Annotated in this window: 106 protein-coding genes, 1 other RNA gene and 3 other annotated features (2 of these 110 cut by a window edge); of the genes, 94 read left to right on the forward strand and 13 right to left on the reverse strand. The window is 41.2% G+C overall.

All coding sequences use genetic code 11. The features are described 5' to 3' along the window. The 3 genes from lonB to yihA all read left to right on the forward strand — a co-directional run. Positions 1-1,205 carry the 3' portion of an ATP-dependent protease LonB gene (gene lonB / locus ACIQXQ_RS13745; protein WP_402874629.1) on the forward strand. 466 nt of this gene lie to the left of the window's left edge, so 1,205 of the gene's 1,671 nt are visible here — the last part of the coding sequence; its start codon lies off the left edge, out of view; its stop codon occupies positions 1,203-1,205. 224 nt (positions 1,206-1,429) lie between these two features. Further along, positions 1,430-3,751 (forward strand): endopeptidase La, encoded by a 2,322-nt coding sequence (gene lon, locus ACIQXQ_RS13750; protein ID WP_402958130.1) that lies wholly within the window; start codon positions 1,430-1,432, stop codon positions 3,749-3,751. Further along, on the forward strand, positions 3,748-4,329 hold the full coding sequence (gene yihA, locus ACIQXQ_RS13755) for a ribosome biogenesis GTP-binding protein YihA/YsxC (RefSeq protein WP_402874633.1): 582 nt from the start codon (positions 3,748-3,750) through the stop codon (positions 4,327-4,329). Before lon ends, yihA begins: the two co-directional genes overlap by 4 nt. 76 nt (positions 4,330-4,405) lie before the next feature. Here yihA and ACIQXQ_RS13760 read toward each other — a convergent pair whose 3' ends face one another. Continuing rightward, positions 4,406-4,888, reverse strand: a complete 483-nt coding sequence (locus tag ACIQXQ_RS13760) for a LiaI-LiaF-like domain-containing protein (RefSeq protein WP_402875857.1) — start codon at positions 4,886-4,888, stop codon at positions 4,406-4,408. A 246-nt stretch (positions 4,889-5,134) separates the two neighbouring features. Here ACIQXQ_RS13760 and hemA point away from each other — a divergent pair, with 246 nt between their 5' ends. From hemA to ysxE, 8 genes are all read left to right on the forward strand, one after another. Further along, positions 5,135-6,484, forward strand: coding sequence for a glutamyl-tRNA reductase (gene hemA, locus ACIQXQ_RS13765; RefSeq protein ID WP_402875855.1), 1,350 nt, complete (start codon positions 5,135-5,137; stop codon positions 6,482-6,484). A gap of 10 nt (positions 6,485-6,494) precedes the next feature. Continuing rightward, positions 6,495-7,325 (forward strand): cytochrome C assembly family protein, encoded by an 831-nt coding sequence (locus ACIQXQ_RS13770; protein WP_402958132.1) that lies wholly within the window; start codon positions 6,495-6,497, stop codon positions 7,323-7,325. 9 nt (positions 7,326-7,334) lie between these two features. Further along, on the forward strand, positions 7,335-8,267 hold the full coding sequence (gene hemC, locus ACIQXQ_RS13775) for a hydroxymethylbilane synthase (RefSeq protein WP_402875850.1): 933 nt from the start codon (positions 7,335-7,337) through the stop codon (positions 8,265-8,267). Beyond that, the gene (locus tag ACIQXQ_RS13780) at positions 8,267-9,067 is read left to right on the forward strand and encodes a uroporphyrinogen-III synthase (RefSeq protein ID WP_402958134.1); all 801 of its coding nucleotides are present in this window, start codon (positions 8,267-8,269) and stop codon (positions 9,065-9,067) included. The genes hemC and ACIQXQ_RS13780 overlap by 1 nt, the downstream gene beginning before the upstream one ends. Beyond that, positions 9,064-10,056 carry a porphobilinogen synthase gene (gene hemB / locus ACIQXQ_RS13785; protein ID WP_402875846.1) on the forward strand — a complete coding sequence of 331 codons (993 nt, stop codon included), beginning with the start codon at positions 9,064-9,066 and terminating at the stop codon, positions 10,054-10,056. Before ACIQXQ_RS13780 ends, hemB begins: the two co-directional genes overlap by 4 nt. 42 nt (positions 10,057-10,098) lie before the next feature. Then, positions 10,099-11,388 (forward strand): glutamate-1-semialdehyde 2,1-aminomutase, encoded by a 1,290-nt coding sequence (hemL, locus tag ACIQXQ_RS13790; protein WP_402958136.1) that lies wholly within the window; start codon positions 10,099-10,101, stop codon positions 11,386-11,388. A gap of 186 nt (positions 11,389-11,574) precedes the next feature. Then, positions 11,575-13,188, forward strand: coding sequence for a LysM peptidoglycan-binding domain-containing protein (locus tag ACIQXQ_RS13795; protein ID WP_402958138.1), 1,614 nt, complete (start codon positions 11,575-11,577; stop codon positions 13,186-13,188). 95 nt (positions 13,189-13,283) lie between these two features. Then, positions 13,284-14,354: a spore coat protein YsxE gene (gene ysxE, locus ACIQXQ_RS13800; protein WP_402958140.1), complete on the forward strand. Its 1,071-nt coding sequence runs from the start codon at positions 13,284-13,286 to the stop codon at positions 14,352-14,354. A 57-nt stretch (positions 14,355-14,411) separates the two neighbouring features. Here ysxE and ACIQXQ_RS13805 read toward each other — a convergent pair whose 3' ends face one another. Continuing rightward, positions 14,412-14,564 (reverse strand): hypothetical protein, encoded by a 153-nt coding sequence (locus ACIQXQ_RS13805; protein ID WP_402875862.1) that lies wholly within the window; start codon positions 14,562-14,564, stop codon positions 14,412-14,414. 276 nt (positions 14,565-14,840) lie between these two features. Then, positions 14,841-15,068: a binding site (T-box leader), on the forward strand. A gap of 43 nt (positions 15,069-15,111) precedes the next feature. Here ACIQXQ_RS13805 and ACIQXQ_RS13810 point away from each other — a divergent pair. Beyond that, positions 15,112-17,763, forward strand: coding sequence for a valine--tRNA ligase (locus ACIQXQ_RS13810; protein ID WP_402958145.1), 2,652 nt, complete (start codon positions 15,112-15,114; stop codon positions 17,761-17,763). Between the two features lie 54 nt (positions 17,764-17,817). On the opposite strand, the gene ACIQXQ_RS13815 is transcribed toward ACIQXQ_RS13810, so the two are convergent. Continuing rightward, the gene (locus ACIQXQ_RS13815) at positions 17,818-18,663 is read right to left on the reverse strand and encodes an ATP-grasp domain-containing protein (RefSeq protein WP_402958147.1); all 846 of its coding nucleotides are present in this window, start codon (positions 18,661-18,663) and stop codon (positions 17,818-17,820) included. After that, positions 18,660-19,571: an ATP-grasp domain-containing protein gene (locus ACIQXQ_RS13820; RefSeq protein ID WP_402958150.1), complete on the reverse strand. Its 912-nt coding sequence runs from the start codon at positions 19,569-19,571 to the stop codon at positions 18,660-18,662. The genes ACIQXQ_RS13815 and ACIQXQ_RS13820 overlap by 4 nt, the downstream gene beginning before the upstream one ends. Before the next feature lie 99 nt (positions 19,572-19,670). On the opposite strand from ACIQXQ_RS13820, the gene ACIQXQ_RS13825 reads away from it, so the two are divergent. The 4 genes from ACIQXQ_RS13825 (at position 19,671) to ACIQXQ_RS13840 (ending at position 27,607) form a co-directional block, all read left to right on the forward strand. After that, the gene (locus ACIQXQ_RS13825; protein WP_402958151.1) at positions 19,671-20,957 is read left to right on the forward strand and encodes a bifunctional folylpolyglutamate synthase/dihydrofolate synthase; all 1,287 of its coding nucleotides are present in this window, start codon (positions 19,671-19,673) and stop codon (positions 20,955-20,957) included. A 220-nt stretch (positions 20,958-21,177) separates the two neighbouring features. Further along, positions 21,178-22,896, forward strand: a complete 1,719-nt coding sequence (locus tag ACIQXQ_RS13830; RefSeq protein ID WP_402958152.1) for a sensor domain-containing diguanylate cyclase — start codon at positions 21,178-21,180, stop codon at positions 22,894-22,896. A gap of 281 nt (positions 22,897-23,177) precedes the next feature. Then, complete coding sequence (locus ACIQXQ_RS13835; protein WP_402958440.1) at positions 23,178-26,633, forward strand: DUF5057 domain-containing protein; 3,456 nt, start codon at positions 23,178-23,180, stop codon at positions 26,631-26,633. Positions 26,634-26,692: 59 nt separating this feature from the next. After that, positions 26,693-27,607, forward strand: coding sequence for an ankyrin repeat domain-containing protein (locus tag ACIQXQ_RS13840; protein ID WP_402958154.1), 915 nt, complete (start codon positions 26,693-26,695; stop codon positions 27,605-27,607). A 29-nt stretch (positions 27,608-27,636) separates the two neighbouring features. On the opposite strand, the gene ACIQXQ_RS13845 is transcribed toward ACIQXQ_RS13840, so the two are convergent. The 3 genes from ACIQXQ_RS13845 to ACIQXQ_RS13855 are packed head-to-tail and all read right to left on the reverse strand — an operon-like array spanning position 27,637 to position 30,392. Next, positions 27,637-29,280 (reverse strand): hypothetical protein, encoded by a 1,644-nt coding sequence (locus ACIQXQ_RS13845; protein WP_402958156.1) that lies wholly within the window; start codon positions 29,278-29,280, stop codon positions 27,637-27,639. A 12-nt stretch (positions 29,281-29,292) separates the two neighbouring features. Further along, positions 29,293-29,946, reverse strand: coding sequence for a PilW family protein (locus tag ACIQXQ_RS13850; RefSeq protein ID WP_402958158.1), 654 nt, complete (start codon positions 29,944-29,946; stop codon positions 29,293-29,295). After that, complete coding sequence (locus ACIQXQ_RS13855) at positions 29,901-30,392, reverse strand: type II secretion system protein (protein WP_402958160.1); 492 nt, start codon at positions 30,390-30,392, stop codon at positions 29,901-29,903. The genes ACIQXQ_RS13850 and ACIQXQ_RS13855 overlap by 46 nt, the downstream gene beginning before the upstream one ends. A gap of 123 nt (positions 30,393-30,515) precedes the next feature. Between ACIQXQ_RS13855 and ACIQXQ_RS13860 the strand changes: the two genes are divergently transcribed. The 20 genes from ACIQXQ_RS13860 (at position 30,516) to minD (ending at position 49,586) form a co-directional block, all read left to right on the forward strand. Next, positions 30,516-32,216, forward strand: a complete 1,701-nt coding sequence (locus ACIQXQ_RS13860) for a hypothetical protein (protein ID WP_402958162.1) — start codon at positions 30,516-30,518, stop codon at positions 32,214-32,216. Positions 32,217-32,249: 33 nt separating this feature from the next. Beyond that, positions 32,250-32,987 carry a PRC-barrel domain-containing protein gene (locus ACIQXQ_RS13865; protein ID WP_402958164.1) on the forward strand — a complete coding sequence of 246 codons (738 nt, stop codon included), beginning with the start codon at positions 32,250-32,252 and terminating at the stop codon, positions 32,985-32,987. 17 nt (positions 32,988-33,004) lie between these two features. Next, positions 33,005-34,441: a VanW family protein gene (locus ACIQXQ_RS13870; protein WP_402958166.1), complete on the forward strand. Its 1,437-nt coding sequence runs from the start codon at positions 33,005-33,007 to the stop codon at positions 34,439-34,441. 18 nt (positions 34,442-34,459) lie between these two features. Further along, positions 34,460-36,118 carry a GspE/PulE family protein gene (locus ACIQXQ_RS13875; protein ID WP_402958169.1) on the forward strand — a complete coding sequence of 553 codons (1,659 nt, stop codon included), beginning with the start codon at positions 34,460-34,462 and terminating at the stop codon, positions 36,116-36,118. Positions 36,119-36,128: 10 nt separating this feature from the next. Continuing rightward, on the forward strand, positions 36,129-37,169 hold the full coding sequence (locus ACIQXQ_RS13880; RefSeq protein ID WP_402958171.1) for a type IV pilus twitching motility protein PilT: 1,041 nt from the start codon (positions 36,129-36,131) through the stop codon (positions 37,167-37,169). Further along, positions 37,170-38,381 carry a type II secretion system F family protein gene (locus ACIQXQ_RS13885; protein WP_402958173.1) on the forward strand — a complete coding sequence of 404 codons (1,212 nt, stop codon included), beginning with the start codon at positions 37,170-37,172 and terminating at the stop codon, positions 38,379-38,381. 112 nt (positions 38,382-38,493) lie between these two features. Further along, positions 38,494-38,961: a prepilin-type N-terminal cleavage/methylation domain-containing protein gene (locus ACIQXQ_RS13890; RefSeq protein ID WP_402958175.1), complete on the forward strand. Its 468-nt coding sequence runs from the start codon at positions 38,494-38,496 to the stop codon at positions 38,959-38,961. A gap of 3 nt (positions 38,962-38,964) precedes the next feature. Continuing rightward, the gene (locus ACIQXQ_RS13895) at positions 38,965-39,711 is read left to right on the forward strand and encodes a prepilin peptidase (RefSeq protein ID WP_402958178.1); all 747 of its coding nucleotides are present in this window, start codon (positions 38,965-38,967) and stop codon (positions 39,709-39,711) included. Between the two features lie 24 nt (positions 39,712-39,735). After that, positions 39,736-40,734 carry a type IV pilus biogenesis protein PilM gene (gene pilM, locus ACIQXQ_RS13900; RefSeq protein ID WP_402958180.1) on the forward strand — a complete coding sequence of 333 codons (999 nt, stop codon included), beginning with the start codon at positions 39,736-39,738 and terminating at the stop codon, positions 40,732-40,734. Between the two features lie 2 nt (positions 40,735-40,736). After that, positions 40,737-41,372: a PilN domain-containing protein gene (locus tag ACIQXQ_RS13905; RefSeq protein WP_402958184.1), complete on the forward strand. Its 636-nt coding sequence runs from the start codon at positions 40,737-40,739 to the stop codon at positions 41,370-41,372. Beyond that, positions 41,369-42,211 (forward strand): hypothetical protein, encoded by an 843-nt coding sequence (locus tag ACIQXQ_RS13910; protein WP_402958187.1) that lies wholly within the window; start codon positions 41,369-41,371, stop codon positions 42,209-42,211. Before ACIQXQ_RS13905 ends, ACIQXQ_RS13910 begins: the two co-directional genes overlap by 4 nt. 25 nt (positions 42,212-42,236) lie before the next feature. After that, positions 42,237-42,671, forward strand: a complete 435-nt coding sequence (locus tag ACIQXQ_RS13915; RefSeq protein WP_402875802.1) for a type II secretion system protein — start codon at positions 42,237-42,239, stop codon at positions 42,669-42,671. A gap of 108 nt (positions 42,672-42,779) precedes the next feature. After that, the gene (locus ACIQXQ_RS13920) at positions 42,780-43,763 is read left to right on the forward strand and encodes a hypothetical protein (protein ID WP_402958189.1); all 984 of its coding nucleotides are present in this window, start codon (positions 42,780-42,782) and stop codon (positions 43,761-43,763) included. Positions 43,764-43,967: 204 nt separating this feature from the next. Then, positions 43,968-44,537, forward strand: coding sequence for a Maf family protein (locus ACIQXQ_RS13925; protein WP_402958191.1), 570 nt, complete (start codon positions 43,968-43,970; stop codon positions 44,535-44,537). A gap of 58 nt (positions 44,538-44,595) precedes the next feature. Continuing rightward, positions 44,596-45,270 (forward strand): RadC family protein, encoded by a 675-nt coding sequence (gene radC / locus ACIQXQ_RS13930; protein WP_402875860.1) that lies wholly within the window; start codon positions 44,596-44,598, stop codon positions 45,268-45,270. A 148-nt stretch (positions 45,271-45,418) separates the two neighbouring features. Further along, positions 45,419-46,438 carry a rod shape-determining protein gene (locus ACIQXQ_RS13935; protein WP_402875797.1) on the forward strand — a complete coding sequence of 340 codons (1,020 nt, stop codon included), beginning with the start codon at positions 45,419-45,421 and terminating at the stop codon, positions 46,436-46,438. Positions 46,439-46,592: 154 nt separating this feature from the next. Next, on the forward strand, positions 46,593-47,465 hold the full coding sequence (gene mreC / locus ACIQXQ_RS13940; RefSeq protein ID WP_402958193.1) for a rod shape-determining protein MreC: 873 nt from the start codon (positions 46,593-46,595) through the stop codon (positions 47,463-47,465). Beyond that, positions 47,462-47,980: a rod shape-determining protein MreD gene (mreD, locus tag ACIQXQ_RS13945; RefSeq protein ID WP_402958195.1), complete on the forward strand. Its 519-nt coding sequence runs from the start codon at positions 47,462-47,464 to the stop codon at positions 47,978-47,980. The genes mreC and mreD overlap by 4 nt, the downstream gene beginning before the upstream one ends. A gap of 116 nt (positions 47,981-48,096) precedes the next feature. Continuing rightward, the gene (gene minC, locus ACIQXQ_RS13950) at positions 48,097-48,780 is read left to right on the forward strand and encodes a septum site-determining protein MinC (protein ID WP_402958197.1); all 684 of its coding nucleotides are present in this window, start codon (positions 48,097-48,099) and stop codon (positions 48,778-48,780) included. 2 nt (positions 48,781-48,782) lie between these two features. Next, entirely contained in the window at positions 48,783-49,586 is an 804-nt protein-coding gene (gene minD / locus ACIQXQ_RS13955; RefSeq protein WP_402875789.1) for a septum site-determining protein MinD, read from the forward strand. 126 nt (positions 49,587-49,712) lie between these two features. Here minD and ACIQXQ_RS13960 read toward each other — a convergent pair whose 3' ends face one another. Continuing rightward, positions 49,713-50,156, reverse strand: coding sequence for a S1 domain-containing RNA-binding protein (locus ACIQXQ_RS13960; protein WP_402875787.1), 444 nt, complete (start codon positions 50,154-50,156; stop codon positions 49,713-49,715). A 272-nt stretch (positions 50,157-50,428) separates the two neighbouring features. On the opposite strand from ACIQXQ_RS13960, the gene ACIQXQ_RS13965 reads away from it, so the two are divergent. The 11 genes from ACIQXQ_RS13965 (at position 50,429) to ACIQXQ_RS14015 (ending at position 59,662) form a co-directional block, all read left to right on the forward strand. Then, a complete protein-coding gene (locus tag ACIQXQ_RS13965; protein WP_402875785.1) occupies positions 50,429-51,178 on the forward strand; it encodes a peptidoglycan DD-metalloendopeptidase family protein in 750 nt (249 codons plus the stop codon). After that, on the forward strand, positions 51,171-52,037 hold the full coding sequence (locus tag ACIQXQ_RS13970) for a M50 family metallopeptidase (protein WP_402875783.1): 867 nt from the start codon (positions 51,171-51,173) through the stop codon (positions 52,035-52,037). The genes ACIQXQ_RS13965 and ACIQXQ_RS13970 overlap by 8 nt, the downstream gene beginning before the upstream one ends. Before the next feature lie 41 nt (positions 52,038-52,078). Then, complete coding sequence (locus tag ACIQXQ_RS13975) at positions 52,079-53,548, forward strand: Rne/Rng family ribonuclease (protein WP_402958199.1); 1,470 nt, start codon at positions 52,079-52,081, stop codon at positions 53,546-53,548. 75 nt (positions 53,549-53,623) lie between these two features. Beyond that, positions 53,624-53,708: a sequence feature (ribosomal protein L21 leader region), on the forward strand. A 13-nt stretch (positions 53,709-53,721) separates the two neighbouring features. Beyond that, on the forward strand, positions 53,722-54,030 hold the full coding sequence (gene rplU / locus ACIQXQ_RS13980; RefSeq protein WP_402875780.1) for a 50S ribosomal protein L21: 309 nt from the start codon (positions 53,722-53,724) through the stop codon (positions 54,028-54,030). Positions 54,031-54,044: 14 nt separating this feature from the next. Then, a complete protein-coding gene (locus ACIQXQ_RS13985) occupies positions 54,045-54,377 on the forward strand; it encodes a ribosomal-processing cysteine protease Prp (RefSeq protein WP_402958202.1) in 333 nt (110 codons plus the stop codon). A 12-nt stretch (positions 54,378-54,389) separates the two neighbouring features. Then, positions 54,390-54,680, forward strand: a complete 291-nt coding sequence (gene rpmA, locus ACIQXQ_RS13990; protein ID WP_402875777.1) for a 50S ribosomal protein L27 — start codon at positions 54,390-54,392, stop codon at positions 54,678-54,680. A gap of 549 nt (positions 54,681-55,229) precedes the next feature. Further along, positions 55,230-55,769, forward strand: coding sequence for a Spo0B C-terminal domain-containing protein (locus tag ACIQXQ_RS13995; RefSeq protein WP_402875775.1), 540 nt, complete (start codon positions 55,230-55,232; stop codon positions 55,767-55,769). Positions 55,770-55,817: 48 nt separating this feature from the next. Then, the gene (gene obgE / locus ACIQXQ_RS14000) at positions 55,818-57,107 is read left to right on the forward strand and encodes a GTPase ObgE (protein WP_402875773.1); all 1,290 of its coding nucleotides are present in this window, start codon (positions 55,818-55,820) and stop codon (positions 57,105-57,107) included. Between the two features lie 15 nt (positions 57,108-57,122). After that, the gene (locus ACIQXQ_RS14005; RefSeq protein ID WP_402958204.1) at positions 57,123-57,602 is read left to right on the forward strand and encodes an ACT domain-containing protein; all 480 of its coding nucleotides are present in this window, start codon (positions 57,123-57,125) and stop codon (positions 57,600-57,602) included. Positions 57,603-57,729: 127 nt separating this feature from the next. Next, positions 57,730-58,605 (forward strand): prephenate dehydratase, encoded by an 876-nt coding sequence (gene pheA, locus ACIQXQ_RS14010; protein WP_402958206.1) that lies wholly within the window; start codon positions 57,730-57,732, stop codon positions 58,603-58,605. Between the two features lie 328 nt (positions 58,606-58,933). Then, the gene (locus ACIQXQ_RS14015; protein WP_402875768.1) at positions 58,934-59,662 is read left to right on the forward strand and encodes a DUF6944 family repetitive protein; all 729 of its coding nucleotides are present in this window, start codon (positions 58,934-58,936) and stop codon (positions 59,660-59,662) included. A 44-nt stretch (positions 59,663-59,706) separates the two neighbouring features. Here ACIQXQ_RS14015 and ACIQXQ_RS14020 read toward each other — a convergent pair whose 3' ends face one another. Continuing rightward, positions 59,707-60,240, reverse strand: coding sequence for a transcription repressor NadR (locus ACIQXQ_RS14020; protein WP_402958442.1), 534 nt, complete (start codon positions 60,238-60,240; stop codon positions 59,707-59,709). A gap of 149 nt (positions 60,241-60,389) precedes the next feature. After that, a complete protein-coding gene (ypfJ, locus tag ACIQXQ_RS14025) occupies positions 60,390-61,235 on the reverse strand; it encodes a KPN_02809 family neutral zinc metallopeptidase (protein WP_402958208.1) in 846 nt (281 codons plus the stop codon). Positions 61,236-61,518: 283 nt separating this feature from the next. Here ypfJ and safA point away from each other — a divergent pair, with 283 nt between their 5' ends. From safA to yajC, 10 genes are all read left to right on the forward strand, one after another. Next, positions 61,519-63,576: a SafA/ExsA family spore coat assembly protein gene (safA, locus tag ACIQXQ_RS14030; protein WP_402958210.1), complete on the forward strand. Its 2,058-nt coding sequence runs from the start codon at positions 61,519-61,521 to the stop codon at positions 63,574-63,576. Then, a complete protein-coding gene (locus tag ACIQXQ_RS14035) occupies positions 63,566-64,504 on the forward strand; it encodes a phosphotransferase (RefSeq protein WP_402869849.1) in 939 nt (312 codons plus the stop codon). The genes safA and ACIQXQ_RS14035 overlap by 11 nt, the downstream gene beginning before the upstream one ends. Positions 64,505-64,612: 108 nt before the next feature. Next, positions 64,613-65,215 (forward strand): YhcN/YlaJ family sporulation lipoprotein, encoded by a 603-nt coding sequence (locus tag ACIQXQ_RS14040; protein WP_402958212.1) that lies wholly within the window; start codon positions 64,613-64,615, stop codon positions 65,213-65,215. A 128-nt stretch (positions 65,216-65,343) separates the two neighbouring features. Beyond that, positions 65,344-65,844, forward strand: a complete 501-nt coding sequence (locus ACIQXQ_RS14045) for a BofC C-terminal domain-containing protein (RefSeq protein ID WP_402869845.1) — start codon at positions 65,344-65,346, stop codon at positions 65,842-65,844. A gap of 239 nt (positions 65,845-66,083) precedes the next feature. Then, positions 66,084-66,698, forward strand: coding sequence for a Holliday junction branch migration protein RuvA (gene ruvA / locus ACIQXQ_RS14050; RefSeq protein WP_402958215.1), 615 nt, complete (start codon positions 66,084-66,086; stop codon positions 66,696-66,698). Between the two features lie 11 nt (positions 66,699-66,709). Next, positions 66,710-67,711, forward strand: a complete 1,002-nt coding sequence (gene ruvB, locus ACIQXQ_RS14055; protein WP_402869841.1) for a Holliday junction branch migration DNA helicase RuvB — start codon at positions 66,710-66,712, stop codon at positions 67,709-67,711. Next, complete coding sequence (locus ACIQXQ_RS14060; protein ID WP_402958217.1) at positions 67,708-67,911, forward strand: DUF2905 domain-containing protein; 204 nt, start codon at positions 67,708-67,710, stop codon at positions 67,909-67,911. Before ruvB ends, ACIQXQ_RS14060 begins: the two co-directional genes overlap by 4 nt. Before the next feature lie 39 nt (positions 67,912-67,950). Next, positions 67,951-68,979, forward strand: a complete 1,029-nt coding sequence (queA, locus tag ACIQXQ_RS14065; RefSeq protein ID WP_402958220.1) for a tRNA preQ1(34) S-adenosylmethionine ribosyltransferase-isomerase QueA — start codon at positions 67,951-67,953, stop codon at positions 68,977-68,979. A 37-nt stretch (positions 68,980-69,016) separates the two neighbouring features. Then, entirely contained in the window at positions 69,017-70,156 is a 1,140-nt protein-coding gene (tgt, locus tag ACIQXQ_RS14070) for a tRNA guanosine(34) transglycosylase Tgt (protein WP_402869835.1), read from the forward strand. Between the two features lie 39 nt (positions 70,157-70,195). Next, positions 70,196-70,480, forward strand: coding sequence for a preprotein translocase subunit YajC (gene yajC, locus ACIQXQ_RS14075; protein ID WP_402869833.1), 285 nt, complete (start codon positions 70,196-70,198; stop codon positions 70,478-70,480). A gap of 44 nt (positions 70,481-70,524) precedes the next feature. Here the strand turns inward: yajC and ACIQXQ_RS14080 are convergent, their stop codons facing one another. Next, a complete protein-coding gene (locus tag ACIQXQ_RS14080; protein ID WP_402869831.1) occupies positions 70,525-70,896 on the reverse strand; it encodes a TIGR04086 family membrane protein in 372 nt (123 codons plus the stop codon). 189 nt (positions 70,897-71,085) lie between these two features. Between ACIQXQ_RS14080 and ACIQXQ_RS14085 the strand changes: the two genes are divergently transcribed. Continuing rightward, positions 71,086-71,745 (forward strand): DUF421 domain-containing protein, encoded by a 660-nt coding sequence (locus ACIQXQ_RS14085; RefSeq protein ID WP_402958222.1) that lies wholly within the window; start codon positions 71,086-71,088, stop codon positions 71,743-71,745. A gap of 20 nt (positions 71,746-71,765) precedes the next feature. Here the strand turns inward: ACIQXQ_RS14085 and spoVB are convergent, their stop codons facing one another. Next, the gene (gene spoVB, locus ACIQXQ_RS14090) at positions 71,766-73,328 is read right to left on the reverse strand and encodes a stage V sporulation protein B (protein WP_402958224.1); all 1,563 of its coding nucleotides are present in this window, start codon (positions 73,326-73,328) and stop codon (positions 71,766-71,768) included. A gap of 166 nt (positions 73,329-73,494) precedes the next feature. Between spoVB and ACIQXQ_RS14095 the strand changes: the two genes are divergently transcribed. The 6 genes from ACIQXQ_RS14095 to dtd all read left to right on the forward strand — a co-directional run bounded on the left by ACIQXQ_RS14095 (position 73,495) and on the right by dtd (position 82,222). Further along, positions 73,495-73,800, forward strand: coding sequence for a post-transcriptional regulator (locus tag ACIQXQ_RS14095; RefSeq protein WP_402869825.1), 306 nt, complete (start codon positions 73,495-73,497; stop codon positions 73,798-73,800). Positions 73,801-73,995: 195 nt separating this feature from the next. Beyond that, positions 73,996-76,248 carry a protein translocase subunit SecDF gene (gene secDF, locus ACIQXQ_RS14100; RefSeq protein ID WP_402958227.1) on the forward strand — a complete coding sequence of 751 codons (2,253 nt, stop codon included), beginning with the start codon at positions 73,996-73,998 and terminating at the stop codon, positions 76,246-76,248. Between the two features lie 121 nt (positions 76,249-76,369). Continuing rightward, positions 76,370-78,745, forward strand: a complete 2,376-nt coding sequence (recJ, locus tag ACIQXQ_RS14105; RefSeq protein ID WP_402958231.1) for a single-stranded-DNA-specific exonuclease RecJ — start codon at positions 76,370-76,372, stop codon at positions 78,743-78,745. Beyond that, positions 78,736-79,248 carry an adenine phosphoribosyltransferase gene (locus ACIQXQ_RS14110; protein WP_402869819.1) on the forward strand — a complete coding sequence of 171 codons (513 nt, stop codon included), beginning with the start codon at positions 78,736-78,738 and terminating at the stop codon, positions 79,246-79,248. Before recJ ends, ACIQXQ_RS14110 begins: the two co-directional genes overlap by 10 nt. Positions 79,249-79,565: 317 nt before the next feature. After that, a complete protein-coding gene (locus ACIQXQ_RS14115) occupies positions 79,566-81,764 on the forward strand; it encodes a RelA/SpoT family protein (RefSeq protein ID WP_402869817.1) in 2,199 nt (732 codons plus the stop codon). Positions 81,765-81,778: 14 nt separating this feature from the next. After that, entirely contained in the window at positions 81,779-82,222 is a 444-nt protein-coding gene (gene dtd, locus ACIQXQ_RS14120; RefSeq protein ID WP_402869815.1) for a D-aminoacyl-tRNA deacylase, read from the forward strand. Between the two features lie 86 nt (positions 82,223-82,308). Here dtd and ACIQXQ_RS14125 read toward each other — a convergent pair whose 3' ends face one another. Then, positions 82,309-84,072 (reverse strand): N-acetylmuramoyl-L-alanine amidase family protein, encoded by a 1,764-nt coding sequence (locus ACIQXQ_RS14125; protein WP_402958234.1) that lies wholly within the window; start codon positions 84,070-84,072, stop codon positions 82,309-82,311. 128 nt (positions 84,073-84,200) lie between these two features. Here ACIQXQ_RS14125 and ACIQXQ_RS14130 point away from each other — a divergent pair, with 128 nt between their 5' ends. The 30 genes from ACIQXQ_RS14130 to ACIQXQ_RS14275 form a co-directional block, all read left to right on the forward strand. Next, on the forward strand, positions 84,201-84,374 hold the full coding sequence (locus ACIQXQ_RS14130; RefSeq protein ID WP_402869812.1) for a hypothetical protein: 174 nt from the start codon (positions 84,201-84,203) through the stop codon (positions 84,372-84,374). An 80-nt stretch (positions 84,375-84,454) separates the two neighbouring features. Then, positions 84,455-84,691: a binding site (T-box leader), on the forward strand. 74 nt (positions 84,692-84,765) lie between these two features. Then, the gene (hisS, locus tag ACIQXQ_RS14135; RefSeq protein ID WP_402869810.1) at positions 84,766-86,037 is read left to right on the forward strand and encodes a histidine--tRNA ligase; all 1,272 of its coding nucleotides are present in this window, start codon (positions 84,766-84,768) and stop codon (positions 86,035-86,037) included. 12 nt (positions 86,038-86,049) lie between these two features. Further along, positions 86,050-87,822 (forward strand): aspartate--tRNA ligase, encoded by a 1,773-nt coding sequence (gene aspS, locus ACIQXQ_RS14140; protein ID WP_402958237.1) that lies wholly within the window; start codon positions 86,050-86,052, stop codon positions 87,820-87,822. Between the two features lie 83 nt (positions 87,823-87,905). Next, a non-coding RNA gene (ssrS, locus tag ACIQXQ_RS14145) (6S RNA) lies at positions 87,906-88,091 on the forward strand. A 79-nt stretch (positions 88,092-88,170) separates the two neighbouring features. Further along, positions 88,171-88,302, forward strand: coding sequence for a hypothetical protein (locus tag ACIQXQ_RS14150; protein ID WP_402958239.1), 132 nt, complete (start codon positions 88,171-88,173; stop codon positions 88,300-88,302). Positions 88,303-88,317: 15 nt separating this feature from the next. Then, a complete protein-coding gene (locus tag ACIQXQ_RS14155; RefSeq protein ID WP_402958241.1) occupies positions 88,318-89,289 on the forward strand; it encodes an NERD domain-containing protein in 972 nt (323 codons plus the stop codon). Between the two features lie 168 nt (positions 89,290-89,457). After that, entirely contained in the window at positions 89,458-90,606 is a 1,149-nt protein-coding gene (locus ACIQXQ_RS14160; protein WP_402958243.1) for a M20 family metallopeptidase, read from the forward strand. A gap of 110 nt (positions 90,607-90,716) precedes the next feature. Further along, positions 90,717-91,478 (forward strand): tRNA threonylcarbamoyladenosine dehydratase, encoded by a 762-nt coding sequence (locus tag ACIQXQ_RS14165; RefSeq protein ID WP_402958245.1) that lies wholly within the window; start codon positions 90,717-90,719, stop codon positions 91,476-91,478. 155 nt (positions 91,479-91,633) lie between these two features. Beyond that, positions 91,634-92,821, forward strand: coding sequence for an ABC transporter substrate-binding protein (locus ACIQXQ_RS14170; protein WP_402958247.1), 1,188 nt, complete (start codon positions 91,634-91,636; stop codon positions 92,819-92,821). Between the two features lie 512 nt (positions 92,822-93,333). Continuing rightward, entirely contained in the window at positions 93,334-94,521 is a 1,188-nt protein-coding gene (locus tag ACIQXQ_RS14175) for an ABC transporter substrate-binding protein (RefSeq protein WP_402958249.1), read from the forward strand. A 127-nt stretch (positions 94,522-94,648) separates the two neighbouring features. Next, complete coding sequence (locus ACIQXQ_RS14180; RefSeq protein WP_402869797.1) at positions 94,649-95,527, forward strand: branched-chain amino acid ABC transporter permease; 879 nt, start codon at positions 94,649-94,651, stop codon at positions 95,525-95,527. A 13-nt stretch (positions 95,528-95,540) separates the two neighbouring features. Then, the gene (locus ACIQXQ_RS14185; protein ID WP_402958251.1) at positions 95,541-96,506 is read left to right on the forward strand and encodes a branched-chain amino acid ABC transporter permease; all 966 of its coding nucleotides are present in this window, start codon (positions 95,541-95,543) and stop codon (positions 96,504-96,506) included. Further along, positions 96,478-97,260, forward strand: coding sequence for an ABC transporter ATP-binding protein (locus ACIQXQ_RS14190; RefSeq protein WP_402958253.1), 783 nt, complete (start codon positions 96,478-96,480; stop codon positions 97,258-97,260). The genes ACIQXQ_RS14185 and ACIQXQ_RS14190 overlap by 29 nt, the downstream gene beginning before the upstream one ends. Further along, positions 97,260-97,967, forward strand: coding sequence for an ABC transporter ATP-binding protein (locus ACIQXQ_RS14195; RefSeq protein WP_402869791.1), 708 nt, complete (start codon positions 97,260-97,262; stop codon positions 97,965-97,967). Before ACIQXQ_RS14190 ends, ACIQXQ_RS14195 begins: the two co-directional genes overlap by 1 nt. A gap of 150 nt (positions 97,968-98,117) precedes the next feature. Then, a complete protein-coding gene (locus tag ACIQXQ_RS14200) occupies positions 98,118-100,001 on the forward strand; it encodes a S8 family serine peptidase (protein WP_402958255.1) in 1,884 nt (627 codons plus the stop codon). Between the two features lie 135 nt (positions 100,002-100,136). Further along, positions 100,137-101,558, forward strand: a complete 1,422-nt coding sequence (locus tag ACIQXQ_RS14205) for a S8 family peptidase (RefSeq protein WP_402958257.1) — start codon at positions 100,137-100,139, stop codon at positions 101,556-101,558. A gap of 320 nt (positions 101,559-101,878) precedes the next feature. Continuing rightward, a complete protein-coding gene (locus tag ACIQXQ_RS14210) occupies positions 101,879-102,646 on the forward strand; it encodes a tyrosine-protein phosphatase (RefSeq protein ID WP_402958259.1) in 768 nt (255 codons plus the stop codon). Between the two features lie 541 nt (positions 102,647-103,187). Further along, positions 103,188-103,928, forward strand: a complete 741-nt coding sequence (locus tag ACIQXQ_RS14215; RefSeq protein WP_402958261.1) for a YveK family protein — start codon at positions 103,188-103,190, stop codon at positions 103,926-103,928. After that, entirely contained in the window at positions 103,918-104,619 is a 702-nt protein-coding gene (locus tag ACIQXQ_RS14220) for a CpsD/CapB family tyrosine-protein kinase (protein WP_402958263.1), read from the forward strand. The genes ACIQXQ_RS14215 and ACIQXQ_RS14220 overlap by 11 nt, the downstream gene beginning before the upstream one ends. A 103-nt stretch (positions 104,620-104,722) precedes the next feature. After that, positions 104,723-105,490 (forward strand): tyrosine-protein phosphatase, encoded by a 768-nt coding sequence (locus ACIQXQ_RS14225; protein ID WP_402958265.1) that lies wholly within the window; start codon positions 104,723-104,725, stop codon positions 105,488-105,490. A gap of 363 nt (positions 105,491-105,853) precedes the next feature. Beyond that, a complete protein-coding gene (galU, locus tag ACIQXQ_RS14230; protein ID WP_402958267.1) occupies positions 105,854-106,729 on the forward strand; it encodes a UTP--glucose-1-phosphate uridylyltransferase GalU in 876 nt (291 codons plus the stop codon). A gap of 55 nt (positions 106,730-106,784) precedes the next feature. Further along, complete coding sequence (locus ACIQXQ_RS14235; RefSeq protein ID WP_402958444.1) at positions 106,785-107,438, forward strand: sugar transferase; 654 nt, start codon at positions 106,785-106,787, stop codon at positions 107,436-107,438. Between the two features lie 17 nt (positions 107,439-107,455). Next, a complete protein-coding gene (gene fcl / locus ACIQXQ_RS14240) occupies positions 107,456-108,397 on the forward strand; it encodes a GDP-L-fucose synthase (RefSeq protein ID WP_402958269.1) in 942 nt (313 codons plus the stop codon). 18 nt (positions 108,398-108,415) lie between these two features. After that, positions 108,416-109,495, forward strand: coding sequence for a GDP-mannose 4,6-dehydratase (gene gmd, locus ACIQXQ_RS14245; protein ID WP_402958271.1), 1,080 nt, complete (start codon positions 108,416-108,418; stop codon positions 109,493-109,495). A gap of 379 nt (positions 109,496-109,874) precedes the next feature. Continuing rightward, positions 109,875-110,684, forward strand: coding sequence for a WecB/TagA/CpsF family glycosyltransferase (locus tag ACIQXQ_RS14250; protein WP_402958273.1), 810 nt, complete (start codon positions 109,875-109,877; stop codon positions 110,682-110,684). 388 nt (positions 110,685-111,072) lie between these two features. Continuing rightward, positions 111,073-111,207: an LbetaH domain-containing protein gene (locus ACIQXQ_RS14255; protein ID WP_402958275.1), complete on the forward strand. Its 135-nt coding sequence runs from the start codon at positions 111,073-111,075 to the stop codon at positions 111,205-111,207. Between the two features lie 42 nt (positions 111,208-111,249). Then, positions 111,250-112,317, forward strand: a complete 1,068-nt coding sequence (locus ACIQXQ_RS14260; RefSeq protein ID WP_402958278.1) for a glycosyltransferase family 4 protein — start codon at positions 111,250-111,252, stop codon at positions 112,315-112,317. 12 nt (positions 112,318-112,329) lie between these two features. Next, a complete protein-coding gene (locus tag ACIQXQ_RS14265) occupies positions 112,330-113,085 on the forward strand; it encodes a glycosyltransferase family 32 protein (RefSeq protein ID WP_402958280.1) in 756 nt (251 codons plus the stop codon). Between the two features lie 150 nt (positions 113,086-113,235). Further along, entirely contained in the window at positions 113,236-114,285 is a 1,050-nt protein-coding gene (locus tag ACIQXQ_RS14270) for an alpha-1,2-fucosyltransferase (RefSeq protein WP_402958282.1), read from the forward strand. 12 nt (positions 114,286-114,297) lie between these two features. After that, positions 114,298-115,343, forward strand: partial view of a hypothetical protein gene (locus tag ACIQXQ_RS14275; RefSeq protein WP_402958284.1) — the 5' portion only. It continues 163 nt past the right edge of the window; 1,046 of the gene's 1,209 nt are visible here — the first part of the coding sequence; the start codon lies at positions 114,298-114,300; its stop codon lies beyond the right edge, outside the window.

The raw sequence follows: 115,343 nt of genomic DNA on the forward strand, positions 1-115,343 counted from the left end.
ATCAAGGCGCCGGGGCCATGGGCCAGGCGGGTATCCCGCAACCCAAACAAGGGGCTGTCAGTAATGCTCATGGCGGCGTACTGTTTATAGATGAAATTGGGGAACTTCATCCCATTCAAATGAACAAGTTGTTAAAGGTGCTGGAAGACCGGAAAGTGTTTCTCGAAAGTGCTTATTATCAAGAGGAAAATCAAAATATTCCGACCCATATCCATGATATATTTAAAAATGGACTTCCTGCCGACTTTCGCTTGATTGGGGCTACAACAAGAACGCCTAATGAAATTGCCCCAGCCATTCGTTCAAGGTGCATTGAAGTGTTTTTCCGTGAACTGGACCGTGAGGAAATCGTATCCGTTGCCAAAAATGCTTCCGATAAGGTAGGTATCACTATTAGTGAAAAGGGACTTCAGTCGATTTCGGATTACGCCCGAAATGGAAGGGAAGCTGTCAATATGATTCAAACATTGGCCGGTATCTCCATTAATGAAAATCGAAGCTACATCAGGGAAGAAGATATTGATTGGATGGCTCATAGCAGCCAACTTACACAGAGGATGGACCGGAAAATAGAGTCAAGTCCAAAAATAGGACTGGTTAATGGTCTTGCCGTTTATGGTCCTAACAGTGGGGCTTTGTTGGAAATCGAAGTGACTGTGATGGCTGCTAACGATGATAAAGGTTCAATCAATATTACAGGGATAGTCGAAGAAGAAAGCATTGGTGGTGGAAATGGGAAATCCATTCGTCGCAAGAGCATGGCCAAGGGGTCGATTGAAAATGTCATCACGGTCCTGCGTTCAATGGGCGTTCCAGCCGACCAATTCGATATCCATGTTAACTTCCCAGGCGGCAGCCCTGTGGACGGTCCATCAGCGGGTATAGCGATGGCAACGGGCATATACTCGGCCATCTATAAAATGCCTGTGGATCATACGGTAGCGATGACGGGAGAAATTAGTATTCATGGTGGCGTTAAACCAATCGGAGGCGTCATTCCGAAGATAAAGGCCGCAAAACTGGCTGGGGCAAAGACTGTCATTATTCCAGCTGAAAACATGCAACCGCTGCTGCTGGAAATAAAAGATATCGAGATCATTCCTGTTACGAATGTAAAAGAAGTATTGGATAGGGCGCTGAAGAAAGAGATAATATCCGATCAGATATTAGCCTCCTTGGACCCTTCGAAAAAAGAAAGCGTATAACAGGAGAACCCCGGTTTGAAAAAGACCGGGGCGTTTTCTGGCCGAAAAAAATAATCATGAATTCAGGCGTGCTTTTTCCTCGGAAATTGGAGATAATAAAAGCAATTATACCTGTTAAGGTAAACAAATAGACACTTCTATATAAATAGGATAGAATTGTTAAAAGGTTGATAACTTGGGTAATTAGTTTACAACGACGATACTAAATTTGGAGGTGTCAGGAAATGACTGATCAAGAAATCATCGTTCCCCTCCTGCCGCTAAGAGGACTGCTTGTATATCCAACAATGGTACTTCATTTAGATGTGGGCCGAGATAAATCGGTACAAGCCCTTGAGAAAGCAATGGTGGAAGACCATCTTATATTTTTGACGACACAGAAAGATGTGACGTTGGATGAACCTGGTGAAGAAGATTTATTTACCATGGGTACATTAACAAAAGTAAAACAGATGCTGAAACTTCCAAATGGTACCATCCGTGTTTTAGTGGAAGGTTTAAACCGGGCAGAGGTTAGTGAATTTTATGATTATGAGACACACTATGGTGCGAAGGTTAAAATATATGAAGACAGCGATGAAAAAGATGCGGAACATCAAGCGTTAATGCGCACCTTGCTGGATTATTTTGAACAATACATAAAGATGTCCAAAAAAATAACCGGTGAAACGTTCTCTTCCACTTCAGATATTGAAGAACCGGGTAGATTGGCTGATATCATCGCCTCCCATTTGCCTCTTAAGTTGAAAGAGAAGCAAGAAGTGCTTGAGACCATTGATATGAAAGAGCGCTTAAGCCGGGTGATTGAAATCATCAATAACGAAAAGGAAGTCCTTTTCCTGGAGAAAAAGATCGGTCAGCGTGTCAAGCGATCCATGGAACGGACCCAAAAAGAATATTATCTACGTGAACAAATGAAGGCCATCCAGAAGGAACTAGGGGATAAAGAAGGTAAGACAGGAGAAATCGCCGTTCTTACTGAAAAAATAGAAGAAGCCGATATGCCAACGCATATTAAAGAAACGGCTTTAAAAGAACTCGACCGGTATGAAAAAGTACCATCCAGTTCAGCTGAAAGCTCCGTTATCCGCAATTACATCGAATGGTTAATATCGCTTCCATGGTCGAATGCCACGAAAGATGATCTTAATATTCATAAAGCGGAAAAAATCCTAAACCGTGACCATTATGGATTGGAAAAGGTCAAAGAACGGGTGCTTGAATACTTGGCTGTCCAGCAGCTGACGAATTCGTTAAAGGGACCGATTCTTTGTTTGGTAGGTCCTCCAGGCGTCGGAAAAACAAGCTTGGCCAAGTCGATTGCCTCATCATTGAACCGGAAGTTTGTTCGAATTTCCCTAGGTGGCGTGCGTGATGAATCGGAAATCCGGGGACACCGCCGCACATATGTAGGGGCCATGCCAGGTAGAATCATCCAAGGGATGAAAAAGGCCGGCACGATTAATCCGGTATTTTTACTGGATGAAGTGGATAAGATGTCCAATGACTTTAGGGGAGACCCATCGGCCGCGATGTTAGAAGTGCTTGACCCGGAACAAAACCATAACTTCAGTGACCATTATATTGAAGAGACGTATAATCTTTCTAAAGTTATGTTCGTTGCGACAGCCAATAATCTTTCAACAATTCCAGGACCGCTTCGTGATCGTATGGAAATCATTTCGATTGCAGGTTATACTGAAATAGAGAAGCTTCATATCGCCAAGGATCACCTACTGCCTAGACAGTTGGAGAATCATGGTCTATTGAAGACACAACTGCAAATCCGTGAAGAAGCCCTTACTAAGATCATTCGTTATTATACTCGGGAAGCCGGTGTCCGTAGTCTAGAACGGCAGCTTGCCAGTATTTGCAGGAAAACGGCGAAGATCATCGTTTCCGGTGATAAAAAACGAGTCGTGATTTCTGATAAGAATGTCGAGGAGTTTTTAGGGAAAACGATGTTCCATTATGGACAAGCGGAGATAGAAAACCAAATAGGTGTCGCTAATGGATTGGCATACACTTCCGTTGGTGGGGATACGTTACAGATCGAGGTATCTTTATCACCAGGAAAAGGAAAGCTCATTTTGACTGGGAAACTTGGCGACGTCATGAAAGAATCAGCTCAGGCTGCTTTCAGTTATGTACGTTCGAAGACCGAGAAACTCCACATCGATACGAACTTCCATGAAAAGTATGATATCCATATCCATGTTCCAGAAGGAGCCGTTCCTAAGGATGGTCCATCTGCAGGCATCACGATTGCAACAGCGTTAATATCGGCTCTAACTAATAGGCCGATCAGAAAAGAGGTAGGCATGACAGGCGAAATTACATTACGCGGACGGGTTCTCCCAATTGGGGGCCTTAAGGAAAAATCCTTAGCGGCTCATCGGGCAGGACTTACGAAAATCATCATCCCGCAAGATAACGAAAAGGATATTGATGATATCCCGGAAAGTGTCCGTAAAGAATTAATATTTGTTCCAGTTTCACATGTGGATGAAGTCCTAGAACATGCATTGGTAGGTGTGGACGAATGAAAGTAACAAGTTCAGATATTGTCATCAGTGCCGTTAAGCCTGAACAATATCCTAACACCCCCATTCCCGAATTTGCCTTAGCTGGTCGTTCCAATGTCGGGAAATCAAGTTTCATCAATAAATTGATCAATCGAAAAAATTTAGCGCGGACTTCTTCCAAGCCAGGAAAGACGCAAACGCTGAATTTCTATATCATAAATGAAGCCATGCATTTTGTGGATGTACCTGGTTACGGGTATGCAAAGGTTTCTAAAAGCGAACGTGATGCGTGGGGGAGAATGATTGAAACATATTTCACCTCCCGTGAACAGCTTCGTGCAGCGATATTGGTCGTTGATTTACGCCATCCGCCGACTAAAGATGATATAGCCATGTATGAGTTCCTGAAGCATTACGATTTGCCAAGAATCGTGATAGCGACGAAAGCGGACAAAATCCCAAAAGGGAAATGGCAAAAACATCTTAAAATCACACGCCAAACGCTTAATCTGGAAAAAGAAGATGAATTGCTTCTTTTCTCAGGTGAAACCGGAGAAGGTAAAGAACAAGTCTGGGGCGTTTTGAAGAAATACATGTAAGAGCTAGAGGACATTCCCTAAGTGGAATGCCCTTCTCTTCTTAATGAAAAAAGGTCTCCCATCGGGGAGGCCTTTTTCATTTTCTTCGAAGTAAGATATACACACCAATTGCGATTAAAACAAATGGCCAAAATTTTTCTATATTATAGGTTCCTGTTTCCAGTATTCCGAAAGATGAGGTGATTTTGTCATAAAACAAAGTGAGGATCGCTATGAAGAATAAAATCATCCCGTGCATCATGCCTGTATTCGTTTTACGTGTCCTAAGAATAAAACCTAGAGAAATGATTAAAATAAAGATACCAAGGCTATCCGGCCAAATCTCGAGGTTATTGGCGATATGGAAATGGGCGCCGAATCCGAGCAGGATGACACCGGGGAGTATGGATTCATACTCACTCCCACTGTAGGCCTGGATTAAAAAGGCAATACCGACAATACATAATAGTGTAGGCCAGCTAAAGAAACCTGGGAAAATTTCAATTCGTGAATGTTCAAGAAAAAAATAAAGTCCGAAACCGATTAAAATGATTCCGGGAAAAATTCGTTGCTTTTTCATTTTATCCTCCTATCAATTCGATTACTTGAAGTTTATTGGTATTTTTGATATGGTTCTTTTGTACACAATGTCGAAATATGTATTTAATATAAAAATACGGCTTATATATTCACTATATTAGTGGGTGAACAAGCTTTCTTATTATGGTAGCATACGTTCATAAACTGTTCATATATTTTTTTGTTTCAGTTTTTGTACATGGTATAATGAAGGTACATGAAAAATTTTGGGGGTGCAAAAGAAAAGATGCATATTCTAGCGGTTGGTATCAATTACAAAACTGCCCCTGTAGAAATTCGGGAAAAATTGTCGTTTAATGAAGCCGAACTTGCCGAGGCAATGAAAGCTCTTAAAAATAAAAAAAGTATTTTGGAGAATGTCATTATTTCCACATGCAATAGAACGGAAATATATGCGGTAGGTGATCAACTTCATACTAGCCGATACTATATTAAGGAATTCCTTTCTGAGTGGTTTCACATCGATAAAGAGGAGTTTTCTAAATATCTGTTTTTCTATGAAGGGGACGCTGCTGTTGAGCATTTATTTTCAGTTACATGTGGCCTGAACTCCATGATTCTTGGGGAAACGCAGATTTTGGGACAAGTTCGCTCGAGTTATATGTTGGGACAGAAGGAAGATACAATAGGAACGGTTTCTAATCATCTTTTCAAGCAAGCCCTTACACTGGCCAAAAAAGCCCATTCGGAAACGGAAATCAATACGAATGCAGTTTCCGTGAGCTATGCGGCCGTTGAATTGGCGAAGAAAATCTTTGGAAGCTTAAGTGGCAAGAATGTGCTGATTCTCGGAGCAGGTAAAATGGGTGAATTGGCGATTCAAAATCTTCACAGTAATGGTGCGGATAGCATTACTGTCATCAATCGTACTTATCAGAAGGCGGTTGATTTAGCTGAGAGATTTAATGGAGATGCAAAACAGCTTCAGGAACTGCAATGTGCATTGGTGGAAGCGGATATCTTAATCACGTCCACTGGATCGAAAGACCTTCTCGTCACAAAAGAAATGATGACATTTGTGAACAAGCTTCGCAAAGGCCGTCCTATCTTCATGGTGGATATCGCTGTTCCACGTGACTTGGATCCAACGTTGGCTGAACTGGAAAACGTATTCCTATACGACATCGATGACCTTGAAGGAATCGTACAAGCGAATATCGAAGAACGTAAGAAAGCTGCTGAAAAGATTGGCTTAATGATTGAATTCGAGATTGTTGAATTTAATCAGTGGATGAATTTGCTTGGTGTGGTTCCAGTCATTTCGTCCCTACGGGAAAAATCGTTATCGATTCAAAAGGAAACGATGGAGAGCATTGAAAGAAAGCTCCCACACTTGAGTGAACGTGATATAAAAGTATTGAACAAACATACGAAGAGCATCATTAATCAAATGCTGAGGGATCCGATTTTATATGCCAAAGAACTGGCAGAGGAACCAAATGCAAAAGAACAATTGAATAATTTTGTGAAAATCTTTCATTTAGAGGAATTGGTTGAAGAAAAGATGGTAGAGGACAATGAAACTGAAAAGGCACATGCGAAGTCTTCTCTACTAAATCCAGTTCCTGTCCATTAATGAGGTAGATATGGAATTACTAATGACAAGGTTACATGAAGGTACTGTATTGTTATATGCCCTCAGTATGCTTTTATATTTCTTCGATTTTCTAAATAATAACCAGAAGGCTAATAAAATCGCCTTCTGGTTGCTTTCTATTGTTTGGGTACTGCAAACAATTTTTTTATTTCTTTATGTAATGAAAACGGGAAGATTTCCGATCTTGACGATTTTCGAAGGGCTATATTTTTATGCTTGGCTCCTCGTTTCATTATCATTGATCATTAACCGGTTGTTACGGGTCGATTTTATCGTATTCTTTACTAATCTACTTGGGTTTATGGTGATGGCCATCCATACGTTTGCCCCTGTCCAGATAGAATCGGAAGTCCTTGCACAACAGCTGGTTTCTGAGCTTTTATTTATTCATATCACGTTTGCCTTACTATCTTATAGTGCTTTTACTCTTTCATTCGTGTTTTCCTTACTCTACTTGATTCAATATGACTTATTGAAGCGGAAGAAATGGGGTAAGCGGTTGCTTCGACTGGGTGATTTGACGAAGCTTGAAAATCTGTCGTATCTTCTCGCTGTAATCGGCGTTCCGTTATTGGGGGTATCTTTGATACTGGGCATTCAGTGGGCCAATCTTAAATTACCAGGTGTTTCTTGGTTGGATATGAAAATTATCGGTTCGTTTGTTATATTGATAGGATACAGTGTTTATTTATACTTGAAAATCCGAAAACAGGTTTATGGCAGGGCTTTGGCCTTTTTGAATATTGGATTCTTCATGATTGTATTAATTAACTTTTTCCTTTTTGGAAGTCTTTCATCATTCCATGTTTGGAATACATAGGAGGAAACTATGAGAAAAATTATTGTCGGTTCTAGACGTAGTAAACTAGCGATTACCCAAACGAATTGGGTGATTAATCAACTTAAGGAACTTGGCCTTCCCTACGAGTTCGAAGTGAAGGAAATAGTCACGAAAGGTGACCAGATCCTGGATGTGACGCTTTCGAAAGTAGGCGGTAAGGGACTATTTGTTAAAGAAATCGAACAGGCCATGCTGAATAAGGAAATTGATATGGCTGTACATAGCATGAAGGATATGCCAGCGGTGCTTCCAGAAGGATTGACGATTGGCTGCATTCCACCAAGAGAAGATCACCGTGATGCATTGATTTCAAAGAATCATGAAAAGCTTTCTGAATTGAAACCGGGCTCTATTGTCGGAACAAGCAGTTTGCGTCGCAGTGCCCAAATCTTGTCAAGAAGACCGGATCTTGAAATTAAATGGATTCGCGGGAATATTGATACCCGTTTGGATAAACTAAAAAATGAAGAGTATGACGCCATCATTCTAGCTGCTGCAGGTCTTGCTAGAATGGGTTGGAAGAAAGACGTCGTAACGGAATTTTTAGATGAAGACATTTGTTTACCGGCTGTTGGCCAAGGAGCTCTTTCCATTGAGTGCCGTGCAGATGATCATGATTTATTGTCAGAACTCGCTAAATTCACGTGTGAAAATACGAAAAAGACCGTAGAAGCTGAACGTGCCTTTTTAGATAAAATGGAAGGTGGCTGCCAGGTGCCGATTGCAGGATTGGCAGTTGCAAAAGACAATGGAGATGTTTCCTTAACAGCTTTAGTCGCTTCCCCGGATGGTAAAGTGATTTATAAAGAAATGGCTGAGGGCCCAAATCCTGAAGCTGTTGGCCTTGAAGCTGCTAGATTGATTAGTGAATTCGGTGGCAAAGAGTTGATTGATCGTGTAAAAGAGGAGCTTGATCAGTAATGAAGCCGTTTTTGCCTCTTAAAGATTATCAGGTTTTAATCACCAGAGGGAAAGGGCAAGCAGAGGGTTTGCAAACCTTAGTGAAAAAAAATGGGGGAACTCCTCTGATGGTGCCGTTGCTTGAGTTTACCCTTCCAGAACATCTGGAAGAGGTACAAGAACGGTTGAATCGATTGAACAGCTATGACTGGGTCATATTAACGAGCAAGAATGGTGTGGATTTTTTGTTCAGGTTGCTCGGCAAGCAACAACATGTGGTGCTTCCGAAAATAGCCGTCATTGGATCCAAAACGGAAGAGGCTTTGAACGCATATGGATATGAAGCGGATTTTGTTCCATCCGAATATGTTGCAGAGCGTTTTGTTTCGGAGTTTATTACTCACCTCGAACCCGGTGAACGTGTCCTCCTTGCGAAAGGGAACCTCGCAAGGACGGTCATAGCGGAGGCCATTAATGAAACGAGTGCATCGTGTGATGAAATGATTATCTATCACACCATACTTCCACAAGAGAGCGAAAGACAACTGGTCCAATTAATCTTGAACGGAAAAGTGGATATCATCACCTTTACAAGCTCTTCCACGGTGAATCACTTTATACAGATCATTGAACAATATGAATTGAATACATACATAAAAGATCTTGTCATTGCTTGTATCGGACCGATTTGTGCCAGGACGGCATCGAAAAGTGGTTTACACGTTTCTGTATGTCCTGATGTCTATACAACAGAAGCGATGGTTGAGGAAGTAGTACGATATATTGTTAAAAAGAATCCTAAAGGAGGAACCATAAAATGAAAGATATTTTATTCAATCGTCACCGCCGCCTGCGTGCAAGTGCCGGCATGAGGGCTTTGGTCCGTGAAACATACGTACATAAAGAGGATTTAATCTACCCGATTTTCATCATCGACGGTGAGAACATAAAAACGGAAATCGCCTCCATGCCAGGAATTTACCAGCTTTCGATGGATAATCTAGCGGCAGAGATGGATGAGGTCGTGGGTCTTGGCATTAAATCAGTCATTTTATTCGGTGTTCCATTTGAACATGATAAGGATGAACAAGGCACTGGAGCCTTTCATCATAATGGACTTGTCCAACAAGCGACCCGACTCATCAAAAAACAATACCCTGAAGTCATGGTCATTGCCGACACATGCTTATGTGAATACACAAGCCATGGTCACTGTGGAGTAGTTGAGGGAGACAAAATCTTAAATGATGCGTCACTTGACCTTCTTGCCAAAACGGCCATCAGCCAAGCAGAAGCAGGTGCCGATATCATTGCCCCTTCTAATATGATGGATGGATTTGTTGCGGCCATCCGTGCAGGACTAGATGAAGCGGGTTACGAAGATATCCCGATCATGTCTTATGCTGTGAAATATTCGTCCGCTTTTTATGGTCCTTTCCGTGATGCGGCCAATGGGGCTCCTCAGTTCGGCGACCGGAAAACGTACCAAATGGACCCGGCTAACCGTCTAGAAGCTTTCCGTGAAGCAGAATCCGATGTAGAAGAAGGAGCCGACTTCTTAATCGTGAAACCAGCTCTTTCCTACATGGATGTCATCAGGGACATGAAAAATACCTTTACACTTCCGATTGTGGCTTATAACGTAAGTGGGGAGTATTCAATGGTGAAGGCTGCCGCCCAAAACGGCTGGATCGATGAAAAATCAATCGTAATGGAAATGATGACAGGCTTCAAACGAGCAGGCTCTGACTTGATTATTACTTATTTTTCAAAAGATGTAGCCCGTTGGATCGATGAAGATAATAAGTGAGGAAAAAATAATATAGTTTATTAGAGAAAAGGGGACGGATACATGCGTTCATACGAAAACTCAAAAAAGGCGTTTACCGAAGCTAAAGACCTGATGCCAGGGGGCGTAAATAGTCCTGTCCGTGCCTTCAAGTCAGTGGATATGGATCCTATTTTCATGGAACGGGGTAAAGGATCCAAACTCTATGATATTGATGGCAACGAATATATTGACTACGTTCTTTCATGGGGTCCACTTATTCTTGGTCACACGAATGACCGTGTAGTTGAGGCATTGAAAAAGGTAGCAGAATCAGGTACAAGCTTCGGTACTTCTACGCTGATTGAAAATGAACTGGCTAAGCTAGTCATCGAGAGGGTCCCTTCAATCGAAATGATCCGAATGGTTTCTTCAGGAACAGAAGCTACGATGAGTGCATTGAGATTGGCGCGTGGCTATACAGGCCGCGATAAAATCCTGAAATTTGAAGGGTCTTATCATGGACATGGTGATTCCTTGCTGATTAAGGCCGGCTCTGGTGTGGCTACGCTTGGCTTACCTGATAGTCCAGGAGTGCCTGAAGGAATTGCAAAGAATACCATCACGGTACCATATAATGATCTTGCAGCCACTAAATACGCGTTCGAACAGTTTGGTGAAGATATCGCCTGTATAATCGTCGAGCCGGTTGCAGGGAATATGGGAGTCGTACCGCCACAACCTGGTTTCCTTGAAGGACTACGTGACTTGACGACCCAATACGGATCCTTATTGATCTTTGATGAAGTCATGACAGGCTTCCGAGTAGGTTATAACTGTGCTCAAGGTTATTTCGGCGTTGATCCGGACTTGACTTGCCTAGGTAAAGTGATCGGCGGCGGTTTACCTGTCGGGGCTTTCGGCGGCAAACGTAAAATCATGGAGCAAGTAGCCCCAAGCGGTAATATTTATCAAGCAGGTACATTATCTGGTAACCCTCTTGCGATGACAGCAGGACTTGAAACCCTGAGTCAATTGACACCTGAATCGTATGATGAGTTTACCCGTAAAGGCGATATGCTTGAAAAAGGAATCGGGGAAGCGGCGAAACAATATGGCATTCCCTATACATTCAACCGTGCCGGTTCCATGATCGGACTTTTCTTTACAAATGAAGATGTAGTGAACTATGATACAGCCAAAACATCTGATTTAGAGTTTTTTGCATCGTACTACCGGGAAATGGCGAACCAAGGGATTTATCTTCCGCCTTCTCAATACGAAGGCTTATTCCTATCAACGGCTCATAGCGATGAAGACATTGAAAAAACAATCGCAGCAGCTGAAAAAGCTTTCGCTACATTGAAAAAATAATCGTAAGGGTTTCCCCATTCTGGGGAAGCCCTTTTTTATTTGTGATGATTTCCCCCCTCCATTCAACCGTTTGTTCGATTCATTCATCCATTTTTCCCATTGATTAAAGGAATAATCATTTCCCTTTCCTCATAGATTGTTATTGGTATAGGTACTGTTTTTCTGAAGCTGAAAGGAGGAGTTGTCTTGTCGCAAGAAAATGAATCGTATTTGCGATTTTCTTTGGAAGAGTCCGTTTGGTTTCATAAGGGACAGGAAGTGGCTGAGCTCTATTCCATATCCCTCGATCCAAATGTGACGATCCAGGAAAGCGATCAATATGTGTTTATCCGGGGTTCATTAGATTTAAGTGGTGAATACAAAGACTCGCAAAACGGTGATTATGAGGAATTTCCTCAAAGCTTTTTGCCGAAAGCCGTTCAAAAGGTTGAGAGGCATCCAGATGGTCTCAATGAATTCACACACCGATTTCCGGTTGATATAACGATACCGAATAACCGAATCTCCTCATTGGAGGAAATCGATATCACGATTCAGAGTTTTGACTATGCCCTGCCTGAACATAACTGCCTAAAATTACAGGCGGATTTGTTGATAACCGGTATTTACAATGATTCCTATGTGGAAGAGCGCATGGAAGTAGATCAAGAGACCGAGGAGACTGAGTTTCTTGAGGAATCAGATGACGAAAATGAATCATACGTTCCATATGCGGCTGCAGAACCACCCGTCCCTGATTTCCATCATGTCTTCCGCAATGACGAGCAAAGTGATCTATATACGCCATTTTCCGCAGAAGCAAAACGAGTCGCGGAAGCAAAAGAGGATGAAGAAGAGGAACCGGTATACCTAAGCAACCATCAACATAACGCCCCTGTTTTTGAAATTCCTGTATCCCCATTTCCTGAGGAGATGCAGTGGGAAGCCGAGGTCAACAGACAGGATAACGACATAGAGACGCAAGTGAAAAGAAGAGTAATTGAAATTGAGGAAGAGAAAAATGAGACTCCTGTTTCCAAGGAAAAGTGGCCAGCATCGTTTGAGACAGAAAAAGGAGGAAGAATTGAAGAGCAGGTTAAAAGAAGGGTGGATGAGATAGAGGGAGGAAAAGGAGAAAGTATCGAGGAACAGGTCAAAAGGCGAGTGGATGAAATCGAGGCAAAAAAAGATGCAGAGAACAAAGGGAACATCGAGGAACAGGTCAAAAGAAGAGTGGCTGAGATAGAAGATAAAAAAGGAAAACGTATTGAAACCGAAGTGAAAAGAAAAGTCGCTGAAATAGAAGAAGAAAAGGAAGGCTCCGTTTATTTGACCGATGTGGAAAATGTGCCAGTGGTTAAAATTCCGGGTTCGCCTCATCAAGAACAAGATGTCATCGTCAATAGGCAAGATGACAATCTTAGTGATGAGAATGAATCCTCAAGCCTCGAAAAGGATCCGGAATCCCTTTCATCTTTGACCGATCTATTCAAAAGAAGAGAAAAACCAGAAAAACAGGCAAAAGAAATGAAAAATTATAAAGGCAGAAAAAAGCAAAATGCCGAACAAGGTGAAAAAGAAAACCAGGATAATACGGATAAGCAACACACCATCATGGATCTTTTCGGAAGAAAGCAGGAAGAAGAATTGGTCAGGATGAAGGTCTGTATTGTACAGCAGGGGGAAACGATAGATGATCTGGCCCAGCGTTATGGCGTCACGGTACAATCCTTGCTTCTTAGTAATGAACTAGAAGGCAATCAGAGCGTTACCGAAGGGCAAGTCATTTACATTCCAAAGTCCATTGCTTACAAAAACTAATCACAAGCAGAAAGCAGGGCCTTGGCTCTGCTCCTGCTTTATCTTGCATTTCAAATGATTGGCGAGCTTTTTTAAAAAGAAAGTGAGTGAGTCTCGTGAGGGAAAACGAGAATCAACAAAAGAATATTCAGGATAGTGATTCAGCCTATGTCTTAAAAGAATACGCGCTTTATGTACAATATATCGAGGACTTTGGACGAGTGAAAAAAGTGTATAGCGACCGTGGTACCTTTGCCTTGAAATCGATTACGCCCCACAATGGAATGGACTTTATCCGAAATATCCAAACATTGTATCACCGGGGATATAACCGAATTGTGCCTATTTACCAAACGATGGACCAGCGCTATGCTGTGCTTCATAATGGCCGATTATATTACCTGATGCCTTGGTTGAATAATGAAGAAAATGGCGAACGTGATGAGAAACATAAGCAAATGTTCAGAGAACTTGCACGGATGCATACACTGTCTGTGAAAGAAACAGAGGTGGATACAGAGGAGCGGGAAGCTCATTATGAAAGAACGCTGAGTGAGTGGAATACGCAGAAGGACTTTATGGAGGAGTACATTGTCACCTGTGAAAGAAAGTGGTATATGTCTCCATTTGAGATGTCGGTCTGCACCTTTTTTACGGATATCACCCAGGCATTGAACTACTCTATCAAAAAGTTTGAAACATGGTTCGAAAAGACAAAGGAAAGTGAAAAAGTAAGGACCGTCCTCACCCACGGAAAGGTTTCATTGAAGCACTTTGTATATGATGAACGAGGATATGGTTACTTTATCAATTTCGAGAATTCGAATACGGCCCCTCCCCATTTTGACTTACTACCTTTTCTCGTCAAAACGGCGAGGACCTATCCAGTCCAATGTGATGATTGCGTCGATTGGCTTTATAATTATCTTCGTTTCTTTCCTTTGAAAGAAGAGGAAATGCTGCTGATGCAAAGTTATTTGGCTTTCCCGGGATCAGCACTGGATGTGGTGAAGAACTATTCCGAGGGTAAAGGTCTAAGGACGGAACTGGATAATGTCACGAAGTTGCAACGACAATTCTGGCTTTTGAAGAATGTGGAATATATGGTGATGAAGGTCGAGGAAGTCGAAAAACAGAAAAAAGCGGCTGCCGAGGCGGCCAAAGAGGAACAATCGCCCCCAAGCTAAATATACATGAATGGATGAATATCCAATCATGTATATTTTTTTGTTGTAGGGGAATAATTATATCCATTCTAAATATAAAGACATGGCTAAGAAAATAAAGGCGACCAACAGGAGCATATCGAAGAAAGTTGGAAATATTAATGTACGTATTCCTTGAAAAACAATAAAGGGGACAATGAATTGCTGACAAACACCGCGGAACTTTTTCATCCAAGGTGGCAACGTATAAGGTGAGTATTTTCGTCTCAAGATTGCACCTTCCTTTGTAGGACTTCTTTTATTGTATGGGAGGGCTGCGAAACATGTGAGAAATGCGGAACATCATGAAACGTTGATGGTATAATAGGAAGATCGTTCTGTTCTTGTGAGCCTCCCTTAGTGAATAGGGCTATACTTACGAAAGTAAACGAAAAGATGATTGACTCGACCCCCCTTTTTTTTGTACTATATACTATATGCAATTAATGATTTTACATATGAATATAAATGAATGTAAAGACCGGAAATAGTAAGATGAAATGCCCTTTTCAGAGAGGAAACCATTGGTGCGAGGTTTCTAAGCAGGCAGCATCAGAAGTCGTCCGCGAGCAGTCTTCGTGAATAGTTAGTAGCGAAGGCCGGTGAAGAGCCGTTATCCGATTTGAGAGCCGAGAAAAGATTTCTTTCTTTTTCGGAAAAAAGGTGGCACCGCGAACAACTTCCTTCGTCCTTTTATGATGATGGAAGTTTTTTTTATGCCCAAAAGGAGGAAAACAACATGGAAGAAAACCAAATTTCGATGCCAACAAAATATGATCCGCAAACGATAGAGAAAGGCCGTTATAAATGGTGGCTTGATGGGAAGTACTTTGAAACAACAGGTGATGATAAAAAAGAACCGTATACAATCGTCATCCCTCCACCAAACGTAACAGGTAAGCTACATCTTGGTCATGCTTGGGATACAACACTACAAGATATCTTGACACGTATGAAGCGTATGCAAGGATATGACGTGCTATGGCTTCCTGGTATGGACCATGCCGGTATCGCAACACAGGCGAAAGTGGAACAAAAGCTTCGTGCTGAAGGCGTTAGCCGCTATGACCTAGGTCGTGAGAAATTCGTGGAAGAAACATGGAAATGGAAAGAGGAATATGCAAGCCATATCCGTGAACAATGGGCAAAACTTGGTCTTGGCCTTGACTATACCCGCGAACGCTTCACGCTAGATGAAGGTCTTTCTAAAGCGGTCAATGAAGTATTCGTTACCCTTTATAAAAAAGGATTGATTTATCGTGGCGAATATATCATTAACTGGGACCCATCGACGAAAACGGCCATTTCTGATATCGAAGTAATCTACAAAGATATTCAAGGTGCATTCTATCATATGAAATACCCGCTAGTTGACGGATCGGGAGAAATTGAAATTGCGACAACCCGTCCAGAAACGATGCTTGGTGATACGGCAGTTGCGGTACATCCTAAAGATGACCGTTACAAGCATTTAATCGGGAAAATGGTTCGTCTGCCAATCACAGGTCGTGAAATTCCGATCGTAGGCGATGATTATGTGGATATGGATTTCGGTTCGGGTGCCGTTAAAATTACACCGGCTCATGACCCTAATGACTTTGAAATCGGAAACCGTCATAATCTAGAACGCATCCTTGTCATGCATGAAGATGGTTCGATGAATGAGAAGGCCGGTAAATATGAAGGAATGGACCGTTTCGAATGCCGTAAGCAAATCGTCAAAGACTTGCAAGAAGCTGGAGTACTCTTCAAAATTGAAGACCACCTTCACTCTGTCGGCCATTCAGAGCGTAGCGGAGCAGTTGTAGAACCATATCTTTCTACTCAATGGTTCGTTAAAATGCAGCCTCTTGCTGATGCATCGGTTGACCTTCAAAAGAAATCCGAGGATGAAAAGGTCAACTTCGTTCCTGATCGTTTCGAGAAAACATATCTGCACTGGATGGAAAATATCCGCGATTGGTGTATTTCCCGTCAACTTTGGTGGGGTCACCGCATCCCGGCCTGGTACCATAAAGAAACAGGCGAGGTATACGTGGGACAGGAAGCACCTGCTGATGCACAGAACTGGGAACAGGATACAGACGTCCTGGACACTTGGTTCAGCTCCGCACTATGGCCGTTCTCGACTATGGGCTGGCCGGACAAGGAAAGCATCGATTTCAAACGTTACTATCCGACCGGAGCACTTGTAACAGGATATGATATCATTTTCTTCTGGGTATCACGGATGATTTTCCAAGCGCTTGAATTTACGGGAGAGCGCCCATTCGAAGACGTTCTGATCCATGGTCTTGTTCGTGATGAACAGGGACGCAAGATGAGTAAATCGCTTGGCAATGGTGTCGATCCAATGGATGTCATCGACCAATATGGTGCAGATTCGCTACGTTACTTCCTTTCAACAGGAAGCTCACCAGGGCAAGATCTTCGTTACAGCACGGAAAAAGTGGAAGCGGTATGGAATTTCTCCAATAAGATCTGGAATGCCTCCCGTTTTGCCTTAATGAACATGAATGGCATGACCTATGATGAAATCGATTTAAGCGGTGAAAAGTCCGTTGCTGATAAATGGATCCTTACTCGATTGAATGAAACGATTTCAAACGTGACAAGACTTGCGGACCGTTATGAATTCGGTGAAGTGGGTCGCGTGCTTTATAATTTCATTTGGGATGATTTCTGTGACTGGTATATTGAAATGGCTAAACTTCCGCTATATGGCGAAGACGAAGCGGCGAAGAAAACGACTCGTTCGATTCTTGCATACGTGCTAGATAACACGATGAGATTGCTTCACCCATTCATGCCGTTCATAACGGAAGAAATTTGGCAAAATCTTCCGCACCAAGGCGAATCAATCACGGTTGCTGCATGGCCTGAAGTGAAGGAAGAGTTAACGGATACAGCTGCAGCGGAGGAAATGAAACTGCTTGTTGAAATCATCCGTTCAGTTCGGAATATCCGTTCTGAAGTCAACACGCCTTTAAGCAAAAAAATCAACTTGATTCTAAAAGCAAAAGATGAGTCCATTTTAGAAACATTAGAAAAAAACAGCAGCTATATCGAGCGCTTCTGTAATCCTGAACAATTGACAATCGGCATCGATGTCGAAGAACCAGCACAAGCCATGACAGCTGTGGTTACGGGTGTTGAACTGATCCTTCCACTAACAGGACTGATTAATATCGACGAAGAAGTGAAACGTCTTGAAAAGGAACTCGACAAACTTAATAAAGAAGTAGAACGCGTACAGAAAAAACTAGGCAACGAAGGCTTCGTCAAAAAAGCACCAGCAAGCGTCATTGAAGAAGAACGTGCCAAAGAAAAAGACTATAGTGAGAAACGTGATTCTGTCATTCATAGAATCAATGAATTGAAACAGCTTTAAAAAAACAAAAAAGGATGAACCGGCTATGTAAGAAGCTGGTTCATCCTTTTTTGTTTACTTAACCGATAGTTTCTCTTTTATAAACAATAAATACTCTTTTACAATATTAAGATTGCTGAGCGCACTTAACGTTCTGCTTCCCACTACATCTTCAATTTCATTGAGCATGAGGCTGCCATCTTCGGCGAAAATGAAATCGATCCCGACCATGCCAAAGTCAAAGGCAGCGATTACCCGTTCTACAAGTGTCCGTTCGGCAGCTGACAGCTCATATAACGAAGCAGATCCGCCTAACGTGTAATTGGCCTTGAAGTTAGAAGAGGACTCTCTAAGGACAGCTGCAATGATTCTGTTCCCAATGACAAAGACACGGATATCCTTTCCGAATACACCCGGTTTTTGAACGATCCATTTTGCGTTAGGCAGTTCTCTCAAGTCTTTTTCATGTTCAATCAAGTAAACCTGTTTTCCACCACGTCCATGAACGTCTTTCGCAATGAATGGTAATTCCATATCGCTTGTTGAGGGATTACCATAGCAATAAACTGTATCTGACATTGGAATGCCGATAGAAGTCACATATTGATGCGTCTTTGCTTTGTCATTCACGATTTCCGAGATGAAAGAAGAGTTGAAGCATGTGATATGTAGCCTTTCCAATTGTTTGGTGAAGAAAGGATCGATGGTCCGGACTATCGCAAAATCAGGCAAATCTATCGGTTCGTGCTTATGTACGACATACAATTGATTCGAACGGTGGCCGATTTGTAGGTGGTCGCGATAATATAAACGCAAATCTAGGTCGAGACTTTTGGCCTCTTCCAGCATCCAATCTATGTATCCCCTGTTTTTTGCGGCATCTTCTTGGTTATAAATCAGCCAGCCTGTATGCTTTTTCATTGGAATCCCTTTCTTTCGAATGCATCCATCACATAATCAAACATGCTGTCAGCAATATTAATGCCCGTACATTCGCAAATATTAAGCAAGTGCGAGTTCGAGTTCACTTCACATAATAGCGGGCCATCTTCTCCGAACAGCAAATCTACCCCGGCAAAATCCGCACCCAATAGAGTAGCGCAACGGATGGCAAGATCACTTTCTGCCTTGGTGGGTGTGTAGGGGAAGGCTGTTCCACCAGCTGTCATGTTTGCTCGGAAATCATGCTCGGACTTCCGTTGCATGGAAGCGATGACTTGATTGCCGACGACATTGACACGGATATCCCGGCCTTTACTATGCTCAATGAATTCCTGCATAATAAAAGGCCGGTGCCCAAGCTTTTTCACCGTTTCCATAAATTCATCCTCCGTAGGAATTAAATACACCTGTTCCCCGAATGAACCGTATGCTTCTTTTACAACGAGGGGGTAGCCAAGCTCATTGCCGATTTTTTTGAATGCATCTAGGTTCTTTCTTTCTATTCCTTCATAAGTAAACGGGGGAAACAGGGTTTTTGGCATCGGGATGCCGTGACCCGCTAAAGCTTGATGCGTTTTGGCCTTGCTATCGCATATATCGATGGCCGAGCTGCTGTTATATACGGGTAGGCCGAGCAGTTCCAGATGGCGTGCCAAATGAATATCCTTATCCATAAACAGGACGAAATCTGGTAATTTTCCATCAGTTCCTTTTAGATACGGGATTCCCTTTTCAATAACGGGAACCAGGTCGGAATTTCGGACAAGTGTTGCCGATATCCCTTTTCTTTCAGCGGACTCTTGTATGAATAAAGCCAAGCTAGAAAACTTTTCATGTTGCAAATAGCCGTTGACGACAATCCAACAATGGAGTGAAGAAGATTTCATGGTCAATCACTACCTTTCATCTAGGTAAATCGTTAATATATTGATAAAATAATTCTAACGCATAAGAGCGGTATAAAGAAAGAGGAGGCTTATCGATAAATGGTAACGGACATGAATGAAATCAACCGATTTTTTGAAGAAAGACAGGTCCAATTAGGTATGAACTTTGGCTTGTCACGAATGGAAACATTATTAGCTAAATTAGGAAACCCCCATGTAGGGCTTAAATATATACATATTGCAGGGTCCAATGGCAAAGGTTCTACGCTCCAATTCATAAAGGAAATCCTTTTGGCTGAAGGGCTACGGGTGGCTTCTTTCACATCCCCATACTTAATTCGACTGAATGAGCAGGTAAAGATAAACCGGGAGGAAATCAGCGATGAGGACTTTGTCTCTGGATTTCAAGAACTGTGGCCAATCGTACAAGAGATGGATGGTGAAGGAAATGGACCCACTCAATTTGAAATCCTGACAGCGATGGCTTTTTCTTATTTTAGCAAAAAAGGCACGGATTTGGTTTTACTGGAAACGGGACTTGGGGGAAGGCTCGATACCACCAATGTCGTCCAGCCACTTCTTTCCATCATCACCTCCATTTCTTTGGAGCATACGAATATCCTCGGTAATACGCTTGGAGAAATTGCTTTTGAGAAGGCAGGGATCATTAAAAGAGGGGCACCCATCATCAGTGGAGTGACGACAGAGGAACCAGCAAAGGTGATAGAAGATAAAGTACGTTCCATGGACGTTCCCTATTATCAAATCGATAAAGACGTTCATGTACATGCCATTAAGCAGGATGAACTCGGCCAAAGCTTCTCTTTTTCATTCAAGGATACCACCATCGAAAATATAGCGGTAAAGATGCTAGGGCGCCATCAAATCAATAATGCGGCACTGGCCATCGCAGCTGCTACAATTGTAAGAGAGGACATCCCTGAACAAAGCATTCGGAAGGGGATAGGGGAAGCACAGTGGAATGGCCGTTTTGAGATAATTTCAAATGAACCGTTGATCATCATTGATGGGGCGCATAATCCAGCCGGTATTGAGGTGCTGCTTAACACGTTAAAGACACGCTATCCGGATTATCGTTACCGGTTTATATTCAGTTCGTTTCGTGATAAGGATTATGCTACGATGCTTCAGCTACTCGACACGGAAGCAAGTCAAATAACGGTTACGGAATTCAAGCATGAACGGGCAGCGAACGCGGAAGTGCTTTATGAACAATGTTCTAAGGAGAAACGGGAATTGGAGAAGGATTGGCAGAAAGCGATCATAACCGGCAAACAAAGAACAAACGCACGAGAAGTACTGGTCATCACGGGTTCCCTCTATTTCCTTTCTCTTGTCCGGAAATTTGTATACAGTGTTGAGTGATCATCAGCATGTGCCACTTATTGCAGCCATTTTTTCTATCATATTTAGCTTTATACCCATTTGTCTTTTAAGACAGAAGGGTTTTTTTAGGTTCCAAAACCAAATAAACAAGACTTTTAACCTACTAGTTTTAAAGTTTTTTAATTTGGGTATAGTGCTAAAGTAACTGATTACTGGTATGATTGATGTGTCAAGATACTCATGGGGATGGGGAGAATAAATGATTATTTCTAGTACAAAAAGAATGGCTGTCTATGCGTTGTGGTTTCTTATTATACCCGCTGGTTTAGTCGGGACTTTTCATGTATTTCCGCCAATCACGAGTGGGAATACGGGAGACATTGTTGCTTTTCTCGTACTCATCAGTGTGTTGGCCTCGATGCCAATTATGATTAATAATATCACAATTATACAAGGTGTTTCGCTCGCGGTCTTTCTTGTGTTCGGACTAGCTATTGAAATCCTGGTCACACAGGTTGCCTTCATGTTCATTATAGTCAGGCTTCGATTAGCCAAAAAGGATTGGTATCGTTTTCCGCTTAATTCCATCACGTCATTTATCTTTTGCCTATTAAGTGGGCTGGTCTATTATGGTTTAGGTGGAGATCATGATTTCACTTCCGGTATTGATGCTTTTGACATTCTGTTGATTCTCGTTTATCAATGTTCCTATTTTTTATTCAATCAGTTAGCGGTCATCGTCGCACATTCATTGCTGTATGGAAAAAAGCTGGAGATGAAAACAAAGGATACTTTCTGGGACGGTTTCTCAAGCCTCATGACCATGCCAATCGGGATTATTTTATTTATTTTATATATCGAAATGGGGACCCTGGCCATTTTGCTCGTAGGGGCGGCTTTGATTAGTTTGGCTTTTATCATGAAACAATACTATTTTACTAAGGAAATAAACAGGCATTTAAAAAAGGTGAGTGAATTTGGTCATCAGTTGACTCGAAGGCTACAGGCGAACGAGGTACTGGATCTATTTATTGATGGTAGTTCAGCAATCATCCCTTCCAAGTACACGCTGGTCTTCGAGATATTCGATGAAAAAGAAAACGCCCAGATATTACGATATGCAGAAAATGGCGTACAAATAGAAAAAAGGATTCAACCTGTTTCCATAAAAGAAGGAATTTATGCAACCCTTTTTCAATTAAAAAAAGCAAAGGTCTTTCATTCTAAAAAGGAATGGAAGCATCTGTCCAATTATGGGAATTTTCCAGAAGACGTGGAAAGCATCATGGCCATTCCTATTCTTCGAAACTCCGTTGTGGCTGGAGTAATCATTGTTACCTCTTCCAAGAAGAGGGCGTATGGAACGCATCAAACGAAGATTATGGACATTCTCTCCTCCTACCTATGGGTGGCTCTTGAAAATGCTCGCCATTATCAAAAAACGAAATATAGCAGTGAACGATGCGCATTAACTCATTTATATAACTTTCGGTATTTTGAATGTGTGTTACATAAGGAATTCGAACGTTTACAAAACCATTCAATCAATCAGTTGTCGCTGATCCTTCTTGATATTGACCATTTTAAATCGGTTAACGATACATATGGGCATCAAAGCGGTAATGAAATCCTTTGTGAATTGGCGGAGCGTCTAGAGGGCATTGTTGGTCATTTAGGGGTAACAGCAAGGTACGGTGGAGAGGAATTCGTTATCCTCTTACCCAATGTTGGAAAAGAAGAAGTCTATCAATTCGCAGAATTCATCAGACTCTCGATTGCCAACAAACCCTTCACCGTCCATTCGGATTTAAATGAAAATAGACGGGAAGAGTCCATTTCCATTACAGCAAGCATCGGGGTCGCAACAGCACCGGTCGATGCCGAAGATGCCCAATCGATAATCAGGCACGCTGACCGTGCCATGTATACAGGCGCAAAACAAGCTGGGAGAAATAAAGTGGCAGTATATGGAGGGTAAAAAGGCAGGATTCCTTGGAGTCTTGTCTTTTTTTATAAGGGTTATTTTACCAATATTAAAAATTAATGGATTTATTGCCCATTCTTGTGCATTTTTTGATAAAATATGCTTAAGTAATAAGACTATATAACTAATAATGGTATAAGCAATCGATAGAGAGAAACATATAGACTTACATTACCAGGAACTGAACTGCTTCGTATAAGGCAGAGGAGAGATAAATTATAAATGAGAGTGATGTGTAAATTATGAAAAAATCAGTGGGGTTTTTCTTGTCATTGGTGTTACTATTTTCGTTTCTATTTCTACCTAAACCTTTAGAAGCAGCTGTTCAAACGTCTGGTCCTAAACTGAGAATCCTGGAAATTGTAGCATCAGGGAATTCACAGTTGAGGGGGATCCTAGGTGAGAATTCACATGAGTATACATTGATGACGATGAAGAAGTTTGTCGCACAGCGGGAAGAGCTGGATGGCAAATATGATGCAATAGCGATTATGGAGGGGAATTATACTTCTGATCCGGTTAAAAATAAAGAACATAATACATCAGCGGTCATGAATGATATTACGAATCTAAAGGCGAATGAGATCATTAATGACTTCATTAATAAAGGGCAACCGGTTATCCTGAATACCAAAAGTCTAGCGACCGGTTCAAAATTAAAAGCGAAGTTTAACGATCAAAATCTATTAAGTAAAAGAAATGTCATCAACTATGATAGTACTAGTACTAATTCAAGCGGAAGCTTTTGGGATCGCTGGAACGAATTCTGGTATGGAAGTGGGAAAAATAATAATGAAAGTACACAAACAGATAAAGATAATATGAAAAAGGCTTTTAATGATTTTCTTAAAGGAGATAAGTACAAGCAATCCCCACGCTTTACATTAACTAAAGCCCCTGATAAGGAGAAGACATATCAGCCAAAAGAGGACATGGAATTCACGATGAATGTAGTCGTTCCTTCGGATATTAACTCGAGGAGCCTAAAAGCCAAGCTTTATATCGATTCCAATTTTGACGACAAATATACGACAGATGAAATTGTATTGGAGGAGAATGTTACTTCTAAAGCAACGAATCTTTCTTTCAAACTACCAAAAGGTTATTCAGGGGTACGTTATTGGAAAATGGAGCTTGTAGATTCCGGTAATAACTTAAAGAGTTATGAAAAAGGGATGATTAAGTTCGTTGATAAAAAAGTGGAAGTAAAAGTGCTCCAAGTCTATACAAATGAAAAAAGCTCGTTAAAAAGGGATAGCAACCCGAATAATATGAATCAATCCTATTTAAATAGTAACGAATATAGTATCTCGATTGACGCAACGAACATGGACACTTTTAATAAGTCAAAAAAAGAAGCCCCGAATTATTCGCATGAGGTCATTAACGGAAAATATGACATGGTCATCTTTGGATTTGCCGATTCTTATAATAGATCGGCGAATATAAATACAAATGCAGTGGCTTCATTGAAAAGGTTTATTGCTTCTAAACAAAGCATCATGTTTACCCACGATACCATTTTTGAAAATAATAATAATTGGGTAAATAATTTCATGAATGATACAGGACAAATCAGTCCTCAGACGAATCTTGGATATGGTGCACCCAATACTTCGAGAACGACGAAAAAAATCAATGATGGTTTAATGACAACCTATCCATATGCATTGAAAAATGAATTATCAGTGGCATTAACCCATAATCAGTATTACACGCTTGACTTGGAGGATCCAGAAATAATTCCTTGGTATAATATTACTGGAAACAGTCGGGATGAAAATGATAGCTGGAATCATTATTATACCTACTCGAAAGGGAACATTACGTACTCTGGAACAGGTCATAAGGGGGGAAGTGATAGCTTCCCTGATGATGAGCAAAAGTTATTCGTTAACACGATGTACAGAGCGTTCCTAGGGTCGAATCATGCACCTGAAGTTACCATTCATACTCCAACGGAAAATCAGGTCATCCCTTTAAACCAGAACATCGAATTATCTTACACACTACAAGATTATGATTTAAAAGATAAAAATCTATCCACTAAAGTGTTTATGGACGAGAAAGAAGTATCGGAAGAAAAAGATGTGATAAATGGATCGACAATCAACATGTCTCTACCTCATAATTTACAGGATAGTAAAGTTGTGACGATCAAGGTCCAAGCAACAGACCAATCTGGCGCAGTCAGTGAAAAAGAAGTGAAAGTAAACGTACAAAAAATAAATGCCAATCTTGAAGTAAGCAGGATTTTGAAATCAAATAACTTAGTGGAAGTCGGACAACCTGTAGAAATCGAATATACGGTAACACCGAAAAAAATCACTGGAATAGAAGCTCAAGCCATTTCTGGGAATTCCGTCACTCTAGAAGCCATGGCATTGAGAGAAAGTTTTCCGGCAGATTTGGAGGTCACTAGTGACGGTACGAAAAGTGGGACAGCATCAACTGGTATATCCCTAGAAAAGACAGTGAGTATTGTCTACAAAAAAGTGGGCAATGACTTCGTTGCTAGTCCTTTGACGTTCAGTGTCCATGTCACGCCAACTGCAAAAAAACAGTATATATTGGCTAATTCTATATTGAGATATAAGGATTTAACTAATATCCAAAAGGACTTAACGTTTAATACATTAACGTTCAATGCGGATTTCGCCTTAACTGGGATTGATTTTCCTGATTCTTACGTACTCAGTAAGGGTACAGAAAAAAACTTTTCGATTGACTTGAAAAAGTTGCCCGTAGATGCAGGAGTCAAGAGTATTTCATGGAGTGAAGAAAGCAGAGGAAATATTTTGGATTTAAATCCTGCTTCAGGAACGGCTAAAGTAATAAAAGAAGGAAATACATTCTTAAAAGTGAAAGTTACGGACAATTTCGGGAATGTTTTTGAAAAGAGAGTTCCTGTGACAGTAAGAATTCCGGTCAATTCGTTTACTTTAACGGACCTAACATTACATGTTGGCGAGACACTACCATTACCCGTTAGTAATATATCACCAAAGGATGGCAAGTCTAGCTTAGAGATTGTATTGGGTAACAATGACATAGCTCGTGTTAATAAAGAAGACTTCACCATAACAGGGTTAACGACTGGTAAAACCCTTATGACTGTTACGGGAATTGATTCTAATGGTGAGACAGTCAAACACACTTCCATGATTACGGTGACAGAGGTACCCGTAACAGGTATAGAAGTGTACCCAAACGTGATTACCATGAATAAGTTCGATGAATTTAAAGATTTCACTGTTGAAATTATCCCAAGTAACGCAACGGATAAAACAGTAGAGTGGAAATCACTTGATGAGAGTATTGTTGAAGTGGTGGAAAATGGGAAAATAAAAGGGGTCAGTACCGGGACTGCAAACATAGAAATTACTTCAAAATCAAATCCTGAGGTAAAGGCAACAATTAAGGTTCAAGTAGGCCAACCTCTTGAGGGAATTAGGGTGCCAGAGATAACGCTACAAAAAGGTACTTCACAACCCATTATCGTTCACCATAGTCCAGCAGATGCGACAAACGTGGATAGAACGGATTTCTCTCCTTTAAAGAATGATTATATAACCATATCTAATGGAGTCGTTCATGGAGTGAGGGTAGGGAAAACTGAAATTACTGTTACGGTGGCTGATGATACTGGGAAAAAGTATAACGCTATCGTTAAGGTTACCGTTACACACAAAAAAGAAGAAGGTTCAAATGACAATCAAGATAAATACTGATCGTTTATCAAGCCGGGGCAACCCGGTTTTCGTTTATATTAAACGGGAAAGGACATCTTATGAAAAAAAGAATCATACTCATCAGTTCAATGGTTTTAACTATATTAATTGTGGCTGGTGGAGTGTATCAATACAAGACTGCTAAAGCGGAGAAGAAAGAACAGTACGAATCGTTGCTTTTCTATATAAAATCAGGCGAAGAAGAAAAAGCGGAAAAGCTGTTAAAGAAGAATAAGACGAAGGCATTCATCAATAAAGAATCGGAAGAAGGGGAGACCCCATTGGAATACGCCTTACACATGCAACTTTATTCTTTGGCTAGGACACTTTTAGAACAAGGGGCAGATGTGAGTCCAAAAGCGGATAACCCTCTATTCATTCAGCTTGCTTATTCTTTAGATCATTACCAGCAGATGCAAGTCGAAGAAAAGCAGAAAGTTAAAAATGAGATGTTTAAAATGGCGCTGAAAAAAGCTGAAGCAAAGCTAAAAGAAAAGGATGAACAAGGAAACACGGCCCTCCATATCGTTTCCCTAAAAGGGGATGATGTACTAGCACGACTTTTTATCAAGTATGGGGCTAACCCTGGAATCAAAAATAAAGCAGGAGAAACGCCGCTCATGCTTGCCGTTCAGGAAGGGAATGTCGAAGCTAGTCAAGCGTTGATAGAAAGCGATAAAGAACTAACAAAGATACAGGATCATGAAAAGAATACTTTACTAACTATAGCGGTGATTGGTGGTAGAACGGATATAGTGAAGTTGCTTACTCGTACGGGATTGATTCCGGTTGATAGCAAAAATAATCTGGGTAAGACAGCCCTTATGTATGCCAGCGAGTTCGGAGAGATAGAACAAGTCCAGTTATTACTCGACGCCAAAGCTAATAAAGCATTAAAAAGCAATGATGGAAAGACCGCAAATGATTACGCTAAAGAATGGAACCATAAAGGGGTTATGAAACTATTGAAATAACAAAACAGGGAGCCCAAGAGCTCCCTGTATTATTTATCTTTATTCAACTTATCGGGTATGACATCCAATCCTTCCACCTTTGGAAGGGCATGCGTCTTATTTAGAAAAAGCCTTTTGTTGTTTTTTATGGTCAACCTTGACTCGGCGTCTTCTTTTACTGCAGGAAAGCTTAAATCGCCATCACCCTTATCATCTTCTACGTCTCCACGATAACTATTGACAGTTAAATAACTCTTAGAAAAGACCCCACCATTAATATTCAGAATGGATCCCACTGCAAAAATCTCAGAAGACGTCGGGTCTTCTATATTCGAAACCTCTTTGGAACCACATTCAGAAACAAAGCGATAGTCACAGGAGGATTTACTTTCTGTATAAAAATAACCATTGATTGTATTGGTTTCATTTTGAAATTTATTTATCCGTGCAATGCTAAGCTTACCTTGTGTCATTATGATTAAAGACGAATCATCTGGTTGATTTCCACATTTGTTTTTGTAACAAGGAATATCTGCATTATTTAGGGTAGTAGAACCAAGTACATAGATGACGGAATCAAAACTTACTTTCCCTTTAATCGCCAAGTCACCCGTAATTAAGATATTGCCTTTAACATCCATAGATTCCAATAAAAAGTTTTCAATCGTTGCATTACCGGAAATGACTAGCCATTGCTTGTCCCCAAGCTCGATATCGAAGCTATCTATATAGGCGTCACCTGGATGAATAATCGGCGATATTGTACCATACTGCGATAAATCATCGAATCTGACTTCTGTATTTGTAGGGGAATCTTTTTGATTAATGGATTGATTCAAGGCTTCAATCGACATATCCTTATTTAGACCGGGAATCCCAATACTACTAGATGATAGTTTATCAATAAACGTTTCTTTTATATCAATATCATTGAATGTATCGTCGACATCATTGAAAAGGATATTTCCAGAAAAAAAAGCGTCTTTCAGGGTAGGAACAGTCAATCGCTGCCATCTCAGCTCTTCCTTGTCATGTCCTGCACCACCGTAGCACGAGGGGGCGGATATACACATGTTCATCCCTTGTCGATTCGCATGCAACTCACTATAATCTTGGACCGCTGGCAATTCTGTCTTCCTTGAAAGAAGCGAAGATTTATACATATACAAAGCTTGGTTACTGATATTAAATTGCTCTTTCGCGTAGATATTTCCATCAATAAAGGGAGAACCATTAATGGTCAAATCTTTCCCGGCACCAAGAGCATACTTTAGAAAGCTTGGCATCGCCGTAATGTAGACCTTTTGATGATATTTGCCGCTGCTTACCTCAAAGACTCTTGTGTTATCATGTTGGTCATCAATCGTTGGATAATTTTTCGTTAAATCTTCTATTGTGAAAATACCTTTCAAGTTTTCCTCGTTTATGAATGTTGCTAAATCGTTATTGTATTCTGACTTACTACCAGAAAGGAGAGGTGTTTCCATTGTATCCACATGATCCTCAATAATCGAAACCCCCTCTTTTACGGCACTAATATCATCGATATCGTCCACAATCTCTGTCTCCCTTATTTCCGTTCTCTTTGCTCCATTAATGCTCGCAGCAAGAAGTACCATGCCAAGCGTGGTCAGAATCAAAAAAGAAAGCAACACGGATAAAAGGGTATATCCTTCTTCGTTATTCCATTTCATGAATTTCACTCCTTAAAATCCAAACGAGCTTTCTAATACAAGTGGTTCAGTCGTAACAAAGAACCCTTTGGCATGAATATTATTTTCAATGACCATCGTGACATGAATCGTACTATGCGTACATAAGGTCCCTGAGGGGTCCCTCGTGCAGTCAGAACTATCCGTATCGAGTCTAATGCCCGTTTTCTTTTCCGTTTGTGTACCTTCGTTTATATCAATAAAAGAAGAAGTGGAAAGATTAAGAGTGTTCAATACGCCCATATTATCAATGATGAACTGGCTATCTTTAAAATAAATATCCACAGGTTCCGTTCCCTTGCTATCTTCTATGATGAACCCATCTACCGTTTTCTCTTCTTGTACGTTCAACGTAACGCCGTTTTTTCCATCTTCTTTAAGGGGCGTAACATATTTAGGCTGGTTCGTTGTCAATTCATTCATAATCATGGTGGCGATATAATCTGCATCTTCTCTAAGCTGGCCTTCAATTTGGATTTTTTGATAGAGGCTAAGGCCGGTGATGAACAGTGAATAGATGACGCCTGTGATGAAAGTTGTAATGGTTACGGCAAGTAATATCTCAATCAGGCTCAGGCCATTCTCGTTCGAGAGAGATTTTTTTACTTTTTCAAAAGGCCGGTGACAGCTGTTTCTTTGTTTTCCCAAATCACTTTCACCTCGATTCTAATCAAATTCTTATTAAGATCATAGCCTGTATCCTTCACTGCTACATTTTCATATTTTTTAAGGGTAATTTCTGTATCATATTTGTAATTATTTATGGTAGGTTGCAAGATTTCGGAACAGCTTGTTGTATAGAGGGAAGGGTGAGTGTTGCAGTCTGGTAGAGATATTTTGATGCCTTCTGAGTCTAGTGAGGCGATTCCATATTGTTTATAAAGTTCATTAAACTCAAGTTGGTCAAAGTAATTGATCACATTTCTCGCAACATTTATTCCGACTGTCTTACTCTGGTTCCTTTTTGTATAATCATAGGATTGTGTAAAGAAGGTCATTACCGTTATGGTAATAATTCCTAATATAGCGATAGAAGCAAGTACTTCAACGAGGGTGAATCCCTTTTGATTTTTCGAAAAAATATTTTCTTCCATACTTTTCCCTTCTTTCAAAATATCTATAAGTATTATACAATATTTTTAGGATTTATTACCCAAATTAAGGAGCTATTTTCGAAAAACGGAAAATATATAATAAAATAGTATAGGAGTGATTTATTGGAGACAATCGTATTTGCTGGAATATCCCTCGTTTTATTGATTCCGATTGTTTATGTTTTACCATTGTCCCTTACTTTCAAGGGAAAGCTGGTCATAATCGGGGGTGCTGTTGCCGTTTCACTGGCGGGTCTAGTTGTGGCAAATAACTATCCTCTTTGGCAGGCTTTATTACTTTTGACTTTGCTGTTATTTTTCGCTTTATTCCTTATCGGTAAAAAAATCGAGCCATTAATGCTCTCAAATCAAGAAGAAGCGTCGGACTTCTATGAACGGTATAACGATTCTGCCGTTTTGATTGAAACGTCGAGAGATCGTGCTTCGTTATCCAAAATAGAAGAGTCAGAGGCGGAACAGAAAGAAAAAATGGGATATGAGAGCAGCGAGCATCATGTTGCGGTATCTAAGGAACGCGTTCAAGAAACGGAGGAAGAGCAAGAATTCGCTGATGATGAGATCGTTGTTTTTGAGGCAGAGTTTTTGGATACGAGAACGAATGACTTAGAAGAAGTTGAAAGTATTTCAGAAATAGAAGTCCCGGTAAAAAGTGAAATAAGTGATATTGAAAAATTACTAGAAGAAGACTTCATGGAGCCGGTGACTGAAGAAACAGAAAGTATCCCAGAAATAGAAGTCCCGGTAAAAAGTGAAATAAATGATATTGAAGGATTACTAGAAGAAGACTTCATGGAGCCGGTGACCGAAGAAACAGAAAGTATTCCAGAAATAGAAGTACCGGCAAAAAGGGAAATAAGTGATATTGAAAAATTATTAGAAGAAGACTTTATGGAGCCGGTGACTGAAGAAACAGAGAGTATCCCAGAAATAGAAATGCCGGTAAAAGGTGAAATAAGTGATATTGAAAGATTACTAGAAGAAGACTTCATGGAGCCGGTAACTGAAGAAACAGAAAGTATCCCAGAAATAGAAATGCCGATGAAAAACGATTTAAGCGAGATTGAAAAGCTACTTGATGATGAGCATTTGGAGCTGGAGATTGACGAAGAGAGTGACCCTATTCATCTAGAAGAGATGGAAGAACTGGCTGTATTACCTGAAGAATGCGAGTGGGTAACGGAAGTAATAGAGCCGGAAAATGACACAGAAACTATCGAAGTGAATACTGCGGAAGAGAAACTGGATTTCCATGGTTACTTAGAATCAAATGGTTTAGGGGAAAATCCCGAAGAGCCTGGAACTCTTGAAAATACGTCCGATGAAACAGGTAGTGAAGATAGTCAGGAAATGAATGTGGAAGAACCAGATATTCAGTTAGAAGATTCTTTAGAACCGGAAAGTCTTCTAGAGATTCCTGAAGCGCTTGTCCTAGAAATAGATAAAGCAAAAGAAGAGCAAGAGTCGTCGTCAGTCATTGCTAAGCCTGAAGAAACAACTCTTGAGAGTCCAACAGAACATGTCAGTGAATTGCAACAACAGATGTTTCAAACGATGGTTTCCCATATTCAAATCGCACAGCATCAGTTGAATGATAGCGAGTTCGAGCAACTGGTTATGAGCCATTTGCATCCGGAAATACCGGATCAACAGTATTACATATTTGCATCATTTTTAATTCAAACGTATATCACAGCGAAAAAGACGGAAAAGCTTCGTGAATTGATCGTGCAGTTAAAGGAAAAGTTCAGCGCGCACCCAATTCTTCTAGAAGAGTTAGCATTCATGGAAAACCGTTTTTGTTAAGATGAAAAATCAGAAGATAGGTATGGTGAAAATATGAAAAAAAGTACAGAAATTTTAGGCTTGCCCATTATCAGCATTTCAGAAGGTATGGAAATTGGAAAGGTGAAATCATTAGTGATAAATCCTGAAAAAGGTTCACTAGATTTTATCACAATCGAACATGAAGATTGGCAGGTTAGTGTAAGGGCCATTCCCTTCAAAAAGGTAATAGGGATTGGGGAATACGCTTTAACGATCGAAACCGAAAACTCTGTCATCGATTTAAATGAAATCCCGATTGCAAATCAGCTCGTGAATAAAAAGATCAAGATTACTGATGCCAAAGTGATGACCCGAAAAGGTGAATTATTAGGAAGCGTCCGCGAGTATTTTACGGATGAAGATAACGGTCAAGTCATCGGGATGCAGGTGAAAGTCGGGGATCATGAAGTGATTCTCCCATCTGAAACTGTTTTGACTTTTGGCAAGGACATTTTGATCGTGACGGAGGATGCTTCATCCCGCTTCCTCGAGCAGGCGGAACAGTTGATGGGTGAACAAGTCCCTGAGGTAGAAGTGGCTGCCGGCGAAGAAAACCCCAATGGGGAAGCTGATTTAAGGAATAAGCAAATTGAATTGCTTCAAGGAAAGCGATTGGTGAATAATGTAACGGGCCTAGACGGAAAAGTCCTTTTCTCGGAAGGTCGCGTTCTTTCGAAAGAGGATATTATTAACGCACAATCGGCGGGTCCGAGTGTATTGGTCGGGCTTTCCATGAATGTTGAAGCATAAAAAGGAGTTGCCTTTATGTGAAGAATCCACAAATGCTCAAAATTTTTCTGGTCTTTATTTTATCAACCGCATATATTTTTAGTTTTTCGCATTTTGGAGCGTCGGCTTATAATCAGATTTTCAAAGATTCAGCACAATTTGGTGAAAACACGACGATTGGGAGCCTGGATATAGAGGGTCAAAGTAAGCGGGAAGTAAGTACGCTACTGAGCGAGGCAACTGAAAAGTGGACGCAGAATATGGTCTTGGGCATTACTTATAAGGAAGGTCAAATGACCGTAGATAATAGGATTTTCAATTTTCAAAGGGAAAAGACGGTTGTTTCTTTGCTTTCAGGCAAGAAAAATAAAGCAGTCGTCTCGGTCGACAAAGATTCTTTGCTAGAAGATTTATATGACATGTCCTTATCACTTGCATCTACTACGTTGGACATAGATAGACTTGCCAATGACCTGGCGGTAAGTGCGGAGTTCTTAACGGAAGGGACCAAAACCCTTGAGCTGGAAAACTACATCGATGGAGATGTGGGCGAGGACGAGGTAATTGCTGAGGCTACGGTGAATGTAGGAGACGCTGCAACTGCCATTAAGGAATTGATTCCCTTGATACAGCCGTTGGAAGTGAAAGGGGAAACTCAATTTTCTCTTTTGCAGAAAATGTCGGAGCTTGAAGGAAAGAAATATAACTCAGACACATTGAGCCGGTTGGCGACAGCGATTTATAGTGTGATCCTGCCGACTAACTTTACGATTCTTGAGCGGAATATCAGTGATCAACTTCCTGGTTATGCCAAATTGGGATTTGAGGCACACATCGATTCTGAAATGGGCCATGATCTGGTTTTTGCCAATACGAATGATCATGCTTACCGGGTTGAACTTCAGGTAGAAGGTGAGAAATTAAAGGCCACATTAAAGGGGCAATCCTTCCTGAATTCCTATGAGGTAAAGACGACCGATGAAAAAAGATACACGCCGAAAACGATTAAACAATATAGTGATGAGTTGGCCCCTGCTGCCATGCAGGTGAAAAAGGATGGCAAAGACGGTATAACAGTCAAGGTTCTTTGTCGCATCGAGTCCTCCGCGGGAGATCTTCTGGAGACGGAAACCGTATCTGAAGATTTCTATGCACCGATTCATCGAATTGAAGTATATGGATTGGAACTCAAAGTCATTCCACCTCCTTCTGATTCTAATAATGAAGATACCTCTGATGCGGAGGATGAGAGCACGGAAAAAGACGATCAAGGGATTGACGAAGACACTGAGCAGGATCAGGGGGAAACAGAGAATGAATCGCCCGAAGATGCCAGTGGGAATAGCGATAGGAAAGAAAACAATAAGGACATCGAAAAAGGTAAACAAGATGGTGATCAAGTTAAGGGTGATAGTATCCAGGAAGCGGGTGGATACCCCAAATATGTGGAAGATCCCAACGTTCCCCAAAAATAAGGTAAAGCAGGGATAAATATGGCTCAAACCCGAAAAAGGCTTGGAGACTTATTGGTGGAAGCTGGTTTGATCACGGAAGACCAGCTGCAAATTGCCTTGGAAGAAAAAAGTAAGTCACAAAAGCTTGGTGATGTATTGCTGCAAAAAGGGTATATCACGGAGCAACAGTTGATTGAAGTATTGGAATTTCAATTAGGTATCCCCCATGTGAGCTTATATCGGTACCCGTTCGATTCGAATATCTTCAGTTTGATTTCGGAGGATATGGCTAAGCGGAACTTAATGATTCCTTTGAAAAAAGAAGGCGAAAAACTATATGTCGCCATGGCTGACCCGATGGACTTTTATGCCATCGATGATCTACGGCTCTCAACTGGTTTTCAAATCGAATCAGCCATAGCGACAAAAGATGATATTTTGCGTGCGATTGCTAAACATTACACGGATGAAGACGGACTAGAAGAATTGATGGTTACCCTTAATCGCGATGTAAATAATCAAGAGGAAACAGTCAATCAGGATTCACCGGTCGTACGACTTGTCAATCAGTTGCTTTCGAATGCCGTGACGCATAAGGCAAGTGATATTCATATTGATCCCCAGGAAAAGAAATTGGTCGTCAGGTATCGCGTGGATGGTGTATTACGTTTGGAAAAGGTGTTACCCAAGAATATGCAAAATGTTCTAATCGCCAGAATCAAAATCATGGCGAAATTGGACATTACCGAACATAGAGTACCACAAGATGGCCGGATTAAAGTGAACCTTGGCCATCATCCTGTCGATCTTCGGGTATCGACTCTTCCCACAATCTTTGGGGAAAAAATCGTCTTGCGGATTCTTGATTTAGGCAATAAGTTGAATGATTTGAAACAACTTGGATTCAATAAATTGAACCTACAGCGATTTGAATCCATGATTGCCCAGCCAAATGGAATTGTCCTGATTACAGGTCCGACTGGATCAGGGAAATCTTCCACCTTATATGCGGCCTTAAATCAGCTGAATACCGAGGAAGTCAATATCATTACGATTGAAGATCCGGTTGAGTTTCAGCTTGAAGGTGTGAACCAGATTCAAGTCAATACGAATGTCGGCATGACGTTTGCAACCGGTCTACGTTCCATCCTACGACAAGATCCAAACATCATCATGGTGGGGGAAATCAGGGATAAGGACACGGTAGAGGTGGCCATCCGTGCATCCTTGACAGGACATCTAGTATTAAGCACGATCCATACGAATGATTCACTAGGAACGATCACTAGATTGATAGATATGGGCGTCGAACCTTTTTTGGTCGCTTCTTCCTTGAGCGGAATCATGGCACAGCGATTAGTAAGAAAAGTGTGCCGGGATTGTGTCGAAAAACAGGAGCCGAGTAAGCGGGAAATCGATATTTTTGCAAAACGAGGCATGAAAATCGAAAGCATTAACCGGGGGCGCGGGTGTACGTCTTGTAATATGACTGGGTATAAAGGAAGGATTGCACTTCAAGAAATATTGGTCATCAATGATGAGATGAGAAAACTGATCATGAATGGCGAGCCGCTTAACAAGCTCCGTGAAGTGGCCATGAAATATAAAACGATTTTCTTAATGGATGACGGCTTATTGAAAGTCAAACAAGGACTGACCACTACCGAGGAAATTCTTCGAGTAGCAGTTCTGGAATAGGGGTGTCAGTTTGAGAGCTAAAATTGATAGTTTACTAATGGCTGGCTTTGAACTAAAGGCATCTGACATTCATATAACGGTGGGTGTGCCACCAGTTATGCGTTTGAATGGTGAGTTGAAGAAATACGGAAAAGAACTGTTGCTTCCATCCGATACGGAAGGGATGGCTAAAGCGATTATCCCCGAAGAGATGTGGGAGCAATTTAAAGAACATGGTGAACTGGATTTTTCTTACGGCATTCCTGGGATTTCCAGATTTCGAATCAACACGTATATGCAAAGGTCCTGCGTGGCGTTGGCCGTCCGAATCGTGCCGACAAGAATTCCTACTTTAGATGAACTGCAGTTACCGTCCATTTTAAAGAAAATCGTCGAAAAACCCCAAGGCCTTGTCCTTTTGACGGGACCAACGGGAAGCGGAAAGTCAACAACACTCGCTTCCATGATTCAATATATGAATCAGACGATGCGTAAGCATATCATAACCTTGGAAGATCCCATCGAATATTTGCATAAGCATCAAAATTGCATCATTGACCAACGTGAAGTGGGTTTCGACACGAATAATTTCGCAAATGGGCTGAGAGCCGCTCTAAGGCAGGATCCCGATACGATTCTAGTAGGGGAAATGCGAGATTTAGAGACCATCCAGACGGCGATTACAGCAGCCGAAACGGGTCATTTGGTGTTTGGGACATTACATACATCGAGTGCCCCGACGACAATCGACCGGATCATAGATGTCTTTGAACCGGCACAGCAACCTCAGGTTCGAATCCAGCTTGCTAACGTCCTTGTTTCCATCATCTCGCAACGCTTGATTCCGACCGTCGATAAAAAAGGCAGGAAAGCAGCAACCGAGATTCTAGTCAATAATGCAGCTGTGGCCAATTTGATCAGAAATGAAAAAATCCATCAAATTGTCAATGTTATGCAGACTTCCAAGGCACAAGGCATGCATACCCTTGAAAGTAGCATCAAGGAACTATTGGCTGAAGGGGTCATATCCAAAGAAAGCGCCCATGCATTTTTACAGGACAAGGTGGAGTAAATGGCTAGGTTTAAATATTCAGGTCGGAATAAATCAGGAAAAAAAGCGGGAGTCGTCACAGCCGATACAAAGCGTGAGGCCATGGAAAAGTTAAAGTTGGAAGGCATTCGGGTCATCGAAATGACGATGGTACCCGAAACGTTTTTAACAAGGGATCTTTCCATCGGAAATCCAGTGAAACTGCAGCATTTTGTAATTTTTATACGTCAATTCTCCACACTGCTGCAATCAGGGGTCACGGTCGTCGATGCAACGAGCATATTAGCCCAACAGACGGAGAGCAAGCCATTAAGCAAAGCGCTAGAAAGCATCGAACAGGATTTACAGGAAGGGAAGGCACTTTCCCAAGCATGTGCCAAGCATAAAAAAATCTTTTCGACAATGTATATCAATATGGTCAAGGCCGGGGAAGCTGGCGGTAATCTGGATAGTACCTTGGACCGGCTAGCCGATCACTTTGAAAAGCAGCAGGCAACGAGGCAGAAAATCACATCAGCGATGGCCTATCCAGTTGTTGTCGCCTTTGTAGCATTTTTCGTGGTCATCTTTTTATTAACGTCCGTTGTGCCAACGTTTGCTGATATGTTCAGCGATTTTGGTGGCGAATTACCGGCTATAACCCGCTTTGTTTTAGGGGCGAGTGGGTTCATGCAAAAAGCCTGGTACCTTGTCATCTTGGGTGTACTCTTGATTTTCTTTGCGATTATGTCTGTGAAGAAAAATCCGAAGACGAAATACTATTATGATTTTGCAATGCTGAGAATGCCCCTATTCGGAAAGATGATGCAAAAAGCAGTATTGGCAAGAATGACGCGGACCCTCAGTTCCTTGTTCAGTAGCTCGGTACCGATTTTACAGGCGATGAAAATCGTCGAACAGGTAGTTGAAAATGAAGTGGTCGGCCGAGTCATCCGGGAATCACATGATTCCTTGGAGCGGGGCCAGTCCATCACGGACCCGATGAAAAAACATTGGGCATTCCCACCATTAATCACCCAGATGATATCAATTGGCGAAAAAACAGGGGCCCTGGATGCGATGCTTGGGAAAGTGGCGGACTTCTACGAGAAGGAAGTAGAAGCAAGCACGGACCGCTTAAAATCACTAATCGAACCGCTCATGATCGTACTGTTGGCCGGAATTGTCGGCACGATTGTCATCTCGATCATGGTCCCGATGTTTGAAATCTTTAACCAAGTGGACAAAATGTAAAATATGTAAGAATATTTACCCCTAAAAGCTGTATTTTATTAGAAATATATAGTAATCTAATAGAAAAGTAACAGTAAAGTAACGAAATGGTAATAAGAAGAGGAGGATTTATATGAATTTTATTAAAAAACACCTTAAAAACGAACGTGGTCTTACCCTGATCGAGCTATTGGCGGTTGTTGTCATTCTTGGGATCATCGCAGCTATTGCCATCCCAAGTATCGGTGGACTAATTAATAACTCGAAGAAAGACGCACATATTGCTAATGCGCAACAGATGGTAAGTGCGGCGAGGACGGCAGTTGCGGCGGATGATGCTACAGTTAAATTTAAAGCTGATAATACAGCAGATGTTACATTGGAAGATTTAATAGATGAAGATTATATAGAAGAAATTGAAAATCCTAGTGGCGGGGATTATACAGCATCTACTACGAAAGTAACGATTACAAAAGATACTGATACTGGAAAACTTACTTATGTTGTTACGCTGTTAAAAGACACTCATAATTACGTTAAAACAACTGCAAACACCAAAACACCAAGCGAATTAACAAGAGATGACATCGCTTTAGATTAAATGATGATCTATCTCTTACTCTTCACCCTAGGTCTAACCCTAGGTTCATTCTATAACGTCGTCGGTTTAAGTGTACCGGCAAACAATTCATTTACGAATCGGCGTTCGGCTTGTCCCTCTTGTGGCCGGACCTTGTCTCCGTTCGAGTTAATACCGGTTGTGTCTTATGTAATTCAAGGCGGGAAATGCCGTGGCTGTGAAGCCCAGATTTCCCCGCTTTATCCGGTTGTTGAATTACTGACAGGCATTTTGTTCGCTGTTGCTCCTTTGTTCTTAGGATGGACAAGTGAATTATGGATGGCCTGGGCATTGATCTCTTTATTGATGATCATCTTCGTTTCCGATATGGCTTATATGCTTATACCTGATAAGATCCTGCTTTTTTTTGCAGTGGTTTTTTTATTTTTGCGAGTATTTTATCCACTATCTCCATGGTGGGATTCCATTCTAGGCGCGGCCGTCGGTTTTGGTCTGCTGCTTTTGATTGCCGTGGTAAGTAAGGGCGGAATGGGTGGCGGCGATATTAAATTGTTTGGCGTACTGGGGCTTGCATTGGGATTGAAGCTCGTACTATTATCATTTCTATTTGCGACCTTCTATGGGGCTTTCCTTGGTATCATCGGAATTCTGACAGGTATGATTAAAAGGAAAACGGCCATCCCGTTTGGACCGTATATTGTTTTCGGCACATTAACTGCCTATTTTTGGGGCGATTCTATTTTACAGTGGTATTTGCACTTTTTAAGATGACTTTAAAGTAAGGGGTATCTATCTATGGCTTTCTCTTTTTTTAGCGGAAAAAACCGAATAGTGAATTTGATCTTCAAAGATTATGTAATCCGGTATGTAGAGCTAAAGCAAGTGGATCCACCTATCGTGCATGCTTATGGTGAACGTTATCTGCCTCTTGGCATCATTAAAGAAGGGAGAATCCTCGATTATGAAACGTTGCAGATGATTGTAGAGCAATGTGTTGAAGAGTGGGGTCTTTTGAAAAGACAAGTGCGCTTTTTAGTGCCGGACCCGTTTGTCGTGATTCGAAAAATGATGATTCCAGAAGAAATAAAAGAAGATGAAATCGAAGGATTTTTATATTTGGAGCTGGGCACAAGCATTCATTTACCATTTGAGGATCCGATTTTCGATACGGTATCCCTGGAGGATAATTCGGAAGGTAAGGAAATTCTCTTGTTTGCAGCTTCGGAAGAGCTGGTCTCGCAATATAGTGATTTGCTGGAAAGCACGAAACTGGAGCCTTTGGCTGCTGATATCGCTTCACTGGCAATCTATCGATTATGGGATGTATCTAGAGACTTGGATTCAAGCGAACAGCTCATGTTGTTAGAATTAGATGTGGTTTCAGTGACAGCCACCATTTTTGTGGAAGATAAACCGGTATTTATGCGTCATATTTTGCTTCCGGATGAGGTTTCCGAATGGGAAGTCAATCACTCATCAAGCAGCGGAGTGGAAACACTCGTTTATCAAGGTAACAGAGATAGCTATTTTCAAACGCTTGAGGATACGTATGTAGAGATTGATCGATTGCTGACCTTTTATAAATATAATTTAAATAGTGGTCGGGACTCTGTTTCTACCATCTTAGTCACCGGAGATCATCCGTATCTTGAGGAGATCTGCGAAAAACTCTCAGAGCATATGGATCTTCCTATCACAATCATAAATGAAAACATGGAAATGGTAATGGATGATGGTCCTTTATTGCAGCGATATCACTCTGCCGTTGGATTGGCCATCAAAGGGGTGAAATAATCATGCTAGTTGACATTAATTTACTCCCCAAGAAAGAAAAAAGAAATCCACGTTTCTTCATTTATTTCATTTTCTTACTCATACTGGCTTTAGCGGCGGGTACGTTGTTTTATTGGCAATATTCTTTGCAATCAGACCGGATTAGAAGCATGGATAAGCAGATATTACAAGTGAGGGAAGCGACAGCAACCGTCGAACAAAACATGATTAATACACAGAAATCTGGAAATTCCGTTACCGAATTACATAGTGTCATTGACTGGGCCGATACTTTTCCAATCGATACGGTGTTTGTGTTAAACCAGTTAACATTCCTGCTTCCAGAACGAGGTTTCTTCGATGCTTTTTCCTATAATGAAGATGGTTCCATTCAATTAACCGTCCAGTTTGATACCTCAAGGCAAGCTGCTTATTATTTGAGCGAATTGACTAAGTCTAAACTAATAGGGACCGCTGAATTGGTATCAGTGACCACTGAGGAAATGGAAAGGGAGATAGAAAACGTTGAGGAAGAAACAGAGGCCTTTCTACCGCGTTATCTGGCTGTGTATACTATTATTCTCGACAAATCTGCCGTAAAAGAAGCTATAAAAGACGATGAGGAACAAGCCGGGGAAAAGGGTGGTGCTTCTGAATGATGAGGTTTTTCAATAAAAAGGAACTATTCTTATTAGCTGGCACCCTTTTTGTCTTTGCCTTGGTCTTTATTCTACTATACTTTTATCTATTAAATCCGGTAAAAAAAGAACTGGCCTCTAAGACATCCGAATTAAAAAATGAAGAACAGATTTTAGAGATGGTCCAAATGAAAGTTGGTACAGGGACGGGTGTTGATTTTGAATCGACGACAGAATTGCAAAAAAGACTGCCTGTGCAACCCTTAACTGATCAGTTTGTATTGAACCTGGAAAAAGCAGAAGTCGTGTCCAATAGCTTTATTGTCGATATGGCATTTGCCGATGGAGAAACTCCGGTTGAGCCTGAACCAACTGAGGCACCAGGAGCGAAAGAACCTGCAGCGACAGATGAGGCATCCGAAAGTACAGATACTAATGACCAAGATCCTGAAGTTGAAGGGGAAGCAACGGAATCAAAAGAAACAACGACCGAAGCTCAGGATCAAATTGTAACTGAGGCACCAGGAACACTGCCGAATAGTTTGAAAAAGCTATCAGCGACGATGAATGTAAAATCGTCTTCTTATGATGAAATGTTGGAATTTATTCATTCCATTCAAGCAACAAATCGAATTTTTACGATAGACAGCTTAACCTTCGAGGGAGCTAAGGAAGTCAGGTCCCGTGACCAAATTCAAGAACCTTTAGAGTATGGACTGACTGTGTCTGCCTATTACTATCCTTCATTAACGGATTTGCAAGACCAGACCCCGATTGTCGCAACACCAAAACCTAGTGAAAAGAAAAATCCATTCAGCACAAATGAAAGAGATGATGCTGATATGGATACGGGCAATTAGGATGAGGGAGCGAAAATGTAGGAATGTGGATAATGAAAAGGGCATGACATTGATGGAAGTCTTGGCGGTGATTGTCATCTTAGGGATACTGGCTGCAGTGGCCGTCCCGATTTTTTTCAATGTGATACAGAATTCGCGGACGAATGCATTCGTTTCAAATGGTTATGCTTTTAGGGATGCTTCGAATTTTTATTTAAAGGATAAGGTCATGCGTGGAGATCGTGTGACAGAAATCAGCTATCAGGAGCTTGTCGAAGCTGGTTTTCTCGATAAGGTGGTAGACCCTGATACGAAAGAGTACTGGGACCCTTCAATTAATGAATCCTATGTGACTGCCTTGGATAATAAGGTCGTAGGAATATGTCTATACGGTGAGAAACGTAAACTTTGCGGTGATGAAGGAGATGGGAAAGCTATCCCTTTTGAAGATGTATCACCTGAATTAGTGACAGATAAATGAAAAGAGAAAAATGACGAAACCTATTAATGACAAGACGACAAAAGTCTTGTTATTTTTTTTTGCCCCTATGTTAGGATGAAAAAAATGAAGCAGAGAGGAGGAAGAAAAGTGGACAAGTCCGAAAAAAGTAAAGGGGTAAAGATTAAAATAAATGGAGAAGAAAAAATATTTGTGGGTGAAAATAAGCGGGAGTCTACAGAGGAAATTCCAGAGGCTGCAAGTAAGGAACAACCGGATGATAGTTTCGAGTGGATTTTGCCGGATGATTCCGTAGAAAACAAGGTTGTATTGGTTCCTACACCACCTAAGAAGAAAATGCCGAAGCTTATCGGTTTTAATACACATACGGGCAAACGTCCTGGTAACAGGTCTTTAAAGACTTTTGTGATTGCTGTTTTTTGTGCGATTTTATTTGGATCGGTACTGGGCCTTATCGCCGTAAATACCATAACGAAGGAAAAGGCAACGGATTCTCCGGTCGAAACAGCTATCACGACGACGGCATCCCCAGTTGTAAAGAATGATAGCGGGGGTGAAAAAGGGCAGGGGATGGGACTGAAAACGTTCCTGGTTCAAGGTGGGATATTCAGTAGCGAGGATGCCGCGAAACAAATCCAGGAGAAAATCGTGGAAAAACAGGTTCCTGCTGAAATATTCAAAATGGAGGACAGCTATTATTTATTCCTAGGTTCAGCTGAAAGCTTGATTTCAAGTAAAGAGCTAGCTTTATTTTTAAAGACCTATGATGTGGAAGTATTTTGGAAGGAAATTGATTTAAAAGCGTCGGGAATAAGTGCAGAAGAAGAGAAAACGCTGGATGTCATGAAGGGGATTTATTCATCCCTATCAGAGATTTCATCAGGAGAGCTTCGTGGGAAGGAAACGAAATGGGATGCTGAAACGTTGAAAAAAGATATGGATAAGCTAAAGGATGAGAAACTTTCATCTGAGCTTTCACAAATGAACACCCATTTAGCGGCCGCAGCCAAGCTGATCAGTGAGTATGAGACGTCCAAAAAGGATGAACAGCTATTAGAGGCACAGGGAAAACTATTGAAGTTTCTAAAGGATTTTCAAAGCATGGGGAGTTAAGAACAGGTATGTGAAGGGGAAGCTGTTTTCTAAAGAAAAAGTTCCCCTTTAGGAGGAAATTGTTTGAATTAGGAACCTTTTTTTATTTTCCAGGAAATAAGACTGAATCTTTGTCGATTCCTGGTAAACAATAATTGTGGAATTCTTCATAATTTGATAGGATGAAAAGGTATCTCTCCTAGTAAAGAAAGGTGAATTTTTATTATGCATTCATTAATTTTAGCTTCTTCATCACCACGCCGTAAAGAACTTCTACAATTCCTACAAATCCCCTTCGAAAGTATGAATTCCAATGTCGATGAAAGTATTGACGAAAACATGCAGGCAGAGGACGCAGTGCAAGAATTAGCTGTAAGGAAAGCGGAAGCCATTGCAACAAGATATCCGGACAGCTGGGTAATCGGTTCCGATACCGTCGTGGTACTTGACGGGCAAATCCTCGGAAAGCCGGCCAATCGTGCTGATGGAAAAAGAATGCTTGAAATGTTATCGGGTAGAACACACGAAGTTTATACAGGTGTGGCCATTCTATATGGTGAGCGCAGCAGCATATTCGCAGAAAAAACGGAAGTGACTTTTTGGGAGCTATCAGAACCTGAAATCGAACGTTATCTGGACAGTGGTGAACCATTTGATAAAGCTGGGAGCTATGGGATCCAAGGGTTGGGTTCGCTTCTTGTCAAACAAATCAATGGGGACTATTTCTCGGTAGTCGGACTCCCAGTTTCAAGGCTAGCAAGAGAATTAAAGATGATGGAATCCGCGTGGACGTAAGATTTCGGACTGATTTCCTCCCTTTTATTCAGGAAGGGTGGATGCTTTGAGTGAAAAGATGTTAATCAGGGATTATCCGAAAGAAGAGAGGCCTCGTGAAAGGTTCTTGCAGGACGGTCCCCAGAGTCTCTCGAATCAAGAGTTACTTGCGCTATTGTTAAGGACGGGATCTAAGGAGGAATCTGTGCTTCAGCTCTCCAATAGGCTTATCAAGGCTTTTGAGGGATTCCGGCTTTTGAAAGAAGCGTCCGTAGAGGAATTGACTGAAATCAAGGGAATCGGGGAAGCGAAAGCAATTCAAATTCTAGCATCGGTAGAGCTTGGCCGACGAATCCATAAATTAAATGATCAAGACCGCTATGTGATCCGTTCCCCGGAAGACGGGGCCAATTATTGCATGGAAGAAATGCGTTTTTTGTCGCAGGAACATTTTGTTTGTCTTTACTTAAATACGAAAAACCAAGTCCTTCATAAACGAACTGTCTTCATAGGCAGCCTCAACGCTTCGATTGTGCACCCACGCGAAGTATTTAAAGAAGCCTTCCGTAGGTCGGCAGCCTCTATCATTTGTCTTCATAACCACCCCTCCGGAGATCCTTCTCCCAGCAGAGAAGATATTGAAGTGACAAAAAGGTTAGTAGAATGTGGTAAAATAATGGGGATAGAAGTACTGGACCATATCATCATCGGGGAGCATAAATATGTGAGTTTAAAGGAAAAAGGTTATTTATGACACTATCCAAATTTTTGACGATACGATATAATGTTGTTTATGATTTTTAAAAGAGGGAACTTTTTTCAAAAACCTATTGTCAAAAAACGACAAATTATCATTTGAACTTATAAAAAGGCATTTTTGTTTACGAAAGGGAGATACCATAATGTTTGGAATTGGCGCAAGAGATATAGGAATTGATTTAGGAACGGCGAATACGCTAGTTTATGTTAAAGGAAAAGGCATTGCCGTCCGTGAACCGTCGGTTGTTGCCGTGCAGACAGATACAAAGCAGATCGTTGCTGTCGGTAAAGACGCAAAAAACATGATTGGCCGTACACCGGGAAATGTAGTGGCACTTCGCCCTATGAAAGATGGCGTAATCGCTGATTATGAAACAACGGCTACGATGATGAAATATTATATGAAAGAAGCTCAGAAAAAAGGCGTATTTGGCAACAAGCCATATGTCATGATTTGTGTGCCTTCAGGAATTACGGCTGTTGAACAACGTGCAGTGATTGATGCAGCTAGACAAGCTGGTGCTCGTGATGCTTATCCGATTGAAGAGCCATTTGCAGCTGCTATCGGAGCGGATCTTCCTGTTTGGGAACCTACAGGCAGCATGGTTGTTGATATTGGTGGAGGTACTACGGAAGTGGCCATCATTTCTCTTGGAGGTATCGTGACAAGCCAGTCAATCCGCATTGCTGGTGATGAGATGGACGATGCGATCATCGTTTACATACGTAAAAACTACAACTTGATGATTGGTGAGCGTACATCGGAAGCTATTAAAATGGAAATCGGTTCTGCAGGTGATACAGAAGGAATCGAAAACATGGAAATTCGTGGTCGTGACTTATTGACGGGTCTTCCAAAAACGATTGAAATTACGGCAGAGGAAATATCCAAAGCATTGCGTGATACAGTATCAGCCATTGTGGATTCTGTCAAAAACACATTGGAAAAAACTCCACCGGAACTTGCAGCTGACATCATGGATAGAGGCATAGTATTGACAGGTGGCGGAGCTTTACTGCGTAATTTGGATAAAGTCATCAGTGAAGAAACGCAAATGCCGGTTATTATTGCTGAAAATCCTCTTGATTGTGTAGCGATTGGAACAGGGAAAGCCTTGGACCATATTCACTTATTCAAGACGAAATCTAGAGATTCTCGCTAAGCGGTACTTATAAAAAAGGCCGGCTCAACAAAAGATCGCAATTTTGAGCCGGCTTTTCTATTTTTTTACCTGTCTTAAATGTGTAGTTTTTTGACAGAGGATATTATTATACTTCATGCAAATAGAGTAAATTAAAATAGAGGTGCAGATCATCATGCCACAGTTTTTTAATAAAAAGCTCCTTCTCTTGCTCGTTAGTATTATCGTTCTCGTGGCATTGATCGGTTTTTCATTAAAAGAGAGAGAAGAGTTAACTTGGCCCGAAAAGTTCTTGAAGGATACAACCGGTTGGGTTGGTAATGTGTTTAATAAACCAGTATCGGGTATTACAGGTTTTGTAGGGGATTTAAAAGACCTTCAGCATACATACGATGAAAACAAGAAATTAAAAGCTCGTCTGGATGAATACGTCTTGTTGAAAACGCAGGTGCAGGATTTGAAAGAAGAAAATGAAGAGCTTCGTGATAATCTAAAAAAAGAAGATGACTTGCGAAAGTATGCACCTATTCAGTCAACGGTCATTGGTCGTAATCCGGACCGCTGGCATGAAATGCTAACAATTAACAAAGGCGAGCGTAACGGTGTGGAAAAAAATATGGCTGTCATCACTGCCAATGGCTTGATCGGTAAAGTTAAAGCCACGACTGAATTCACGGCTTCCGTTCAGCTTTTGAGTTCGATCGATAAAGCGAACCGCGTCTCAGCTATCGTCCAGGGTAATGATAAGGCATATGGTTTGATAGAAGGGTTCGATGATGAGAAGAATCTTCTATTAATGAAACGGATTCCTTATGATAAAAAGATCAAGAAAAACTCTAAGGTCATCACATCCGGTTATGGCGGGATCTTTCCTAAAGGTCTGCTAATCGGTAAGGTTGTTGACGTGAAGGTGGATCAATATGGATTGAACCAAACCGCATATATTGAGCCGTCAACGGATTTCTATGATATCAATAATGTCATGGTCGTTAAACGTGAAGTTGAGGGAGCTGAAGAAGAAAGTGAAGGGGAGGATGAAGCTAAGTGAAACATTTCATCCTTTCTTTTGTAGCCTTACTCTTCTTCGTTTTTGAAAGTATCTTTGCGCAACTTTTCGCGGGGGATGTCTTTGGAAGCAATAACATTCTCGTTCCCCGTTTCATGATCATTTTCGTCTTCTTCCTGACCATGTATGGTTCAAGGAAGCTGGGGATGTTGTATGGAGCCATTTTGGGGCTGACCTATGATGTCGTATATACGGAGATTTTGGGGATTTATATGTTCCTTTTACCTTTTCTAGCATATTTGATTTCCAAAAGTATGAAGATCCTTCAAAACAATATTCTCATTAACTGTTTAATGGCACTTGTCTTTACGGCAATTGTAGAGTGTGTATCTTATCAAATGAATCATATTCTTACTTTTGCGGATATGGGATTCGGGGAATTTGTGGACAGGAGATTCATTCCAACACTCATATTGAATCTCATTTTTATTATTATTAGTTGCTACCCCTTAAAGAGACTTATTGAAAAGTTTGATTTACAGGGAGAAATGGAATAACGTTCACTGGACTGTTGGATGCGGTCTAAAATGTATTTTCTCTTTAACATGTGCGTAGAAAAAGGTAAATTGTTTTCCTATGTCGAATTATATTTCATTGAGGTGAAACAAACGTCATGAATAAAAGAATTCAGCAAAATGTTATGATTAAGGGGACAAAGGACGGGTTTATGCTTCATCTCGATGATTCTTGCTCATTTTCCGAATTATTGAAAGAGTTAGAAGTGAAGCTTTCGGCAAACTATCAGTTTCAAGAAAACGACCCGTCCATTTCCGTTAAAGTACATACCGGGAACCGCTATCTAGATGCAGACCAGAAGGAAAAAATCAAAGAAGTTATTCATAAAAAGAAAAAGCTTATCGTTGATGAGTTGATTTCGAATGTCATGTCAAAGGAAGATGCGAAACAGTGGAAAGACGAAAACCAAGTGACAACTTTGACCAGGGTGATAAGATCGGGACAGGTTTTTGAAGTGCCCGGCGATTTGTTGCTCATTGGCGATGTCAATCCAGATGGTACTGTCCGAGCTGGTGGGAGCATCTATATTATGGGACAGCTGAGAGGCATTGCCCACGCTGGTTATTTGGGGAATAAAAAGGCCATCATCGCTGCATCCATCATGAAACCTGCACAATTGCGAATTGCGGGGAAAGTGAACTTATCTCCTGACCAATATACGAAATTTGGACATGACTTGGAATGTGCGTTCATGGACGACGAAGAAAATATCATCATTGATAAACTGCAAGTTTTGAAGAAATATAGACCTAATTTAAATAGATTAGAAGGGGGTCTCTAATCGTGGGAGAGGCAATAGTTATAACATCTGGTAAGGGTGGTGTCGGCAAAACGACCACCTCAGCCAATCTAGGAACGTCGTTAGCTCTTCTAGGCAAAAAGGTTTGCTTGATTGACACGGATATTGGTCTTCGGAACTTAGATGTGATTATGGGGTTGGAAAACCGTATCATCTATGACTTGGTCGATGTAGTCGAAGGGCGTTGTAAAATTCATCAAGCACTTATTAAAGATAAGCATTTCGAAGATTTGCTTTATTTGCTTCCGGCTCCACAAAACAGTGACAAATCAGCTGTGAATGAGGAACAGATGAAGAAACTGATCAGTGATATGAAACCGGACTATGATTACATCGTGATCGATTGTCCGGCAGGTATCGAGCAGGGCTTTAGGAATGCGATAGCGGGTGCGGACAGGGCCATCATCGTCACCACCGCTGAAAGACCGGCCGTCCGTGATGCAGACCGTATCATCGGCCTGCTTGAGAAAGAAGAGCATATCGATCCTCCTCAATTGATCATCAATAGAATCCGTGGACATCTTTTACATGAAGATGAAGAAATGGATATTGACGGAGTAACCAATTTCCTTAAAATCGATCTTATCGGTGTTATACCTGATGATGATCAGGTCATTGTGGCTGCGAATAAAAAGGAACCGATAGCTTACAATCCGGACAACAGGGTCTCGATTGCCTATCGGAACATTGCCCGCCGGATTCTCGGTGAATCTGTGCCGTTGACTCCAATTGGTGGAGAGCAAAAAGGTTTCATGTCTAAATTGAAAAAATTCTTTAGTGTGCGTTAATTTAGTAAGCGGGAGCATTCCATGCCCTCGCTTTTTTTATTTTTATCGAAAAATGGATATAAAAAAGGTAAGCCTCATAATAGGCTTACCTTATCTATTGTACTAAAGTATTAAAAATGCAACAGGTTATCCGCGTCTTCCGCCTCTACCGCCACGTTTTGATTCTGTACTACGTTTGAGCGTAGATAAATTCTCTTCGCTAGTCTTTAAAAAACGGACCATTTTATCTTCGAAGTTTTCCTTAGGTTGAAAATTGCCTTTAGAACGAAAATCTTTATTACGATTATCGCCTTGGCGTGGTGGGCGTTTAGTATAAGAAGAGGTTTGTCCTTCGGGTCTATCTATAGCTTTTTTGATGGACAAGGCAGTTTTTCCGTCTTTCTCGCTGATCACTTTTACCTCAATTTGGTCGCCTATTTTAAGATGGTCATTAACGTCTTTTACATAGCTGTCCGCTACCTCACTGATATGCACAAGACCTGTTGAGCCTCCTGGTAATTCTACGAATGCTCCAAAATTAGTGATACCTGTTACTTTACCTTGTACTTTGCTGCCTATTTCGATTGACATATTAAAATTGTTCCCCCTCAATAATGTTAAAACAACTTCATTATAACAAATAAAGTAGGAGAATATCAATTGGATTTTTCACCTCTTCCATTATTAAAAGGGAAAGGCTTTCAAAACGTTTGAAAATCAGTCTTTTTTTCTTTCGTCCATTCGTTTTTAAAACGCAAACCATTCATCTGTCGTAAAGAAAAACGATTCCTCGTCATAGTCTGGACAGGTTGCTCATAAGTTTTAATATGAGCGCTTTGATATGAGCAGGGGGTAGATTTGGAATGGATGATCGCAGGAAAGATATCCGCAATCGTATCGCCAAGAGACGAAAGGTGAAGGATAGCCCAGTGGTTAACAGTACTTGGACGGAGATTGAAAAGGAGAACCCGTACGAATTCGAATCTTTTGACGGGTATTCAGAAAAAGATCATCCGCTCTTTAAGAAGGAATATTTCTTTTTGAAAATCTTGGTGAGCATTTGCCTATTCTTGGTGGTTGCCGTGATGTTCAAGCACCCTTCCGTTCGCTTGGACTCAGCCAGAAGCTTTGTTACGGAAAACATGAACCAAGAGTTCCAATTTGCATCGGTTTCCAGTTGGTATGAAAATGCTTTTGGCAAACCTATCGCATTTTTACCGACTGAATCCACTACTGAAACGGCGGATTCGGGTGAAGAATATGCGATGCCTGCATCGGGGGAGATTACCCAAACCTTCGAGGCGAACGGCGAGGGAATCATAATGGAAACGAGCTTAGGGTCCAAGGTCGAAGCCATCAATGAGGGGGTGGTCATTTTTGCAGGGGAAAAAGAAGGAATCGGTAAGACTGTGGTCATACAGCATGCCAATAAAAGTGAGTCATGGTATGGCCAGTTGGAAAAGATTGATGTGAAGCTCTATGATCTGGTGAAGAAAGGGAAAGAAGTAGGACAGGTCACCGTAAGCGAGGATGGTTCCAAAGGCAGGTTTTACTTAGCCATTAAAGAAAATGATGCATTCATCGATCCTAAAAAGGTGATTTCCTTTGACTGAATATGCGAACTTACTGTCCAAAATCAAGATTCATCCGACGCTGTGGTTCGTCATAGGAATCGCCATCCTTACGGCACACTTTATTGAAGTGATGATGCTTTTACTCATCGTATTTATCCATGAGATGGGACATGCTGCGTGTGCACAGTATTTTAAATGGCGGATCAAGTCGATTCAGCTCCTCCCCTTTGGTGGGGCTGTCGAGACCGAGGAATATGGCAATAAAAGTTTGAAGGAAGATCTTGCAGTCGTACTGGCGGGTCCACTGCAACATATATGGCTCATTGGAGCGGCTTACCTGCTCTATTTCTTTTCTGTCGTTTCTTCTGATCTGTATCATTCCTTCTTCTATATGAATCTTATGTTGTTGTTCTTTAACCTGCTGCCAATTTGGCCATTGGACGGGGGAAGGCTACTCTTCATTGGTGTTTCCCTATACTGTACCTTCCTTGAGGCTCAGAAATATACCTTATATTTTTCTGGTGCATTCGCTGTATTGGCGTTTTTAACATGGCTTCTTCTCGAACCGCTTAACCTGAATATTTGGCTGATCATCTTTTTTATCAGTCTTTCTCTAATCATGGAGTGGCGACAGCGATATTATGCGTTCATGCGGTTTCTTCTGCAGCGCCATTACGGAAACACGAATGATCTGGCCAAATTAAAACCCATCATGGTGGATGCCCATGAACCGATTTATAAAGTGCTGGAATTGTTTCAACGTGGATGCAAACATCCCGTCATCATCATGAAAAATGGGAAAGAGAGTGGCTCATTGGATGAGACGGAAATACTTCATGCCTATTTTTCCGAGAAAATGACCAATGGGCAAATTGGTGACCTGTTATATTCTTATTAAATATGGTATCCTTTCTTCAAATTGAGGAGAGGATTTTTTTGATGAAAAAAGTGATTGTGAACCTATCTTCGCGTGAGAAGAGAGTGGCTGTCCTAGAAGATGAAGTGTTGCGGAAAGTCGAAGTCATGCCACCTCATCAACATAGTACGGTAGGTAATATTTATCTTGGCAAAGTGACTAAGGTCTTGCCAGGAATGGATGCCGTGTTTGTCGATTATGGTGCAGACAAGAATGGTTTTCTGCATCGGGATGAAATTCCGGCATATCAACTGACGAAGCGTGATGGTAAATCACCCATCAATCATTATGTTAAACAGGGTGAAAAGCTGCTCGTTCAGGTGAGCCGTGATGAAACGGGTACAAAAGGGGCGAAATTGACGGGGCTGATCGAGTTTTCGACGGATTGCCTCGTTTACATACATGGAATAGATTATGTTGGTGTGTCGAAGAAATTCAAAAATGAACGTTTGCAAAAGTATTGGAGAGAAAAAGCAACAGAATATAAGCAAAAGGACGAGGGGGTGATTGTTCGCACCTCGATGGAGAAGGAAAGTGAGTCGGCATTTCTCGACAAGCTGAATACAATGAGGCAGCTGCATAAGGAACTGGAAGGAAAGTCCGGTACGATGAAGGCACCTGCCCTCCTCTATGAGAAAGATACATTCCTGGAGATGGTTATCGCTGAAATGGCGAAAACGGTATCAGGTCAGCTCTTTATCGACGATTTTGATGCGAGTCAAGAGTTGAAAAAGTGGGTGCTGGCTAATGGTAAGGAATGGAGTATATCCTATGAGACTGGTGCGAAGAACATTTTTTCAGAACGGAATCTAGATAACCAGTTCGAGAAGGCCATGAAAAAAGTGGTCTGGCTCGATAATGGGGGGTATCTGATTTTCGAAGAAACCGAAGCGTTCACCGTAATCGATGTCAATTCAGGGAAGTTTACAGGCAAGGTGGAAAAGGAAGCGACGCTTTTTGAAGTGAATGCAGCGGCAGCAAAAGAAGTCGCCCGTCAGCTGAGGCTTAGAAATATTAGTGGAATCATCTTGATTGATTTCATCAATATGGAGAAACCGCAACACAGGCTTGAAATCATCGATCTGTTCAAAAAGGAAGCCGCGAAAGATGAGATGCGGATGAAGGTTGTCGGATTTACTGAACTAGGAATCCTTCAAGTGACGAGAAAACGGACATCCCCTTCGCTTAGTGAAACCATGACGGTTCCTTGCCCAACCTGCAATGGAAGTGGAAAGGTGGAAAGCGCTGAAACCGTTGCCTTCCGCTTGGAGCGGGAGTTGCTGGAGCACCGCAAAACGGACGATGAGGCCGTTTGGGTGGAACTTAGCCAATCAGTGGGGGATGTCCTGTTGGGGGAAAAGGAATCATATAAAGCGACATTGGAAGAACTAATATCCAAAAAGCTAGTGATCTCTTATGTTCCAGGCCCGGTCCATACATATTCCATCAGGCGCTTCGGAAGTTATGAAGAAATCAAGCGGTCAGTAAAGTGATGGACAAGAAATCCAACAAATGTATTGACAGTCATTCAGGTTTCATGATAGGATTTTAATGTTATGTTTGTAGCACCCGTGCTACAACCGCTCAACAACAGGTCTTAAGTTTTTTGTCTTCTGGACAAAACGCCTGTGATTGGCGAGTCTGAGACATTCAAGGAGGTGCAAGTATGTACGCAATTATCGAAACTGGCGGAAAACAAATTAAAGTAGCAGCTGGCGAAGCGGTTTACATTGAAAAATTAAACGCTGAAGCAGGCGAAACTGTTACATTTGACAAAGTTTTATTCGTAGGTGGCGAGGACGTGAAAGTCGGAGCTCCACTAGTGGAAGGCGCTACTGTAACAGGTACTGTTGAGAAACAAGGGAAGCAAAAGAAAATCACTGTCTTCAAATACAAAGCGAAGAAAAACAATCGTAGAAAACAAGGTCATCGTCAACCATACACTAAAGTTGTTATTGAAGCAATCAACGCGTAAGGGCTGATATCAAGATGATTAAAGTTATCTTTGATGCTCCGCAAGAACGGATCACTTCGTTCACATTAAGCGGACATGCTGATTTTGCTAAAAAAGGTTCCGATATCGTTTGTGCAGGCGTATCGGCCGTATCCTTTGGATCGGTCAATGCGATTATGTCCTTAACGGATGTAGAACCTGAGATAGAGCAAGGGCAAGACGGCGGCTACCTTCGCTGCGTCATCCCGGGGAATCTTTCGCCGGAATCCGAAGAGAAGGTGCAATTGCTCTTGAACGCAATGCTCATATCGCTACAAACCATCGAACGTGATTATGGTAAATATATGAAAATTATCCTCAACCAGTAGGAGGTGGAACAAATGTTAAGATTAGATCTTCAGTTCTTCGCTTCGAAAAAAGGAGTAGGTTCTACAAAGAATGGACGTGACTCAATCTCTAAGCGTTTAGGCGCTAAACGTGCAGATGGTCAATTCGTTTCTGGTGGTTCTATCCTTTACCGTCAACGCGGAACAAAAATCTATCCAGGTGAGAACGTAGGCCGTGGTGGAGACGATACTCTATTTGCAAAAATAGACGGTGTTGTTAAATTCGAACGTTTCGGACGTGACCGTAAAAAAGTAAGCGTATATCCAGTTGCACAAGAAGCATAATTGGCATCTTTGAACAGAGGCTGACTCAAAAGGGTCTGATTCCTTCTATGAGACACTATATATCGCGTCATTATTGATAATGGTATGCTTTATATAGTGTAGAAGGGGTCCGGCCCTTTATTTATACTATAAATATGATGAATAACCAGCGTTTTGCAGGAGATTTTAGTCAATTAGTATGGAAAACCACCTCTGATTCACAAAAGGCTCGCCAGTTTTGGCGGGCTTTCTTATACTTTAGGGGGTAAAATCCTGGATTGCTCTAACTAACACATTGATTGAATTTAAATAGACTGTTCAATTCAACTATTATATCTCCAATTGTTGCATGAATAAGCCCATTCTCTTTGCAAGTTCAAACGGCTCTACCATCGTCCAAAGAACTCAGGGTGTGTGGCTGTATTTTTTGGACGGGGGCTTTCATATGAAGGCATGTGAATCGAGCTTCATTTCCTGTTTGTTTTGTTTTTTGATATACTGATACAAATGGAAGTATTCAACATGATAGAGCCAAAAAAAGTTTCTTTATCATAATTGAAGGTGTTAATAATGGATAAAAATTGGACGACTATTGAAACGCTTCGTCAGACTAGACATGATTGGCTGAATAGAATTCAAATTATAAAAGGGAATTTGGAGTTGAATAGAATTGATCGCGTCAAAGGATTCATTGACGAGATCATAATTGAAACCCAGAATGAGGCAAGGCTCTCTAGTTTGAATATGCCAAAGTTCAGCGAGATGCTGTTGACGTCGAATTGGAGTAATTCAACATTTCAATGTGAATTTGAAATTATCGATGTTTTTGCGGGCTCCAATGAGTTGGACGAGTTGATGTCTCGTTGGACGAACGATTACTTTAAAGTCTTAGAAAAGAATCTCGATCCTTTTGGAGAAAATGTACTGGCTGTTTCTATGTGTAAAAAAGAAATAAGTGATATGCGTTGTTCTTTTCATTTGCAGGGCCGTTTCAATGATCAATCCGCGGTGGTGGAATTTATAGAAAAATCCTTAACAGCGGAGCAATCAATAGAAATGCGTATTTGTAATGAGAATGAATTATTCTTTAAGATGGATATTAAGTTTTAGAGAAGTATACAGCAAGAAATGACTTGCAGAAAACAAGGAAGTGATAGCATGTTTGTCGATCAAACGAAAGTCTATATAAAAGGCGGAGATGGTGGTAACGGAATCGTTGCTTATCGTCGAGAGAAATTCATACCAAAAGGCGGACCTGCCGGCGGAGATGGCGGCAATGGAGCAAACGTCGTATTTGAAGTGGAAGAAGGATTGCGGACGTTGATGGATTTCCGTTATCAACGTCACTTCAAGGCGCCTCGCGGGGAACACGGCATGTCTAAAAATATGCATGGTGCAACTGCGAAGGATATGGTCATTAAAGTTCCACCTGGTACAGTTGTCATTGATGAAAAAACGAAAGAAGTCATCGCAGATTTAGTTGAACATGGACAACGTGCCATTATCGCTAAAGGCGGCCGTGGTGGACGCGGGAATTCCCGTTTTGCGACACCAGCCAATCCGGCACCGGAAATTTGTGAAAATGGCGAACCAGGACAAGAACGCGATATTATCATGGAACTGAAGTTATTGGCTGATGTAGGCCTTGTAGGATTCCCGAGTGTTGGTAAATCTACATTGCTTTCAGTCGTATCAGCAGCCCGACCTAAAATTGCCGAATATCATTTCACGACAATCGTGCCGAATCTTGGTATGGTTGAAACGGAAGATCACCGCAGTTTCGTCATGGCCGATTTACCGGGGCTAATTGAGGGTGCTTCTGAAGGAGTAGGTCTTGGACATCAATTCTTGCGCCATATTGAAAGAACAAGAGTCATCGTTCACGTGATAGACATGTCTGGCCTTGAGGGCAGAGATCCGTACGAAGACTACCTGACAATCAATAAGGAACTAGAAGAGTATAATCTTCGTTTGACTGAACGTCCGCAAATCATCGTAGCCAGTAAAATGGATATGCCTGATTCAGCAGATAATTTAGCGGCATTCAAAGAAAAGCTTGAAGAGGAATTCCCGGTCTTCCCGGTTTCAGCTGTAACACGTGAAGGTATCCGTGAACTTCTTTATGCAATTGCCGATAAAATCGAAGAAACACCTGAATTCCCGCTTGATCATGAAGAAGAGAATACCGGGGTTCATCGTGTTCTTTATAAACATACAGCCCTTTCAGATGAATTTGATATCGAGCGTGAATCGGATGGCAGCTTTGCTGTTAAAGGATTCAAGATTGAACGTCTATTCAAAATGACGGACTTCACACGTGAAGAATCCATCAAGCGTTTTGCTAGACAACTTCGCTCATTCGGTGTCGATGAAGGATTGCGCCAAAAAGGTGCGAAAAACGGGGATATCGTTCGTATCCTTGAATATGAATTTGAATTTATTGACTGATAATATGTAAAAACCATGGTGGTAGGCAAAAGGAGCGTGCGGACTTTGAATAAGGCCGATCAGAAATTTTTCCTCGTTCGAGAGGATGTCCTCCCCGAAGCGATGAAAAAAACGCTGGATGCTAAAGAAATGATTGAACGGGGAAAAGCAGATTCAGTTTGGGAAGCGGTACAAAAAGTGGATCTGAGTAGAAGCGCCTTTTACAAATATCGGGACACGGTCTTTCCGTTTCATACGATTGTCAAAGAAAAGCTAATCACTCTGTTCTTTTACCTCGAAGACCGTTCCGGGACTCTATCGGAGCTCTTACGACTGGTCGCCTCATCTGGCTGCAACATCATGACGATTCACCAAACGATTCCCTTACAGGGTCGTGCCAACGTCACTCTCTCGCTCAACACGAGTGGGATGACGGTGGATATTGATGATCTTTTAACAAGATTGCGTAAAATGGAATTCGTCGAAAAGGTCGAAATCCTTGGGAATGGTGCATAGAATAAAGCCTGTACAGTTCATTGTACAGGCTTTTTTTTATGTGTGGTCATTAAAGATTAACTATTGTAATAAATCAGAAAATGGCATAACATAAACAATAGATTGTCCGTGAAAAGGGGATTATAATATGACTTCAAAAATAGCATTTCTTGGACCGAAAGCAACGTTCACGGATTTAGCTGTCTCTCGCTTATTTCCTAATGATGGTAAAATTCCGATGAGTACGATTCCAGACAGTCTCGACGCTGTCCGCGATGGGGAAGTAAGCCATGCGCTGGTCCCTATCGAGAATGCGTTGGAAGGTTCGGTTAATATAACGATGGATTACCTGGTTCATGAAGTGAGGCTTCCGATTAAAGGGGAAATCACGATTCCTATCGAACAGCATTACATGGTTCATCCGGATCATGCCAATCCTGACTTTAAACCGGATAGGGTCTATTCCCATTCACACGCTATTGCACAATGCCGTAAATTCCTACATAAAGATCTAAGTGGCATCCCATTTGAATATGTTACGTCAACGGCTGCAGCAGCAAAAATGGTAATGGAGAATCCGGATGCCAAAATTGCAGCCATCGCGAACGAAATGGCAGCACAGGAGTATGGGTTGACGATTCTTGAACGAAATATTCACGACTATGAGCATAACCATACCAAATTCATTGTCGTATCCAACGGCGAAGTCGATTTCAGTGGGCATTTAACTACTGAGGGAGACAGTAAAACGACGTTGATGATCCAGCTCCCAGCCGATCATTCGGGACAGCTTCATCAAGTTCTTTCTGCCTTCTCATGGAGAAAACTGAACCTTTCCAAAATAGAATCTCGACCGATGAAAACGGGATTAGGAAATTATTTTTTCATTATCGATATCGAAATGGCACTTGATGAAGTACTCATTCCGGGAGCCATTTCCGAACTTGAGGCCCTAGGATGCACGGTTTCAGTAATGGGAAGTTACCCATGCTTTACGGTCCAAAATGGAGTGGCGCATCGATAAGGACAGATGTAGACAGAAGGAAACACAGTTAAATGGTCTTTAAAGTACATTCCTAAAAAATCTCCTTGGATAAAAGTCCAAGGAGATTTTTTTAGGAGGCCTTGAATCTAATTAGAAAAATAGGGAGTGACACATTGTTCTGCCTTTTTTAAAGAACGTAAAGCTATTAAGCCCATATAATAGGATTTAATAGGGTTAATTATGAAGTGGGTTGGGAGAAATACATACCAAGAGGTAAACCAGATTTATCGTTACAATATCCTCTTACAGAATTTAAATGTAAAAGACTGAAAAAGATGAAAGAGGGGATGGGAGATGTGCGGTAAAGATGAGTAATGAGTTCAAAGAAACGTTCGGATCTTGGCTGCAAGCCATCGGAACGGTTTTATCCGCCATCGCAAATACACCAACCCTTATATCGGATTACGATTCTGCAAATAACTTGGATGTGGTGGGGAACACTCTCCAGGGAACAGGTAATGCTTTAATTGCCGATGGAGAGGAAGCTTTCACTTTAGATCAAATCGGAAGTGCAGTTCAGGCCATTGGAAATTCGACGGTTATTACAGGATTGATAGGTACTTTTTCAGATGACACGAATGATCTATTGATTATAAACGGAAATTTTATTCAGGCTTTAGGCGGTGGCGTATCTGCGGCGGATATAACCGAAAATGCACCAGCTGAAGGGATAAATATAGTTGGTAATTTAATGCAGCTGTTGGGAAATTCATTACAAGCACTGTCTGGGATTATTGAATTGAAAAGAGAAAATACGAATCCAAGCCTGGAAAGCAAAGGAAATGGGAGCCAAGGGAGTGGGAATCAAGGGTACGGAAGCAAAGGAAATGGGAGCCAGGGAAATGGGAACCAAGGGTACGGAAGCCAAGGGAATGGGAACCAAGGGTATAATGAGGGACAATTAGACCCGGAAACATTACAAACGTTAGGGAGCTGGATTCAAGCGATAGGAGCCGTTCTCAACCTGATCGCTCAATTAATAAGCAATGAAGAGGGGGAGAGTGGAGATGAAGGCGAAAACGAGAGCGATTCGTAAGAAAATAGGACACTTCGAATGCCTTTACTTCGAAGTGTCCTATTTTAGTTAACTAAAATCCCGGCTTTATTCAATGCTTCTTCTGCTTCGTCCAGTAAGTCTTCTGAAACGGCACTAATGGTATGAAGGTGAATGCCGCTTGTCAGTTCTGATAATAAAGTGGCTTTTGTTTTAGTAACCTTTGAAAGGAAGGATGCCACTTCTTTCCGATTACTGACCATGATGGAAGCCGTTAAGTCCCCATACACGGGATGCTCTATTTTCACGTCTTTGACGGTTATGCCGATATCGACAAGTAGAAATAATTCCTCCTGGGCTCGCGTGGGCTCGTGCTGGCAAGCGATGGTCCGTTCAGGGTTTTGTCTAGTCTCGGTTTGCAAGTAGATATACCCCTGGCTAGTAGCGATAATCGGCTCATTTCGCGCTTTAAGAAGGGTAATGTCACCGACGATGACTTGCCGGCTCACATTGGTTATTTGGGAGAGTTCGCTACCGGTAACAGGCTGTGAACTTGTTTGTAGGATATGTAAGAGCTTTGTTCGTCTTTCTTCGCCTAATAGTTTCTTTTTTTGCATGATCCTTCACCTCGTTATGTACAAATAGTTTACCATAAAATAAAGGGGCTAATCGAATGAAAGCCAATTTACCATGGTGTTCCTTACATGCGGGTGTATGCAGAAAAAAAAGAGGGAGGCGCATGGAAGCGCCCGCCCTCAATCTTATACAATCATAGGTTACTTGCCTTGAAAGTATTGCCGCCGTTCATATCACCGGATTGGAATCCTTTATTAAACCAGCGCTTTCGCTGCTCGGAGGTTCCATGCGTGAAGCTGTCAGGAACAACATACCCTCGAGCTTTCTTTTGGATGGTGTCGTCTCCCACTCCACTGGCTGCACTCAAGGCTTCTTCGAGATCGCCTTCCTCAAGTAAATTCTCCCCTTGGGCGTGATGGGCCCATACCCCTGCTAAATAGTCAGCTTGAAGTTCCAATCGAACAGAAGCTTTATTATATTCTTTTTCACTGACCTTAGACCGGTCCGGCATTTCTTTTCTTGACGTGCCCAAAAGTGTCTGGATATGATGTCCCACCTCATGAGCAATGACATAGGCCATCGCAAAGTCTCCAGGTGCCTGATATTCATCTTGAAGTTCCTGATAGAAACTCAAGTCAATATAAAGCTTCATATCACCGGGACAATAAAAGGGTCCGACTGAAGAACCGGCCGTACCACAGGCCGAGTCTACACTTCCCGTATACAAAACGAGAGTGGGCTCTTTATATTCTAGCCCTTGCTTACGAAACTCTTCTGACCAGACCCGCTCCGTATCTCCAAGAACGACCGAGACAAATTGAGCGAGCTCCTTCTCCTGGTCCGTTTCCTCATAGGAGCCATTATCAGTAATATCATTGGAACCAAGGCCATTCAACACATCACTCGGGTTACCACCTAGGAACATAACGATCAAAACGACAACTATGCCAAATCCGCCGCCAATCCCGGCGACGCTCTTTCCACCCATTCCTCTTCTGTCCTCAACGTTCGAACTCTTTTGTCTTCCTTTCCATTTCATTTAGATGTCCTCCTAGACTGTTGTTTTTTATGTAGTGCTATCTTGATCAGCATTTTATAAATCCTATACCTTATACCCAAAGTTCGGATCGATTAGACAGAAATGCCCTCTGGCAAAAAGCGGTCAATCCTGCTAACCCCTCATTTGATCGGGTTTTTCCGACTGTGTGGCTTTCATTCATATTTTAGTTTCTTCAAGCATAAGTTTTCATGATAAATAATAATGGCAATTTACCCACTACATCATAGTATATATGGACATATGCACAGGAGGGGTTATCAGCGTGAAAATTCATATAGTCCAAAAAGGCGATACGCTTTGGAAGCTCGCAAAAAAATATGGCGTCAGTTATGAACAACTGAAAAAATCCAATTCTCAGTTAAGTAATCCGGATATGATGATGCCGGGCATGAAAATTAATATACCTGGAAATACATCGGGATCAATTAAAAAAGAGATGGGCGCGCCACAAGTGACATATCAATCCAAGGAATCTCAAATTCAACCGATTCAAATGAAAGAACAGCAAATTCAACAACAACCCGTAATGAAGGAACAGCAAAAATATCAAGCACCCATAAAAGAACAGCAAAAGTATCAAGCACCTATAAAGGAACAGCAGAAATATCAACAGCCTGCGATAAAAGAATATCAATTGCCTATTAAAGAAAAGCAAATGCCTATAAAGGAAATGCCCGTTAAGGAAAAACAAATCGTTGTCCCGAAAGAGGTTCAGGTACCGAAACAAGTGATACCAGAAATAGATATCAATAATTATTATTTGGTCAATATGACCAACATGAGTGTACAGAAGCCACCAACTCCGCCAACTCCCCCAAAAAAGGTTGAAGCGGTGAAGCCAGTAGAAAAACCGGTAAAGAAAAAATCAAAAAAGAAGCCAGTTGTTCAGGAAATATGTGAACCGGTAGACGATTGCATTCCAATCACCCCTATCATGCCAGGAAGCGGTTTTAGCATCGATCCACCGCCATGGGCATCCATGCCCATGCATGGAGTCCAAGGAGCTTTTCAGGGAACCCCTCACTATCAACAAGGTGTTCAAGGCATGCAAGGCTATCAAATGATGGAAGAAAGTTCAGACGTATGGGGAGAATCTCCTGATATGCATTCAATGGGTCAAAGTACCGTCCAAGGAGCCAGTCAAAACCAGGCCGGTCAACAATACTATCCATATCAAGCTTCAGCACCCGTCCCACATCATATGTATGGCGGAACTCCACAACAAGTTGCAGGTGCGTATATGCCGCACCATTATGAGTCATCTTCCGAGTCGTCATCGTCGAATGCTCCGAATTTCCAATACTATCCACAGCAGCCCTATATGCAGTCCAATATGCAAGCCGAAAGTGAGGATTGTGGCTGCAACAAGGGAGAAATAGGAACATATGGACCAGAGAAAGAAGTGAAGGGCCAATATTATGCTATGGAGGAAACGCAAAGCAAGGCGCACCATCACCCTGATTATCATCAATTCCATAAAGGCAGACCACAATACTCAGAATCCTATGCGGGAGCTAGTATTCAAAGTCTAATGGGGGAAAAACAGCAACCAATGCAATATGATGTAGAATCGGTGGATGAAATCCAAATTCAAGAATATCAAGGAGGACCTCCTGGAGGCATGATGGGGAACCACCAGCCTGGCAACCAGATGGGAGGCATGATGGGGAACCACCAGCCTGGCAATCAGATGGGAGGCATGATGGGGAACCACCAGCCTGGCAATCAAATGGGAGACATGATGGGGAACCACCAGCCTGGCAATCAGATGGGAGGCATGATGGGGAACCAACCCGGCAATCAGATGGGAGGCATGATGGGGAACCAACCCGGCAATCAGATGGGAGGCATGATGGGGAACCAACCTGGCAATCAGATGGGAGGGATGATGGGGAACCAGCCCGGCAACCAAATGGGAGGGATGATGGGGAACCAGCCCGGCAATCAGATGGGAGGCATGATGGGGAACCAACCCGGCAACCAGATGGGAGGGATGATGGGAAACCAGCCCGGCAACCAGATGGGAGGCATGATGGGTAATCCATACGGCAACCAGATGGGAGGGATGATGGGGAACCAGCCCGGCAACCAGATGGGAGATATGATGGGTAATCCATATGGCCATCAACTAGGGGGCCAACCAGGTACGATGCCAGGTCAGTTTGGCGGACAGCCCGGAATGATGCGTGGACAGCTCGGAGGTCACCCTGAAGCAATGATGCCAGGGCAAATGGGTGGTCAACCAGGTCAATTCGGAGGCGTTCAAGCACCTGAAACATTTGGAATGCCTACGTATGCGGACGAAAGTGATGACTACTAATTATCAGGGGGACAGTGTTTTTTACACTCGTCTCCTCTCTTATTTAAACCGCCGACCAAAGAACGTCCATCATCTTCAGAGCAATGTCTATATGATTTCATTCAAAAAAGACGCTCCCATCATTCTTAAAGGATTCGATAGCTTTGAAAAATGGGATCGACAAAGGGAATTGACTTCCTTGTTAAGTCAAAAAGGGTTCGAACAAACGTATCAGATTCACCAGAAGTTAATGCCGTTCCAATTCAAAGGGAAATGGTATGGCAGTATGGACTATATACCTCCAAGTAAGAAAAAGTTCCGTTTTTCCCATCATAAAGACCGGTTGGAGGGCATTGAATTATTGGAAAGATTTCACGATGTTTCTGAAAACCTGTCGATCAAAGCTCCCCTATTTGATCAGGTGAGAAAATGGAAAGAAAGATTGTCATTATTCAAAAAGAACATTTCGTATACTCGCCAATATGTTTCAGATGAAATCATCAATGAGTGGGTAAGGTGGGGGGAATGGTCCTTGGAGGGGTTTGAAAAAAACCAATCAAAATGGGATAAGGAAAAAAACGTCATCATTCACGGTGACTGTGCCCACCATAATTTTTTAAGAAGAGAAGATGGGTCACTTGCTTTAATCGATTTCGATTTAATGGCGAAGGCACCACGATGCATCGATTATTTACAATATGCCAATCGGATTTCGCCCCATCTCGATGATGCTGCCACGATGCTTTGGCAAGTTCCACAGTTGAAAAAATATCAAAAAGATCGGGCATTTCTTTATGCTTTGGCTTTCCCTACGGATATATTCCGCGAGTGGAACAGGAATAATAAAAGCTCATCACAATTCCATTCCGTTTGGAAAATGACGGTGGAGGGGTTTTCGAAGCGAATGGAGATGAACGAAAAATTGGCGGACATGATTTCCAAAAGGTAATGAGTATCTAATATGGACATAACTTACAGACTGAAATCCCTTCAATACACCCATGCTAATTATGAGCGAAAATAGGCTCAATCCATTTTAGCAAAGGGGGGATTGTTGGTGCGGAACAAAATTTGGGCACTGCCGCTTTGCACGGTATTCGTTGGGGGTTTGATTGGCTGTGCCAATAATGATACGGCAGAGAATCAAAATCCTATGAATGAAACGGGGTACCATACAACCGAAAAGAATGCACTAGTTCGTCAAATCAATTTTGATGATATGGAAAAGGATTTGTATGGAAAAGATGATGCATACAGCAAGAAGGACCGTAACTATCATGGTCATGAAAGCAAACCACTTCGGGCTAAATCATCCTATTATAACTCCTATGAAGGGACATTGGTCGACCAAGCGGATAAGATTGCAAATCGTGTAGACAATGTCATTGACGCCAGGGCCATCATCATGAAAGATGAAATGCTAGTGGCTTTGTTGCTAGATGATTATGATCAGGCGACGGCGGTCAAAGAAGCGGTGTGGAAGAAAATCGAACCTCTAACAGAGGGCCGGGCACTTTATGTAACGACGGATGAAGGTGTATACTACCGGACGATGACACTCGATAATAACCTGCGAGACGGAGATACAAAAGAATTAATTGTCCTGGATGCCAATGATTTGTTCGACAACCTGGATATTCATAAAGATCATATAAAATAAACGCATCCAAGCTGGCTTCGAATGGAGTCAGCTTCTTTTCTTTAAAAAGACCAACGGAATTTTTCCGGTTAATAATCGAATTTCAGGTCAAACTATGTAAAAAGTAAACGCCTTAAGAGGTGATCGCATTGATTAATCAACTGAAAATCCAGTTTTTCTTGGCCTTGTTCGTCATCCCGTTCTGTTTGACTGCTTTTGCCGAGGAAGCAAAACAAGAGGAAAGTCAGCCAATCGAACAAAAAGTCATTCTCCAGCGATTGTATCTCGATGGGGAATTAAGTGAAGAGAAATTGACGGAAAAGATTTGGACGATGGAAGACTTTTGGTTGAAATACCAAGGATGGAATGTGGTTGATCAAAATGATGACCACATTGTATTGAATAAAATAGAGAACGATATATCGCCTTTACTTAAAGCAAACGGCTATCTTGGGATGAAGGAGGATGGGACTCTATCCATTTTTATCGGGAAGCCGGAGCATGCCAAAATCATTCATACTTTCTACCAATTGGATGTAGGGAAATTGGAAGTGTACAAGCAGGAAGAATTGCAAAAAGGGATTCCAATCGTAAATAAGGATCAATATAAACAGCTTATTAAGGAATATGAGCCGTATTCGATTAACTAGGATGGGAGAAATACACCCGTCCTTTTTGTCTGCACTCCAAGGATTGATGGGTGACTTAACGCCAAACTGACGGGTAGGGAATTCAGGATATCCAGGGTCGAAGCAAAAGGTGCCTATCTCAAAAGAACATAAATAAGCATGGGAGGTGAACACCACCAATTGCTAAATAACTTTTAATAAACTTCCCTCTCCTTTTATGATAAAATGAGAGGTACAGCTAAATCAGGGAGAGAATTAATTTGTATGATTATATAAAAGGCATGGTCGATTATATTGGACCTGAATACATAGTCGTGGATAATGGGGGAATCGGATATCAAGTGCTGACTCCGAATCCTTTTATTTACTCCGCCCAATTTAAGAAAGAGACTCAAGTTTTTCTATATCATTATGTACGTGAGGACATGATTTCTTTATACGGATTTCAATCGCGGCAGGAAAAGGCACTGTTCACGAAACTATTGAATGTGACGGGAATCGGGCCGAAAGGGGCGCTTGCTATATTGGCGTCGGGCCAGGTGGATCAGGTTGTGCAAGCCATCGAAAATGAGGATGAGACGTTCCTTGTAAAATTCCCTGGAGTCGGAAAGAAGACAGCACGCCAAATGATCCTTGACTTAAAAGGCAAGCTTGAGAATATCATCCCGGATGCTTTCCCGAACTTATTCAATGAAGGAGTTCCGACGGCAATCAATCAAAATGGTTATACCGAAGAGTTGGACGAAGCGATTCTGGCCCTGAAGGCACTTGGTTACTCGGAAAAAGAAATACAGAAGGTCGCGAAAAAGCTACAAGTGGAAGAAATGACGACCGAGCAATACATTAAGAAAGCATTGCAAATGATGTTAAGATAAGGAGTGGCGCAATGGAGGAGAGAGTTTTTAATCAGGAAGCCGATTTGAACGAACTATCCTTTGAACAAAGCCTGCGACCGCAAAACTTAAAGCAATACATTGGACAGGATAAAGTGAAGGCGAATTTGAGTGTGTACATCGAAGCAGCCCGGATGCGCGAAGAAACGCTTGATCACGTGCTTTTGTATGGACCGCCGGGGCTTGGGAAGACGACGCTTGCCGTCATCATTGCGAACGAAATGGGAGTCAATATCCGCACGACTTCTGGACCGGCCATTGAAAGACCGGGAGATTTGGCAGCCATTTTGAGTGCCCTTGAACCAGGGGATGTCTTATTTATTGACGAAATCCATCGTTTGCCTCGGGTCGTGGAGGAAGTCCTCTATCCAGCCATGGAGGATTTTTGTCTGGATATCGTGGTCGGTAAGGGACCCGAAGCCCGTTCAATCCGAATCGATCTTCCACCGTTTACCCTTGTTGGCGCTACAACTCGTGCGGGTTCACTATCAGCACCTCTTAGGGACCGGTTTGGCGTCTTGAGCCGCTTGGAATATTACACGGAACATCACTTGACCGACATCGTTCTCCGGACCGCCCAAATCATGGATACGGAAATGGATGACCAGGCTGCCGGTGAGATTGCGAGAAGGTCGCGGGGGACCCCTAGGATTGCCAATAGGCTTTTACGCCGTGTAAGGGACTTTGCCCAAGTTCGCGGGGATGGCACGATCACGACGAAACTGGCTGATTATGCATTGGAATTAATGCAGGTCGACCGTTTAGGACTGGATCATATTGACCATAAATTACTTAAAGGAATCATTGAAAAGTTTCGTGGTGGTCCTGTGGGCTTGGAGACGATCGCAGCTACGATCGGGGAGGAAGCGCATACGATTGAAGATGTGTATGAACCCTATTTACTGCAGGTTGGTTTTTTACAGAGGACTCCTCGAGGTCGTATGGCAACTTCGCTTGTTTACGAGCATTTCGGGATGGAGATGCCTGAGCGATGAATATGCCTAAGACGATCATGACTCTAGGTGTGATTATTTTTGTGATTGGATTTGCGATGAAGTTCATTCAGCTTGGCAGGCTCCCGGGGGATATCTTTTTCAAGAAGGGAAATACGACTTTTTATTTTCCTATCATGACCTCGATCATCGTCAGCATTGTGCTGTCGGCTATTTTTTATTTAATTAGCCGTTTTAAATAATAACTAACTACATGATACACAGATTAGGAAGTGGAACAGATGAAATTAGAAGAGTTTGATTTTCATTTACCAGAGGAATTGATTGCCCAAGTTCCTTTGAAGAACAGGGAAGCAAGTAGATTGATGGTATTGGACAAGGAAACCGGTGAGATTCAGCATGATGTGTTCAGTTCAATCACGGAATATGTGAAGCCGGGTGATTGTCTTGTATTGAATGATACGAAGGTTTTACCAGCAAGACTTTATGGAAGTAAAGAGGAAACAGGCGGGAAAGTTGAAGTTCTTTTGTTAAAACAAGAGAGTGACGATGTTTGGGAGACCTTGGTGAAACCTGCAAAACGTATTAAAGAAGGATCCACTATCGTTTTTGGTGATGGCAAGCTACGTGCGGTCTGCACAGGCATTCTGGATCATGGCGGCCGGATTATGAAGTTCCAGTATGATGGCATCTTTTATGAAATATTGGACGAACTTGGCGAAATGCCGTTGCCTCCTTACATTAAAGAACAACTTGACGATCAAGACCGTTACCAGACGGTTTATGCACGTGAACGTGGATCGGCAGCAGCACCTACGGCTGGTCTCCACTTTACGGAGCATTTGCTTGAGAAGCTTAAAGACATGGGTGTTCACATCGCTTTCATCACGCTACACGTTGGGCTTGGAACGTTCCGCCCTGTAAGTGTGGAAGACATCGACAGTCATGAAATGCATTCGGAATTTTACCAAATGACCGAAGGCACAGCACGGTTGTTGAATGAAGTGAAAGGAAACGGCGGAAGGATCATCACAGTCGGCACGACATCAACAAGAACGCTGGAAACGATTGCATCCCGTAATGACGGGGTTTTCAAGGAAGAAAGCGGCTGGACAAGCATTTTCATCTATCCTGGTTTCGAATTCAAGGGAATCGATGCAATGATCACGAACTTCCATCTGCCAAAATCAACGTTAATCATGCTTATTTCTGCACTTGCAGGAAGGGAACATGTTCTGCATGCTTACGAAACGGCAGTGGAAGAAAAATACAGGTTCTTTAGTTTTGGAGATGCAATGTTAATCAAGTAATATAAAGAGTGATAGGCTCTTGAAGGGAGTTATTGCGTTGACTGCAATACGATATGAGTTAATCAAAACATGTAAACAGACGGGGGCACGGCTTGGTCGCGTTCATACGCCACATGGTACTTTCGAAACACCAGCATTTATGCCGGTAGGGACGATGGCTACCGTCAAAACGATGTCACCTGAAGAATTGAAACAAATGGGGGCAGGCATCATCCTCAGCAATACGTACCATTTATGGCTACGTCCAGGGCATGAGATCATCAAGGAAGCTGGAGGACTGCATAAATTCATGAACTGGGATCGTGCAATATTAACGGATTCCGGCGGTTTCCAGGTATTCTCCCTAAGTAAATTCCGTCAAATTGAGGAAGAGGGCGTCCATTTCAGAAACCATATCAATGGTGATAAGCTATTTTTATCTCCTGAAAAGGCAATGGAAATCCAAAATGCACTAGGCTCAGATATCATGATGGCATTCGATGAGTGCCCTCCATTCCCGGCTACCGAGGAATACATGAAGAAGTCTGTCGAACGGACATCACGCTGGGCAGAACGCTGCTTGAATGCTCATGAACGTCCAAATGATCAAGGATTATTCGGTATCGTTCAGGGTGGGGAGTTTGAACATCTCCGTAAACAAAGTGCGAAAGACCTTGTTTCCCTTGACTTCCCGGGTTATGCTATTGGTGGATTATCGGTGGGTGAACCAAAGGATATCATGAACCGTGTGCTTGAGTTCACGAGTCCGCTCTTACCAACGAATAAGCCTCGTTACCTCATGGGGGTTGGATCACCTGATTCATTGATTGACGGTGCAATCCGCGGGGTTGATATGTTTGACTGTGTATTGCCAACACGAATCGCTCGTAATGGTACATTGATGACAAGTACTGGCCGATTAGTCGTAAAAAATGCGAAGTACGCGCGTGATTTTGGTCCAATCGATGAAAATTGCGATTGCCATGTTTGTAAAAATTATAGCCGGGCATACATTCGCCACTTAATTAAATGCGAAGAAACGTATGGTATTCGTCTAACGACTTATCACAATCTTCATTTTCTGTTAAACTTGATGGAACAGGTCAGACAAGCTATCCGAGAAGATCGCCTTGGAGACTTTAGGGAAGAGTTTTTTGAACAATATGGTTTCAATAAGCCAAATGCAAAAAACTTCTAATTCCATAAATACTTTAAAAAATGAAAGGAGTGAATATAAATGGGTGGTTTAACACAATTACTTCCGTTAATCTTAATGTTCGTATTGTTCTATTTCCTACTTATCCGTCCGCAGCAAAAACGCGCCAAGAATACAAGAAACATGCAAGAGAGCTTGAAAAAAGGCGACAAGGTTGCAACGATCGGTGGAATGCACGGAACAATCGATGCTATCGATGAGTTAAAAATCGTCATTAAATCTACAGATGGTTCAAAACTAACGTTTGACCGTGCTGCAATCCGTGAAATTACGGAAAGCGCACCAGCTAGAGAAGCACAAGTATAAGACAGACGAAAACCGGGCCCTGTGCCCGGTTTTTTTTGTTTCCATTAATTCGTCCGTGATTCTGAGCTCATATTCACTCCAAGTACTCCACCCATCATAGCGGTAATGACAAAGCATCCGTAATAAATCCATTGTTTCAAGGTGAACAGTGCATCATGTCCCAAGTATTGAAAAAGGAACACGACAAGGAGATACAGTAATCCTGTACTGCCACCTAGGAATAACCCCTGTTTCTGACCTTTGCCCCCTGAAATGAACCCGCCAATGAATAATGATATAAAGGACACGATCATGATTACGTATGTCAGGGATGATTCCGTCAATGAAGTGAAACGAAGAAGAATTGAAAATAGAAAACTTGCAATCACAGCTATGGCAAAGATGGAGCCGACGCCATAAAGTACGGCGACGCTCATTTTTTTTGTTTCGATGTTTATTCCCCCTTTTTAAAAGGCTGAATCGACTAGCCTGTTGATGTGTTTGTACAAGCATATTCCACTTTTATCCGCTTTAGACCAGGTTTGGGAACCTTCCGTGAATTTTTAAAATAAAAAGAGTAATTATTCGTCATCCCAGCCATGATAATGGTGAAGGAAGTGCTTTGTATGGAAGATTATTTAAGCAGTGGAATAAGGACCCTATTTGTTTATTTATTCATTTTGCTTCTTTTTAGGTTGATGGGAAAACGGGAGGTCGGGGAACTTAGCATCCTGGATTTGGTGGTTTCCATCATGATAGGAGACATTGCTGTATTAGCCTTAGAAGGAAATGATGAACCATTTTTTGGAACGATTTTCCCGATGTTGGTCCTTGCAGTTGTTCAAATCATATTGGCATTCTTTTCATTGAAGAGTGTAAGGTTCCGCTATCTCATGGATGGCCAGCCGCAAATCATCATCAACCAAGGGAAAATAGATGAGAAAGTAATGAGAAGGCAACGGTATAATTTTAATGATTTGTTGACGCAGCTCCGCGAACAGGGAATCAGTGACTTGAATGAAGTGCAATTTGCGATACTTGAATCTTCGGGCAAGCTCTCCGTCATTAAAAATAGCCAAGGGAAGAAGTCAAAAAGTATCGAAACACCATACCCGCTTATCATCGACGGAAAGATACAGGAAAACAACCTAGCATACATAGGAAAAGACAAATACTGGCTTCTGCATCAGTTGAAAAGGCATGGATACCTGAAGCTTGAAGAAGTCTCGATTTGCGGTTTCATCAATGGTCAGATCTATATTGATAAAAAAGAAGTGAGGAAATAACCAAGGGAACTTGGTTATTTCTATTTCCAAGCAAACTTTGCCAAGAAACCACCGACGAAAGGAATACGAAGCAAATCCGCTTTCTTTATGCTGCCCGTCCCTAACATGAAAAAGGTGAAGAGCACCAACAATACTGAAACGGAGAGCAATAAGCGCGATCCCAATGGCAGAGAGGCGAGAGGGAATTCGTAGACATAATAACCCCCAAAGCCAGAAATCAAAGCAATGATCAAAGAAAGGATGTAGCTCCGGAAATGGAGCGTGAATGGAACGACTTTTATAACGGTGGAAAAGTGGAGGAACGTAACGAGCATGGTCCCTACCGCTATTCCGATTGCGGCCCCCATGATGCCGAAATTCTCCTTTGAAGCCAGCATCCAGATTACGCCGATCTTGAGTATGTTTCCTGCCAGACTGTTAAACATGGCAGCTTTTGCAAGGTCGAGTGCCTGAAGCATGGACTGAAGTGGATATTGAAAATAGAAAAGGATAAAAAAAGGTGCCAGGAACTTAATGAATACGGCTGCATGAGAAGAGCCATACATCACCTGTAAGATTGGTTCAGCGAAGATGAAGAGAGTGACGACGGCTAGACAGCCGGTAATGAAGGTAATTTTCAGTGCTTGCTGAAGCCTATGTTCCACTAGCAGATAATTTCCTGTCGTCCGTGCTTCACTAACAGCAGGAACGAGGGCTGTAGCCAGTGAAGCCGTGACAAAGGAGGGAAGCATGAGAAGGGGCAAGGCATATCCTGTTAGCTCCCCGTATTGACTTGTGGCCGCTGCAGCCGTCACACCTGCCAGGGCTAAGCTCTGAGCAACGACGATTGGTTCCAGGAACCAGGAAATGGAACCGATCATGCGACTGCCTGTCGAAGGAAGGGCAATTCCCATTAGTTCGGTAAACGTCCCTTTTCCTGATTTAACATTTTGAAAGAAACCCTTTCTGAATCTGAAATGCTTCTTGAATTTAAAGCTTGTTAAAAGGTATGCAAGAGAAACGAGTTCACCAATTATTGAGGCAAACATGGCACCGGCTGCGGCATATTCAATTCCATACGGTAAAAAGGCTTTTGTCAGCACCGCGATGAAGGTAATCCGGGCCACCTGCTCAATCACTTGTGAGAACGCAAATGGTTTCATATTTTGCTTACCTTGGAAATATCCGCGCAGGACAGATGAAATGGCGATGATCGGAACGATAGGGGCAATCGCCATAAGTGGCCAAACCGTTCGTCCGTCCGTGAACAAGTGTTCAGAAAGAACGGGTGCCAACAGGAGCATGGCCGGGGTGAAAATCATCGATAAACCAAATGTGCATGCCAAAGAAACAACGAGAATTTTCTTGATTTTCCGTTCATCGCCCCTGGCGTTCGCTTCGGCTACATATTTGGATATGGCAATCGGCAGACCCAATTGAGTCATATTGATAACAAGAAATAATGTCGGCAGTGCCATCATATATAAACCAACGCCTTCTTCGCCGATGAAACGGGCGATGACGATGCGGTTGATGAATCCAAGAACCTTTGTAATCAGGCTTGCTATTAATAAAATCAGCGTCCCTTTCAAAAATTTAGACATTGAACTCCCTCCCTGCCTTCTCAAAAAAGCGGTTATACTATACAATTATCTATATGCTTGTACTTGGACAAAGCATGACAAAAGTGTTTGTGTTCTCTCAAATGATTGAGTCTCTTCTAAGAAATGTACGCATCCAATTGAGAATCATTTTAATGGAGGCAAAGTGATGAAGAAAAAAAATCATCCGTATCAGCGGTATTATTTAAAGGTACGACCATTCCTGAAAAGCAAATGCGAGGAGTTCGAAATGATTGGATTAGAAGCTGTTACCGAGGAGGACCTTTGGAGTACATTGACAGACATGAAATGGAAACGACCGCAGGAAAGCGTCCATCTTCACGAATTGGTCGCTGACATCGTTACGTTTTCAAGCAATCAGTTCATGTCGTTCCAAATGGTCCAAGCTTTTAAATCACCCAATCTATTCGCCCCCCTTTCTGAAGAAGAGTTAAAAGAGCTTTTGAAAGAATAAAAGAGATATATACTTAAATTGACAGCCGTTTGTAAATGAATCATAATAGATATGGTTATGCTTTTTTTTGGAAAAAAGCATAAAGAACTGTGCCTTTTTTCTCAAACTAAAGAGCAAACAAGATCATTCATGAAAAAATAAACAGTTATTTATACTCCAAGAACAGGCGTAATAAAGAAAGGGGCCTACTACATAATGGTAAAAAGAAGCAGAATCGTTGCGTTTTTTCTAATTGTTCTTTTGATTGCCGCAGCGATGGGAACGACTTCAAAAGGAATCCTTGGGAACATCAAGCTTGGTCTTGATCTTCAAGGCGGTTTTGAAGTGTTATATGAAGTAAAACCGCTTGCCGGTGAAAAAATCACCCAGGATGTTTTGAGCAGTACAGCGAGCGCGCTCGATCGGCGTGTCAATGTATTGGGGGTCAACGAACCTATCATTCAAATTGAAGGAAATGATCGGATCCGTGTTCAGCTAGCGGGTATCCAAGATCAAAATAATGCCAGGGAAATTCTTTCGACTCAGGCAAAACTATCCTTCCGTGACTACAATGATAAGGAAATGATGACAGGGGCTGACCTGAAAGAAGGCGGCGCAAAGCAAACGTTCCAAGATAATAAACCTGTCGTTGAAGTCACATTGAAAGATGCAAACAAGTTTAAAGAGATCACTGAAAAGATTTCTTCCATGGAGAGCCCGACGAATGTACTGGCTATCTGGTTGGATTTTGAAGAAGGAAAAGATTCCATTAAAAAAGTAGATTCACAGGACAATATGATTTCAGCACCAGCTGTCAGTGAAGTCTTCAGTACAAATAAAGTATTCATAACGGGTCAATTTACAGTAGAAGAGGCAAAAGAGCTTGCTGGGTTATTGAACGCAGGTGCCCTGCCCGTTGACTTAAAAGAAGTGTACTCCACTTCCGTTGGGGCCCAATTTGGTGAAGGGGCTTTGAATGATACTATTTTTGCCGGCATCATCGGAATTGCACTTATTTTTATCTTCATGCTTGTGTATTATCGCTTCCCAGGCTTCATTGCGATCGTCACATTGAGCATTTACATTTTCTTAACGCTATTAGTCTTTGATTGGATGAATGCGGTTCTTACGTTACCTGGTATAGCGGCTCTTGTACTCGGTGTTGGGATGGCAGTCGATGCCAATATCATCACCTATGAGCGAATCAGGGATGAGTTAAAACTTGGACGATCTGTGAAGGCAGCATACACAGAAGGTACGAAAAATTCACTTGGCACAATCATGGATGCTAACTTGACGACATTGTTGGCCGCAGCCGTACTATTCTTCTATGGGACAAGCTCGGTTAAAGGATTTGCCACAACGTTGATCATTTCCATCTTAATGAGTTTTGTCACCGCCGTATATGGTACGCGTCTTTTCATGAGCTTATGGGTGAAAAGTGGGTTCCTGGACAAACGGAAATCTTGGTTTGGAGTGAAGAAAAAATACATTCACAATCTATCCGAGAAAATCGATTTAATGTCATTGCCAACTCGCTTTGATAAAATCGACTTCGTAAAACATCGGAAAGTCTTTTATAGCATTTCAATCGGTGTTACGCTCATCGGGATCATTTTCTTGTTCGTATTCAGATTGAATCTGGGCATTGACTTTACCAGTGGTACCCGTATTGAAATCGCTTCGAAAGAGGCACTTACGACTGAACAGATTAAGACGGAGATGGACAAGTTCGATATTGAAGCGAAGGATATCAGGCTTGCCGGTACAGATGATAAAAATGCTGTCGTTCGTACGGTCGGTGTCCTTGATAAACAGGAAATCGCTGAATTGAAGGACCACTTCAATAAGGATTATGGTGCCGAACCTAATGTCAGCACCGTTTCTCCTACAGTCGGAAAAGAACTTGCTAAAAATGCGATGATTGCTTTATTGATCGCATCACTTGGCATCATCCTTTATGTATCCGTACGCTTTGAATGGCGGATGGCTTTACCGGCTGTTGTAGCCCTAATACATGATGCATTCTTCATCATCACGATATTCAGCTTGCTTCGCCTTGAAGTGGATATCACATTCATCGCAGCAGTCTTGACGATTGTGGGTTATTCCATCAATGATACAATCGTTACTTTTGACCGTATCCGTGAGAACTTACGATTTAGCCGTAAGGTCAAAACGGTCGAAGAGCTTGAGAATATTGCCAATATCAGTATAAGACAAACGTTGACGAGATCGATCAATACGGTCTTGACCGTTCTTGTGACAGTTGTGGCGTTAGCGATATTCGGAAGTGAAGCTATTCGAAACTTCTCGATTGCTTTATTTATCGGTTTATTATGTGGCGTTTACTCGTCCCTATTGATTGCTTCTCAATTCTGGCTCGATTTAAAAATCAAAGAATTGAAGAAAAAAGGACCATTGAATACAGCAAAAGAAAAGAAACAGAGTATGGAAGGTCAAGTTTAATAACTAAGAGGGGGCTGGCATAATTGCCGGCCTTCTTTTTTTTCTGAACAAGAAAGTCTATAATATAAAATTGAAACCAAACTTGTGATTTTGTATAATAAGTAGGTTAAGGGGTGAATGCATGTTAAAGCCAAAAACTCGATGGAACGTAAAATCCGTCGATGAAAATAAAGTAGCTATACTAGCCGAAGAGCTTCATATCACACCTTTGGTTGCGACATTACTAGTGAATAGGGGCCTAGATACCATTGAAAGTGCCCGTTCATTTCTATTTGTAAAAAATCAAACTTTCCATGATCCGTTTTTAATGAAAGATATGGATAAAGCGGTATATAGAATAAGAGAAGCGATACAAAATAAAGAGAAAATCAGGATTTTCGGGGACTATGATGCGGATGGTGTAACGTCCACGACGGTCATGATGACGACATTGACTAAATTAGGTGCTGATGTCGATTTTTACATTCCCAACAGGTTTACGGAAGGATATGGACCGAATCCAATGGCTTTCCGCCTGGCTGCAGATCAAGGCGTTAAGGTGTTAATAACCGTCGATACGGGAATCTCTGCTGTGGAAGAAGCGAAGCTGGCAGCTGAGCTAGGCATGGATTATATTTTGACCGACCACCATGAACCAGGTCCTATCCTGCCTGAAGCACTGGCCATCATCCATCCAAAGCTTGAAGATAGCGCCTATCCTTTTAAAGACCTTGCAGGAGTGGGGGTTGCGTTCAAACTGGCCCATGCTTTACTTGGCGAAATGCCCGAGGATCTGCTGGAAATCGCGGCAATCGGTACCATTGCCGATTTGGTCCCTTTACAAGGGGAGAACCGTCTGATTGCTGCGAAAGGAATCGAACAGCTGCGGTTGACCAAACGACCAGGGCTCGTAGCCTTGATGAAAGTGGCGAATATCCAGCAGGAGGCATTGAGTGAAGAATCAATCGGATTTGGGATGGCGCCTCGAATCAATGCCGTTGGCCGCCTTGGAGATGCCGATCCGGCCGTCGATTTACTGATGTCGGATAATTTGGAAGAAGCGACCGAGCTTGCTGTGGAAATCAACGATATTAACAAAGAGCGGCAAACGATGGTTGCATCGATGGCTGAAGAAGCCATTCGGGAAGTGGAGGAAAACTATCCGCCTGAGACCAATGGTGTCCTTATCATTGGAAGGGAAGGGTGGAATGCGGGGGTTGTCGGGATTGTAGCCTCTAAGCTCGTTGAACGTTTTTACCGACCAACCATCGTATTAAGTTTTGACCAGGAAAAAGGACTTGCAAAGGGATCGGCCCGGAGCATTTCCGGCTTCGACCTTTTCGCAAGCCTTTCAACCTGTCGGGAACTATTGCCTCATTTCGGTGGCCATCCTATGGCTGCAGGGATGACATTGAAAATCGAAGACGTTCAAGAGCTTCGGGACCGTATGAATAAGATTGCGAACGAACAACTTAACGAAGAGGACTTCACACCGATTACCAATCTGGATGGGGCGACGACATTGGCTGAAGCCTCCATTCAAACGATCCAGGAAATGAGTTTGCTTGCTCCCTTCGGTGTGACGAACCCTAAGCCGAAGATTTTAATAGATTCCGTTCAGCTTGCGAGCGTCCGCAAAATTGGCACGAACCACAACCACTTGAAGGTTCAGCTTGAGGATAGCGAGAATCATAAACTGGATGGGGTAGGGTTCGGCCTTGGACATTATATGGAAGAGATTGCCCCACACGCAAAGGTTTCCGTTATCGGTGAACTTTCCATCAATGAATGGAATAACATCAAAAAGCCGCAAATCTTTGTGCAAGATATAGAAGTCAATCATTGGCAACTTTTCGACTATCGAGGCAAGGGACAAGCTGATAAATGGCTGGCGGACATTCCGGCACATAACCGGAAGATCGTTATCTTCTCTGAGGAAACTCTTAAAGCCTATCCATTTCTACAACAACATCCTGACCTTGTCCATATAGAGGACGAAAAGGATGCCTTGGAACTGGAATGTCATGAAGGCCATGTCGTATTCATGGACATGCCACCGCTGAGAAACCTGTTGAAACAGGTGGTTGAAAATAAAAAACCAGCACGAATCTATGCTCATTTTTCTCATGTGCAGGATCATTTTTTGAGTACGCTACCGACGCGTGACCACTTCAAATGGTTTTATGCATTTCTTTCCAAAAAGGGCCCGCTCGATATAAAAAGGTATGGCGATGACCTTGCCAAATACCGCGGCTGGTCAAGAGATACAGTGGATTTTATTTCTAAGGTGTTTTTTGAGCTTGATTTTGTTACAATAGACAATGGATTAATTATGCTCACGACCAACCCGAAAAAACGCGATTTCAGTGAATCTGTTTCGTTTATAAGAAAGAAAGAACAATTTGAGCTCGAGCAAGAGCTAGTTTATTCTTCCTATCAGCAATTATTCGATTGGTTCAATCATATATTGATTCATGAGGCAATAGACCTTGAGGAGGAAACAAAGCAATGGATTTAAAGCAATTTGTAACGATTGTGCAAGACTGGCCGAAACCGGGTGTTATCTTCAAAGATATTACAACATTAATGGATAATGGTGCCGCTTATAAATACGCAACAGATCAAATCGTGGAGTACGCCCGCGATAAGAAGATTGATTTAGTTGTTGGACCTGAAGCGCGCGGATTCATTATCGGCTGCCCAGTCGCATACTCTTTGGAAGTGGGATTTGCACCAGTACGAAAAGAAGGTAAGCTTCCACGGGAAACAATCAAAGTCGAATATGGTTTAGAATATGGAACGGATGTATTGACAATCCATAAAGATGCTATTAAACCGGGCCAACGCATTCTAATCACCGACGATTTACTTGCTACTGGCGGTACAATCGAAGCGACGATTAAATTAGTAGAAGAACTTGGTGGAATTGTAGCGGGAATTGCATTCCTGATTGAATTAACAGACCTAGATGGAAAAGATAAATTAGAAGGTTATGATGTTTTAACATTAATGACATTCTAAAAACAAGGGCGCTCTGACCAGAGTGCCTTCTTTTTTTTATCATTTTCAGTGATTTTGTCGAATTTCCAATGAAAAAAAGAAGCATTCTAAAGAAAATACACGTTTAACCCTTTACATCCTTGCATTTTTTTTCGATAATAGTAATAATAAAGAGTTTTTCTTCTACTAAATCAATTTGCACATGTATCCGTTTAGGCGGATTTATTTTTTTAGCAAATAATGTAGGTTTTTGTTGAAAGAAGGAAAGTGTTACCAATCATACTCAATCCGGACGGAAAAGTATCCGGTGGCAGTTAAAGTGGGGTTAAGGTGATTAAATGGCTAATGATCAAATATTGACTGCCGAGCAGGTTGTAGAACGGGCCAGCTTATATCTTCAGCCGGAAGAAGCTGAATTTATTCATAGAGCGTTTAAATATGCAGAGCATGCTCACCGAGAACAATTCCGTAAATCGGGGGAGCCGTATATTATTCATCCGATTCAAGTCGCTGGTATACTGGTGGACCTAGAAATGGATCCTGCAACTATTGCCGCAGGTTTTTTACATGATGTTGTTGAAGACACGGAGATCACGCTAAAGGATATCGAAGAAAATTTCAGTCCTGAAGTAGCCATGCTCGTCGATGGCGTAACCAAATTAGGGAAGATCAAATATAAATCACAGCAAGAACAACAAGCGGAAAATCATCGGAAAATGTTTGTTGCAATGGCTCAAGATATTCGGGTCATTTTAATCAAGCTAGCCGATAGATTGCACAACATGCGGACGTTGAAGCATCTTCCACAGGAAAAGCAGAGAAGGATTTCGAATGAGACCCTGGAAATCTTTGCACCGCTTGCACACCGTCTAGGAATTAGCACGATTAAATGGGAGCTGGAAGATACCGCACTAAGGTATTTGAATCCGCAACAGTATTACCGCATCGTCAATCTCATGAAGAAAAAGCGTGCGGAGCGCGAAGAGTATTTAGAAGAAGTTATTGAAGAAGTGCGTAAGAATGTTACGGAAGTCCATATAAATGCCGACCTTTCCGGCAGACCGAAACATATTTACAGCATCTATCGGAAAATGGCTCTCCAAAACAAGCAATTCAGTGAAATTTATGATTTATTAGCGGTACGAATCGTGGTTAACAGTATCAAGGATTGCTATGCAGTCCTGGGGATCATCCATACATGTTGGAAACCGATGCCTGGCCGATTCAAGGATTATATTGCAATGCCAAAGCCGAATATGTATCAATCGTTGCATACGACGGTAATCGGACCAAAAGGCGATCCGCTTGAAGTGCAGATCCGTACATCGGAAATGCATCGCATTGCCGAGTTCGGGGTAGCCGCTCACTGGGCTTACAAAGAAGGCAAGGATGTCGGTGAACAGCCGTCCCTAGAGGAAAAATTGACATGGTTCCGGGAAATCCTAGAATTCCAAGATGACGCTACAAATGCCGAAGAATTCATGGAGTCCCTGAAAATCGATCTTTTCTCCGATATGGTGTTCATTTTCACACCTAAAGGCGATGTAATTGAGCTTCCTTCAGGATCTAATCCAATTGACTTTGCTTACCGTATCCATTCCGAAATCGGTAATAAAACGATAGGTGCCAAAGTGAACGGGAAAATGGTACCGCTGGATTATAAGCTGAAAACAGGTGACATCATTGAAATCCTGACTTCGAAGCATTCATATGGACCTAGTCAGGACTGGCTAAAACTTACCCAAACGTCCCAGGCGAAAAATAAAATCCGCCAATTCTTCAAAAAGCAGCGCCGCGAAGAAAACATTGAAAAAGGCAAAGAGCTGGTTGAAAAAGAAATCAAGGAAATGGAATTTGACCTGAAGGAAATCCTGACTCCCGAAAACATTAAGCGCGTGTCGGATAAATTCAATTTCCTTAATGAAGAGGACATGTATGCAGCAGTCGGCTACAACGGGATTACAGCCCTTCAAGTAGCCAATCGCCTTACTGAAAAATGGCGTAAGCAGAAAATGGTCGAGCAAGAAGCGGACATCACAGAAGCGGTTTCAGATCTCAAAACCTTCCCTAGCTCATCGAAAAAACGTGACTCTGGGGTTCGTGTACCAGGCATTGATAATCTGCTCATACGTTTATCAAGATGTTGCAATCCGGTCCCAGGCGATGAAATTGTCGGCTATATTACCAAAGGACGTGGAGTCTCCGTTCATAGACGAGACTGTCCAAACTTGGAAAGTGGCGAATCGGATCACCGTCTGGTCCCTGTTGAGTGGGAAAGCAGCATAAACGATCGCAAGGAATACATTGTTGAGATTGAAATCAGCGGATATGATCGACGAGGCTTATTGAATGAAGTCCTGCAAGCGGTTAATGAAACTAAGACAAATATTTCAGCCGTTTCAGGTAAGTCAGACCGTAATAAAGTGGCCACCATCAATATGTCCATTTACATTCATAACATTGCCCATTTACAAAAGGTCGTCGTCCGTATAAAACAAATACCAGATGTCTATTCCGTAAGAAGGATTATGAACTAAGGAGTTTTATCACTATGCGTGTTGTTTTACAACGTTCCAAAGCTGCCAAGGTCGTTGTGGCAGACAAAACAATTGGTCAAATTGATAAAGGGCTCGTGCTTTTAGTCGGAGTCACCCATGGGGATACCGTGGCTGACGCCGTCCAATTGGCTGAGAAAATTGTCAATCTTAGAATATTTGAAGATGAAAATGAAAAGATGAATCATTCATTACTGGATGTTGGTGGTTCGATCCTTTCCGTTTCACAATTCACCTTATACGGCGATTGCCGAAAAGGCCGTCGCCCGAACTTCATGGACGCCGCCCGTCCTGATGAGGCGAAAGCTTTATATGATCTATTCAATGAAGAATTACGCAAACGTGGCGTCCATACCGAAACAGGTGAATTCGGTGCCATGATGGATGTTCAGCTCACCAATGATGGTCCAGTAACGTTGCTATTAGAAAGTAAAAAGTAAATCCCTGCATTGTGCAGGGATTTACTTTTTTGTATTCAAGAAAAGGGAAAAGCCGAGGCCCCACATATTGGAGTCTCGGCTTTTCATCATTTAAAATACCTTGCCAAACCATTATAGATGGCAGAGGTGACAGTTTCTTGGTATTCGTTCGTTGTAATCGTCAATTCGTCGACAGGGTTACTTAAGTAACCTAATTCAATCAGTGCAGCGACTCGTTTGTTTTCACGGATTACATGATAATCCCCAAACCGGTACCCGCGATTAGGCACCTGCATGGTGGAACCGAGTGAATGGGCTATGGAAGAGGCCAAGGCCTGCTGATAGCCGTGATAATAATACGTGGTTATCCCACTTGTGATCTGATCGATGGTGCTATCATAATGGAGGCTGATGAATGCATCGGCATTATGAATATGAGAGATGTTGACACGTGATGGAAGAGCCACATACGTATTGGAGCTTCTTGTTAGGATGACTTTTGCACCAGCGGCCTGAAGCTTGTCCCGAAGCAACTCAGCCGTCTGGATGGTCAAGTTCTTTTCAAGAGTACCACCAACTCCGATTGTCCCGCTATCGCGGCCTCCATGGCCTGGATCAATGATGATGACTTTATCTTCTAAATATTTTTCAACACCTGGTCGTTTAACTTGATCGGCGTTGCCCTCCACTTTAACAATCCAGCCTGCTACATATGCGGTTTCCCCATTCTTAAGCTTAATGGAGTACCAATCTCCCTCCATGCCAAGGACGTGGAAGGTTTCACCCGCATTAACTTGTCCAACGATGTCGGAGCCCGTATTCGGTTTACTTCTAAGGATGGTGCCGTCATGTATGGTTGTGATGTTAGTACCTTTGATAGGATGGTTCGTTTCCTTGGACGTTTGTTCCTCATTCTCAATTTCTAGGAACCAGCTGACGACCCATCCTTTTTTTGCGTCGGAAAGTTGAAGCTGTGTCATTTGTCCTTTTTGTTGGAGAACTGGATAAGTCTCATCCTTATTGACCGAACCGATGACTTCGCTATTCAAAGAATCTTTTTTCCGCACATTTAAACCTGTGGCGGTTATTCTTGCTATGGCCGTGCCTGCCGTGATTTCCTTGGTAACGTCTTTATCCTTGCCAATTTCTATGTATGATTCAGCGACCCATCCTTTTTTGCCTTGAAAGTTAATTTCAGCCCATTCATTATTGATTTGATAAACGGTGACCGAAGCACTCTTATTCAGCTTACCTAATGAGGCACTGTTTTTGGATGGTTCTGAACGGACATTAAGGTTGTCGACCATGACGAAACCGGTTTTCAGGTTCTTTCCCGATTCTTCCTTAACATCTTGATTCACCTTGTTCTCTGCTGAAGAAGAAGGAAGCTGAATATAGTCAGCTGCGACCCATCCCTCGATGTCACCTTTTTTAATTTGGACCCAATTTTCATTCTTTTCCATTATGTCCACTGGTGTACCTTTTGATAATGTACTTACCGTTTGGAATGTGGTGCCTGGACCAAAACGGACACGGACGGAATCGCCGGTAATGGTACCTTGACCAGTTTTCATCCTGACTTGACCCGACTCCGTATTTCTTTCCACAAGCCAATTGGCCACCCAGCCTGTCCTACCGGTACCAATCCGTATTTCGTACCAATCATCTTTTTCACTTACGATTTCATATTTGTCGCCCTTTGTAAGCCTTTTGACGATAGGGTAACTAAGGCCCGCACCTTCACGGACATTGACCACATTTGACGTCACGATAATTTCTCCTTCACTTTCTCCAAGTACGTGTTGTACCGGTAAAAAAGCCGTCATCATCAGCAACAGGGCAAGGGCAATGAATCCTGTTTTCCTTTTCATGGCTGTCTCTCTCCCTTTTCTGTCTATCTGTATCTATTCTCGTTCAATAAAAAATTTCCCTCTTTATTATGCAAAAAAGATTTATTTTTGGAAAGACTAAATCATATCTAAACGATGGAGGGGTACAAATGAAATTCAGCGAGAAGGCCCAAACGACATTAAATGGAGGCAATCAAGTATTAGGCGTCGATTTTCATGATTTCATCCAAAAGGAACAAACTGCAAATCTTGTTGAATTAGCATCCGAATTCGAAGTGAACGTCCGGACGATCAAAAACTTGAAAAAGAATCTCAATCAGTGAAAGTTTCGACAAATTTCTCAAGGAATCTTGACATTTGAAGGCAACGTCCGTATGATTATACAATATCAGAACTATTACTGTAACAACCAATGATGGAGAAGAGTAATTAAGAAACACATGAACAAGAGAGGAAATGCCGAGGCTGAAAGCATTCCACATGATGACTTAATGAAAGAACCCTCCGTAGGTTTCACTCTGAACGATTTCACTAGTAGGAGATGGACGTAAGCAGGCGTTAACTGCTTTTAAGCGGAGGCACGTATTTATTGTGTTTCAACTAGGGTGGCACCACGGGATATTCAACTCTCGTCCCTTGTAACGATTATGTTACAAGGGGCGGGAGTTTTTTGTTTGGGATAAAATGGCGTTTGCTTTAAAGGAGGAAATAATTATGTCGATTCAGATTCCAAGAGGTACACAGGATTTACTGCCTGAACAAACGGAGATTTGGCAGTATATTGAAAAGACCGCGCGCGAAATTTGTCAACGTTATCAGTATAAAGAAATCCGTACGCCGATATTTGAACATACGGAATTATTTTTGCGGGGTGTAGGGGATACGACCGACATCGTGCAAAAAGAGATGTATTCATTCCAGGATCGCGGCGAAAGGAATCTGACGCTTCGTCCTGAAGGAACAGCTTCAGTCGTTCGTTCATACATCGAGAACAAAATGTTTGGTTGGGCGAATCAACCGGTCAAACTTTATTATATCGGACCTATGTTCCGGTATGAACGGCCCCAAGCAGGACGTTTCCGTCAGTTCGTTCAATTTGGGATCGAGGCTTTGGGCAGTAAGGATCCCGGCATTGATGCAGAGGTTCTTTCATTGGCGATGAGCCTGTACAAGGCACTTGGATTGAAAAAACTGAAATTGGTCATTAATAGCTTAGGGGATAAAGAAAGCCGGACAGCGCACCGCAATGCATTAATCCAGCATTTCGAGCCACGCATCGGCGAGTTCTGTGGTGATTGCCAGCAACGCCTGGAAAAAAACCCACTACGTATTCTTGATTGTAAAAAAGACCACGATCATGAATTGATGCAAACGGCACCTTCCATCATTGATTATTTAAATGAGGAATCACGTATCTATTTCGAAAAAGTGAAGCAGCATTTAACAAATTTGGATATTGAGTTTGTCGAAGATCCAACACTTGTTCGCGGCTTGGATTATTACAATCATACAGCTTTTGAAATCATGAGTGATGCCGAAGGATTTGGAGCCATCACTACTCTATGCGGTGGAGGACGTTATAACGGTCTTGCCGAAGAGCTTGGCGGTCCGGAAACGCCAGGAATTGGTTTTGCACTTAGCATCGAGCGTCTCATTGCTGCACTTTCAGCCGAAAATGTTCAACTTCCGATTAAAAAAGGCATCGATTGCTATCTTGTTTCATTAGGTGAAGCGGCTAAGGATTATAACGTTAAACTTGCCTATCAATTGCGTAATGCTGGATTCAAAGTCGAAAAAGACTACCAGGACCGTAAAGTAAAAGCCCAATTTAAATCAGCTGACCGTCTAGAAGCGAAATACGTCGCGACTCTCGGGGACGATGAATTGGCAAACAATAAAATCAGTCTAAAGTTCATGGAAACGGGCGAACAGGTCCAAATGGATCTAGCTACATTCGTTGAACAATTTAAAAAGCTACAGGCTTAAGGGGGAAATACCATGTTTGGCAGAACATACTTCAATGGAGAAGTAACAGAAGCAGCTATTGGTGAAAAGGTTACATTAAAAGGATGGGTACAAAAACGTCGTGACCTAGGTGGAGTCATCTTCATCGACCTTCGTGACAGAAGCGGGGTCGTACAAGTCGTTTTCAATCCAGATATCTCGGCAGCAGCCTTGGCAACCGCTGAAAAAATCCGTAATGAATACGTACTTGATATTCAAGGAACAGTCATCAAACGTGATGAGGCGAACATCAACCCGAACGTGACAACAGGTACGATTGAAGTTCAAGCGGAAAGCGTAACAATCTTGAATGAAGCAAAAACACCTCCGTTCATCATTGATGAAAGAACGGAAGTCTCAGAAGATATCCGTTTGAAATATCGTTACTTGGACTTACGTCGTCCAGCGATGTTCGAAACGTTGAAAATGCGTAACCAAACGACTAAAGCAATCCGTGATTTCTTGGACGGAGAAGGCTTCCTTGATATCGAAACACCAATTTTAACAAAGAGCACACCAGAAGGCGCACGTGATTACTTAGTGCCAAGCCGTGTCCATGATGGTGAATTTTACGCATTGCCACAGTCTCCACAGCTTTTCAAACAGCTGTTGATGGTATCTGGCTTCGAACGCTACTACCAAATTGCCCGTTGTTTCCGTGATGAAGATTTACGTGCTGACAGACAGCCTGAATTCACGCAAATCGATATTGAAACTAGCTTCATGAGCCAGGAAGATATCATTAAAACAGCTGAAAACATGATGGCAAAAGTCATGAAAGACGTAAAAGGAATGGACGTTACCCTTCCATTCCCGCAAATGACGTATAACGAAGCGATGAGCCGTTTTGGTTCTGACAAACCGGATACACGTTTTGCAATGGAATTGAAAGACGTATCTGAAATCGTGAAAGATAGCGACTTTAAAGTATTTACAGGAGCTATAGCGAACGGGGGACAAGTAAAAGCAATCGTCGTTAAGGACGGAAATGCAGACTATTCCCGTAAAGATATCGATGCATTGGCAGAATTTGCAGCGATTTACGGCGCGAAAGGCCTTGCTTGGTTGAAAGTCGAAGAAGACGGCGTAAAAGGACCAATCGCTAAATTCTTCGCTGAAGATCAACAACAACTAGTAGCAGCAGTGGAAGCGGAAATAGGGGACCTTATCCTATTCGTTGCTGATAAAAAAGGAATCGTAGCGGATGCACTTGGTGCACTTCGTAACAAGCTTGGTAAAGAAAGAGGCTTGATCGACGAAAGCAAATTCAACTTCCTATGGGTTACAGACTGGCCATTATTTGAATATGATGAAGACGAAGGCCGCTACTACGCAGCCCACCATCCATTCACAATGCCATTCCGTGAAGACTTGGATATTCTTGAATCCGATCCAGCCAATGTCCGCGCACAAGCCTATGACCTTGTATTGAACGGATACGAGCTTGGCGGTGGTTCATTACGTATTTTCGAACGTGATGTTCAAGAAAAAATGTTCAAAGTACTAGGATTCACTGAAGAAGAAGCAAAAGCACAATTCGGATTCCTAATGGATGCCTTTGAATACGGAACACCTCCACATGGCGGAATTGCCCTTGGATTAGACCGTATGGTAATGTTGCTTGCGGGTCGTTCAAACCTTCGCGATACCATCGCGTTCCCAAAAACAGCTAGCGCCAGCGATTTGCTTGTAGATGCTCCAAGTCCGGTAAGCGACAAGCAATTAGCAGAACTAAGCATTAGATTGGCTGCAAAGAAAAGTAAGTAAATTGGTAAAAAATGATAAATTATACCTAGATGCTTTCTCTTGAAACACAGCTAAGCGATATGCTATGATGATTTCAACAAGTAAGAGTCCTGATGTGTTCGTTCTTTAACCTATAAGTTTTGACCGAACACTTATAGTTACCGGGAGCACTAGTTTCCAGGCCGCGTAAATGCCTCCTTCGTAGAGGACTTACAAATGCAAGGAACCGAGCACCCACCTGCGGAGAGCGGGTTCAAAACAAAGGCATAAACGGCACAATTGGGACTCTTACTCATAACAAAGTAACTCATGTTGAGAAAACATGGGTTTTTTTGTGTGCTTTGGATGTTGACTGATAAAAGAGGCTTTTTGACCGATAAATGTATTCATTTGACCGATAAAAGTGCTGATTTAACCGATAAAAACACAAACGGACCGATAAAAGACATGCAGAACCCTTTTATGCAGGATTCATCTGCAGACATGTCGAAAAAAGCATGAAAGGAGAGTGATGAATTGATTAAAAAAGCATGCAAGAAGCCAATTAAGATGCTCAAACTAGAAGCGTTGACCAGGAGGCTACCTGAACACCATCCTAAGCAGTACCTTATAACGAGTGATTATCGGAAAATACGCACGGGCCATAAGGGAGAACGAGCCATCGTTGCTGAGTTGGCCTATCTATCAGGGGAATTTTACATCTTTCATGATCTGCGATTACAGCATGACGCAACTCGTTTTTTTCAACTAGATCTATTGCTTTTGTCCAAAAACGTAATAATCATTATAGAGGTGAAAAACTTTGCCGGTTCACTTTATTTTGATCGACTTTATCCTCAATTGATCCGTACGAAAGACGGGCAGGAACAAGCCTACCTTGACCCGCTTCTACAGGTGAATATCCAGAAATCCCGCTTAACCGATTGGATGAGGCTTCATAAATTCCCGGAGATTCCGATAGAAACCCTCATTGCCAATGCCAACCCGAATACCATTATAAAAACTACGCCTGGGCACACTACGATTTTCAACCAAATTACTGGTAAAGAAACCCTCAACGCTAGAATACGAACCCTTGAAAATAAGTATCCTTCCAATCTGTTGACGCAAAGGAAGCTCAACAAACTTTCAAATGTTCTTCTTCAAAAAAACACTCCGCTCAATCAGAATATCCTACACGTGTACCAAATCCCTGAAACGGAATTATTGAGAGGTGTCCAATGTCCGGAATGTATGGCTCTTCCCATGAAACGCGGGCGGGGAAAATGGATATGCCCTTCATGTTCGCATAGCTCAAAGAATGCTCACTTACAAGCATTGCATGATTTTGCCCTCCTTGTCCGTCCTACGATAACGAATAAAGATGTACGTTCGTTTTTGCAAATTGAATCAGGAACGGTTGCCAATCGTATCCTGTCAGGAATGAATGTCAATCATTACGGATCATATAAAGGGCGAGAATATGTTCTTGAATGGGAGGTTGACTGATATAGAGTGAGTTTTGACCGATAAATGTTACATTAGACCGATAAAAGTGCAAAATTGACCGGTAAAAACATCAAACCGACTGATACCCGCACTATTTATGGAACATTCCGTGATGTACGTTCGTAAATTATGAGTAGGAGTATAAATCTTTAGCGAGGATAGAAAGTAGTGAGGGCTTTGAAGGACTTATTGCACGCGAAAAGGAAAGAAATGCTCCAATTATTGGAGCAGCTTGTGAATATCGATAGCGGTTCTTATACAAAAAAAGGAATTGATGAAATCGGAGCGATTTTAAAAAAGAAATTTGAGGATCTTAATTTTCTAGTGACGGTAATTAAACAGGAGAAATATGGCGACCATTTAGTCATCCAGCACCGTGAAGCAATGTCTCCGCATATTCTCATTGTTGGGCATATGGATACCGTTTTTTCGGAAGGGACGGCGAAGAAACGTCCGTTCAAAATGGTGGGCCCGCGTGCATATGGGCCAGGTGTTATTGACATGAAGGGAAGCTTGGTCGAGCTTCTATATGCGATTTTTTGCATGAAGCTGACTGGACAAACCGGCTATAAACATATACAGATCATCCTAAACAGCGATGAAGAGATAGGGTCGCCATCGTCTGCCGCGCTCATTTCGGAAAAAGCCAAGGACAAGAAGTTCGCGCTTGTGTTAGAGCCAGCGAGAGCAGATGGTTCACTTGTCACCGCGAGAAGAGGTTGCGGCCAATTCAAGGTGGAGGTTGTAGGGAAATCTGCACATTCTGGGGTTGAACCGGAAAAAGGTCAGAGTGCGATTGAAGAATTGGCTCATAAGATTCTCGCCCTGCATCGGTTAACGGATCATCAACTAGGCATCGGCGTAAATGTTGGAATCATAGAAGGCGGGGTGGCGGTCAATACAGTTGCACCCCATGCATCAGCTTTAATAGATGTGCGAATCTCGAAAAGAAACCAGGCGCAGTTCGTCTTTAAGCAAATGAAGGATATCTGTGCCCAAACGTTTGTAGCGGGAACAAAAACTAGCCTGAGCGGTAAGATGGACCGGCCGCCCATGGAAAAGACGGAGAAAACCACCGTCTTATTGGAAATCATCCGGCAAGCGGGTGAGGAAATGGGCATTACCATCACCGATACGGAAACGGGTGGAGGCTCGGATGCGTCGTTCCCCTCTGAATTAGGGATCGCAACGATTGATGGACTCGGACCGATTGGAGGCCATGCCCATAGCGAAGATGAATATTTAGAGATAGAAAGCCTGTTAGAACGCACACTCCTATTAGCCACCCTGCTCGAAAAATTGTCCCGAATGAACTAGCCTGCCAATTCCGATAAAACTGGTCATATTTGCTTGTCATCCCTGATGTTTATGATATATTGTTAATTGGGAACACAAATAAGATCAGAATTTATTGGAGTTGAAAATATATGCTGCATCAGTTTTCACGAAATGAACTAGCGATTGGTAAAGAGGGCATGGACCGGTTGAAAAACACGACGGTCGCTGTCCTTGGTGTAGGCGGAGTCGGTTCTTTTTCAGCCGAAGCGTTGGCACGTACAGGTGTTGGCCGGATTATCCTTGTCGATAAAGATGATGTGGACATCACAAATGTAAACAGACAGATCCATGCGCTTCTTTCGACTGTGGGTCAGCCAAAAGCCGAATTGATGAAAGCGCGCATCCAGGATATTAATCCGGAGTGTGAAGTCATCGCCTTGAAGATGTTTTATACAGAAGAAACCTTCGAGGAATTCTTCAGTTATAATCTCGATTATGTCATCGATGCATCCGATACGGTCATCTACAAAATGCATGTCATGAAAGAGTGCCTGAAACGAAATATCAAGATCATCGCAAGTATGGGTGCCGCAAATAAAATGGATCCAACCCGCTTCCAGATTGCCGATATTTCCAAAACACATACCGATCCGCTTGCGAAAGTCATCCGCACAAGATTGCGTAAAGAAGGCATCACAAAAGGAATTCCGGTTGTATTTTCCGATGAAAGCCCAATTGTGATACGTGAGGATGTCCGGAAAGAGGTCGGTAATGATGAGGCGAAAATCCGTAAAGCTCAAATGCCTCCATCTTCCAATGCGTTCGTTCCATCTGTAGCCGGCTTAATTGCGGCAAGCTGGGTCATTAATGACCTATTAAAAGATATTGAAGTTCGTCGTGTTAACGATTAATAAGCGGTAAACTGACTCTGATCTAGGGTCAGTTTTTTGTTTTGATAATTACATATATTTACTATTTTACCGAAAAATATAGACAAACTACCTAGAATGAGATACATTATTTTCAGAATATTCTTTTTGTTTTCTAAAGAAAAAGGGGGTTTCAAATGAAAAAGAAAAAGTTAGCAGGCATGGTTCTATCACTATCATTAATCGCAGGGGCACTGGCAGGTTGCAATGGTGACTCGAAAACCAGTAGTTCAGGCGGAGGATCATCCAGTTCAGAAGACACCATAAAAATTGGTGCCAACCTTGAATTGTCAGGTGGGACGGCCTCATTTGGTCAGTCTGCAATGGATGGTTTGCAATTGGCCATCGATGAAATCAATAAAGAAGGAATCAATGGTAAGAAAATTGAAATTAAAAAAGTGGATAATAAATCGGATGCAGCAGAAGCAACGAACGGTTCGATTAAACTTGTCAGTCAGGATAAAGTAGTGGCGATTGTAGGATCCGCTACAAGTACAAACACGTTGGCACAAGTTCAAGTCGCACAGGATAACAAGATTCCTCTACTTACACCAACAGCAACAAATCCCGATATTACGAACAAAGCTGGAAAATTGAATGATTATGTGTTTAGAACATGCTTCATCGATCCATTCCAAGGAACCGTTGCAGCCAATTTCGCAACAGATGAAGTGAAGGCGAAGACCGCTGCCATTTATGTTGACAGTGCAAGCGATTACTCAAAAGGTCTAGCTGCAGCCTTTAAGGAAGCCTTTACGAAAAATGGAGGGAAAATCGTTTCGGAAGAAGCCTATGTGACAAAAGATACTGATTTCCGTGCGACATTGACTCGTATCAAGTCCGCAAAACCAGAATTCGTATTTCTTCCAGGTTACTATGAAGAAGTCGGTCTGATCTTGAAGCAAGCTCGGGAAAATGGAATGGACCTTCCGTTCATGGGTGGAGACGGCTGGGATTCACCAAAAGTCGTGGAAATTGCCGGAGCGGAAGCTTTGAAGAACACCTATATCACTAATCACTATTCGCCGGAAGATGAAGATGCTAAGATTCAAGATTTCGTTTCAGCATTCAAAGCGGAATACAAGAAAACACCTGATGCTTTTGCTGCATTAGGCTATGACACTGGTTACTATTTGGCTGATGCCATTAAAAGAGCCGGAGATCCAACATCTGAAAATATCAGAAAAGCATTAGAAGAAGTAAAGGATTTCGAATTAGTATCAGGAACCTTGAACTTGGATGAAAATCATGATCCGATTAAATCGGCCACCATCTTGGAATATGTGGATGGTAAACAAACCTTTAATACGAAGATTGATCCGTGATCTCGCTTGATTCAAAGGGACCGCCATATGGCGGTCTTTTTGTTGTAATGACCAGCAGAAATACATGAATATTTATATAGTATTATACAATTTCGAAATAGAAATCTGTATAAAAGATACGCGCTGGATGTAGGTGTAAAAACCTATCAGGATACTCGAGAATAGAAAATTAAGGAAATGATAAGGTTGGATGTTACTAATGACGGAATAAAAAACGACTGATGATAAACATAGATTTATAACATTGAAATAACGAAACTCTTTGATTTTTCTCTGTTAAAAACGATGATGGCATATATCAATATAATAATAGCTTGCAAAGGTCTATGAGATATAGACTATTGGACAAAATGTTCATGGATTTTACATCTAGACGTGATGAAAATTATGCGGTACACTATTTTCAAAATATTTATTAAATTGTAAATATTTATATTTATCTACTATTTAGGCAGCGTATTGAATAATTATTCATGCGCCACAAACAAAGATTACAAAATAGGGGGTTCATTATGAAAAAGAAGAAATTAGCAAGTGCATTTCTTTCGCTATCACTTGCAGCGGGGGTATTGGCAGGTTGTTCCGGATCGGACTCTGCTTCAACATCAAAAAAGGGTGAAGAGGGAGACACGATCAAAATCGGTGTGAACCTTGAATTATCAGGGGGAGTAGCCTCTTATGGACAATCGATTTCAGAAGGCCTCAAGCTTGCGACTGACGAGATTAACAAAGAAGGCATTGATGGAAAAAAAATTAAACTTATACCAGTTGATAATAAATCGGAAGCGGCTGAAGCGACTAGTGGTGCCATCAAGCTGACTTCTCAAGATAAGGTGACAGCGATCGTCGGTGCCGCAACGAGTACGAATACAATCGCACAGGTGCAGATTGCCCAAGATAATAAGGTTCCGGTCATCTCTCCTTCTGGGACAAGCCCAGAAATCACATATAAAGATGATAAATTAAACGATTATGTATTCAGAACAAGCTTTATCGATCCTTTCCAAGGAACCGTGGCAGCGAATTTCGCCACTAGCGAAATCAAAGCAAAAAGCGCAGCCATCTATATTGATAGTGCAAGCGATTATTCAAAAGGGTTAGCGGCAGCCTTTAAGGAACAATTTGAAAAAAATGGTGGAAAAGTTGTAGCGGAAGAAGCTTATATCGCTAAGGATACTGATTTCCGTTCTACACTGACTCGCCTGAAATCGGCAAAACCGGATTTCATCTTCCTACCAGGCTACTATGAAGAAGCTGGATTGATCGTTAAGCAGGCTCGTGAAACAGGTCTTGACGTTCCATTCATGGGCGGCGATGGTTGGGATTCTCCTAAACTAGTTGAAATTGCTGGTGAGAAGGCTCTAAATAATACATTCATCACCAACCATTATTCTTCAGGTGACCCTGACGAAAAGATCCAGAACTTTGTGTCGGCATTCAAGGCTGAATACAAAGACAAATCCCCTGATGCTTTTAACGCTTTAGGCTACGATACTGGCTACTTCCTTGCCGATGCCATTAAACGTGCCGGATCTTCGGATTCGGATAAGATCAAGGATGCTTTGGAAAAAACAAAAGATCTTAGCCTTGTGACGGGAACATTTACATTAGATGAAAAACACAATCCAATCAAATCCGCTACGATCCTTGAGTTTAAAGAAGGAAAACAGGTATTCAATACAAAAATCAATCCTGAATGATCTGGGAAAGGTTTTAACCTTCGCCGGCCCTTCTTCGATTAGAAGGTGCTGGCGACTTCTCATTTTTTACCCACGAAAAAATAGACGTGCCGCATTATAAAATTAGATTTTTCAAGGAGAGTCGAATATGGAATTGGTACAACAGCTAATAAATGGAGTTTCACTCGGTAGCATTTATGCCCTTATCGCTCTCGGATATACGATGGTGTATGGAATTGTTAAACTGATAAACTTCGCACATGGTGACGTCTTCATGGTCGGATCATTCGTTGGTTTCTACTCGATAACGGTTTTGGAACTGTCATTCGTGCCAGCTCTTCTTATATCAATGACGGTCTGTGCACTCTTTGGCGTATTAATTGAACGGATCGCATACAAGCCATTGCGCAATGCAACGCGCATTGCCGCTCTTATAACCGCCATCGGTGTTTCGCTTTTGATCGAATATGGATTCATCTATGTCCGTGGTGCACAGCCGGAAGCTTATCCGAGTGATGTATTGCCTTCGGATAAAATCAATATATTCGGTGCTTCGATAAACAGCCAGTCGGTATTGATCTTTGGCGTAGCCGTCGCATTGATGATCGTTCTACAAATCATTGTTCATAGAACGAAAATCGGGAAGGCGATGCGTGCCGTTTCTTTCGATGCAGATGCGGCTAAGCTGATGGGGATCAATGTCAATAATACGATTTCAGCAACATTTGCAATCGGTTCCGCATTAGCGGGAGCAGCAGGGGTCATTTTCGGTATCTATTATATAAAAATCGAGCCTTTGATGGGAGTGCTCCCAGGGTTGAAGGCATTCGTAGCCGCGGTGCTTGGTGGAATCGGAATTATCCCGGGTGCGATGGTCGGAGGATTATTGCTTGGAGTCATCGAGGCTTTGGTCAGTGCCGCCGGCTATTCATTATGGCGGGATGCCGTAGCCTTTATCGTACTGATTCTTATCTTGATTTTCATGCCACAAGGCTTGTTCGGTAAAAACAAAAAAGAAAAAGTATAAGGGAGACAAAGCTATGACTACTTTTAAGCGGGCCAAAGGTTTTTGGCTCTCGATCGTCCTATCACTGATCTTTTTCGCCGTGGTCCAGGTACTGATCGGCGGCGGTTCTTTGAATCCTTTTTATCAAAATACGCTCATGTTCATCGGGATCAATATTATTTTGGCAACGAGCCTACATTTAATCATCGGGATTACCGGTCAATTTTCAATCGGACATGCCGGATTTCTGGCCGTCGGTGCATACGCTTCAGCTGTCGTTACCATGAAGTTGCAAATGCCCTTTCCCCTGGCATTGATTATAGGTGGGTTGGTCGCAGCGCTTGCCGGTTTGATCATTGGGATTCCAAGCTTGCGTCTTAAAGGGGATTACCTGGCAATCGCGACCTTGGGATTTGGAGAAATCGTCCGGATCGTGCTCTTGAATATTGACTATGTAGGCGGGGCAAGCGGAATGCAAGTATCGCATTTGACTACATGGCCATGGGTGTTCGGTTCCGTACTCATCACAGTCCTTGTCATCCGGAACTTTACAAGTTCGACACATGGAAGGGCCTGTATCTCGATCCGTGAAGACGAAACGGCAGCCGACTCGATGGGGATCAACACAACCTATTATAAAGTTGTCGCGTTTGCAATCGGTGCTTTCTTTGCTGGAATCGCTGGAGGGTTATATGCCCACAACTTCTATATTATCCAACCGTCGAACTTTGGGTTCTTGAAATCATTCGATATCTTAATTCTAGTCGTACTCGGTGGACTTGGAAGCTTATCCGGTTCCGTATTGGCAGCTATCCTTCTTACGGTCGTCACGACATTCCTGCAAGACTATCCAGAAACAAGAATGATCATTTACAGCCTTGTTCTGATTGTGATGATGATTTATCGTCCACAAGGCTTGATGGGAACGAAAGAAATAACGTCCATGTTCAATCGTAAAGGAGGCAGCAGCCATGGCAACAACAAAAACACCGCTGCTTAAAGTCGACTCGGTCGGCATCCAGTTTGGAGGGCTTAAAGCGGTATCCGATGTTAACGTCGAGTTGTATCCGGGGGAATTGGTCGGTTTGATCGGACCGAATGGAGCTGGGAAAACGACATTTTTCAACCTATTGACTGGGGTTTATGTCCCGACTGAGGGCACCATTTCCCTAGACGGGGAAAACTTAAGGAAACGTCCGCCCTATAAAATCACGCAAAAAGGAATCAGCCGGACGTTCCAGAATATCCGTTTGTTCAGTGAACTTTCGGTGATTGATAACGTAAAAGTAGCCTATCATTCTCTTTCGAAACATAGCATTGTCAGTTCCATCTTGCGTTTCCCCACCCATTTTAGAGGGGAACAGGAAATGGAGGAAAAGGCCATTGAATTCCTGAAGATCTTCAATCTGGATCGATACAAGGATGAAAAGGCGAAAAACCTGCCGTATGGTCAGCAAAGGCGCTTGGAAATTGCCCGTGCCCTTGCCGCTAACCCAAAACTGCTCTTACTCGATGAACCGGCGGCCGGCATGAATCCCCAGGAAACACACGAACTCATGAAATTGATTGCGCTAATCCGTGAGAAATTTGACTTGACCGTGCTGTTGATTGAACACGATATGCCTCTTGTCATGGGTGTATGCGAGCGTATCTATGTGCTCGATCATGGCCAGTTGATCGCTCAAGGAAAGCCGGAAGAAATACGTAACAATCCAAAAGTCATCGAGGCCTATCTGGGCGAGGAGGTTTCATAATGTTAACAATCGAGGATATTAACGTATATTACGGGAACATACAGGCATTAAGGGGTGTCTCCCTCACAATCAACCAAGGTGAAATCGTCACCCTGATTGGGGCGAACGGAGCAGGTAAAAGTACGATGCTCAAGACGATTTCCGGCTTATTGAAACCGAAACAAGGAAAGATTCTTTATGAGAATCAATCAATCGGTGGCAAACCTGCCCAATCGATCGTGAAGATGGGAATCTCGCATGTCCCGGAAGGACGCCGTGTTTTCGCCAACATGACGGTGGAAGAAAACCTTCAACTAGGTGCTTATTTACGAAAAGACAAGGCAGAGATCAAAAAGGATATGGAAAAGGTATACGAACTATTTCCACGCTTGCTTGAGAGACTTAAGCAACAATCGGGAACCCTTTCTGGCGGAGAGCAGCAAATGCTCGCCATGGGTCGGGCCCTTATGGCAAAGCCGCGTCTGCTCTTATTGGATGAGCCTTCGATGGGACTTGCTCCGTTACTGGTAAAACAGATTTTCAGCATCATAGAAGAAATCAATAAAACGGGTACGACGATTCTGCTTGTCGAGCAAAATGCGAATCTTGCATTATCCATTGCAGATCGAGCGTATGTAGTGGAAACGGGCCGCATCGTCCTTTCTGGTCAAGCTGAGGAACTAACGGCGAGTGAAGAAATAAAGAATGCCTATTTAGGAGGACACTGAAACCGCAAATTGCGGTTTTTTCTTTTGATAAAAATGGAAATGATTCATATTGACTAGATGAAAAGATTAGTAAATCTATATCTATCAGTATACAATTTAGATAGAGGGAACTAATGAAAAGTACCCATAATAATCTATTGGAGTGATTCCATGCAAAAGTTATTTCGGTCCATCGTACCTATCGCACTTCTTTTAACATTTTTGCCGATTCAACAGCCAGAAGCCGTTTTTGCAGAGGAAGCTCCTAATGCCGATGGTGTCATTGTAAAATATAGAGAAACAAATGATGAGCCTATCAGCGAATTAATTGAAACGGTAGACATCCCTAAAGGGCAAACCACAGAAAAACTAATAGAGAAGCTTGAAGATCAGAAAAAGGTAGAGTATGCAGAGCCAAACTATCTTTTTAAAAAGATGGAAAGTCTGTCTGACCCCATTTTTAAGGATCAATGGCATCATCAAAAAATCGGGACGAAAGCTGCATGGAAAAAGACCATGGGCTCAAAAGAAATGATCGTGGCCATCATTGATGATGGCATTGACCGTAATCATGAAGATTTAAAAGGGAAGATTTATAAAGGTTATGATACTGTGCGTGAGAGAATGAATATCCTGCCCAAAGGAGAACATGGAACGCATGTTGCGGGCATCATTGCCGGCTCTGCTAACAATAAACTAGGAGGCGCAGGTGTGGCCCCTACTATAAAAATTATGCCGATTAACGTTTTTGATGGGAAATATGCAGATACGGTCGATATCATAGAAGCCATCCATTATGCAATCGAAAACGGAGCCGACATAATTAATATGAGTCTAGGAGAGACCTATTATTCAAAAGCGCTAGATAAAGCGGTCCAGGAGGCGTATAAAGAAGGGGTTCTGATTATTGCGGCGGCTGGAAATGAAGGGGATTTGAAAAAGAGCAACAAACGTGTATACCCTGCCGCATTCAGTCATGTCATTTCGGTGGGTGCCACCACATCAAAAGATAAGCGCGCCACTTATTCCAATTACGATTCATCGGTGGATATTACAGCCCCCGGGGATAAAATCCTTTCAACGTTTCCTTATAATCGATATGCCTTTATGAGCGGAACGTCCATGGCGACACCCGTTGTTACCGGTGTAGCCGCATTGATTTGGTCCAATGAACCGAAACTTTCCCAATTAGCGGTGGAATATCGATTATATGACTCGGCTGTCGATCTAGGCACAAAAGGAAAAGATGTCTATTATGGTAACGGGCGTGTCAATGCAAAAAAGGCACTTGAGATGAAGACCCTCAGTAGACCTTCTGTGACAGGCATCTCAGATAGGGATACAAAGATTAAAGGGACGATACCTAGCCAGTTTACAACCGGAACCGTCTCCATTTATACGAAGAAAATAACACTAGCCACGGTGAAAATCAACGGGGAAAAGACATTTTCAGCGACGGTTGCCAAACAGAAGGCTGGCCAGAAAGTGTATGTACGATTAGTCGATAAAACAGGTAATAAAAGCGTGCCGGTCTTCCTTACCGTTACCGATAAAACCGCACCACCTAAGCCGACAGTAAATGCTGTGGGTGACAATACGACAAAGGTGACGGGGAAAGCGGAAGCGAGTTCCAAAGTGACCGTCCAAACGGGAACCACTACGCTTGGAAAGGCAACCACTAACAGCTCAGGCACATTCACCGTGACGATGACGAAAAAGCAAAAGGCTGGAAAAGTGCTGACTTTAATCGCAACCGATAAAGCAGGAAACAAAAGCCCTGCCAAAAAAGTGACGGTCAAGGATAAAACCGCACCAAGAATGCCGACAGTCAATAAAGTCACGCCCAAAACAACAAAGGTGACAGGGAAGGCAGAAGTAAGCTCCACCGTATATGTCAAAGCATCGGGCAAAGTCATTGGCTCTGCTAAAGCTTCGAACAAAGGCAACTTCACGGTCAAGATTGCCAAGCAAAGTGCCGGGAAAATCGTGTATGTCTATGCAAAAGACGAAGCAAAGAATGTAAGTAAGTCGAGAAAAGTGACCGTGAAAAAGTAAAACTATGATAGAGAGGAAGCCTCCGAGAGAATCTAGGAGGCTTTTTTATATGGTGTGAAATTGTAAAAAAAGTATATTAATTTGTTTGTTTCTGGTAATATAGTAGTTCGATAGTCACAGAAAGAGGGGATAAGTATGAAAAGGATTTTTTCTACACTAGTTGTCATTGTCTTTGGTATGCAAATAGGCTTTGGGACGATGGTTCCTAAAACACTAGCGGCTGAACAGCCTAATTCAGCTGAAATTGAAACAGATAGAGTCATAGTCAAAATGAAGCCTTCAGCTAATAAGGACAGTCTGAAAAAATATAATGTAAGCGAGGAAACGATAGATAATCAGGGTTTGTTGAAAACCATGGAAGTCCCTGATGAGACTAGTACCGATGGTTTTATAAAGAAACTAGAAAAAGATAATAATGTTGAATACGTTGAGCCAGATTATCTTATTCAAAAAATGAAAAAACCGAGTGATCCCCATTATACAAAGCAATATCATCACAAGTTGATTCAAACGGAAAAAGCGTGGGACAAGGCGAAGGGTTCTAAGAATATCGTCGTAGCTGTCATTGATGACGGAGCTGATTTGAATCATCCCGACTTAAAAGGGAAATATTATGCTCCTTATAACATGGTGACTTTTAGTAGTTCATATTTGCCTATGGGTGATCATGGTACGCATGTGGCCGGCATCATTGCTGGTACCATGAATAATGGTTCTGGCGGAACTGGTGTCGCCCCAAATACTAGAATCATGCCGATTAATGTATTTAGCGGAAATGCTAGTTATACGTCTGATGTCATCTATGCGCTTTATTATGCAGTGGAATATGGTGCCGATATTATCAATATGAGTTTGGGAAGTTACACGTATTCCTATAGTTTTGATGATGCCATTCAGTATACTCATGATATGGGATTGGTCATCGTCGCTGCAGCTGGAAATGAAGATACTTATTGGGATTGTTATCCTGCCTCTTATGATAATGTTATATCTGTCAGTGCAACGTCCAAAAATGATCGAATTACCGACTATTCCAATTATGGATACAATATTGACCTTGCTGCACCAGGAGACTCGATTTATTCATCGCTTCCTTATAAATCTTACGGATATATGACAGGAACATCAATGGCCGCTCCAATTGTCACAGGAGTTGCAGCCTTAGTATGGGGGAACAAGCCATCCTTAACGAATACGCAAGTCGAAGAACGTTTATTTAGCACGGCTGATGATCTAGGCAAAAAAGGACGAGATCATCTTTACGGAAATGGCCGCGTGAATGCCAAACGGGCCGTGAACTATATTGCAGAACCGACGGTCAACACAGTCAAGGACAATGTTAAAACGATTACTGGCAAAGTGGAAAAAGGCTCGACCGTCACGGTTAAAAAAGGAAGCAGCCAGCTGGGAAAAGCAACGACAAACAGTTCAGGGAAATTTAAAATAACCATAAAAAACAAACAAAAAGCAGGAACCAAGCTATCCGTTACAGCTAAAAGCAAAGCGGGATATTACAGTAAAGCAAGAACCGTGACAGTGACCAAAGCGAAAAAATAAACAGAAACAGCCTCCGGATTTAACGGGGGCTTGTTTTAGTAGACGACTCATTTTATTTACAAGAAGTCTATAATTCTAACACACTCATTCTCGCAGTAGCCGAAAAAGCTTTAACCTCTCTCCTTGAAACATCTATCGATTATCTAGAAGTGATTGAATATAACGATACATTTCATAATGAATGAAAAAGAATAAGATAGATAGAAAGACACTAAAAATTCATAAATTTTACAAAGATATTTGTAAAATTTACTATTTAATGTTAAATTTAACTAAATAAATAAGGATAAAGACCGAAGGAGAGGGAAGGGTGTTTTAAAATGATTGATATAAATTCTCATATTTTACCGGGGATGGATGAAGGGGCCAAGCATATTACTGAAAGTATAGCGATAGCAAAACTGGCCGTTTCAGAAGGGATTCACACTCTTATTGCCACCCCGCACCATAAAAATGGCCTCTTTGAAAATACTAAAACGAATATTTTAGAGAAGGTAAAGGAACTAAATCATATATTAAAACAGGAAGCAATTGATTTACAAGTCTTGCCTGGACAGGAAACAAGAATATATGGAGAAATATTAGCAGATTATCAAAAGGGAGAAATATTAACATTAAATGATGCGGGCAGATATTTGTTCATCGAATTACCTACAGACTTTGTTCCTGCTTATACAGACTCCTTATTATATGACATTCAAATGAAGGGCCTTATTCCAATCATTGTTCATCCAGAAAGAAACCAGGAGTTTCTGGTGTCACCTAATCGACTTTATAAGCTTGTCAAAAATGGTGCGATGACACAAATTACAGCGAAAAGCCTAGTTGGTGGATATGGTAAGAAAACCAAAAGGTTTGCTCAACAGCTCATTGAATTGAACTTGACCCATTATGTCGCATCTGATGTTCATAATACTAAAAATCGGTCCTTCCACATGGTCGAGGCTTTTGATGAAATCGAAAAAAATTATGGTGTAGATATGGTATACCTCTTTATGGACAATGCTGAGCTACTTGCACAAGGAAAACTAGCTTACAAGGAAATGCCACAAAAAATTGAAACCAAGAAATTTTTAGGGTTATTTTAGAAAAACTCGATGATTACTGATAGGGTTTGATTTATATACTAGCAACCTAGTGAAGAGGCTTAACGATGAAGATGGACTAGACATCAAGCAACACAAAAACAGCCGCATCTCTAAAAAGAGGTACGGCTGTTCGTTATTAAGACCGGTTTCGCCTCAGAAGTTCAGAGGCTAGCATTTGCAAGGTAAGGGATGTCCTGTCTAATCAATTATATGGGTACTTAACTAATTCCGAATGAGGGAAACTAGTAGGTTATTGGCATGGCCTTTTTATGGGTAATAAAGACCGCTTCTAAAGTCCTTTTTCGGTGCAAATACAATGGAAATACAGGTAAAAAGACTTTCTTGTTCAATCTCTTAAAGACTACAATAAATGACATGCTATTTTCTAAGTTAAGATCATTTATTGAAAAAATATACAAAATTATAGTGCGATGGGTTTAAAATAAATCCAAAATTATCTATATTTATGACAAAAAATTCATCTTATGGTAATGTATTGTGATATAATACCAGAGTTGTAAAAATGAAGTTGGAGGGACTTATGGAAGAAACTATTAGTTTAAAAGACCTGTTTTTAACCTTGAGAAAAAGATTGAGTCTAATTATTTGTATCACGGCTCTTGCGGTTATAATCAGCGGTGTCGTCAGTTATTTTTTCTTAACCCCCATTTATCAGGCCTCAACACAATTACTCGTTAATCAATCGAAGAATGAGGAAGCATTATACAGTAATAACGAAGTCCAGACGAATCTGCAGTTAATCAATACATATAATGTCATCATTAAAAGTTCGGCGATTTTGGATTTGGTTAGGGAAAATCTAAAGCTTGATATGACATCAGGGCAGTTGAATGAAAAAATATCGGTCGCAAGCGAACAGAATTCACAAGTCGTTACGATCACGGTTAATGATGAAAAGCCTCAAATGGCAGTAGATATTGCGAATAAGACGGCAGAAGTGTTCAAAAAAGAAATTGCAAAAATCATGAATGTAGATAATGTGACAATATTGGCTCCTGCAGAATATGTAGCAAATCCTTCTCCAATCAAACCACAACCGCTATTGAATGTTGCGATTGCGCTAGTAGTTGGATTAATGGCTGGGGTGGGTCTTACCTTCTTACTTGAATACTTAGATAACACGTTCAAAACGGAGCAAGATATCGAAAATCAACTCGGGTTACCGGTACTTGGTGTTATTACCACCTTTGATGGCCTAGACGATAGGAAGTCACGCAAGGAAAGAACGACACGAAGAAGAGGTGAATCAATTGGCTCCTAAAGATAAAAAGAAAAAGCTAGATTCCAAACGAAAGCTGATTGCGAAGTTAAATCCTCAATCGCCTATATCTGAACAATTTCGAACAATCCGCACCAATATCCATTTTTCGGGAGTTGATCAGGAAATACGTTCGATCATGGTCACATCACCAGCACCAGGAGAAGGGAAATCCACAACAGCGGCAAATCTGGCTGTTGTATTTGCCCAGCAAGGAAAACGGGTCCTGCTTGTCGATGCAGATCTACGAAAACCAACCGTTCACTATACCTTCAATTTACCGAATACGTTCGGATTGACCAATGTATTAACAAAGCGAATGGAGTTACATGAAGCAGTCATTGAAACGGATGAAGAAAATCTGTATGTGTTATCAAGTGGCCCCATCCCCCCAAATCCCGCTGAACTTCTCGGTTCGAAATCCATGACGGAATTATTCGATGAATTTTATCAAAGTTTCGACGTCATCGTTATGGATACACCACCAGTCTTAGCTGTAACCGATGCGCAAATTCTAGCGAATAGCTGTGATGGATCCATTCTTGTCCTATCGAGCGGAAAAACGGAAACCGAACAAGCGTTGAAAGCGAAAGAACTATTAAACTCTTCGTCTTGTAATCTACTTGGAGTAGTCCTGAATAATAAAAAAATGAAAAAGAATAGTCAATATTATTACTACTATGGAAATAGGTAAAAAAGCTACCTATTTGTATATTATTGGTTTATAATGCTAATATAATGTAATTAAATGTAATTTATTTAGGTATAAAGAATCTGATGGAGAGGAGGGGTAAATCGTGATTGATATTCATTCTCATATTTTACCAGGCGTGGATGATGGAGCACAAACGATTGAAGATAGTCTTGACTTGGCAAGAGAGGCAGTTCGTGAAGGCATAAACAAAATCATTGCAACGCCTCATCATAAAAATGGAAAATATGAAAATCGAAAACTAGACATTATACGTGAAGTGGCAGAGTTGAACGAAATCTTGAAGATTGAGGAAATTTCTTTAGAGGTTCTACCTGGACAAGAGACAAGAATCTACGGGGAAATCATCCAAGATTATAAGCTAGGTGAAATAGTCACCTTGAATGACGGAGGTAACTATCTATTCATTGAACTCCCATCGACACATGTCCCACGTTATACGGAGCAATTGTTAGTTGATATTCAGTTCGAACGTCTCACTCCTATCATCGTCCACCCTGAACGTAACCAGGAACTCTTACAGAACCCAGACCTTCTCTACCATTTTGTGAAAAATGGGGCACTTACTCAAGTAACTGCAGCCAGTGTATCCGGAGCCTTTGGAAAAACCATTCAAAACTTTTCCATACAATTAGTTGAATACAATCTGACGCATTTCATTGCATCCGATGCTCATCATATCAAAAGCAGAAGCTTCAAAATGAATGAAGCCTTTGATGTGATTGAAAAGAAATTTGGCGTAGATTGGATTGACCTGTTTCTAGATAACGCAGAGTTGCTTGTACAGGGTAAATCTGTTTATCGGGAAATCCCTGAGAAGATTAGAAAGAGAAAATTCTTGGGAATACTATAAATTTTTTTTGCACCTAATAAAAACGTTTGCACAACTGCTAACCGGTGAAGCTTCCTGTCCGTTATCAAAGGAGGTACTCGATCATGCTGTGGGAATTTTAATTCCTTAGACGCTAGTCGTCAAGGGTGTGTTGTGAGGGAGGGTTAGATGCCCAATTTTAATTTTTTAAAAGTGCAAAACCATTAATGATTATATCGGATTATATTCGTGATACTTAACAGATATTTTAAGTTTTTTTAACAATTTTATTAAAGATAAAAGAATAAATCTCATTATAGATATTTAATGAGAGGGCATCTCAATTATGTGTATTGTCATTAAGTATTTATAAGAAACAACTGAATGGTTTGAGGGGGAGAAGGAATGAAAAGAGTTAAAAAGGCAATAATACCAGCTGCAGGCTTAGGAACGAGATTTTTGCCAGCAACAAAGGCAATGCCAAAGGAAATGCTTCCAATCGTAGATAAACCAACCATTCAATATATTATTGAAGAAGCGATTGATTCAGGTATTGAGGACATCATTATTGTGACAGGAAAAGGTAAGCGAGCAATTGAGGATCATTTTGATAATGCGTTCGATTTAGAGAACATTTTAATGGAGAAAAATAAATTCGAATTATTGGAGAAAGTCCAAGCGCCATCTAAAGTGGACATTCACTATATCAGACAGAAAGAGCCAAAAGGTTTAGGACATGCGGTTTGGTGTGCGAGAAAATTCATTGGTAATGAACCATTCGCCGTTTTGTTAGGTGATGATATTGTCCGAGCGGAGACACCTTGCTTAAAACAATTAATGAATGAATATGATAAAACCTTATCCTCCGTCATCGGTGTACAAACTGTTCCAGTAGAAGAAACCCATCGTTATGGAATTGTCGACCCCAATAACCAAAATGGACGACGCTATGAAGTTAATAACTTTGTTGAAAAGCCCGCAAAAGGGTCGGCACCTTCCAACTTGGCGATTATGGGCCGATATATCTTTACTCCTGAGATATTCATGTTTTTGGAAAAACAAGAAATAGGAGCTGGCGGAGAAATTCAATTGACAGATGCCATTCAAAAATTAAATGAGATTCAGAGGGTGTTTGCCTATGATTTTGAAGGTAAACGATTTGATGTAGGGGAAAAGTTAGGGTTTATTGAGACAACCATTGAGTTTGCCTTGCAAGACAAAATCCTTAAAGATGATGTATTGAAGTTTCTGGAGAGTTTACTAGAAAAACAAAAATTATAAGAATAACGGAAGTAAGGGAGGAGCCATTTTGAAATCTGTAGCAGTCGAACAGAGAGTGGCACCAACTGACCGCTTATTAACTGCAGATCAAGTGAATGCTAATGTAAGTTATTTAAGGATGAAAAGATCAATGGATATTATTGGATCCCTTATAGGACTTATCTTTCTTTCACTCATTTTTTTACTTGTAGCTATCTTAATCAAACTCGAAGATCCGAAAGGTCCGATTTTTTTTAAGCAAGTTCGTATAGGAAAAGGTGAAACTACATTTCATATGTATAAATTCAGATCGATGGTTTCTGATGCGGAAGAACAGTTAAAAGATTTACTTGCCTTAAATGAGGTATCTGGGGCTATGTTTAAAATGAAGGATGATCCAAGAATAACAAAAATAGGTAAAATTATCAGAAAAACTAGCATTGACGAACTGCCACAACTTTGGAATGTGTTGAAGGGGGACATGAGTTTAGTAGGACCGCGGCCACCACTAACACGTGAAATTATAGAATACTCGGACTATGATAAACAAAGGTTACTAGTCACACCCGGATGTACAGGTCTCTGGCAGGTAAGTGGTAGAAGTAATTTGAACTTTAATCAAATGGTGAGGCTGGATCTCAAGTATATAGAAGATAGAACGTTTTGGGTTGATGTAAAGATTATTATCAAAACTATGCTTATGTTAATAAGTTCAAAGGACGCCTATTAATAGGAAGGAAATGAAAAATGAATAAAAAATCAAAGATTTATGTCGCTGGCCACCGCGGTTTAGTAGGTTCAGCTATTTTAAAGAAACTTAAACAAGAAGGATATGAAAATGTAGTTTTTAGAACTTCCCGAGAACTGGATCTTCGTGAAAAAATTCAGGTAGATACCTTTTTTGAAGAAGAAAGACCAGACTATATCTTTTTAGCTGCAGCCAAAGTAGGTGGAATTGTTGCGAACAATGAATATCCAGCTGAGTTCATTCGAGATAACCTATTAATCCAAACAAATGTCATTGACGCGGCTTATAGATACGGAGCTACGAAATTATTATTTTTAGGGAGTACATGCATCTATCCCAAAATGGCTCCACAGCCATTAAAAGAAGAGTATCTCCTAACAGGGGAATTAGAACCAACAAACGAGCCCTATGCCATTGCAAAAATAGCTGGAATTAAGATGTGCGAATCGTATAACAGGCAATATGGGACATCTTATATCTCAGCGATGCCGACGAATCTATACGGACCAGAAGATAACTTCGATTTACACACATCACATGTTTTACCAGCCTTAATTCGTAAATTCCATGAAGCAAAAGAAACTAACATGGCAACTGTGGAAGTTTGGGGCACTGGAAAACCCTTGCGTGAATTCCTTTATTCTGAAGATCTAGCAGACGCTTGCGTTTTCTTAATGAATCACTATTCAGATAGTGAGATTATAAATGTCGGTGTGGGAGAAGACATATCGATTAAAGAGCTGGCTGAAAAAGTAAAAAAGGTGGTTGGCTATCAAGGAGAGATAACGTTCAATACATCAAAACCGGATGGTACACCAAGAAAATTAGTGGATGTTACTAAGCTAACTTCTCTAGGCTGGAAGGCAACTACAACAATGGATGAGGGTTTAACAAAAGCTTATCAATGGTTTTTAGAAAATGAATTGACTACTACTAATTAAAACTTTTTGGAGGATATGATGAAAAAAGCATTAATAACAGGTGTTACAGGGCAGGACGGGTCATATTTAGTAGAGTTTTTGTTAGAAAAAGGGTATGAGGTGCATGGAATAATCCGACGCAGCTCTTCGTATAACCAAGAACGGTTAGAAGACATTTTTACTGACGAAGAAGCAGAGGGACTAAGAAGGAATACAAATTTTTATTTACACTATGGGGATATTACCGATACATCAAATGTGATCCGTTTAATTAGTGAAACACAACCTGATGAAATATATAACCTAGCTGCACAATCTCATGTTCGTGTTTCTTTTGATATGCCTGGATATACGTTAGATGTAGACGGCAAGGGAACATTGAATATTTTAGAAGCCGTTCGAATTCTCGGGTTAACAGAAAAAACACGTATTTATCAAGCTTCGACATCCGAATTATTCGGTAAAGTTCAGGAAGTACCACAAAAAGAAACAACACCATTTTATCCACGCTCTCCATATGGAGTAGCAAAAATGTATGGATTCTGGATTACAAAGAACTATCGGGAATCTTATAACATGTTTGCAGTAAACGGAATCTTATTTAATCACGAGTCGGAACGTCGTGGAGAAACATTCGTTACTCGTAAAATAACATTAGCCGCTGCACGTATTGCACAAGGTAAACAGAAGAAATTATCTTTGGGTAATTTGGACTCACTTCGTGATTGGGGATATGCGAAAGACTATGTAGAATGTATGTGGTTAATGCTTCAACATGATACACCAGAAGACTTTGTAATTTCCACAGGGGAAATGCATTCCGTACGTGAATTTGTAGAGTTAGCTTTCAAGCAGACAAATATTGAAATTGAATGGACAGGATCAGGCGTGGAAGAGAAAGGTATTAACAAAGAGACAGGTGAAATAATTGTAGAAGTTGAACCTAAATTCTTCCGTCCTGCTGAAGTTGAACAATTATTAGGAGACCCAACGAAAGCTAAGACATTATTAGGGTGGAATCCCACTAGTACTTCATTTGAAGAATTAGTAAAGATAATGATGATTCATGATATTGAGAAAGTTTCACAAGAAGATCGTATTAAGAGAATGTTTGATTAATTAAAGTTGGGGATAGGAGATATTTTATTCTTTTTTTGTTCCTTTAGAAATTAAGAAGTGGAATTACACTGTTTTTTATAGAAAACTATAGCTATATGAATCAGGTAGTGTAAATATTTACGTTCAGAGTCTTATTCGTAAATAAAATGAATTAGTGTAAATATAGTAAGCCAATAGTATTAATCTTATTGGGAAAGCCAACAGAACATAACTCCATAAGTGAGTGAAGTAAAGAGCTTAAATAGAGAAACAGTAAAAGTAAAGATTATAATATAGAAGAAAAACAAATATCATTCCTTTTTTTCTTTTAATTAATTTATAGACTAGGTTTGTAAGAAGTGTAGATAGATTTTTTTGAAAAGAGGTGGGGAAAAATATAATGAATAAAAGTGAAGTGACAGTTCATACGGAATTCAAACGTAAAGTAGATAAATATAAAATTCCAACATGTAATATTCTTGGTGTTAATATTGCAGCAATAAATATGGAGTGGCTATTGAACTATTTAAATACAAATGTCAAAAGTGAATCTAATAACCGCTTAGCTGGAGATTATATCTGTGTCTCGAACGTACATACCACCGTTATCTCCTATGAGGATGCGGATTACTGTAAAATTCAGAATAGTGGTTTAATGGCAATTCCCGATGGAGGTCCGCTTTCTACACTAGGTAGAAAGCGTGGATATAAGATAATGAGTAGAACTTCAGGGCCAAACCTTATGGGGGAACTATTTGGGGTGTCTGTAAAGAATAGCTACCGTCATTATTTCTACGGGTCAACAGAAGAAACTCTGGGGAAGTTATACACTAAACTAAAAATAACCTATCCGGGTATACAGATTGCAGGAATGTATAGTCCTCCGTTTAGACAACTGAAAGAGGAAGAAGATGTAGCAATTGTAAATCATATTAATGAAACGAATCCAGATTTCGTTTGGATAGGACTTGGGGCACCAAAGCAGGAAATTTGGATGGCAGAGCATCAAGGGAAAGTGAATGGATTAATGCTTGGAGTAGGTGCCGGCTTCGATTATTTTGCCGGAAATATTTATAGAGCACCAGAATGGATGCAAAAATATAATCTTGAATGGCTATATAGAATGATTCAGGATCCGAAGAGATTGTTTAAGAGATATTGGGCAACAAATCGTAAGTTTATCTGGTATGCGATTGTAAAAGGTTTGTAATTATGAACTTTTCAATGAGAATTATATACAGAATATTCATTATTGTTAGTGGATCGTTAAATAAGCTTTTTTTGTGCCTGGATTGAAAGCTTCTTTTGGTGCTTGGTGGATAGAATGTTCGGATTGCATATGAGTGTGATATAAAGCCTCTTTGTAATCTATATGTGGGAAATAATAGTCAAATTGGTCCGCATTCATTATTTTGGACAACCCGATCAAATACAATTATTGGAGATTGTGTTTTAAGGGGACCTGGTGGAACAATTATTACTGGAGATCATATGATAGATGTTATGGGTAAACAAATTATAGAAGTAGGATTCTGAGAATTTACCAGAACACGATTGCAGACGTTATCATTGCAGACTGTGTATGGATTGGTTCAAATGTGACGATTTTAAAAGGGGCTACTATTGGTGAAGGTTCAGTTTTGGCGGCTGGTAGTGTTGTAACCAAAAATGTTGAACCAATGGAATCCTTGGTGGCAATCCGGCTAAGAAAATTCGAGATAGATTTTTATTAAAGGAACATAAAAAGAAACTTAAAGAAAATGAAAGGTAATGCTATGAAAAAAAGAATATGTATGGTAGTTCAAAACCCATTGGTGAGAGGTGGAATATCCGCTGTGGTAAGCGGGTATCGCGAATCGAAATTAGAAAAAAGTTTTAATATTAATTATGTAGAGTCTTATAAGGATGGTAGGAAATTAACTAAGTTATTTAAAGGTATCAAGGGTTATTTTCATTTTGCAAAGTTACTTTTAATTGATAAACCGGATTTAATACATGTACATTCTTCTTTTGGAGCAAGCTTTTATAGGAAATTACCATTCATTTATATGGCAAGTTGGGCGAAGAAGCCTATTATTAATCATATACATGGGGCTGAATTTGAACCATTTTATTTAAATGCAAGTAATACAAAGAAAAAAATGGTGCAGAAAGTTTATGGTATGTGTACGGTATTGATTACACTATCTGATGAGTGGAAGGAAAAGCTGAGTCTTATTATTCCAGAAGAAAAAATAACAGTTATTGAGAATTATAGCATTATTCATGAAGATGCTGTTGAGGATAGAAAAATAAAAAGTTTAAATAAACAAGTATTATTTCTGGGTGAAATTTGTAAGAGAAAAGGTTGTTATGATTTCCCTGATGTAGTAGAGGAAGTAGTACAGAGTATACCAGATGTTAGGTTTATACTTGGTGGCTGTGGAGAAGTAGAAGAAATAAAGATGCTACTTGAGGAACGAAATCTTCAGGAAAATGTTGAATTCACTGGATGGGTTCGTGGTAAGGATAAAGACACACTGCTAAGAAGCAGTGATATTTTCTTCTTGCCTTCTTATAACGAAGGTATGCCAATGTCTATCTTGGATGCGATGGGATATGGTTTACCAATTGTTAGTACCAATGTTGGTGGTATTCCAAAGATTGTCCATAGCGAAGTAAATGGATATATTATTAATCCTGGTGATGTTAAATGTTTCGCACGCGCTATTATTGAGTTGCTCCAAGATAAGAATAAACTGGAATCCTATGGATTCGGCAGCTATAAAATTGTAAAAGAGAAGTACTCATTAGATTCGCATTTGAAATTAATTGAAAAATTGTATCTTGCTAGATTGCAATGAAAGGAGGAAATTATGGAATCAAAACATACAGAAAGTATTCCTAAAATAATTCATTATTGTTGGTTTGGACATGAAGAAAAGTCAAAATTCATTTTGAACTGTATTGATACTTGGGAAAAAAAACTTCCTAATTACCTTATTATGGAATGGAATGAAGTTAATTTCCCTGTAGACTATAATGATTATGTAATTCAGGCATATAAAAATAAAAAATATGCTTTCGTAAGTGACGTTGCGAGATTATATGCACTAAGTCATTATGGTGGTATTTATTTTGATACTGATATTGAGGCAAGAAACTCTATGGACCCGTATTTAATGGAAGAAGAAATAATTATGGCTTTTGAATCTGATAAGGTTGTAATGACTGGATTTTTTGCAGCGAAAAAAGAAAGTCTATTTATTAAAAAATGGCTTGAAACTTATGACTCTTTAAAATTTGTCAATAAAGATGGGACATTTGATGTTACACCAAATACATTTAGAGTTTCAAATATGTTAGAAAAGGAAGGCTTATGTTTGAACGGTCAACTGCAGACTTTAGATAATGGGATCACTGTTTATCCTAAAGAAATATTTGGCGCATATGATGTAGATAATTCTGCATACGTAATAACATCTGATACAGTAGTTATTCATCATTGTAGAAACTCATGGAGGCCATTGAATTATAAAGTCAAGAATTATATTAAAAGATCCTTAGCAAAATTGCTAGGAGTTAAAATATACAAGATGTTACGAGTACTGGTGAAAAAGGGAGTGGTATGATACAGAAATTAATATAGTCAATAGTGAGTATTTAGTGAAATTATATAAATTACTATTAAAACTAAATAAATCAGAATTTTGATGCCTATAGCTGGAATTTCATAATGCAATTTTATCACCTGATAATAACAAATGTAATAGGAGGTAAACGTGAAGATAATCCATATAGAATCCGGTCTAGGAAATCAGATGCTCAGTTATTGTGAATTTTTAGCAATTAAGAAAATGAACCCAGAAGATGATTGCTTTATAGAAACCATAATTTATGACATTCCAGAATGTAGTGAAGTTATATGTCAGTGGAATGGTTATGAATTAGAAAATATCTTTGGTATAAATGCTCCCAATGTCAAAGAAATCTGTAGTGATGAACAGTGGAAACAAATAATGAACAATATAATTAAAAGCCAATTTTGGAGTAGAAATTGGAATTATCCGGTGTGGTTTACTCAAGCATTTGATAAAGCTGGAATTGCTTTGGAAAATATACGTGGTGATTTTGAGGAACAAGGTTTTCAAAATATGATTAGTGAAGAAAAAACTCTAAAATCGATATTGATAGACACATATTTTGGGGATTTAGTTAAGAGAATTGTTTACAAAATTAGAAAACAGCATTATATAAATAATGTGAATATAAAAAGCCAATTATTTATAAAAAGTTCAGAAAATTTATTTACAGGCCAAAATTTAGCATTTAAGTTTTTAGAAAATGGGATTGAGGAAGTAGATCAGGAAATAAGAGATACCTTTATATTTCCCCCAATAGAAGATAAGAAAAATAAAGAAATGGCCAATGTTATTAAGAAGTGTAATTCAGTAGCGATTCATGCTAGACGCGGTGATATGCTCGGATATAATGCACCCTGTTACAAGTACGGATATTTTAAAAGAGCTGTTAGATACATTAAGTCCCTAGTTGAAAATCCAGTTTTTATTTTCTTTTGCGATCCGGGAAGTGTTGAATGGTGTAAAAAAAATGAAAAGGTCTTCGGGTTAGATTTTAAAAAAGATAAGGTCCTTTTTACAGATTGGAATAAAGGTGAAAATAGCTTTCGAGATATGCAACTTATGTCGTTTTGTAAACATAATATAATAACTAATAGTTCGTTTGGGTGGTGGGGAGCTTATTTAAATGAAAACCCTAATAAAATAACGTGCTCACCTAATATTACAATTAATACAACACATCATTTTTAAGGATGAGTAAGTATGAAAATAAAGGTTACAACATTAGCCGGGTGGGGACTTATAGCTACTATTATAGCGAGTGAAAACTTCTTTTATCTGGTGGTAGGGGATAGTACTAGGGTAATGGGTGTAATCTCATTAAACGATCTATTTGTTTTGCTAGCAATATTATGGATTGGATTAATAATGTTTATGTATAGAAACCAGCCTAACCCTATATATCACTTTAAATGGATAATTTTATTTTCACTAGTTTTAATGATGACCAGTAGTTTACAAAGTTACTTGCTATATGGTCAAGATTTAATTATGGGAATTAGACCACAGAGATATTGGTTAGTATGGGCTTTTATGTATTTTCCAATATCCAAATTACTATTTTTAAAGAGATTTACTTATGAGGAAGTTCAGAAAACTATTTTTATAATCGGTACTTTAGAATTAATTATCTATATTAGCCAGTATTTATTACTGGGACAAATACAATATCTCAATGTTTCATCAAATGATGTATATTCGACCACGCGATTATATATAAATAATATATTCTTAAATTTATTATTATTTATTAATTTGGATAGATTGTTCAACAAGAAAAAAGTTATAAAAAGCACGTTGTACATTATAGCTATTTTGTTTGTAATTATAATAGTGGGAAAAATGAGGATGACGTTTATTAGTGTTTCTGGAGCGATCATCATTGGTTTTATTATGTGGAGAAAAGGAGGACTACTTAAGTTACTTACTTTTTTAATGTTATTTCCATCATTATCCATTATATTGAATTTAGAAGAAATTCAGGCGATTTTCTTAACTTTGAAAGGAGAATCTACCGTCAATACATTGAATATTAGAGAGGTAGGTCGTGAATTTTACTTTAGTATATTGAAACAGCATCCGGTTTTAGGAGGAGGCTATATTAATACTCAATGGGAACCAGCAGCGATTGCATCAAGAGTTTATGATAGAATATTCTGGGTAGATAACGGTATTTTTGGATTTGCCTATTTTTATGGACTTCTTGGAGTTGCATGGGTAATAGCCTTATTTAGAAAGATTTATATAAT

It is taken from the genome of Peribacillus sp. NPDC097198 (genome assembly GCF_044762055.1).
Classification (GTDB): domain Bacteria; phylum Bacillota; class Bacilli; order Bacillales; family DSM-1321; genus Peribacillus.

What these genes read in the sequence shown, in the direction of transcription:
- lon (WP_402958130.1), top strand. Translation starts at nt 1,430, where the DNA reads ATGACTGATCAAGAAATCATCGTTCCCCTCCTGCCGCTAAGAGGACTG.
- yihA (WP_402874633.1), top strand. Translation starts at nt 3,748, where the DNA reads ATGAAAGTAACAAGTTCAGATATTGTCATCAGTGCCGTTAAGCCTGAA.
- ACIQXQ_RS13760 (WP_402875857.1), bottom strand. Translation starts at nt 4,888, where the DNA reads ATGAAAAAGCAACGAATTTTTCCCGGAATCATTTTAATCGGTTTCGGA.
- hemA (WP_402875855.1), top strand. Translation starts at nt 5,135, where the DNA reads ATGCATATTCTAGCGGTTGGTATCAATTACAAAACTGCCCCTGTAGAA.
- ACIQXQ_RS13770 (WP_402958132.1), top strand. Translation starts at nt 6,495, where the DNA reads ATGGAATTACTAATGACAAGGTTACATGAAGGTACTGTATTGTTATAT.
- hemC (WP_402875850.1), top strand. Translation starts at nt 7,335, where the DNA reads ATGAGAAAAATTATTGTCGGTTCTAGACGTAGTAAACTAGCGATTACC.
- ACIQXQ_RS13780 (WP_402958134.1), top strand. Translation starts at nt 8,267, where the DNA reads ATGAAGCCGTTTTTGCCTCTTAAAGATTATCAGGTTTTAATCACCAGA.
- hemB (WP_402875846.1), top strand. Translation starts at nt 9,064, where the DNA reads ATGAAAGATATTTTATTCAATCGTCACCGCCGCCTGCGTGCAAGTGCC.
- hemL (WP_402958136.1), top strand. Translation starts at nt 10,099, where the DNA reads ATGCGTTCATACGAAAACTCAAAAAAGGCGTTTACCGAAGCTAAAGAC.
- ACIQXQ_RS13805 (WP_402875862.1), bottom strand. Translation starts at nt 14,564, where the DNA reads ATGAAAAAGTTCCGCGGTGTTTGTCAGCAATTCATTGTCCCCTTTATT.
- ACIQXQ_RS13810 (WP_402958145.1), top strand. Translation starts at nt 15,112, where the DNA reads ATGGAAGAAAACCAAATTTCGATGCCAACAAAATATGATCCGCAAACG.
- ACIQXQ_RS13815 (WP_402958147.1), bottom strand. Translation starts at nt 18,663, where the DNA reads ATGAAAAAGCATACAGGCTGGCTGATTTATAACCAAGAAGATGCCGCA.
- ACIQXQ_RS13820 (WP_402958150.1), bottom strand. Translation starts at nt 19,571, where the DNA reads ATGAAATCTTCTTCACTCCATTGTTGGATTGTCGTCAACGGCTATTTG.
- ACIQXQ_RS13825 (WP_402958151.1), top strand. Translation starts at nt 19,671, where the DNA reads ATGGTAACGGACATGAATGAAATCAACCGATTTTTTGAAGAAAGACAG.
- ACIQXQ_RS13830 (WP_402958152.1), top strand. Translation starts at nt 21,178, where the DNA reads ATGATTATTTCTAGTACAAAAAGAATGGCTGTCTATGCGTTGTGGTTT.
- ACIQXQ_RS13840 (WP_402958154.1), top strand. Translation starts at nt 26,693, where the DNA reads ATGAAAAAAAGAATCATACTCATCAGTTCAATGGTTTTAACTATATTA.
- ACIQXQ_RS13845 (WP_402958156.1), bottom strand. Translation starts at nt 29,280, where the DNA reads ATGAAATGGAATAACGAAGAAGGATATACCCTTTTATCCGTGTTGCTT.
- ACIQXQ_RS13855 (WP_402958160.1), bottom strand. Translation starts at nt 30,392, where the DNA reads ATGGAAGAAAATATTTTTTCGAAAAATCAAAAGGGATTCACCCTCGTT.
- ACIQXQ_RS13865 (WP_402958164.1), top strand. Translation starts at nt 32,250, where the DNA reads ATGAAAAAAAGTACAGAAATTTTAGGCTTGCCCATTATCAGCATTTCA.
- ACIQXQ_RS13875 (WP_402958169.1), top strand. Translation starts at nt 34,460, where the DNA reads ATGGCTCAAACCCGAAAAAGGCTTGGAGACTTATTGGTGGAAGCTGGT.
- ACIQXQ_RS13885 (WP_402958173.1), top strand. Translation starts at nt 37,170, where the DNA reads ATGGCTAGGTTTAAATATTCAGGTCGGAATAAATCAGGAAAAAAAGCG.
- ACIQXQ_RS13890 (WP_402958175.1), top strand. Translation starts at nt 38,494, where the DNA reads ATGAATTTTATTAAAAAACACCTTAAAAACGAACGTGGTCTTACCCTG.
- ACIQXQ_RS13895 (WP_402958178.1), top strand. Translation starts at nt 38,965, where the DNA reads ATGATCTATCTCTTACTCTTCACCCTAGGTCTAACCCTAGGTTCATTC.
- pilM (WP_402958180.1), top strand. Translation starts at nt 39,736, where the DNA reads ATGGCTTTCTCTTTTTTTAGCGGAAAAAACCGAATAGTGAATTTGATC.
- ACIQXQ_RS13905 (WP_402958184.1), top strand. Translation starts at nt 40,737, where the DNA reads ATGCTAGTTGACATTAATTTACTCCCCAAGAAAGAAAAAAGAAATCCA.
- ACIQXQ_RS13910 (WP_402958187.1), top strand. Translation starts at nt 41,369, where the DNA reads ATGATGAGGTTTTTCAATAAAAAGGAACTATTCTTATTAGCTGGCACC.
- ACIQXQ_RS13925 (WP_402958191.1), top strand. Translation starts at nt 43,968, where the DNA reads ATGCATTCATTAATTTTAGCTTCTTCATCACCACGCCGTAAAGAACTT.
- radC (WP_402875860.1), top strand. Translation starts at nt 44,596, where the DNA reads ATGTTAATCAGGGATTATCCGAAAGAAGAGAGGCCTCGTGAAAGGTTC.
- ACIQXQ_RS13935 (WP_402875797.1), top strand. Translation starts at nt 45,419, where the DNA reads ATGTTTGGAATTGGCGCAAGAGATATAGGAATTGATTTAGGAACGGCG.
- mreC (WP_402958193.1), top strand. Translation starts at nt 46,593, where the DNA reads ATGCCACAGTTTTTTAATAAAAAGCTCCTTCTCTTGCTCGTTAGTATT.
- minC (WP_402958197.1), top strand. Translation starts at nt 48,097, where the DNA reads ATGAATAAAAGAATTCAGCAAAATGTTATGATTAAGGGGACAAAGGAC.
- ACIQXQ_RS13960 (WP_402875787.1), bottom strand. Translation starts at nt 50,156, where the DNA reads ATGTCAATCGAAATAGGCAGCAAAGTACAAGGTAAAGTAACAGGTATC.
- ACIQXQ_RS13965 (WP_402875785.1), top strand. Translation starts at nt 50,429, where the DNA reads ATGGATGATCGCAGGAAAGATATCCGCAATCGTATCGCCAAGAGACGA.
- ACIQXQ_RS13975 (WP_402958199.1), top strand. Translation starts at nt 52,079, where the DNA reads ATGAAAAAAGTGATTGTGAACCTATCTTCGCGTGAGAAGAGAGTGGCT.
- rplU (WP_402875780.1), top strand. Translation starts at nt 53,722, where the DNA reads ATGTACGCAATTATCGAAACTGGCGGAAAACAAATTAAAGTAGCAGCT.
- ACIQXQ_RS13985 (WP_402958202.1), top strand. Translation starts at nt 54,045, where the DNA reads ATGATTAAAGTTATCTTTGATGCTCCGCAAGAACGGATCACTTCGTTC.
- rpmA (WP_402875777.1), top strand. Translation starts at nt 54,390, where the DNA reads ATGTTAAGATTAGATCTTCAGTTCTTCGCTTCGAAAAAAGGAGTAGGT.
- ACIQXQ_RS13995 (WP_402875775.1), top strand. Translation starts at nt 55,230, where the DNA reads ATGGATAAAAATTGGACGACTATTGAAACGCTTCGTCAGACTAGACAT.
- obgE (WP_402875773.1), top strand. Translation starts at nt 55,818, where the DNA reads ATGTTTGTCGATCAAACGAAAGTCTATATAAAAGGCGGAGATGGTGGT.
- ACIQXQ_RS14005 (WP_402958204.1), top strand. Translation starts at nt 57,123, where the DNA reads ATGGTGGTAGGCAAAAGGAGCGTGCGGACTTTGAATAAGGCCGATCAG.
- pheA (WP_402958206.1), top strand. Translation starts at nt 57,730, where the DNA reads ATGACTTCAAAAATAGCATTTCTTGGACCGAAAGCAACGTTCACGGAT.
- ACIQXQ_RS14015 (WP_402875768.1), top strand. Translation starts at nt 58,934, where the DNA reads ATGAGTAATGAGTTCAAAGAAACGTTCGGATCTTGGCTGCAAGCCATC.
- ypfJ (WP_402958208.1), bottom strand. Translation starts at nt 61,235, where the DNA reads ATGAAATGGAAAGGAAGACAAAAGAGTTCGAACGTTGAGGACAGAAGA.
- ACIQXQ_RS14035 (WP_402869849.1), top strand. Translation starts at nt 63,566, where the DNA reads ATGACTACTAATTATCAGGGGGACAGTGTTTTTTACACTCGTCTCCTC.
- ruvB (WP_402869841.1), top strand. Translation starts at nt 66,710, where the DNA reads ATGGAGGAGAGAGTTTTTAATCAGGAAGCCGATTTGAACGAACTATCC.
- ACIQXQ_RS14060 (WP_402958217.1), top strand. Translation starts at nt 67,708, where the DNA reads ATGAATATGCCTAAGACGATCATGACTCTAGGTGTGATTATTTTTGTG.
- queA (WP_402958220.1), top strand. Translation starts at nt 67,951, where the DNA reads ATGAAATTAGAAGAGTTTGATTTTCATTTACCAGAGGAATTGATTGCC.
- yajC (WP_402869833.1), top strand. Translation starts at nt 70,196, where the DNA reads ATGGGTGGTTTAACACAATTACTTCCGTTAATCTTAATGTTCGTATTG.
- ACIQXQ_RS14080 (WP_402869831.1), bottom strand. Translation starts at nt 70,896, where the DNA reads ATGAGCGTCGCCGTACTTTATGGCGTCGGCTCCATCTTTGCCATAGCT.
- ACIQXQ_RS14085 (WP_402958222.1), top strand. Translation starts at nt 71,086, where the DNA reads ATGGAAGATTATTTAAGCAGTGGAATAAGGACCCTATTTGTTTATTTA.
- spoVB (WP_402958224.1), bottom strand. Translation starts at nt 73,328, where the DNA reads ATGTCTAAATTTTTGAAAGGGACGCTGATTTTATTAATAGCAAGCCTG.
- ACIQXQ_RS14095 (WP_402869825.1), top strand. Translation starts at nt 73,495, where the DNA reads ATGAAGAAAAAAAATCATCCGTATCAGCGGTATTATTTAAAGGTACGA.
- secDF (WP_402958227.1), top strand. Translation starts at nt 73,996, where the DNA reads ATGGTAAAAAGAAGCAGAATCGTTGCGTTTTTTCTAATTGTTCTTTTG.
- recJ (WP_402958231.1), top strand. Translation starts at nt 76,370, where the DNA reads ATGTTAAAGCCAAAAACTCGATGGAACGTAAAATCCGTCGATGAAAAT.
- ACIQXQ_RS14110 (WP_402869819.1), top strand. Translation starts at nt 78,736, where the DNA reads ATGGATTTAAAGCAATTTGTAACGATTGTGCAAGACTGGCCGAAACCG.
- ACIQXQ_RS14115 (WP_402869817.1), top strand. Translation starts at nt 79,566, where the DNA reads ATGGCTAATGATCAAATATTGACTGCCGAGCAGGTTGTAGAACGGGCC.
- dtd (WP_402869815.1), top strand. Translation starts at nt 81,779, where the DNA reads ATGCGTGTTGTTTTACAACGTTCCAAAGCTGCCAAGGTCGTTGTGGCA.
- ACIQXQ_RS14125 (WP_402958234.1), bottom strand. Translation starts at nt 84,072, where the DNA reads ATGAAAAGGAAAACAGGATTCATTGCCCTTGCCCTGTTGCTGATGATG.
- ACIQXQ_RS14130 (WP_402869812.1), top strand. Translation starts at nt 84,201, where the DNA reads ATGAAATTCAGCGAGAAGGCCCAAACGACATTAAATGGAGGCAATCAA.
- hisS (WP_402869810.1), top strand. Translation starts at nt 84,766, where the DNA reads ATGTCGATTCAGATTCCAAGAGGTACACAGGATTTACTGCCTGAACAA.
- aspS (WP_402958237.1), top strand. Translation starts at nt 86,050, where the DNA reads ATGTTTGGCAGAACATACTTCAATGGAGAAGTAACAGAAGCAGCTATT.
- ACIQXQ_RS14165 (WP_402958245.1), top strand. Translation starts at nt 90,717, where the DNA reads ATGCTGCATCAGTTTTCACGAAATGAACTAGCGATTGGTAAAGAGGGC.
- ACIQXQ_RS14170 (WP_402958247.1), top strand. Translation starts at nt 91,634, where the DNA reads ATGAAAAAGAAAAAGTTAGCAGGCATGGTTCTATCACTATCATTAATC.
- ACIQXQ_RS14175 (WP_402958249.1), top strand. Translation starts at nt 93,334, where the DNA reads ATGAAAAAGAAGAAATTAGCAAGTGCATTTCTTTCGCTATCACTTGCA.
- ACIQXQ_RS14180 (WP_402869797.1), top strand. Translation starts at nt 94,649, where the DNA reads ATGGAATTGGTACAACAGCTAATAAATGGAGTTTCACTCGGTAGCATT.
- ACIQXQ_RS14185 (WP_402958251.1), top strand. Translation starts at nt 95,541, where the DNA reads ATGACTACTTTTAAGCGGGCCAAAGGTTTTTGGCTCTCGATCGTCCTA.
- ACIQXQ_RS14190 (WP_402958253.1), top strand. Translation starts at nt 96,478, where the DNA reads ATGGCAACAACAAAAACACCGCTGCTTAAAGTCGACTCGGTCGGCATC.
- ACIQXQ_RS14195 (WP_402869791.1), top strand. Translation starts at nt 97,260, where the DNA reads ATGTTAACAATCGAGGATATTAACGTATATTACGGGAACATACAGGCA.
- ACIQXQ_RS14200 (WP_402958255.1), top strand. Translation starts at nt 98,118, where the DNA reads ATGCAAAAGTTATTTCGGTCCATCGTACCTATCGCACTTCTTTTAACA.
- ACIQXQ_RS14205 (WP_402958257.1), top strand. Translation starts at nt 100,137, where the DNA reads ATGAAAAGGATTTTTTCTACACTAGTTGTCATTGTCTTTGGTATGCAA.
- ACIQXQ_RS14210 (WP_402958259.1), top strand. Translation starts at nt 101,879, where the DNA reads ATGATTGATATAAATTCTCATATTTTACCGGGGATGGATGAAGGGGCC.
- ACIQXQ_RS14215 (WP_402958261.1), top strand. Translation starts at nt 103,188, where the DNA reads ATGGAAGAAACTATTAGTTTAAAAGACCTGTTTTTAACCTTGAGAAAA.
- galU (WP_402958267.1), top strand. Translation starts at nt 105,854, where the DNA reads ATGAAAAGAGTTAAAAAGGCAATAATACCAGCTGCAGGCTTAGGAACG.
- fcl (WP_402958269.1), top strand. Translation starts at nt 107,456, where the DNA reads ATGAATAAAAAATCAAAGATTTATGTCGCTGGCCACCGCGGTTTAGTA.
- gmd (WP_402958271.1), top strand. Translation starts at nt 108,416, where the DNA reads ATGAAAAAAGCATTAATAACAGGTGTTACAGGGCAGGACGGGTCATAT.
- ACIQXQ_RS14250 (WP_402958273.1), top strand. Translation starts at nt 109,875, where the DNA reads ATGAATAAAAGTGAAGTGACAGTTCATACGGAATTCAAACGTAAAGTA.
- ACIQXQ_RS14260 (WP_402958278.1), top strand. Translation starts at nt 111,250, where the DNA reads ATGAAAAAAAGAATATGTATGGTAGTTCAAAACCCATTGGTGAGAGGT.
- ACIQXQ_RS14265 (WP_402958280.1), top strand. Translation starts at nt 112,330, where the DNA reads ATGGAATCAAAACATACAGAAAGTATTCCTAAAATAATTCATTATTGT.